This is a genomic window from Acuticoccus kalidii (genome assembly GCF_021556395.1).
Taxonomy (GTDB): Bacteria; Pseudomonadota; Alphaproteobacteria; order Rhizobiales; family Amorphaceae; genus Acuticoccus; species Acuticoccus kalidii.
In genome coordinates this window covers 1-92,806 of the sequence record NZ_JAKGCS010000009.1, presented here as the reverse complement: position 1 = coordinate 92,806, position 92,806 = coordinate 1, and the positions used below count along the sequence as shown (strand labels likewise).

Here is a 92,806-nt window from a genome sequence, read left to right as displayed (position 1 = left end):
TGACGTTGCCCCCGAAGTGTCCCCGCTCATAGCTGGACTCTGTTCGTGTTGTGGTCCTGTCGGGACCGGGTTGCAAACTCGTTCGGGGTGAGGCCGCCGAGGCTGGTGTGCGGGCGGTCGTGATTGTAGTCGGCCCGCCATTCCTCGATGAGGCGGCGAGCAGCCGGCAGGCTGCGGAAGAGGTGCTCGTTCAGGCACTCGTCTCGGAACCGGCCATTCAGGCTCTCGACGAACCCGTTCTGCATCGGCTTGCCGGGGGCAATGTAATGCCACTCGACGCGGCGATCCTCCTGCCATTCGAGGATGGCGCGGGAGGTCAGTTCCGTGCCGTTGTCGCTAACGACCATCAGCGGTTTGCCACGCTGGGCGATGAGGCTGTCGAGCTCTCGCGCCACCCGGGCGCCCGACAAGGACGTGTCGACGACCAGCGCCAGACACTCGCGGGTGAAGTCATCGACCACGACCAGCACACGGAAGCGACGCCCGTCGCTGAGTTGGTCGGAGACGAAGTCGAGGCTCCAGCGCTGGTTCGGTCCCTGCGGCAGCGTCATCGGCGAGCGTGTTCCGATCGCACGTTTGCGGCCGCCCCGGCGCCGCACGGTCAGCCGTTCCTCCCGATACACGCGGAACAGCTTCTTGTGGTTCACCTCGATGCCTTCGCGTCGCAACAGGATGTGCAGCCGCCGATAGCCGAACCGGCGCCGCTCGTTCGCTAGCGCCTTCAGCCGTTCGCGCATGGCCGCGTCGTCCGACCGCTGCGACTGGTAGAGGTAGGTCCTGGGATGCATCCCGATCAGCGCACAGGCGCGCCGCTGGGAATATCCCTTCGTCTCAATAGCCCAGCTCACGAAGCCTCTCCGCGCGCCGGGCGTCAGAAGTTTTGTCCCAGAGCGTCTTTCAGCGTCGCGACATCGAGCATCTGTTCGGCGAGAAGCTTCTTGAGGCGAGCGTTCTCATCCTCCAGCGCCTTCAGTCGCCTAGCGTCCGAGACCTCCATGCCGCCGTAACGCTTGCGCCAGGTGTAGAAGGTCGCATCGCTGATCCCGTGCTTGCGGCACAGCTCTGTCACGCCGATCCCCGCCGAATGCTCCTTCAGCACCGCGATGATCTGCTCCTCACTGAAGCGACTCTTCTTCATCTCCGTCTCCTTCCGACGGAGTCCAGTTCAGACCGAGGACACTTCAGGGGGCAACGTCACTGCCCACGGTGAAACAGCTCCAAAGGTATAGTCTGAACCTTCTAGGACTTCGTTTCTGCAGCGATGTCGTGGTTACGCACGTCTACGGAGCAAGCGCCGACCACTGACTCACCATGCCATCAGCTACATGGAGTGAGCCGTCGCGCCGCAGGAGATACAAGCGAGTATGCGCTCGGCAGGAGTTCTCGTCGTAAGAGGGCCGGCCGGCGTCGCTGTTCTGGAACTTCGTTAGGGTTACCTCGATCAAGATATCCAGACCGGAATGGCAGAGGAAAGTTCGAAGCGATGGGCGCGATACGCTGAGGCGATACCCGTCCGAGCGGGCGCGATCGCTGTATGCCACACGCCTCTCGTCCTGATCGCCGGCGAGGTCACCCCAGGCTTCAGCGATAAAAGCGACCCTACCGTCAGGCTGGCGCCAGGTGAGACGTCCCACCTCGATTCCCCGCGTCAGCTTAAGCACCTCATGCGCGGCAAGTCCCGGTCGATAGAAGCCGCCGTCTACACCGTTGCGGAGCGGGTCGTGGACGTCGAGCCCGGCATCCGTATCACCGTGGCGTAGCCAGCCGATAAAGCGATGAGAGGAATCACTTGCGTGCTCGTCGTCTTCCGCCGGCAGGAAATACTCATGATGCTCTGTTCGCGCCAATTTCGTCAGAAGGTCCGGGGCCTCTTCAGGCCGCACCAGCGCGCTGCAAACGTTCACTGTGAAACGTGTGCGACGGCCACTGACGACCCAATAGCCTCCCGATACAATCGGGCCGTCCGCGTCTAGGCCGACGAGTGCGCGTAGTCTGTCCTCCTCCGCCTCCTCCAGCCACGTCCCCTGGTCCTCCGGATCGCGCCAATCGCTCAAGGGGGTAGGTGTCGGTGCGAGGCGGTCTGAGAGCCACAACGGCGGCGCGGTCAGCCCCTCGCGTTGAAGCCAATTCGCAGCGATATTCCGGTCATAAAAATCGTCTGCCTCGGCAGGTGCCTGCGTTCGGAGCAGCGTACCGACGGTGCAGAACATTGCGTGCCATTCGACGTGCGTGTCCCAGCGCTCAAGCGACGGCCGTGAACCGTGGCGGTGCATTGTGGAAAGGGGATGCTGCCCCAACAGGCGAGTGCGTCTTGGCTGCGAATCCCACGAGCGCTCGACGCCGCCGTCACTCCAGAGGTCGACGATGAATGCTTCCGCCGTATCGAGAAACAAATCTGGAGTCACGTCGGCAAAGATCCGAGCGGCAGATCCATACCAGTATGGCACGGTGTCCATCGTGTCGAACTGATACCGTCGGCTCCTAATCTCGTCGTACGGGACGTGACCAAAACCGCGGTCAAACGAATGCGGCGTCGGCGACGCAGGTTGCGCCGGCGTATTCACCGCGGCCAGCGCTTTCGCTTCCGCTTTCGCTAGAACGACTACGCTCCGGTCGACCAGCTTTGTGAGTGCTGATGCCGCGAAGGCGCGCATGAGCACGTGCGGTAGTTCCTCATCCGTTGCGGCCGCGAGGAGGCGGCGCGTATGGGGGACGAGCATCTGGGGCGCTTCATCACCGACCCGGTCGAGGGCGATGAGGAGCCAAAGCCGTGCCGAGAGCCAGTAGAATGGAGCGTCTGGATTGCGGAACGCCCTCTCATCTCGGTGGTCGAGAAGCTGCACCAGCGCGTCGATCGCTTCGGTATCGCCGAGCCGCGCGAGGCGTCGGACGGCATGAGCGGCGCGCCAGCGCAACGGTACCTCGACGTCGCTCATTAATGCATACAGAAACTTAGCTATCGCCTCGGTAGGGTTCTTCGGAAGATCGATGTTTCGCGGCGGGCGGCGATGTCGATCCGGGACCGCGGCGGCAAGACGTTCGACGAATTGCTGTGCGATTGCCTTAGCTGTCTCCGGTGGCTCATATCCGCCGATCAGATCGACAAGGGCGTAGAGGGCTGAGGCATCGAGCTGTTCGACCCCCTGCTCGATCCCGCGGAGAACCGCGTCGTGGATCCGCGCTTCCGAGGCCCCCGTGGCGGTCAGTAGGTCGGGAAGCGGCGCGTAGCCGTGTGCGAGGCCTCGACAGAAGCCTGGGAGATGCTGGGTGACGGCCTCGAGTAGTGACTCGCGCCTCCAACGCCCAATAGCCGGCTGATCTCGCCACTCGGCGAGCCGGCGCTTGAGGACGTCCCCCAATTCCCAGGATGCGACACCCTCCGAGCGCAACGCGACGACAGCGTTGAGGTGGTCCACGCGATCGGCAGGTTGAACAACGGCAGCCATGCGATCCAGCGCCTCCCCGATGGAGAAAAACGCGCCCGTCTCACGGCGCTGGCTCAGGAGGTCGTCGAGGACGGCGTCGATAGCTTCCGGGGTCGTCCAGCGCGGCGATCGCCAATCCACATTCGAAAGCGGATCGATGCGTTCGGATGGCCGGTCGCGTTTTACCGCTCCGCGTCGTTCCGCGGGCGCGCCGGACTGAAACCTCGTATGCGCCGTCGCGAGGTCATTCAGCGCACCGGCCCAACCTTCAGTCTGTGCTGATCCGGCAAGAGGTCTAACCAACTCTAGCACCGCCTCGCGTTCGCCACGGCTGTGATACAGGCATTCGTCGCGGGCGATTTCTTCGGCGATGGCGCGGCGCCGCTCCGGCGCGTGTCGCCGCGCGGCTTGTACGATCGCCGCCAATAGCTGCGGCTCCGTGTGCTCCATTAGTGCCGTCAAGGCGGTGGCGCGCTCCGCCGAGATCGCGCCGACACCGAGGCCCGACATAACCAAGGCCGAGAGGTTAAAGCGTCGGTGCACGAGGCCTTCGTCATCCCAGCGCGCCAAAGCCGCCATTGCGACACCTAGATCGAGGCGCACAAGAGCCTCGATCACCGCCTCCCACGGCATGACGTCGGTGTTGTCGAGGCGCAGTCCAATATCGCTGGCAGCCACCACGAGACCAGTCGCGACGACGCCACGATCCGTATCGCTCATTCGGTCGATGCCGCGGGCAAGCACCCCGGTCAGCGTTCGAAGAGCGAATGCCATCTCGTTGTCGACCTCTCCGGCTACCGCCACGGCATCTTCGAAGATCGCCTGAGCGTCTTGCTCGCTCACCGGCGCCAAGATACGGGCAAGCTCGATCAGTGCCCTGCTCTTCTCGCTAGCGGTAGTCCGGAGTTCCTTGATCGCCGCTGCCCGTTTTGCGATTTCGTCAAGTACGTTGGAATGCAATTCAGAGTGCAGCGAGAGCGCTTCGAGGTGCTTGGTCTCGGCGGTGAGGGGGTAGGCGGGCTCAGTCTCGGCGCAGTTGACAACGCGCAGCGCAATCTCCGGACCAACGAGATCCGGCACGTGACAAAGCCGCGCCAACGCAACGGCTCCCCATCCGCAGAGGCGCTTGAGCGTATGCGACCGAGTGAACGATTCTAGACGCCAAGTCTCGCGAGTAACGGGCAGCCGGAGATCGGCAACTGTTGCTTTCCCCAAAAGAAGGCGAGCCCGAGTCGCATATAACGGCGCGGCAGCAGCCACTAGCACTGCGGTATCGTCCCGCTGATCGCCCCTCCTAATGGCGTCCGGGTCCGGCTCGTCGGTGAGGAAGGTCCCGCCGACGTCGTCGTTCCCGGCGATCGTCTCGCACAGTGCGTGGGCGCGCAGCGCAAGCGCAAGCTGGGTGGCGTTCACCACGTGGCGGCGCCGCCGCAGCGATGGCGGACGGAGGTTGTCCGAAAGCTCGGACACCCGGCAGGCCGCGGCGCCGTTTGCGAGCGCCACCTCGCAACCGGTCATGAAAAGATCGGCGAGGTCCGCGGAGGCGTCATCGCCCCTGTAGTTCGTATCGACGGTGTCGATGTCGATCGATCCCGTCCGCGCCGCCCGTTCCAGCGAGCTGAGCAGCTCCTCAGCATCGACCGGTCGACCGAGCAGGGCGAGGTAGGTAAGCGGAATGAAGCGATAAAGACGAGGGGGCGGTGCCAATTCCAGCCAGTCCGCGAGGCGCTGATGCTCGCCCGCCGTGGCAAGCGAACCGCTGGCGACTACAGCAAGATCGAGCAGCTGACGCGGCGGCCAGCCACGGAGGCGACGTTGCAGCGCGGCCGGCCCCTCCGTCCGAATCAGCGCCGCCACGGCGGCTGCATTGTCCGCGCAAGAGATCGGCCAAGCGTCCGTCGCCCCCTCATCATCGCAAGTCGCATCATTCCGGCGCCGTGCCCACGCGCCCAACCGCCGCAACCCTTCTCGTACCGCAACGTCGTCACCGTTCCGCGAGTCCTGCGCCATCCGATGCATCAGCAGCGGACCATGGATCGCGATGGATTGCGAGTCGCGGAGCAGGCGGGACACGCTCTCCGGCGCAAAGCGGACCGCCAAATCGGGGTTGTCGACGAGCAGCTCCGTGATGGCGGCATCGGTGCGTACGGCTTCCGCGCCGGCGATGATGGTCATAGCCGCATCAACAGCACAGCCTGTATCACGACAGACCTTCATGGCCACTGCAAGGCGATGAAGTTGTACCTCCCGACGTCGCACTGGATCGGCGATCGCGTGGGCCTCAGCTTCCTCCTTGACGAGGGTGACGATCTCGTTGCGCCGACCTGCCGCTAGCAGTGCACCTGCAACGTGAGCCGCGGCGTAGGCGTCGTCCGCGCGCCGGGCCTGGAGGCGATCGGCGATCCGTCCGCGCACTTCGTCGAGCGCATCACTGGCCTTCGCGCGGACAAACTGCTCCAGGTCCTCGTCCGCAAAACCCACGCCATCGCCGGCGAGGCGTAGGCCTCCCGTACGCAGATCGGCGACGAGGTTGCGGACCTGCGCCTCATCGAGCTGGGTGACGGCGGCGATGTGGCTGAGGGGCGCCGGCCGCGGCAAAGCGATCAGCGCCGCACAGAATATCGTCAGCTCCTCGATCGATCCTGCCTTGCGTAGCGCAGCGTTGAAACTCTCAAAGAATACGGCGTCGAGACTCTTGCCTGTCGGCCGCAGGGCGTCCGTAGCGCGGGCGTGGTCGGTGCCTGCCTGGCCCAGCGCGTATTCCTGAACGCGCGGATTGCCGTTTGAGAGCGCATGGAAGTCCTGGAGCCAAACCTCTGGTGCCTCCGACCAACTGCGGCGCGCGTGAGCAGCGGTCTCCTCAGGAGTGAACGGTCCGATCTCGTGCATCTCAAAGGTATGCGGTAGGTGGAGGCCTTGGATGCGACCGGGCCGGGCGGACAGAATTAAGCGGACATTGGCAGGCAAATCACCAAGTCCAACGAAGCCCGGCAGGAAACTCTGCCCCTTAAGCGGATCGTTGATCGCAGCGGTGACCGCGTTGTCGGCTGCGTCGATGGCCACGACGAGGAGCGCTTCTGGGCCGCGGGCGGCGACCAGCAGGGCGGTGTCAACTAATCGACGCTTGAAGGTGCGTGGGGCGTCGGTCATCTTCGTTCGGGAGATCAGGAGCGGCGTACGCAGTTGGCGAGCGAGATCATTGGAGAGCTGAAGGAAGGCATCGTGCGGACGGTGACGTTGCGCGTCCGAATCGAGATAGCGGCCCGCTCCGTAGCAATCGAACAGGATCATCTCGGACCCTTGCTGCAGGCCAGCCGACACCTCGAACAGCGCCGTGGTCTTACCGCACCCGCCCTCGCCGACGAGGATCAGGCGTTGGGCGCCTTCCTGCAGTCGTCGGACGATAGTCTGTGTTGCCGCGCGCGGGATCGGGTCGACGATGCGCTTCAGTGCGGGCTCACAGGGGAATAACGTGGCCGGGTCGGCGCTACCTGCGAGTTGAATTAAGAGGTCCGCCAGGGTGATTGGCTCTTGGGGCCGATCAGGCATCATGTAGCGGGTGCGGAGCCAGCGCATGAGTTCGTCGCGGCTGACGCGCGCGTCGTCTTCGGTCAGCGCCGCGAGGTTGGCGACGACGGCTGCGTCGAGCGCATAGCGCGACACCGCGCCGGTCTCGGTAAGATCGAGCGCGACCGAGAAGTCCCCAAAGTCCTCGGGGTCGAGCCGGCTTGCTGCCCGAAGCCTCTCCCGATCGCTTGCGAAAGCGGAAACGCCCGCAAGTGCGCGTACCACCTCCGGCGCAACCGGCTGGTTGGACACAAGACGGATGACGATTTCGCGCCCGGGGCTGAACTCAGGGCGGGCATTACGGACAGCCTGATACGCTGCAGCGAGATGCGCAACGACGGAATTGTCCTGCCGCTTGTTCGTAGCGGCGCAAAGTCGTGAGACAGTCCAAGCAGTTTCCGGATTGGCGGAGGAGTACTTCAGTTGGTCCAGAACAAATCGCGTCGCTGTCGCTAGCGAGTCACCGCCGTGGTAGAACGCGCAATCCACTCCCTCCCATGCTGCCGGCTCGGCTCCGACTTCGTCACTGGTTCGAAGCCCTTCAACAGTGACGGCCCGAAGCGGCGTCCCCTGGTCGAGCAGCTTGAGAATTTGCTGGAGCGCCCACAGTTCATGAAATTCGTCACCGGCATTCGAGGGGCGGGCACCGGTGAGATCGACGCTTACCATAAGGACGCTGTTTCTAACTTGGCGGGGTCAAGGATATCGACAAAGAACTGGAAGGGTCATATTCGCGCTCATGGTTTGCATCACAACCGGACCTGTCAATGATGACGCGTCTCCCGCACGTACATTGATGTGGAGTTGTGGGGTCCATGAAGTGCCTCACAGAGTCCAGGCTTCGAATTGGGCTGTTTTGGGTATGCCTTTTCTGAACCACCCCTGCGCTGGTCCATAAAGTGCCAATTGACCAACCAAAACAGACTCACTATATATAGACCATCCAAAGTGAACCGAAGCGGTTGAGATGGTTATTCGAGCGTATCTAAGGGCGTCGACCAAGGACCAAGATGCCGAGCGCGCATCAGCTGAGCTCGAAGCCTTTGCGGAGAAGCGCGGGCTCTCCATCGCAACGCGTTATGTGGAGAATGAGAGCGGCACGAAGCTGGACCGCCCGGAACTCTTCAAACTGCTCCGGGACTCTCGCGAGGGCGACATCCTCCTGATAGAGCAGGTCGACCGCTTGTCTCGCCTCAACGCTGCGGACTGGAACAAGCTGAAAACCGAGATCGCAGCCAAGCGGATCAAAGTCGTTGCACTGGATCTGCCGACCTCGCACATGTTCGTCGAGGCCGACGCTGACAGTTTTACCGCCCGCATGGCTGATGCCCTAAACTCTATGTTGCTCGACATGCTCGCTGCAATCGCGAGGAAGGATTACGAGGATCGGCGCCGCCGCCAGGCACAGGGGCAGGAGAGAGCCAAGGCGGAAGGCAAATATCGTGGCCGTCCGGAAGACGCCAAACGGAATGCGGCCATCGCGAAGATGCTGAATAAGGGTGTGTCCTGGTCGGACATCCAGGATGCGGTGGGATGCAGCCGGGCCACGGTCGCCAAGATCGCAAAGCGTGAGAAGGCCATTCAGGCCGACGGTTAGCGGATGGTTGTCGACGGTTAGTTCCCATCAGACCGATGGGAACTTGTGCACCGTAACCGTCCGATCAGGTGGTTGCGGGTGCGGCTAACCTGCCAGTCGATGGCGTCAGCGGACGTGGGCAATGCGTCTCGATGACAGTCTGAGCATACAGCGTTTTTGCTACGGAGTTTGCTACGGGAGCTGCTACCGCTTATGCCTCTAAGTCTCTGATTTTACATCGGAAATTCGAATTGGTGTCCCCGGCAGGATTCGAACCTGCGACCCCAGGATTAGGAATCCTGTGCTCTATCCGACTGAGCTACGAGGACGCTCGGCCTTAATACCGGACTTGCCGGTGCGTTGCACCCCTCTCGCTCGAATTGAAATGTGCGAAATTTGCAGCGCATGGAGTGGTTCCTGGCCGGATGTTTTTGATCGCGGGATCGTCGAGGATTACGGCCAGGCGTCCGAAGGCGGGACTCGGGTGGCTGGTCGTGACCGGCGACCCAAAACAGCCGAACTCGATGTCGTCGATTGAGGGGGACGGCTACCGTTTTCGGCGGCGCCTGCGCCGTATCGGCCCCGGCCCCGGCCCCGGCGCCTGCGCCTCGTGCCGGTCCGGCACGGCCGGTGGTCGCGCGAGCGCCTCCCGTCGGAGCGTCTTCGATCGCAGATCGCGGCGAGACATGGTCGGGTCCGCAAGCCGAAGGGGGGGGGGGGGCGGACCGCGTGCCGAGAACCCGCTAAGCGAACAGAATGTCGTCGATCGACGACGGCGCGGGCGCTGCGTTCGGCGCCGGCGGGGCCTCGCCGGTGATCGTCCGCTGCCACTCGTCGTGAACGCGGCGCTCCTGCTCGATCGTCAGAAGGGCGCGAAGGCGGGCGCTCGTGGCGGCTCCGGCGGGGCTGAGCGGGGACGGTGCGACCCGCTCCGGCGTCAGGCGGAGCGCCATGGCAGCAACCTCCTCGACCGAGGCCAATTGCGCCTGGAGCGCGTCCGAACCATAGGCGACGTCCTCGTCGAGGCCGGCGCGGGCGCGCGCGATCTCGCGCCCCTGTGCGTCGAGACGGGATTGCAGATCCGCGAGACTGGCCTCGATACCCTCCGCCGAGCGCGCGACGTCTCCTTGCAACGTGCCGGCGGCCAGGGAAAGGCGACCGCGCATGTCGGTCCACGTGGATTCGATGCCGTCGATCAGCGCATTCATCTGGTTCTGCCGCTCGATACATTCCTCCGCGAGCTCGCGAAGCTGCCGCGAAATTGCGGTGAGCGGCGCGCCCTCCGAGCCGAGCCCGACGCAGGCGATGACCGCGTTGAGCGCGATATACCGGATCCGCTCGCCGAGCGCGGCGAAGTCCGACATCGAGGCCAGCATCTCGTGCATCCGCTCGGTCATCGCCGCCGCTCCGGTGTGAAGCGCATCGGTCGCCTCGCGGCATTCTTCGAGATGGTCGCAGATGGTGCGCACCGCCGCTTGAAGCGCAGTGCCAGGGCCGTCTGGGCTCGGGACGAGCATGCCGATCTCGGCCAGGAAGTGGTGCGCCTCGGCGCCGGCGTCGGCGAGAGCGTCGGCCGCCTTGCCGACCTCATCGCGATGACGCACGGCCAGATCGTCGAGCTGAAAGCGCGTGAGAAGGAGGAGCCGCTCGGGGCCGGGCTCCGAAAACGGATTTTGCGCGGTCTCGATGATCACGGCGCAATGCTCGAGGCGTTGGCGCAAGGCGTCTCCGGCCTGGAGTGCCATCACGGCATTCGTCACCGCCTGGCGAAGGCGGACGCTCCGCTCGGCGAGACCACCGCCCGACCGGGTAAGGTCGCCGAGGCCGCGTTCATAGTGGACGAGCTCGTCGGTGAGATTGGCGAGCGAGCGGGCCATTTTGTCGCCGAGGACCGAGGTCAGCCGCCGGCCGCCGGTCGAGACGATCTCGGCGCTGCTGCGAAGATCGGTGAGCGCGGTGTCGACGCGTGAGAGGACGGCCTCGATCTCCGAGCCGACATCCCGGATATCGTCGGCGAAACTCGCAAGGCCGGACGCGCCGCTCGTCATCGTGGCGATCACGACGCGGGCATTGATGGAGACGACGCGGATCGTGCGAACGCGTTGCGACATCACCGCGAGGCATTCGCCGAGCCGGGCACCGATCGTAGACAGTTCGGTGATCGGGCCGAGCCCGTTCGCCACTTCGTCGATGGCGCCGCGCATATTTCCGTCGAGCTCCATGGCGGCCTGCGCCACCTCGTCGACGCGATCGGAAAGGCCGGCGACCTGCGAGGCCGCCGCCTCGAGCCGTTCAAACCGATTGAGTGCGCTCTCAAGGCTCGTCCCGGCCCGGAGGAAATCGGCCTCCGAGGTGCGGGTGAGGCTCTTGACGGCTTTGAGCAGAGGGTCGACCCCGGCCCGCCGGGCGATCTCGGATCTCGTCATGCCGGTCTCCTCAATCCATGCATTCCCCAGCCGCCGACTTCCGGCGCGACCGCATCGAGCGGCACGATTCGGTCGACGCCGCCGCGAAGGACCGCCTCGCGCGGCATGCCGTAGACGACACAGGTCGCCTCGTCCTGCGCCAAGGTCCGGGCGCCCGCGGCTTTCATTTCCGCCATGCCGGCCGCGCCGTCATCGCCCATCCCGGTGAGGATCACCCCGAGGGCGTTTGCGCCGGCCTGTTGCGCGGCGGAGCGAAACAGGACGTCGACCGAGGGCCTGTGGCGGCTGACATAGGGCCCCTGAAGCACGCCCACCCGATAGCTGCCGCCGGAGCGACGCAAGACGAGGTGCTGATTGCCCGGCGCGATCAGTGCGAGGCCGGCACGCACGCTGTCGCCATCGCGGGCCTCGCGAACGTCGATCCGGCACAGCGTGTCGAGGCGGCGGGCGAAGGCGGCCGTGAAGTTCTCCGGCATGTGTTGGACGATCACCACCGGCGGCGCATCCGGGGGCAACGCGGACAGGACGGTCTGAAGCGCCTCCGTTCCGCCGGTCGAGGCGCCGATCGCGGTGACGGGGATCGTCGGCGGAACCGGGCGCACGGGCAGCGGCGGCAGGATCACGTCCGCGTTGAGCTTTTCGCCGGGGGAAAGGGGCGGGGCGGTCGCGCGGCCCTTGCGGCCGGCGGCGACGGCGGCGCGCAAGGCGTCGCCGATCCGGATCGCGGCTTCGCGGCGGGCCTCGGTGGTGTCGAGGCGGGGCTTTGCGATGACCTCGGCCGCGCCGCTGTCGAGTGCGGCCATCGCGGCCTCCGAACCGGAGTCGGTGTAGCTCGAGCAGACGACGACGGGGAGGGGACGCTGGGCCATGATCTTCTTCAGGAACGTCAGCCCATCCATGCGGGGCAGCTCCAGATCGAGGAGGATGGCGTCGGGCAGAGCCATGCGCATCTTGTCGGCGGCCTGGTAGGGGTCACCGACGCTCGCCATCACCTCGAGCCCGTCCTCGGCGTTGATGATCCGGGCGAACGCGGCGCGAATGGAGGCCGAATCGTCGACGACGAGCACGCGGATCGGTCGGGAAGCGTCATGCATGGCGGCTACACCTTTCGGAAAACGGCCGGCGCGACCTGTTCGAGGTCGGGTTGGTCGACCACCATCGATTCGGAGTGCCCGACCAGAAAGAAGCCTCCAGGCGCGAGATGCCCGGCCAGGCGGGCGATGACGCGGGCCTGATCCTCGGGGGCGAAATAGATGAGGACGTTGCGCAGGAAGATCACGTCGATGTCGCGGTCGACGGGATAGCTCGGCGCCATGAGGTTGAGGCGGTTGAAGGAGACGCGCCGGCGCAGGTCCGGATGAATGCGGCACGAGCCCGTCATCTCGCCGGTGCCGATCATGACATAGCGCTCGCGCAGATGCCGCGGCACGGGCGCGAGCTGCTCGCTCGGATAGATCGCCCGGCGCGCCTGCGCGATGACCCTGGTGTTGATGTCCGTGCCGAGCACGCTCCACCGGATCTCGTGATGATGGTCGGCCAGCACCATCGCCGTCGACCATGCTTCCGCGCCACAGGAGGCGGCGGCGCTCCAGACCTTGAAGAAACGCGCGCCGCCGGGCCGCCGGGCCGGAAGGATCCGCTCGGCGAGAAACTCGAAGTGCGCCGGCTCCCGGAAAAAATCGGTCTTGTTGGTGGTGACGGCGTCGAAGATCACGTCGAGCTCGTCGGCGAGGCCGTCATGATCGAAGAGGTGGGCCATGTAATCGTCGAGGGTGGTGAACCCCGTGTCGACGATCCGGCGACGCAGGCGGCTTTCCACCATCTGGCGCTTCGACGTCGGAAGCCGTACGCCGATTTCGCGGCGGATGAGCGCCGTCAGCTTGTCGAACCGGCGATCGTCGACCGTTCGAAGTGTCGTTTCGGCGTCATGCATCGCTTTCCCTCTGAGGTGAGACGGTCGGCGCGGGGGCCTCAGGCCGCGAGGTCGAACGCGTGCCCCAGCGCCTCCACACCGAACATGCGGTGGAGATCGAGGAGTGCGACGAACCGCCCGTCTTTGCGGCCGAGGCCCGAGACGAGGCGCGAGTTCCACTTGAGAAGCTCCGACTCCGGCAGCGGCTCGACGGCATTCCCTTCGAGCGAGGTGACCTCGTAGACGCGGTCCGCCTTGAGCGCGACGACGACCTCGCTGTCGGAGGGGCGGAAGCGCAGCACGACGATGCGGGTGCCCTCGGTGTCCGCAAAGCTCGGGGTGCCGAGCAATCCGGCGAGATCCATGACCGGCACGCCCTCATTGCGCACGTCGATCACCCCGAGAAGGTGCATCGGCGCGTCGGGCAGGCGGGTGACGGGCCGCATGTCGAGGATCTCCTGGACGCTGGTGACGGGGACGGCGAACATCGCGTCGCCGACCCCCAATGTCAGAACCTGACCGATGCTGCTCACGCCGCCCGGCCCCGGCCCCGGCGCGTCGCGGCCGAGCCGGCGACGAACTTCTTGTCGAGCTCGTCGTTGCTGGCGCCCATCTCGAAGTCGAAGCCGCCGCCGGAATGAACGCGCGATTCCGCTTTCGGCTTGCGCGCTGGCGGGGTGTCGGCGATGTGGGCGGCCGCGTTCTCGCTCGTGCGGAAGAAGGACACCGTGCCCTGGAGCTGCTCGGCCTGGCTCGCGAGCTCTTCGGCGGTCGACGACATTTCCTCGGCGGCGGAGGTGTTCTCCTGGGTCACTTTGTCGAGCTGCTGGATGGCGGCGTTCACCTGGTTCGCGCCCTGTGCCGTTTCCTGACTCGCATGGCTGATCTCGGCGACGAGCTGAGACGTGCGCTCGATGTCCGGCACCAGGCTCTGGAGCATGTCGCCGGCCTCCTGCGCGGCGCGGACGGTGTTCGCCGAAAGGGAGGAGATCTCGCCGGCGGCCGACTGGCTGCGCTCGGCGAGCTTGCGGACCTCGGAGGCGACCACGGCAAAGCCCCGCCCGTGTTCGCCCGCGCGCGCCGCTTCCACCGCGGCGTTCAGCGCCAGAAGGTCAGTCTGGCGCGCGATCTCCTGCACCACCATGATCTTCTCGGCGATCGTCTGCATCGCCTCGACGGCGGCCGTCACAGCCTGGCCCGATTGGCGGGCGTCCTGGGCCGCCTTCTTGGCGATGCTTTCCGTCTCACCGGCATTGTGGGCCGCCTGTTTGATATTGGCGGCCATCTCCTCCATCGAGGAGGAGGCCTCTTCGGTGGAGGAGGCTTGCTCGGTTGCGTTCTGCGAGAGCTGCTCGGACGACGACGACAGCTCCTCCGATCCCGAGGCGACATTGCGCGCCGCCGACGTCACATCCCCGACGACCACGCGCAGCTTTTCGACCATCCCGTTGAGGGCGTTGAGGAGATCGGCGATCTCGTCCCGACCCCGAACCTTGGCGGTGTCCGTGAGGTTGCCGGCGGCCACGGTCTTGGCGAGTGCGATGGCGCTCGTAAGGCCCCGCGAGATCGACGTGATGAGCCACAGCGCCACCACGATGCTGAGAAGCGCGCTCGCGATGAGAATGCTGAGGAGCGTGGTTCGGGCCGATTGATATCGGGCGTCGGTCCGGGCCGCGGTGGCGTCCATCCCGGATTCGTTGGCTTCGACGATCGAGTTGAGGTCGTGCTGGATCTGACCCCACACCGTGCGCGACTCGGACAGGGTGTTGAGGGCTTGCTCGGCCTGGCCGGTCCGGGCGAGTTGCATCGCGCGGTCCTGGAAGGTGCTCATCTGGTTGAGCTGCTCGCTGAAGCTCGACAAGGCCTCGCGTCCTTCCGGCGAGGCGACGGCCATCAAGGCGTTGAAGGTCTCGGCCCCTTCGTCCCGCAATGACGTCAACTCGCGCTGAATCTCGGCACGATCCTGCGGGGATGTTTCGAGGAGGTAGGCGCGAATGCTGCGCTGAGCGCGCAATTGTTGGATGGTGATCCGGTTCGAGAGGCGCACACGCTCGACATCCACCTGAACGAGGTCGTTGATCGACTGGTTGAGGCGGCCGAGATCGCGCAAGGCCAGAAATTGTCCCGCGCCCGCGATCGCGATGATTACGACGAACGCGGCGGCGAGCTTCAGCTTGATCGTCATCCGCATGGGATCAGGTCTCCTTGTCCGAGAGGCTCGCAGCGGGCGCATGATTTTGAACGGCCTGCGAGAAAACCGTTTCGAGGTCCGGCAGAATGACGAAATCGTTCTGCCACTTGCCGATTCCGCGGATGAAATCCGGCGGCCAAGCATGACCGACGGCGGGTAGGTCTTCGATGCCGGCGGGGTCGAAGTGGGACACGTCGTGGACCTTATCGGCGATGATCGCGACGGTGATGGACTCGCCGCCGATCGGCACGTCGAGCACCACCATGCGGGTGTCCATGGTCGCGGGCTCGATGCCCATCGCAAACGCCACCCGTAGATCCGCGAGCGGCACGACCGCGCCGCGCACATTGATGAGACTGTTCGAGAAAGCGCCCGCACGCGGCACGCGCGTGACCGGCACGGGCTCCAGGATCTCTCGCAGGCAGTCGGTCGGGATGGCCATGATCTCGCCGCCGAGGCGCATGGTCACGACATTCATGGCGCGTCCTCCGATAAGGGGGCGGTCGACGTCGACCGGGCGGGGGTCATGCCGCGCGCTCCAGGCGGGCGGAGCGGTCCTCGATGGTGCGGCCCAGGGCGACGAGCTGCGGCACGTCGAGGATCAGCGCGACGGTGCCGTCGCCGAGGATCGTCGCACCCGAAAACCCTTTCAGCGCGGCGTGGAGGCGCGAGAGCTGTTTGATGACCGTCTGATTGTTCGCGACGATCCGGTCGACCACCAGACCGATACGCGAGCCGCCGGACGTCACGACGACCACCTTCTGGAAGTCGGACGGCGGCGCCGTCACCGCGAAGAGGTCGCGCAGCCGCACGAACGGCACCAGCGAACCGCGAATGTTGAGGAACGAGGATGCGCCCGAGGCAGCGGCATGCGGCGCCGGAAGCTCGACGCATTCCTCTACGGCGGCGAGGGGGATCGAGTAATATTCGCCGCCGATCTCGATCAGGAGACCGTCGATGATGGCGAGCGTCAGCGGAAGGCGCAGCGTGATGGTGCTGCCGTGCCCCGGCTCCGAGGCGATCTCGATCTGACCGCGCAGATCCTCCACCGTCCGCCGCACGACATCCATGCCGACCCCGCGCCCGGACAGGTCCGTCACCCGCTCGGCGGTCGAGAAGCCGGGCTCGAGGACGAGGCGGAAGAGTTCGGCCTCGCTGAGCTGGGCGTCTTCGGTGGTGAGGCCGCGGTCGATCGCCCGCCGCCTGATCTTGGCGGGGTCGAGCCCGCGCCCGTCATCGCGCACCCGGATCAGCACCTCCGCACCGGAATATTCGGCGTCGAGTTCGATGGTGCCGGTCTCCGGCTTGCACACCGCTTGCCGCTCTTGCGGGCTTTCGAGCCCGTGATCGGCCGCGTTTCGGATGATGTGGACGAGAGGATCGGCGAGCAGTTCGATCACGGTCTTGTCGAGCTCGGTGTCTTCGCCGCTGGTCTCGAACCGGATCGGCCGGCCGAGCTGGGTGGAGAGATCGCGCACGAGACGGCGGAACCGGCCGGTGATCGAGCCGATCGGAACCATGCGCATCGACATTGTGGCGTCGCGCAGCCCTTCGGCGAGGCGCTGGATGTCCTCCGCCACCACGAGGAGGACGGAATCGCCCGCCGTCTGCGCGATCGAATGCAATCGGGCCTCGGCGATGACGAGCTCGCCGACCCGGTCCATCAGCTCGTCGAGCCGTTCGGTGGCAACGCGCATCGTGTCCGGGCCGGACCCCTGGGCGGGAGCGGCCGTCCGGGCCGGTGTCGCCTCCCGCGGCGCCTCGGCCATGGAAGGGGCGGGATCGCCGAGCGGGGTGATTTCGAGGTCGATCAGGTCGGCGAGGAAGACGAAGACGGCCTCGACGTCCGCCGGGTCGACATTGCCTTCGATCTCGACGCGCCAGCCGGTGAGGCAATCGGTCGGATCGAGATCGTCGAGCGGCGGAATGGCCTCCGGCAGCGCGGCGATCCGTGTTTTACCGAGCGCGGCGAGCTCGTCGAGGAGGCGGCGCGGGTGGTGACCGAGGCGGATCGCGTCGGCCGGCAGACGCACCTGAACGACGAGCCCGGCGCCGCTCGCCGCCGCGCTGTCCATCGCGCCGGCGAGAGCGTCGAGGATCGGCTTGCCGGCGGGGGCAGTGGCCGGATCGGCGAGGAGGCCGCGAATATGATCGCACGCCTTCAGCGAGACGGCGATGACGTCGGCGTTCACGGCCGCCTCGCCACGGCGCAGCCGATCGAAGGCGGTCTCGAACTCGTGGACGAAGGCGGCGACCTCGGTAAAGCCGAACATCGCGCCCGACCCCTTCACGGTGTGAAGATCGCGGAACACCGAGGCGATCAGCTCGCTGTCGCCCTCCCGCTTTTCGAGGTCGAGAAGGCCGACTTCGATCGAGGCGACGAGTTCGCTCGCCTCCTGCCGGAAGAGGGCGGACGGATCGGCTTCCGCGCTCATCAGCCGGCGATCTTCTTGACGACGTTGAGGAGCATCGTCTGATCGAACGGCTTCGTCATCCAGCCGGTGGCCCCGGCGGCCCGCGCTTCGGCCTTGAGGTCGTCCCGCGATTCGGTGGAGAGGAAGACGACCGGCACCCCGACGGCCGTCGGCAGTTCGCGAAAGCGGCGGATGAAGCCGATCCCGTCGAGCTTCGGCATGTTCTGATCGGTGATGACCGCGTCGAACCGGCCTCGACGCGCCTTGTCGAGCGCGTCTTCGCCGTCGACGGCCTCGACGACCGTATAACCGGCGCCCTTCAGGGTCATCTGGACCATTTGTCGAACCGAGGGGGAATCGTCGACCGCCAGGATGGTCTTCGTCATGGAGCTAATTCCTCATGGGTTTCGAGACCGACCCAGACGTCGCCTTCGACCCGCGCCGCGCCGGCCGCCGCGTTCAGGAAACCAAACCCCTCGAGCGCATCGGAAAACGGCGTGTCGGGGGGGCAGGCGACCGTCAGCCGTCCGCCCTGCGCCGCCGCTGTCCGGTGCGCTGCATAGATGAGCTGCACCAACGGCAGCGGGGCGTGCGTGAGATCGGCCGTCTCGATCGACAGGGGGCCCGCGCCGAGCCGCTTGCCGATCTCGTCACGGATCGCTGCCAGGTTCTCGATCGGGATATCGCCGACGAGCTGAATGGTGTTGTCGTCCGCCGTCATGAAAGCTCCCTCGTCCGCGCTCAGTCGCTTGTAAGAGGGGGCCCTTGTGTCGCGCTGGGGTGCCGGGCGGTCGATTGCGGCGGAGGGCAGGAACGAGACGAAAGCAGCTATCGCCGCGCGGAACGCATCAAGCGCCACGGGCCAGGAGGCGCGTGGCGCTTCAAAAGCGTGGGAACCGAGATCGGCGGGCGGGTGTGCGCGTCGCGGCTATCCGGCGGGAGGGAACGGCGTCGCGCCCGCCAGGGGCGAGCCGGAGCCCGTCAGACGGCCATCGTCACGCGCTGTCCCGTGCCCGGCGGGGCGACGATCGCGCCCGCGCGCATCACCGTTCGCCCGCGCACCATGGTGAGGACCGGAAGGCCGATCGTCTCCATCCCCTCGAACGGGGTAGCGTTGCCTTTGGAGTGAAGCCGCGCGGCGCTGATCCGCTCGCGTCGGTCGAGGTCGAGGACGACGATATCGGCATCGGCGCCGACGGCGATATGGCCCTTGCGCGGCGCGAGCCGGAAGAGGCGCGCGGGGGCCTCCGCCGCCATCGCGACATAGCGCTCGAGGGAAAGCTCACCCGTCGCGACCGCCGTCAGCATCAGCCGCATCGAGGTCTCGACGCCCGGAAAGCCCGGCGCGCAGTCCCAGATCACCGGCCGGTTCTTCTCGGTGTGACGGTGTGGGGCGTGATCGGTCGACAGGACGTCGATCGTCCCATCGAAGAGCGCGCGGCGCAGCGGTGCCTTGTGCTCGGGCCCGCGCACCGGCGGTTTCACCCTCAGAAAATTCGCCCCGAGCCGGGCTCCGTCCTCGGTCGACAAGGTGAGATAATGCGGGCACGTCTCGCAGGAGAGATCGGTGCCTTCGCGCTTGGCGGCCTCGATGAACGGGATCGACCGGGCGCTGCTGAGGTGCGCGATGTGGATCGGCGCGCCGGTCTCCCGCGAATAGAGCGCGATCCGCTGGATCGCCTCCATCTCGGCAAGATCGGCATGTTGTTCGAGGTGCGCGGCCGCGTCGGTCCGGCCGGCCGCCTTCAGCCTCGCCTCGCGCCCGACCAGGATCGCGGCGTTCTCCGCATGGACGGTGGTGCGCATTCCATGGCGGGCGAAGATGTCGAGCGCGGCGAGGATCGTGTGGTCCGACGGGGCGGGGACGAGGGGATTGTCGCTCCCCATGTAGATCTTGAAGGCCGCCGCGCCGGCTTCGATCATCGGCTCCAGCGCATCGTGATTGCCGTCCGCCACATTGCCGTAGATGCCGAAATCGACGACCGCCTTCGCCGAGGCGCGGGCGATCTTGTCGGTGAGCGCCGCGACGCTTGCCGTCGCGGGATCGGTGTTCGGCATCTCGAAGACGGTGGTGATCCCTCCGGCGGCCGCCGCCTCCGTGCCCGATGTCCAGTCTTCTTTGTGCGGAAAGCCGGGATCGCGAAAATGGACATGCACGTCGATCGCACCCGGAATGACGGTCGCCCCGGCAAGGACGATCTCCTCGCGGGCGGCCGGCATCGTCTCGTCCGGCCCGATTTCGACGATCGTCCCGTCGGCGATGGCGATCGAGGCCTCGCGGACGCCGGTGGAGGAGACGATGCGCGCCTCGCGCATCACCGTGTCGACGCTCGGGCGGGCCATCAGTTCACCCCCTCGGCGATGATGTTGGCGAGGCTGAAGAGGTCGGCATTGCGCGTGCGCAGCGTGCGGGCCATGGCGCGCGCCTCCGCGAGGACGGCCGCCTCGTCGAAGGCGAGCACCTTGCCGTTCTCCATGAGAACATTGCCGGCGACCAGGACCCCGTCGACGGAGGCGCCCGTCTCGGCGAGGACGAGCTGGGCGACGGGGTCGTTGATCTGCGCCCACCAGGGGGAATCGAGCCGATGGAGGACGATATCGGCATCGGCGCCCGGCGCGAGGCGGCCGAGGCCCGGCCGGCGCAGCGCGGCGGCGCCGGCTGTGGTCGCCATCGTCATCGCGTCGGTCGCGGTGATCCACTCGGCCGGAGAGGGCTGCATCGGCCGGTGAAGCACGGCGGCGGCGCGCATTGCCGAATGCATGTCCATGTTGTCGTTCGCGCCGGCTCCGTCGGTGCCGAGCGCCACCGTGACGCCGGCTTTCAGCATCTGCGGCACCGGCGCGATGCCGGACCCGAGCCGGCTGTTGCTCTCCGGGTTGTGGACGACGATCGCGCCGCGCGCGGCGAGACGCGCGATATCGGCCTCGTCGACCCACACCGAATGGGCGCAGGACCAGCGGTCCGACAGGATGCCGAGCGCGTCGAGATGGGCGACCATCGTGCACCCATATTGAGCCTGCGCGCCGTGCGTCTGCTTCGCCGTCTCCAGAAGGTGGGTGTGAATGCCGAGGTCGCGCGCTTCGGCGATTTCGGCGCAATAGAGCAGCGCCTCGTCCGTGCAGCGCATCGGGTTGGAGGGGGCGGGGAAGATCCGCAGCCGGTCCTCCCGCCCGTCCCAGCGGGCCACGGCCTCCGGGATCAGCTCCTTCAGCTCGGCGAGCGGTTGCGGGCGCAGGAGCGTATTGCTCTCGACCGCCGCCCGCAGCCGGTCCGGGATCGCGGCGCCCGAGGGCATGATGTCGGAGAACGCCCCGTCGAAAAAGCGCAGGCCGAGGACGGCACGCACGCCCGATTCGATCCACGCCGCGGCGACCGCGTCGATGTCGCCGGCGGTGAAGCGCTGGCCGGGAAAGTGGTCGATCGCGGCGGTGGAACCGGAGCGGATCATGTGGAGCGCGGTGAGGAGGGTCGCGATGCGGATCTCCTCGGCCGGGCGCCCGGCGGTGTGGGCCTGGGTGAGCCACATGAACGCCGGATGGCTGACCGCATCGGCAAAGCCCGCCATCGCCGAGGATTGGGAATGCGTATGCGCATTGACGAGACCGGGCGTTGCGAGGCGGTTCGCGCCGTCGACGATCCGCGCGCCGTCCGGCAACGGCCCGCCCGTCGGCGCGATCGAGACGATGCGTCCGGCGTCGACGACGATATCCTTCGCCGTCTCCGAAAAGGGCGTTGCGGCGTCTTCGAGCACCATCGCGCCGCGTATGACGAGGGGGAAAGTCATCGTGCCTCCGCTTTGCCGCCGGGACCGTTGGTCGGTCGTCGTGTCGTCGTCGTTCACCCGAAGCGCTCCAACGTCTCGCCGCTCGCCCCATCCGGCGCACCGGCCGTCGTCCGGGCGGGGGCGCCGTGCTCGGGATCGAGGTGGAGGCCGATCGCGCCGGTCCGCGCCCGTTCCACCAGTACGCGGGCGAGGAGAAGGTCCTGCTCGCCGAGCCCGATCGACTTGAAGACGGTGATGTCCGTCCCGGCCTCGGCCGCGCGCCGCCCGGCACCCACTTCGCGCAGCGTGCGGCCGGTAAGTGCGCCAGCATGCCGGGCGAGGGTGAGGTCGCCGGCCTTCTCGAAGATCCCCTCCAGCGCATCGCAATAGATCGTGGCGCGCCGGAGAAGCGCGTCGTCCGCCTCCCGCGCGTCCGGCCGGTTGGCGCCTGCGAGGATGACGAGCGCGCCCGGCGCGATGTCGGCGCCGTAGACGATCGGCGTCGCCGCCGTCGTGACGGTGACGATGATCGAGGCCGTCGCGACCGCCGCCCGCGCCTCGCCCGAGCCGATGCCGATGAGGGCGACGCCGGCGAAGTCCGGGTTCTCCCGAAGGCGGTCGGCGAACGCCGCGCCTTTCTCGGCCGTGCGACCGGCGAAGGTGATCCGCGCGAGCGACGGGAAGGCGTGGACGAGAAGGCGGGCGGCCGGTCCCGCCATCTTGCCGGTGCCGAAGATCACGAGTTCCGTCGGCGCGCTTGCGACGAGGCCGAGAGCGCCGGCCGCGAGACCGCCTGCCGTGCGCAGGTCGTTGAAGGTCCGCGCCGCGATCAGCGCCTCGGCGGTTCCGGTCTCGATATCCCACAAAGAGAGGAGGCTTTCGGTCCGCCGGGGGCCGCCATCGGCCGGGTAGACGTGGATGTTGCTCTTGACGGAGAGGCCGAGCCCGTCGTGCGCGCTCGCGAGGAGAAGCGCACCATAGCGCCCCGGTTGGCGCAGCGCGCCGCGCGCGCGGAGCCCGCCACGGGCGGCGAGCACGAAAGCCTCCCGCGCCGTATCGATGGCGAGGTCCGCGGTGAGGAGAGCCGCGACGTCCTGTTCGCAGAGAAAGAGCATTCAGGCCCGACCGCGTGCCGAGTGGATCTGCAAGGCCGCCGCATCGCCGGCGCGTCGGAGTGGCATCACCATTCAGGTCTTCCAGTGCAGGACGGCGCGCTCGGCGGCGGACGTCAGCGTGAAGAGGGAGAGCGCGATCATGATCGACACGCAAATGCCGGCCCACAGGACGTCGATTTCCCGCATCTCGGCGCTTTCGAGGATGAGAAGGCCGAGGCCGCGATTGCCGGTGATCCACTCCGACAGGAGCGCGCCGAGGATCGCCGTCGCCCCGGCGATGCGCAGCCCGGTGAAGAGGTAGGGCAGCGATGTCGGCGCGCGCAGCATGTGGATGACCTGCCAGCGGCTCGCCCCATAGACGTGCAGCAGCTCGAACGACTGAGCGTCCGCCGCCGTGAGCCCGCGCATCATGTTGATGAGGATCGGAAAGAAAGAGACGAGAACGACGACGAAGACGCTCGTCTCCATGCCGCGCCCGAGGATCAGCATCATCAGCGGTGCGATCGCGGCGACGGGCGTCGAGCGGACGACGATGAGGAGCGGCATCGTCGCCTGGGCGAGCGCGCGGGACTGGACGAAGAGCGCTGCGATCGCCGATGCGCCGAGCGTCGCGATGAAGAGGCCGACGAGAGTGGCGCTCAGCGTCGTCCATCCCATCGAGGCGAGCAGCGCCCCGTCGGTCCAGAAGGCGAGGGCGACCTCGGGCGGGGTCGGCATCAAATAAGGCGGGATCGCGAAGATCGCGAGCGCGCTCCACCAGGCGACGACGAGGCAGGCGACGACCGCGAGAACCCTCAGAACGCAACGAATGGCCGTCATCGCGTCGCTCCGAGCGTCTCCGGTCCGATCGCGAGGCGTTCGAGACAGGCGGCGAAGAGGAAGAAGGCGACGGAGAGCCCGCAGGCGCCGATCACGGTGAGCCAGACCGTCGGGACATTGTAGGAGAAGAGGGCATAGAGCATCATCGCGCCGATGCCGCGATCGGCGCCGGTCCATTCGGCGGTGATGGTGCCGAGCACGGCAAGGGGCGCGGCGATCTTGAGGCCGGCGAAGAGATAAGGCAGCGCGTTCGGGATCTGCACGTAGAGAAGCGTCTGCCAGCGCGAGGCGGACAGCACCGCCATCAGCTCGAGCCGCTGCGGCGCGGCCGCGCGAAATCCCTGCATCCCCGCCACCAGCATCGGAAAATAGCTCGACATCGCGGCGATGATGACGTGCGTGCGCGCCGTGTTGCCGAACCACACGACGAGAAGCGGCGTCAGCGCGATCAGCGGCACCGCCTGGACGAAGACGCCGGTGCGGTAAATCGGCTCGCGAATGCGGTGCGCGACGACGCCGAGCCCGGCCGCCACGAGCGCGAGCCCCATCGCGATCGCGAAGCCGAGCATCGATTTCCACGTGGTCGCCCAAAGATTTTCCCAGAAGACGCTCGGCCGCCCGGCATAGGCGTTCCACACGGCGCTCGGCGAGGGCAGGAACATCGGCAGCCCGCCGCCGCGCGCGACGATCTCGATCGCGAGGAGGAGCGCGGCGATGACGAGGAGGGGGGCCGCGCTGAGCGCAAGCCGGCTCTGCCAGGAGGCGGTCTCGCTCACGACACGGCCTCGAGGGGCAGCGGTTCGAGGGCGGGCTCTGTCTCGGTCCCGAAGAGAGCGTCGCGCAGCTCGTTGACGACATCGAAGAAGGCGGGCGTGCGCATCATCTGGAGGGTGCGCGGGCGCTCCAGCGGCACGTCGACCGCCTTTGCGATCGTGCCGGGGCGCGGCGTCATCACGAACACGCGGTCCGCCATCAGCACCGCCTCGGCGATCGAGTGGGTGACGAGAACGGCGGTGGTCTTCGTTTCGCCCCAGATGCGCAGGAGCTCGAGGTTCATGCGCTGGCGGGTGATCTCGTCGAGCGCGCCGAACGGCTCGTCGAGGAGGAGGATCTCCGGCTTCAGGATCAGCGCGCGCGCGATCGCGGCTCGCTGCTGCATACCGCCGGAGAGCTGATGCGGGAGGCTGTCGCCGAACCCGTCGAGACCGACGAGGGAGAGGAGCGCGTCGGCCCGGCCCTCACGCGATCGGCCGCGTTCGCCGGCGACGTCGAGCGGCAGCTCGACATTGCGCCGAATCGTCCGCCATGGAAGCAGCGTCGCCGATTGGAAGACGAAGCCGATCGACTTGGTTCGGCGCGCATTCTGGGGGGCGCCGCCGCCGATTGCGACGGTGCCCGTGGTTGGCTGGAGGAGGTCGGCGAAGATCCGCAGGAGGGTGGACTTGCCGCACCCGGAGGGGCCGATGATGGCGGCGAAGCCGCCGCCCGGCACCTCCATGTTGACATCCCGGAGCGCGACCACCCGGCCGCGCCCGTCGAAGACCTTGCCGACATAGCGCGCGCTGAGACTTTGCGACATCAGGCGACCCGTGCGAGCGCGTCCTGGATATATTGCGGCGCGCACAACTCCTCGGCGGAGAAGTTGCCTTCGATGAGGCCGGCGGCGGCGTAGGTGTCGATGATCTTCTGGAAGAGGGCGACGTCGATATTGAGGAGCTTGCCGCCCTCCGCCGCACCCGCTTCGATCAGCGGCTTGCTGGCGACGATCTCCGCCACCTGCGCCTCGAACTCGAGGCCGGGAGCGCCGTAGGTCTCGACCATCAGCGTCGCGGTCTCCTCCGGGTGGGCGAGCGCCCATTTCCAGCCCTCAACCGCGCCGGCGAGGAAATCGACCGCCTTGTCGCCGTGCTCGGCGAGATAATCCTCACGGGCGTAGATGGTGCCGGTCGTCTCCGGCACGCCGAGATCGGAGACGTTGAGCGAGTGGATCTCGAAGCCGCGGCTTTGCAGCATGACGCCTTGATTGGTCGAGTAGCCGAGATAGCCGTCGATCTGACCGGCGACGAGGCCGGCGGGATCCGGCGAATGGGGCACCATCTGTACGTCGCCGGGCGACATCCCGGCCTCGCGCAGGAGATATTCGATGAGCGGCCGCGACGAGCTGCCGGTCGAGAGCACCTTGCCCTCCAAATCTTCGACCGACGTGATCGGCTTGTCGGCGGGGCTCATGATCGCGAACGGCGATTTCTGGTAGACGGTGCCGATCACCTTGATCGGGATCCCCTTTTCCTTCGCGACGAGGATCGGACCGATCGGGCGGTCGCCGATCTGGGATTGGCCGGCCGCCACGTTGGCGAGCGGATCGATGTTCGGCCCCCCGGAGACGAAGGTGACGTCGAGGCCCTGGTCCTCGAAAAAGCCGTTGTCGAGGGCGGCGAAATAGCCGCCATACTGGATGCTCTTCAGCCAGGAGAGCTGGAAGGACAGATCCGTCAGATCCTGCGCGAACGCCATGCGGCCCGGCATGATGGCGGCGGCGCCGAACCCGGCGAGGCCCATCCCGCCCCACTTGAGCGCCGTGCGGCGGTTGATCGACGCCTGTTCTTTGAGCTTGCGCGCGTCCGTCATCGCAATGGTCCTTCCTCTATGGTCCACACCAGGGCAAGCCGTTCGGATGCCCGTCTCTCACGGTCTCGTTCGGCACGGCGGGGCGGCCGTCGGTTCATCGGGCGCTCGACGACGTGTCCGGAGGGCGATCGAAAAAATCTAGATTTCGATCACGATTTCGTTCGAACTTCTCCGGATTTCTTCGGGTGTCTTGCGCAATTTTGGCGATTGATTTGCCGAGATATGCTTGGAGTCGATAATAACGCGAAGCATCCGGGCAGGTCGGCCGAGATGTTTTTGGGTCTCGGCGGATCCGTTTCCAGCGCCACGGCGAAATCGTTAAGGCGCGGCCGGGATCGGGATCAAGCAGAAAAATCGATATTTATCGGCAATGCATATAATTGTCGCATATGCATATTATTTCGTCCCGCAATGGCGGAAATCTCGGCGCCGAAAGCTCGCGCGCCGGCTTTCCCGCCAGACACACCAATGCGATCGTGACGGGGCAGGCGCTGTCCTTAAAAAAATCGATGATTTGCATGGCTGGCGATTTTTCGGCATATCGCACCCGTTCCGCGGCGTTGCGCTCGCGAAAAGGGATGCGCGTCCCGGAAAGTGAAAGTGCATGACGAAGTCGCTGACGCTGGCACAGTCGGTTCAGGACGCCATCAGCAACGACATCTTGACCGGCCGCCTCGCGCCGGCGGCCTGGCTGCGCCTTGCGACGCTCCAGGAGAGCTACGGGGTCGGCCTCAGCCCGCTGCGCGAGGCGATGGCGAATCTCGTCGGACGCGGCCTCGTGATCCAGGAGGGGCAACGCGGTTTTCGCATCGCGCCCGTGACGAAGGCGGATCTCGAGGATCTCACCGAAACCCGCTGCCATATCGAGGGGCTCGCGCTGCGGCTCGCGATCGCCGCCGGCGATACCGAGTGGGAGGCGAACATCCTCGCCGCGCAGCACCGCTTGCTGCGCAAGCCGCGCTCACCCGACCGCCTCATCGACGAGGAGTGGGAGGAGCTTCACCGTGCGTTTCATCTCGCTTTGGTGGAGGCTTGCGGGTCGGCGCGCCTTCTCGGCTTTTGGCACCAACTCTATGATCAGTTCGACCGCTATCGCCGCCTTGCGGTGAATGCGAGCGGCCACCATCCCTCGCTGCCGGCGCTTCACGAGCGGCTCGTCGAAACGGTTCTGGCGCGCGATGCGGTGGCGGCGATCGACGTGCTCGAACGCCATGTCCACAGCAGCGCCGATCAGGTCCACATGATGATGGCCTCGCGCTGGGCGGAGGGCGAGCCCGCGCGCGTCACGTGGCGCCGGGCGGCGGTGCGCGCCTCATCGACCGGCGGCGAGCAGGAGCCGAAGACGGCGGGCCGGAAGGCGCGGCCGCGCTCGGCGCCGGGCGCGTAGCGCGATCCCGTCAGCCGCCACGCGCTTTGCGGAGGGCGGCGCGGAGGGCGCTCGGCTCGGCGACGCCGGCGAAAATGGTCGTGCCCGCGACGTAGGCGGGCGTTCCCATGAAGCCGAAGGCCTCCGCCTGGCGACCCGTCCGCGCGAGCGTCGCGTCGATCGCCTGCGCGTCCTTGCGATAGGCGGCCCAGAGCGCCGCGGGATCGAGCCCCGCACCGCGCAGCGCCGCGTCCACCTCCGTCGTCGTGAGGCGCCCCTCCGTCGCCATGAGAGCCGCCATCGCGATCCGATAATCGGCCCCCGCGCCGAGCGTGATGCGCGCGGCATAGAGCGACGGCTCGCCGAAGATCGGCCAATCCTTCATGACGTGCCGCACGCGCCCGTCATCGGCCACCACCTCGGCGACGTCGGGATGCGCCGCTTTGCAGTAGGGGCACTGGTAGTCGAAATACTCGACGAGGCTGACATCGCCGGCCGGATTGCCGAGGACCGGCACCCCCGGATCGAGGAAGACGGCCTCTTGCGATAACGGGCTTTGCGCCCGTGCGGCGCCGATACCGACGCCGAGGCCGGCTGTCGCACCGATGCCGACGAGGATGGTCCGGCGGTTGAGGTCGGTCATCGGGATGTCCTCATGTCAGGCGGGCAGGACGACGACGCGCGCATTGTTCGGCACGCGCTGGTGCAGATCGATCACGTCTTGGTTGAGCATCCGGATGCAGCCGGAGGAGACGGCCTGACCGATCGACCAGGGTTCGTTGGTGCCGTGGATGCGATAGAGGGTGTCGCGTCCACCTTGGTAGAGATAGAGCGCCCGTGCGCCGAGCGGGTTCTGGATCCCGCCTTCCATCCCGCCGGCCCACTTGGCATAGCGCTCCGGATTGCGCTCGATCATGTTGTCGGTCGGACGCCAGCCCGGCCACGACGCCTTGCGGCCGACGACCGCGTTCCCCTCGAACTCCAACCCGGCGACACCGACGCCGACGCCATAGCGCATCGCCTTCCCGTTCTCCATGACGAGATAGAGGAAGCGGGCTTTGGGATCGACGACGAGCGTGCCGACGGGCTGTCCGGTCGGGTCGTCGACGATCTGGCGGATATTCTGCTCCTGGATCTTATCCACGCCCGGGATCGTCCACCCGGCGTCGCTGACGGGGCCGTACATCTGCGCAAGGCGCGGATCCTGCGGCCCGCTCGCATGGGGCGGGATCGTCGCGACGGGGCCGAAGGGATCGGTGGTCGAGCAGGCGCCCGCCGCTGCTGCGAAGAGCAATGCGGCGACGGTTCGGAGCGGGATCATCAGATTAGGTCTTTCCGTTGGAGAGGCGATCGAGCGCGGTTGCGAGGGATTCGGGCGAAATCTCGCCGAAGTGAGAGAAGGCGAGCGTCCCGTCTGGGGCGAGAAAAAGTGTCGCCGGGTAGCCCGGGACGCCGTAATGGCGCGCCAGCGACATAGCGCGATCGAGGGCGATATGGTCAGCCGAAAGGCCGGACTTTTCGAGATAGCGTCGGACGGTCGCACCGCCTTCGCCCTGATTGGCGATGACGAAGGCGATGTCGTCGCGCGCGGCGGCCGTTTCGGTGAGGAGCGGCATCTCGCGCTGGCAGGGCGGGCACCACGTCGCCCACAGATTGACGACCATCGGTCGGCCGGTCCGTGCGGCGAGGCGGAAGGTCTCGCCGCCGAGCGTTTCGAGCGGCGCGTGCGGCATCGCGATCGGCGGCGGGGCCACCAGGCGGACGGTGACGGCCCAGACCGACAGCCCCACGAGAACCGCGACCGCCGCGCCGGCGAGCCCGCGCGGGCGCCGCAATGTGAGGCCGGTAAAGAGCGCGAGGCCCGCAAGCCCCGCCGCCAGCGAAAAGCCGCCCTGCCAGACCATGAAGGCGCGCAGCGGCTCCCGCGCGAACGCGTCATAATGAAGGGCGACATGGCCGAGACGGGCGGCGAGAAGGCCGGCGAGGAGGGCCCCGCTCGCCCAGGAGGCGATTCGCCGATCGAGCGCGAGCGACAGCACGAAGGCGGCCGTCAGGAAGGCCGCGATCCCAGCGACGGCGGCGAGCCGGTCGCCGGCGAACACCAGCGGGCCGATGGTGACGGCGGTCATAGTCCGGCCTCGCGCAGGCCGGCGAGAAAGGCGTCGGGTCCGAATTCACCGACGAGGCGCGAGCCGGGCCGCTCGACCCCTTGCCTCACGAAGATCATCGTCGGTGGGCCGGCGACGCCGAGTTCGGCCATGAGGGCCGACGTCGCGGGGTTCGCTTCGGTGACGTCGACCGCGACGATGGGATGTTCGGCGAGCGCGGCGGCGACCTCGGGATTGCCGAACACCCGCGCCTCGATGATGTCGCAGGAGACGCACCAATCGGCGGTGAAATAAAGGAGCGTCGGCCCGTCCGCCGTCACCGCCGCGACGTCGGCTGCGGAGCGCGCGGCGACGAAGCGCACCCCGTCGCTCTCCGTTGCCGTGCGGGAGGCGGTGAGCGGCGCCAGCGGGCGCAAGGGATCGCTCGCCCCCGCGAGGGCGCCCGTCACCATCGCCGCCCCGCCGACGAGCGCGACGACACCGAGCGTTCCGGCGATCTGCCGGGGCCAGCCGGTGCGATCGAGACCGATGCCGACGAGCGCCACTCCGATGCCGGTCGCAAGAAAGGCGGCGAGCCACATGGTGACGCTCGCCGGCACGATCCGCGACAGCATCGCGATTGCGAGCGCCAGGAAGACGACGCCGAAGGCGCGCGTCACCGCCGCCATCCAACCGCCGGCGCGCGGCATGAAACGGGCGCCGACCGTCCCGAAAATGACGAGGGGAACGCCTTGTCCGATCCCGAGGGCGAAAAGAGCGCCGGCGCCGAGGGCGGCGTCTCCGGTCTGCGCGATATAGACGAGGGCTCCGGCGAGCGGAACGGTCACGCAAGGCCCGACGATCAGCGCCGATGAGAAACCGAGCGCCGCGCTTCCGCCGAGCCCGCTGCCGCTCTGTCGGCCGGATATCCGATTGACCCAGCGGGCCGGGAGGCGGAGCGCGAACGCACCGAACATCGACAAAGCGAGGGCCGCGAAGAGCGCCGCGATCGCCCCGATCGCGAGGCGCGATTGCAGCGCTGCCTGCAGATTGGCGCCCGACCAGGCGGCGACGAGGCCGACAAGGCCGAACGCTGCCGCCATCGCGCCGACATAAGCGAGTGAGTGGGCAAGGCTCTTGCCGAGGCTGAAGGCCCCGCGCCCGGTGAGTTGGCCGGCGAGGATCGGGTACATCGGAAAGACGCACGGCGTGAAGGCGAGGCCGAGACCGAGGACGAAGAAGGTGGCGACCACCATGGCCCGGCCGCCATCGGCGAGAAGGCCGGGTACGAGCCCGCCCGCGCCGGCGTCGGCGACGATGCCGCTCGCCCCGGCGGGCACCGATCCGGCGCCGCTCGCGGGCGCGAACGCGCCGAACGAAGGCGCCGTCCCGCCGGCGGGCGGCGCGGCGATCTCCAGTGTTCGCGGATCGAAGGTCAGTGTCGCAGGGCGATAGCAGATGCCGCCGTCCTGGCAGCCTTGATAGGTGAGGGTGACCCGCGCACCGTCGGGCAGCCCGGCGAGGGCCGGCGCCGTGATGACCGCGTCCACCGCATCGTGAAAGATCTCGGTCCGACCGAATGTCGGATCGTCCTTCATGTCGCCGGCGGGCGTCTCGACCTTCAGCGCCACTTCGCCGGCTTTTGCGGCGAAATGGTCGCGATAGAGATAATAGCTTTCGGCGATTCGGAAGGCGATCCGAACGCCGCCGCCGTCGGCACGATGCAGGCGCGGCTTGAACGCCGCGTCGACCGGGAGCGCCGATGTGACGACTTGTGCCGCCGCGCCGCACGTCGCAAGTGCTAGCGCGATCGCGGCGATGGTTCGTTTCACGCCTCGCATCATCCGTCCGTTCCATTCGATCCGAATGGCGAGGTCGCCCTTGCAGCTTAAGCCACGCTTAAGGCGGGGGCCGCACCGAGGGCAGGGAACGACGTGGAAGGGACACGATGCGGATCTTGGTGGTCGAGGACGACGACATTCTGGGCGACGGGCTCGCCGTCGGGCTCGGTCTGCAAGGCTTCACGGTCGATCTCGTCGCGACCGTGGCCGATGCGGATGCCGCGCTCGCGACGGGCTCCTTTGCCGCCATCGTCCTCGATGTCATGCTGCCGGACGGCAATGGGCGGGACATTCTCGCTCGTATGCGCCGCGGCGGCGATCCGACGCCCGTCATCATCCTCACCGCCCAGGACGGGCTCGCCGACCGCCTCGCCGGTCTCGACGGGGGCGCGGACGACCATCTCGGTAAGCCCTTCGAGCTCGAAGAGCTCGCCGCGCGGCTCCGCGCGCTCGTTCGCCGCAATCGCGGCCACGCCGCGCCGACGATCGATTGGAATGGGGTGACGCTCGAGCCGTCGACGCTGTCGGCCTCACGCGAGGGGGCGCCGATTCCGGTCTCACGGCGCGAGTTCACCCTCCTTCACGCGCTGATGGAGACGCCCGGCGCCATCCTGTCGCGTGCCCAGCTCGAAGATCGGGTCTACGGCTTTTCGGACGGCGCGCAGAGCAACGCGATCGAGGTGCACATTCACAATCTGCGCTCCAAGTTCGGCGGGCGCTTCATCGAGACGGTGCGCGGCGTCGGCTACCGCGTGCGTCGGGACGGCCTATGATCCTGTGGCCGCGATCCCTCCGCCTTCGCCTCTTCGTGACGCTCGTCGCCGCGACGGGCCTCGTCTGGGCGCTCGGCGCCACGTGGATCACGATGTCCACCAACGCCAAGGTGGAACAGGTTCTCGACGCGCGGCTGCGCGAGGCGGCCAACATGGTCTCCTCGCTGATCGACGGGAACGAGGTCGATCTCGCCGCTGCGGCCGATGTGGTCCGCACCGATTTCGACACGCATCGCTCCTATGAGCGGCAGCTTTCGTGTCAGATCTGGTCGCTGTCCGGCCAGCTCGTCGGCCGCTCGGCGAGCGCGCCCGAGGCGCGCCTGTCGGACGAGCGGGACGGCTATAGCGAGCGCATCGTCGACGGTGCGCGCTGGCGGGTCTACTCGGTGCGCAACGAGGCGGCGGGGGTCGAAGTCCTCGTCGGCGACAACACCGCCTTCCGAGACGCAATCGTGAGGAACATGCTTCTCGGCCTGTCGGTGCCGATGCTTCTCACTCTGCCCCTTCTGGCGGCGATCCTGTGGCTTGCGACCGGGCGTTGTCTCGCCCCGCTCTCGCGGCTCGCCGCGCGGCTCGAGGCGCGGCCGGCGGAGGATCTCGCCCCGCTCGGCGAGGCGGGGGCGGTGTCGGAGACGCTGCCGGTGGTGCGGGCGCTGAATGGCCTCTTTGCCCGTGTCGACGAGCTGCGGGGGCGCGAGCGGGAGTTCCTGTCCGTCGCCGCGCACGAGCTCCGAACGCCGCTCTCGGGCCTGCGCACCCAGGCCGAGATCGCGATGAGAGCGCCCGACGAGACGACACGCGGCGCCGCGCTCGAGCGCATCCTCACGAGCGTCGATCGCAGCAGCCGGCTTCTGCGCCAGCTCCTCACCTTCGGGGAAGCCGACACGGTCAACGTGGCGGCCGACCAATCCGTCGCGCTCCGCCCCGTCATCGCGATGGCGGCCGACGAAGCGGCGCTGCGGCTCGAGGCGAAGGGCGGCCGCCTCGTGCTGGCCGATCGGCTGGAGGGGGTGACGCTGCGCGTGTCCGAGCCGCTATTGTCGCTCGCCGCGCGCAATCTCGTCGAGAACGCGGCGACCTATGCCGGAGCCGGCGGCACCGTCTGGGTCGATTGGCGCGACGCCGCGTTGATCGTCGAGGACGACGGGCCGGGTATGCCGGCGGACGAACGGGCGAGGGCGCGGGGGCGCTTTTATCGCGGCTCCAACCGCAAGGGCGTCGGCAGCGGGCTCGGCCTGTCGATCGTCGAGGTCTGCGCGCGGCGCATGGGGGCGCGGCTCATTCTCGGTGAGCGGGAGGGCGGCGGATTTTCCGCGACACTCGAATTCGGCGACGCGTTCTGCGGCCGCGATTGAGCGACACGTAAATATTCTTTCCAAGCGGATCGGGGCGAATATGGGGCGGATCGGGGCGTCGATCCGTCCGTGCCGCGCACAAGCCTTGCCTTCCGGGTGAGCTGGCCTAAGTCCCTTACATTCACACGCAGACGATGGTCACCCTTGACGACTGCGCTTCAGTCCGTGAAGTTGCGCGTCGAATTTCCACCACATTCAGAGAGGAGGCGGTGTCTTGGATTCAGGCACGGCGCTATCTGTCAAGAACCTTTTCAAGGTATTCGGCGCCGAGCCGAACAAGGCGATCGCGCTCTACCGCGAAGGTCTTTCAAAGGACGATGTCTTTGCTCAGACCAATATGACGATCGGCGTCTGTGATACAACGTTCGACGTGCGCGAGGGCGAAATATTCGTCGTGATGGGCCTTTCTGGCTCGGGGAAATCCACACTGGTTCGCCTGCTGAATCGGCTGATCGACCCCTCTGCCGGGGAGATCGTGGTGAAGGGCGAAGACATCGCCAAGATGTCGGAGAAGGAGCTCAACACCTTCCGGCGCGAACACATTTCGATGGTGTTCCAATCCTTCGCGCTGATGCCGCACATGACGGTCCTGCAAAACGCCGCGTTCGGCCTCGAACTCTCAGGCGTTCCGCTGGAGAAACGGCAGGAGCGGGCGCGCAAGGCGCTCGATCAGGTCGGTCTCGCGGCACATGAAAACAGCTATCCGAACGAGCTTTCGGGCGGGATGCAGCAGCGTGTCGGTCTCGCGCGCGCCCTCGCCAACGATCCGTCGATCCTCCTGATGGACGAAGCCTTCTCCGCCCTCGATCCGCTGATCCGCTCCGAAATGCAGGACGAGCTCCTGCAGCTTCAGGAGAAGGAAAAGCGCACCATCATCTTCATTTCGCACGATCTCGACGAGGCGATGCGGATCGGCGACCGGATCGCGATCATGCAGGGCGGGCTCGTCGTCCAGGTCGGCACGCCCGACGAGATTTTGAACCATCCCGCGAATGATTATGTCCGCTCCTTCTTCCGGGGCGTCGACGTGTCGAGCGTGTTCACCGCCGGCGACATCGCGACGAAATCGCAAGTCACCATCATCAATCGGGACGACAAGCTGCGGGCGGCGCGTGAGCGGATCGCCGCGGCGGATCGCGATTACGCCTATGTCGTGGACGGAAAGCAGAAATTCCTCGGCGTGGTCTCCGCGTCGAGCCTCGAGGCAGAAATCGGGCGGGCCGAGCCGCGCCTGTCCGACGCCTTCATTCCCGGCATCGAGCCGCTGACCGCCGACCTTCGGATCGGCGACGTCATCGCTCAGGTGAACGCCGCGCCATGCGGGCTGCCTGTGGTGAATGCGGAGGGGCGCTATCTCGGCGTCGTCTCACGCGCCGTGCTCCTCGGAGCGTTGAGCCGGGAGACCGAACATGCCTGAGCGTCAGGACGATACGATGATTCTCGCCCAGGCCGACAATCCGTGGGCGACGCAGAATTCAACCAGCGGCGCGGCAGCGTCGAGCGGCGGCGACGATGCCTCACAGGCCGGCAGCGCGGCCAATCCAGGAGCGGCCGGCGGCGCGGCCAGTCCAGACGCGAGCGGTTCCGGCGAAGCGGCGACGCAGCCGGCGGCCGCGTCCAATCCGTGGTCGGGCGGCGGTTCCAGCGCGAGCGACGCTCCGGCCGGACCGGCCGGCACGCCCCCGCCGGCCCAACCCCAACCCGGCGCTCCCCCGACCGAGACGCCCGATTGGCTCGCCGGTATCCAGCCCGATAGCGGCCCCTCCTTCGACATCGTCAATCCGTTCGACCACGCGGTGATCCCGCTCGATACGTGGGTCGAAACGGCGTTGAATTTCGTCGTGGCGAATTTCCGCCCGGTCTTCCAGGCGATCCGCTGGCCGATCGACAGCGTCCTGTCGACCATCGAGGGCACCCTTCTCGGCGTTCCGGCACTGATCATGGTGGTCCTTATCGGCCTTCTCGCCTGGCAGGCGGCCGGACCGCGGCTCGGGATCGGCGCGGTGATCTCGTTCATCTTCGTCGGCCTGATCGGCGCCTGGGACCAGGCGATGGTCACGCTCGCCCTCGTGTTCACCTCGGTCTTCTTCTGCGTCCTCATCGGCTTGCCGACCGGGATCTGGCTCGCCCGCAACGACAAGGCGGCGACCATCACCCGGCCGATCCTCGATGCGATGCAGACGACGCCGGCTTTCGTCTATCTCGTGCCGATCGTCATGCTGTTCGGCATCGGCAACGTGCCCGGCGTCGTGGTGACGATCATCTTCGCCCTGCCGCCTTTGATCCGCCTCACCAATCTCGGCATCCGCCAGGTTCCGGGCGATCTCATCGAGGCGGCGAAGAGCTTCGGTGCCTCGAAGGGGCAGCTCCTGCGCAAGGTGCAGCTTCCCGTCGCGATGCCGACCATCATGGCGGGCGTCAACCAGACGCTGATGCTGGCGCTGTCGATGGTCGTGATCGCCTCGATGATCGCCGTCGGCGGCCTCGGCCAGATGGTGCTGCGCGGCATCGGGCGGCTCGATATGGGCCTTGCCACGGTCGGCGGCGTCGGGATCGTCATCCTCGCCATCATCATCGACCGGATGACCCAGGCGATGGGGGTCTCCAAGCGCGAACGCAACAACGTCGCTTGGTACGAACGTGGCCCGATTGGGCTCGTGCGCCGCGTGGTGGTTGGCCACAACGCGCGCAAAGCGGGCGAGGCTCAGCCCGCCGAATAACGCTGTCGCGTCGGATCCGTCCGGGTCCGACCGGCATTCGCCGGCCTTGGGCGCTTCGCGTCCTCGCGTCGGCGCCGTCTGAAAAAGGAGAACTACATGATCAGTGCATTCCGGCGCACCAGCGTCGCAATCGCCGCCGCCGGCCTTCTTGCGTCCGTCAGCGGTGCCGCCCTGGCGCAGGATATGCCCGGTGAGGGTGTCACCGTCACGCCGCTGAAGTCCTCGATCGCCGAGGAGACCTTCCAGACCCTTCTCGTGATGAAGGCGCTCGAGGAACTCGGCTACACCGTCGAGGATATCCGCGAGATCGAGTATGCCGCCGCGCACGTCGCGATCGGCAACGGTGACGGCACCTTCCTCGCCGACCATTGGGATCCGCTGCACTCGGACTTCTTCACCGCCGCCGGTGGCGACGAGAAGATCTACCGCGAGGGCGTCTATTCGCCGGGCGCGCTGCAGGGCTACCTGATCGACAAGAAGACCGCCGAAGAGCACGGCATCACGACGATCGATCAGCTCAAAGATCCCGAGATCGCCAAGCTGTTCGACACCAACGGCGACGGCAAGGCCGACCTCACCGGCTGCACGCCGGGCTGGGGCTGCGAGCAGGTGATCGAGCATCAGCTCGACGCGTTCGAGCTTCGCGACACGGTGACCCACAATCAGGGTTCCTACTCGGCGATCATCGCCGACACGATCACCCGCTACCAGAATGGCGAGCCGGTGCTCTACTACACGTGGACGCCGTACTGGGTCTCCGGCGTGCTGGTGCCGGGTGAGGACGTGACGTGGCTTCAGGTGCCGTTCTCCTCGCTGCCGGGTGAGCGTTCGGACGTCGACACCGCGCTCGCGGACGGCTCCAATTACGGCTTCCAGGCGAACGATCAGCGCATCATCGCGAACCGCGAGTTCGCCGAGGCGAACCCGGCTGCGGCCAAGCTGTTCTCGATCATGGAAGTGTCGGCGAACGACATCAGCGCCGAGAACCTCCTGATGCAGGAAGGCCAGGATTCCGAGTCCGACATCGCGCGCCATGCCGATGCGTGGATCGCCGGGAACCAGGAGACCTGGAATGGCTGGCTCGAAGAGGCCCGCGCCGCGGCGAACTGAGCCGAAAACGACGATGGAGCGCCGGCTTCGGCCGGCGTTCCGATCCCGCGCCCGCCGACCCCGATCGGCCAGAGCGACGCGGTGATCGCGCCAGGAGCCGCCATTCTGACGGCCGCGTCCTTCGCGCAGACGATCGCGACCCACGCGACATTGCTCATCGAAGATCGGACCGGACTTGCTCCTCGGGCAGGCCAAACGGCGTCGCGCTCGCGATGTCCTCTTCCGGCGCCGCGAGGAGCGAGGCGGACACCCCGATCGGCCAAAGTGCCGCCGTGATCGCGCCAGGAGCCGCCATTCTGACTGCCGCGTTCCGCGCGCGCAGAGGTCGCGGCCCACGCAACGTTGCTCATCGAAGATTGGACCGGACCTGCTCCTCGGGCAGGCCGAACGGCGTCGCGCTCGCGATGTCCTCTTCCAGCGCCGCGAGGAGCGAGGCGGCGGTGAGGGGATGGCGGGCGGTCCGTCTCTCGCCGACCGTGCGAGCGATGGTCGCCGCGATGCGCGTGACAAAGAGCTGAGCGCGTTTCGGACAAACATGCCGTCGGACCGTGGCGAGTGAGATGCCCGGCCGGCTGGCGGCCCCCGTCTAAGTGATGCGCAGCCACCTTGAGAATGCCGTTCGGCTGGCCTGGATCGCTTCTGCGTGACCGGCTCCCTTCGCTGCGACGAGTGACCCAATCGGAAGCAACGCACCGGGAGGATGGTGCGCGGTTCGCTGCGCCTTAGCCGCCCCCGTCGAATTGGCGAGAGCCTCGCGTGATGTGGGCGAGGGGCGCACAGCACGCTCGACTGGACGGCGATTCGAAGGCGGTGACGCTCTCAACAGGTGATCATATTGAGTTAACGACGCCTGACGAGAGGAGTCAGCGCGCTGCGCGAAGAGGGCAGGCGTCCGGCCAGGTTCGGTGCCGGGATTTCCACCGCGATGGCGTCCGGGCGGCCCCGCCTTTAAGGCCGGTGCCGATCTGCGCGGCTCATTCGATTGCAGCGCTGAACGCGCGGAAGCCGCGAAGCGCGTCGGAAGCCGAAAGACGCGGATGGCTGAAGCTGAGAGATGCGGGGATCGCGGAAGATGAGAGGCGCGGGGCGTCCGGGAGCCGAAAGGCGCGGATCCGCGCCTTCATGAGAGGCGAGGGACGCGGCGCGGGCGTTTGCTGAACCGGCCGGAGCGTTTTCTGCGCGCTGGGAAGGGCCCCGCCCGGCGGTAACGCACGTGGGCGGAGGGGCCGAGAGATGGCTGTGTGGGCTTGCCCGCGCGCGGCGGCGGGGCAGGGGGCGCTTGCCTCGCGAGGCTGGCGCTAGAGCCGCTGGGCGAGAACCACGACGTCGGCGTCCTCGCCGGACTCGACGGTGATGGAGCGGAAGAACTCGTTGTCGCCGTGGCGGGCCACGATTTTGTATTCACCGGCGGCAAGGGTCACGTTGGCGTGGGCGCCGGCGCGCTGGTAGATGGCGTTGCCGTCGCTGCCGTAGACGACCCAGGACGTGTTGGCGAGCGCCTCGCCGCTCTCGTTGCGGGCGAGCTTCAGGCGGACAGTGCCCGCATGGTGGCGCATCGAAACGCGGGTGAGCTTGCCGGCATCGACGGAGACATCCGCGGTGCGGATCGCATTCACGCCGCCATAGCGGCTCACCACGTGATAATTGCCGGCCGGAAGGCGGGCGATCGCGCCGGGCGTCAGCTCGCCGACGAGCTTGCGGCTCTCGCCGTCGATCTTGAAGACTTCGAATTCGGTGTCGTCGGAAACGGGCTTCTCGTCCTCGTCGAGCACGGCGGTGAGGAGAAGACCGCCAGCGTTCAGCACGAATGTGTCCGAAAGGATGGGGCGGTTGAGGTCGATGGTGCGCGATTGCGAGGCGCGGCCATAGCTCGCGTGGACGATATAGCGGCCGGGCTTGAGACGAACCTCGAGATCACCGCCGCGGGACTTGTGAACGAGGGGAAGTTCACCATCGGGCCCGGGGATCTCGCGGAACACGCGCCAGACGAGACCGTCGCTGATCGGGCCGCCTTCGGCGGAGAGCTTGCCGACGAGGTAGAGAGCGGCTTCGTCGGTCGCCGCGGGCATCATATCCGGCCCGTTGGCCGGGGCGTAGGCGGCAACGGAGTTGCCGAAATCTTTAATTCGGGGGCCGACCATTTGGGTGATCGCGGCCTGGGGGTCGGCCTCTGCGGCGCTGATGGGCTTCGGCTTCGGAACGGGGGTGGCGGCATAGGCCACCGCACCGGGAACCAAAAAGACCGCCGACAAGGTCAACATTGCCAAGCGTTTCATTTCTCAACCCTCATGGCGTTTTCACCGCCGCACGTGAGCCACGCACGACGGCCCGTGGCGCTCATACGCTTCGCGCCAACACACTGCCTAGGTTGACACTCTATTTCAACAATCGCAGCGGTTTGAGCTAGAAGCGCAAACTGTTGCAAGGAGACCCACCAGAATGGTGACGATGCGTGACTATTTGGCAACGCGCCGCTCGGTTCAAGCTGCCTTCCTCACCGAACCGGGGCCGGACACTGCCACACTTCATTCGATGCTGACCATAGCCGCCCGTGTGCCCGACCATGGAAAACTCGCCCCCTGGCGCTTCATCGTGTTCGACGGTGAGGCTCGCGCCGCCGCCGGAGAGGCGATCGCGAAAGTCGCCGAAGAGACCGGAAACGGGGCCGATCTCGCTGTCGAGCGGACCCGCTTCACGCGCGCCCCTTTGGTCGTCGCGGTGGTGAGTGCGGCAAAACCGCACCCGAAAATCGATGAGTGGGAACAAGTCCTGTCGGCGGGCGCGGTCTGCCTCAACCTGCTCCACGCCGCGGCCGCGCACGGGTTCGCCGCCCAATGGCTGACCGAATGGATCGCCTACGACAAGGCGGCCGCTGCCGCGCTCGGTGTCGGTGCGGACGAGCGGATCGCGGGATTTATCCACATTGGAATGCCCGAGATCAAACCCACGGACCGGGATCGCCCGGACCTCGACGCGATCGTCACGCACTTCCGCGCGGGCTGACGCCGCCATTTCACCGCCTTTCCGGCCCATCCAGCCCTTCGGCCGCACGGCCCGTTTCCTCACCCGACCCCAAATCGAGGCTCGTCATGCATTATGACCCGAGGCAAAACGATCACGGATTGCCGCGCGATCCGTTCAAGGCGCTCGTGGCGCCGCGGCCGATCGGCTGGATTTCCACGCTCGACACAGCCGGGCGTGCCAACCTCGCGCCCTACAGCTACTTCAACGCCGTGAGCGACCGGCCCTATCTCGTCATGTTCTCCTCCTTCGGCCGCAAGGATTCGTGGGCGAACGCGGAGGAGACCGGCGAGTTCGTGTGCAATCTAGCCACATACGCCTTGCGTGAGGCTATGAACGCGACGTCGGCGTCAGCGCCGCCGGAGGTCTCGGAATTCGACCTTGCGGGGCTCGAAATGGCGCCTTCCGTCGCTGTCCGGCCACCCCGCGTCGCGGCGAGCCCGGTCGCCCTCGAGTGCGTGACGACGAAGATCCTGCCGCTTCAGGATGCGGCGGGAGAGGCGGCGCGCTACACGATGATCCTCGGTGAGGTCGTCCACATCCACATCGACGATGCCATCATCCGCGATGGTTTCGTCGACCTCGCGCGCGCCGAGCCGATCGCCCGCTGCGGCTATATGGACTACGCCCACGTCGACGGGCTCTTTTCGATGGAGCGGCCGAAATGACCCGGAGCGCCGCGTCGTCCCTTCAGGCCCGGCGCGCCCCGCTCAACCGCTCGCCGCGCCCCTGAGGCGCCGCACGGCGGCCTTCGCGTCGGCGATGCGATGGCGCAGCCGGATCGGAAGCGCGCGCTGGTAGATCGACCGCGCCTTCTGATGGACGAGCCAGTGCGCGTCCGTCTCCTTGTAGGCCGGCGCATGGCCGCGGATCAGATAGGCGGTGCTGTCCACCTCGTCGACGAAGTCGTAGCCGGCGAAGAGCGGATCGTCGCCACCCACCTCGCGCCACAGGAAGGTCGCGATGCCGGGACCGGTCGCCGCCCACACATTGTTCGACGCGCGCGCCTCGACATTCGCGATCGCGGCCTCGAGAAGGTGCGCCATCAACGGGTCGCCCGCCGCGCGCACGAACATGAAGTCGTTCTCGATCTTGCTGCGGCCGGTGATGATGATGCCGCGCCGGACGGCGGCGAGCACCGGGGCGAGCGGCGCCGCCTTCCCGACATCGCAATCGACATAGACCCCGCCATGGCGGTGGAGGACGGCGTAACGGAAGAGGTCCGACCGCATCGCCGCCGGCGCGGCCATGCGGTAGGCGTCGCGCGCCCGGCGCCCATAGTGGCGGGCGAGAAAGCGCTCGGCCTCGACATCGCTCCACAGCCGGTAGGCGAGACCGTCCTCGCCGTCGGTCCACGTCGCGACCAGGGGGGCGACGTCGGGCGGCAGCGTGCGGCGATCCCAGAACTGGACGAGGGGGATGGGGCTCAACGCCGGCCTCGCGGCGCGCGCTGGGGAGGGTGCGCTCGAACGAAGCGGGCGGGAGAGGGCATCGGCATTCGGTTATCGGAGCAGAATTCGCGCGCCTTGGGTAGACGGATCAGAGAAGAAGGCGCGCCGGCTCGGCCAAGAGGCGGGCATAATGGGCCAGGAAGCGGGCGGCGTCCGCACCATTGATGACACGGTGATCATAGGAGAGGGCGAGCGGCACCATGAGCCGCGGCTCGAACGCCTCGCCCGTCCACACCGGCACCGTCTCGCTGCGGCAGAGGCCGAGGATCGCGACCTCGGGCGGGTTCACGATCGGGGTGAAGCCCGTCCCGCCGATCCCGCCGAGATTGGTGATCGACATCGACGCGCCGCCCATCTCCTGCGAGCGAAGTTTGCGATCGCGCGCGCGGGCGGCGAGAGCGCCGATCTCCGCGGCGATCGACAGAAGCCCTTTCCGATCCGCATTGCGCACCACCGGGACCATCAGCCCGTGCGGCGTGTCGACCGCGATGCCGACATGGCAATAATGCTTGATGACGAGCCGCGTGCCGTCCGGCGACAGCGAGGCGTTGAAACGGGGATAGAGGGCGAGGGTGCGCGCGAGCGCCTTCACGTGGAAGGCGAGGGCGGTAAGGCGCACGCCGGCCGCCTCGGCGAGCGGCTTCAGCCGGGTGCGGGCGGCTTCGATGCCGGCGATCTCGGCGCGGTCATGGTGGGTGACGGCCGGGATCAGCGCCTGCGCCGCGGCAAGGTTGGCAGCCGCCACCTGTTCGCGTCGCGGCACCGGCTCATCGCTGACGGGGCCGTATTGCGCATGGTCGACCTCCCAATAAAGGGAGGCCGCATCCGTTGCGGGAACGCCGCCGCCGGCCGCCTTCCGCTCGACATCGCGGCGCGTCACGGTGTCGGATTGGAGCTCCTCACCGAGGCGGGCGATATCGATGCCCAACTCACGGGCATAGCGGCGGACACTGGGGCTTGCGGCGACGTCCATCATTTTTACCAGTTCGTCGAGATATATTGGGCTTCCATGAACTCCAGCATCCCCTCTTTGCCGCCTTCGCGGCCGAGACCGGATTGCTTCACCCCGCCGAACGGGGCGGCGGGATCGGAGACGAGGCCGCGATTGAGCCCGACCATGCCGAACTCCAACGCTTCGGAGACACGCAGGCCCCGCTTCAGGTCGCCGGTATAGAGATAGGCGACGAGGCCATAGATCGTGTCGTTCGAGCGGCGGATGATCTCCGCCTCGTCGTTGAAGGTCTGGATCGCGGCGACGGGGCCGAAGATCTCGTCCTTCAGGCACTCGGCATCATCGGGGACGGCGGTGAGCACGGTCGGCGGATAGAAGAAGCCCTTGACGTTGGGCCGCTGGCCGCCGAGGCGGACCTTCGCGCCCTTCGCCACCGCGTCGTCGACGAAATGGGCGACCTTGTCGCGCGTTTCGGCGTTGACCAGCGGGCCGACATCGATCCCGTCATCGAGACCATTGCCCATTTTGAGCGCGGCCATCCGGTCGGTGTATTTCGACACGAACGCCTCTTCCACCTTCTCGTGCACGTAGATGCGGTTCGCGGCGGTGCAGGCCTCACCGATATTGCGCATCTTGGCGAGCATCAGCCCGTCGGCCGCGGCGTCGAGATCGGCGTCCTCGAAGACGATGAAGGGCGCGTTGCCGCCGAGCTCCATCGCCGGCTTGATCACATTGTCCGCCGCGGCATGAAGGAGCTTGCGGCCGACTTCGGTCGACCCGGTGAAGGAGACGACGCGCACGCGCATATCCTCCAGCATCGCGCCGACGACGGCGCCCGAGGAGCGGCTCGGCAGCACGTTGACGACGCCCGGCGGCACGCCCGCCTCTTCGAGGATCGGCATAAGCGCGAGCATCGTGAGCGGCGTCTCTGAGGCCGGCTTGATCACGACCGGGCAACCCGCCGCAAGCGCCGGCGCGATCTTGCGCGTGCCCATCGCCGCCGGGAAGTTCCACGGCGTCACGAGAACGGCGATCCCCGCCGGCTTGTGGTGCACGACGATGCGCGCACCCGAGGCCGGCGCCATGCCGATCTGCCCCTCGGCGCGGACGGCCTCCTCGGCATACCAGCGGAAGAACTCCGCCGAATATTTCGCCTCGGCCATCGCATCGGCGCTCGCCTTGCCGTTTTCGAGCGTAATCAGCTTGGCGAACTCGTCGAGATTGGCGGTGAAGAGCTCGAACGCCTTGCGCAGGATCTCGGCCCGATCACGGGGCGTGCGCGCCCGCCATTCGGCGAAGGCACCGTCGGCGGCTTCGAGCGCGGCCTTCGCATCCTCGACCGTGCCGGAGGCGACGGTCGCGAGCACCTGCTCGTCGGCGGGGTTCAAGACCTCGAACGTGCCGCCATCGGAGGCGTCGCGCCATTGACCGCCGATATAGAGTTGGGTGTGTTTCATGAGGTGCTCCGTCCATTCTTCATGCTGGGGCCGTCGCGTCGGCGTTTGCCATGGCGACACCCAGCTCGGCGTCTGTCGCGTCGGTCCGGTCGCTCACCGGGCGGTGGCCGGAGTGGATCTCCGGCGCGCCATGCCGACGCCAAGACCTTTATCACGACGCAAGAGGAGTTAGTTCAAGGGCGCGCCGAAAGTACCCTTCACCTCGAAAATGTCCCCCTCGTCGGGGCCGCCGGTGGTGCGGCACGGCGCGCGTCGGCGACGCCCCGCGCCTCGGGTGGCCCCTCACAAAAGCTGGCGGATCGGGTCCTCGATCCGCCGGGCGAGTTCGTCGAGGAGGTGCGCCGCTTCGCTGAGGGGCAGCGTCCTCTCGTCGAAGGCGAGGAGGAGCCGGAAGGCCGTGCCGTCGCCGAGGAGGGTGAGGCTCGTCCCCGAGGCAGCCGGCCGATAGGAGGCGAGGCGGCTTTCGGTGAGATCGAAGAGGCTGATGTCTGGCGCGCCGTCGCCGGCCGCCGCGTCGTCTCCTCCGAGACGAGAGAGGGGGACGCGGTCCGGGTCGGTGAGGCGCAAAGGCGGCGCGCCGAGTGTCTGCACCGCGATGCGGAGGGAATCCGCGCCGCGCGATCCGCGCCATGCACCGGCGAGGAAGGCGGCGAGCGCGGCGGCGCGGGTCGGGGCCGGATCGGCCTCGGCGAGGAGGGCGTCGAAGGCGCTGCGCTCGGCGAGGGCTTCGAGCGCGCTCGATGCGGCAATCGGGGTGGCGACAGGCGCGGCGATCGACGCCTCGCCCGGATCGGGTGCGTCGGCGACGGCGCGGTAGAGGATCGGCTCGCGCGCGCCGGATCCGACGAGCGCGGCGAGATCGATGCCGCGCGCCTCCGCGAGCCGCCGGGCCTTCGGCGTTGCGAGAATGCGGCCGGTCGGGCCGGCGCCCTTGTCGGCCGCAGGGGCGGCGATGTCCGCCGTGCCGTTCCCCGACGGCGATGCGCCGGTGGGGCGCGGCGCTTCGGCGGTGGCGCCCTCCGTGCGGGCCACCGCAATTGCGTCGACCGCGGCGGGGGCGGGCGACGCGCTCGTCGCGCCTGCCTCGACGGGCGCGTCTCCATCATTGGCGGATGCGGCAGCCACCTCGCCGGCGACACGCTCGGCCTCGGCGGCGTCCGCGGCGATCACGGCGATCACGTTGCCGACCGGCACTTCCTCGCCGGCCGCGGCGCGGATCGTGGCGAGGACCCCGTCGCGGCCGGCCGGCACCTCCATCGTCGCCTTGTCGGTCTCGACCTCCATCAGAACATCGTCGGCGGCGACGGGGTCACCCGGCCCCTTGTGCCAGGCGACGATGAGGCCCGCGTCCTGCGCCATGCCGAGCTGCGGCATCAACACGTCATGCGCCATGGACGGGCTCCCCGCGAAGGCTCGCCATCGCCCGTTCCACGAGCCGCTCCGGTGTCGGCACCGTGAGGTCTTCGAGGGCGGGGGAGAAGGGGATCGGCACATCCATCGCGCCCATCCGCCCCACCGGCGCGTCGAGATGATAGAACGCCTTTTCCGCAATCCGGGCGGCGATCTCGGCGGTGACGCCGAAGCTTTGGTGCCCCTCGTCGATCACGATCACGCGGCCGGTCTTGCGCACGGACGCGAGGATCGTCTCCTCGTCGAGCGGCACGATGGTGCGCGGGTCGATGATCTCGGCCGACACGCCGTCCTCGGCGAGGCGCGCGGCGGCTGCCTCCGCGACCTGGCGCATCGAGGACGTCGCGACGAAGCTGATATCGCGTCCCTCGCGCAGGATCTCCGCCTTGCCGAGGGGCAGGAGATACTCCTCCTCCGGCACCGGCGCCTTGTCCTGATACATCAGCTTGTCTTCGAAGATGACGACGGGATCGGCGTCCCGGATCGCGCTCTTCAACAGCCCCTTCGCCTCGTAGGCGGAGGAGGGCATCGCGACCTTGAGGCCCGGAATGTGTGCGACGAGCGCATGAAGGGACTGGCTGTGTTGTGCCGCGGAGCGCCGCGTCGCGCCCATGTTGGTGCGCAGCACCATCGGGACGGAGAGCTTGCCGCCGGACATATAATGCGTCTTGGCGGCCTGATTGCAGAGCTGGTCCATCACGAGGAACAGGAAGTCGCCGAACATCAGGTCGACGATCGGGCGCATTCCGGTCATCGCGGCGCCGACCGCGATGCCGGTGAAGCCCGGCTCGGAAATCGGCGTGTCGAGGATCCGCTCCGGTCCGAACTCCTCCACGAGGCCGGACAGAACCTTGAACGGCGTTCCTGCCTCCGCAACGTCCTCGCCCATCAGGATGATCGACGGATCGCGCCGCATCTCCTCAGCGATCGCCTCGTTGACGGCCTTCGACAGGGTGAGCTCACGCATGGGCGGACCCCGCATAGATGTGCATCGCCACCTCTTCGGCGCCCGGATAGGGCGCGGCGAGGGCGTACTCGACGGCCGCTTCCGCTTCGGCGCGGATCGCCTCGCCGATCCCGTCGAGCTCCTCCGCGGTGGCGATCTTCTCGGCGACGAGCCACTTGCCGAAATTGGTGATCGGATCGCGCCCGCTCTTCCATTCGGCCTCTTCGGCCTTCGAACGGTAATATTCGCGGTTGATGTCGCCGACATGGTGGCCGTGATAGCGATAGGTCTCGAGCACCACGAAGAACGGTCCTTCCCCCCGCCGGGCCCGCGCGACGAGGCTTTCGGCGAGCCGATTGACGGCGAGAACGTCCTGACCGTCGACGGTGTGGGTCTCGATGCCGAAGGCCGCGGCGCGGGCGGTCAGCGCGCCGGCCGCCATCTCCTCGACCTTGGTATATTCGCCATAAAGATTGTTCTCGCAGGCGTAGATCACCGGGAGCGACCAGAGCGCGGCCATGTTCATGACCTCGTAAAGGAGCCCCTGGCCGAGCGCGCCGTCGCCGAAAAAGCAGACCGCGACGTCCCCCGTGCCGAGCCGTTTTGCGGTGAGCCCGGCGCCGGTCGCGATCCCGGCCGAGCCGCCGACGATGGCGTTCGCGCCGAGATTGCCGTTCGCCTGGTCGGCGATGTGCATCGAGCCGCCTTTGCCGCGGCAATAGCCCTCCGCCTTGCCGAGGAGCTCGCAGAACATTTCCTTGAAGGCCGCGCCCTTGGCGACGCAATGGCCGTGGCCGCGGTGGGTGGAGGTGATCTTGTCGCGCGTTTCGAGCGCCTCGCAGATGCCGACGGCGACCGCCTCCTGGCCGGAATACATGTGCGTGAGGCCCGGCATCTTGCCGGAGAGATAAAGCGCGTTCGCGTTGTCCTCGAAGGCGCGGATCTTCGTCATCTGGCGGTAGAGGCGGAGATAGCGCTCCGCGTTCTTCGCGTTCGCGGCGCCCGGCGCGTCGGTGAGTGTCATGGCGCGCCTCCTCAGTAGCGGTTCGCGATGGGAAGTTCCTCGGCGGGGAAGAGGCTGATCACCTGGCAGCCTTTGTCGGTGACGACGACCTCCTCCTCGATCCGGGCGGCGGAATAGCCGTCGCTCGCCGGGCAATAGGTCTCGAGGGCGAAGACCATGCCCGTCTTGATTTCCATCGGATTTTCGAGGCTGCACACGCGGCTGATGATGGGCCGCTCGTGGAGGGCGAGGCCGAGCCCGTGGCCGAATTGGAGGCCGAAGGCCGACAACTCGTCGGGAAAGCCGAACTCCTCTGCGGTCGGCCAGGCGTTCGCGACCTCGTCCGTGCCGACGCCGGGGCGGATCAGCGCGATCGCCGCGTCGAGCCAATCGCGACATTTCACATAGGCGTCGTTCTGCACCGGCGTCGCGCGGCCGATATTGAACGTGCGATAATAACAGGTGCGATAACCCTGATAGGATTGCAGAATATCGAAGAAGGCTTGGTCACCGGGGCGGAAGTAACGGTCGGTGAAATTGTGCGGATGCGGATTGCAACGCTCGCCGGAGATGGCGTTGATCGCCTCCACATCGTCCGAGCCCATTTCATATAGCATCTTGTTCGACATCGCGACGATGTCACTCTCGCGAATGCCCGGCTTCAATTCTTCGTAGATCATGTGATAGACGCCGTCGACCATCGAGGCGGCTTGGTTCAAGAGGTGGATCTCGTCGACATTCTTGATCTCGCGGGCGTCCAGCATGACCTGCTGCCCGTCGACGACCGAGATTCCGGCATTTTGCAGCGCGAAGAACATCGCCGTTTCCGCGATGTCGACGCCGACCGGCATGTCGGCGACGCCGGCCTGACGCAGGAGATCGGCGACCTCCTCGGCATAGTGCTTCATGAGCCCGAACGAGGGCGGGATCGTGCCGCGCATCCCGACGACGCCGGCGCGGCAATGTTCGGGGTCGAGCCAATCGGCATAGAGGCGGTGGTGGACGGCGGCCGAGCCGAAATCCCAGACATAAGGTTCCGCATCGCCGGCAAGGAGCGCGAAGCGGCAGAGCTTGTCGCGCTCCCATTCGCCGATCTTCGTGCCCGTCACATAGCGGATATTGTTGACGTCGAAGAGGAGGAGGGCGCCGCACTCGGATTTCTTCAATGCATCCTTGGCGCGCGACAGGCGATAGGCGCGCAGCCGGTCGAAGTCGACGCGGCGCTCGAAATCGGTCGCGGTATGGCCGAGGGCGGGGATGTGACGGTCCCAGGCCCAATTCGGATCGGCGTCGCCGGGCTGCAGGATCCGCGGGTTGAGTGCTTTGTTCATCAGGCGTCCTCCGGTTTCGCGTCTCTCGTCTCGCCAGGTGGTGAGAATTGCGGACGATGTTCATCGGTCTGCAAAAGATTTCGCGAATTTTGATTGGAGAATTTTCCGCCGGAGGGTCGAAGTCAACGCGAGTGATATCCAGAATGGACATTCCGAATTGTCCATTCTGCGAGAGTTCTACGGTGGCGACGGGCGCGGGTTCGATCGGCCTGCGCATCGAGCCTTGCGCAAACCCTTGACGCGACCCGTCTGCCGGTCTGCCTGGTGTCCCCGGCGCGGTCCGGGATCCCGTGCCGTTTCGGCGCGTCCGGCCTTGCAGTCAGGGCAGGCGCCGCGCAAAGTGCGGGCGGTTGCGAGGCCGCCATTCCGCGCCCCGCCGTCCCGCCAAGTCTCTCTCCGAAGGATCGTTTTCATGGCATGGGCTTACATGCTCGCAGCCGCCATTCTCGGCGCGCTGATTTCCGTCCAGCCGGCGATGAATGCCGTTCTCGCGCGCGCCCTCCAAAGCCCCATCGGCGCATCGACCATTTCCGTCTTCGTCGCTTTTCTGAGCGCGGTGGTCCTGTTCCTGGTGATGGGCCGCTCGGCCGATTTCAGCCGGGCCGCGCTCACCTCCGTGCCGTGGTGGATCTATCTCGCGGGGACGGTGGGGGCGATCTTCGTCGCGGGCGGGGTCACCATCGCGCCGGTCATCGGGGCGTTGATGTTCTTCGTCTGCGTTGTCGCCGGTCAGCTCATCGGGGCGATGGTCGCCGACCATTTCGGCGCATTCGGCCTACAGCTTCGCCCGATCACGCTGATGCGCATCCTGGGCCTCGGGCTGGTGCTCGCCGGGGCGATCATGGTGCAGCGCGGCTGAGGGAAAGGCGCGGGCTCGCAAGCCCGCGCCGGTCGTCGTCAGTTCGAGAAGTGAATGCCGCACTCGGTCTTGGTAAAACCGTTCCAGCGCCCGTCACGGGCATCGCCGGATGCACCCGGACGACGCGTGCAGACCGCGCAGCCGATCGAGGGATAGCCCTCGGCGACCAGCGGATGACGGGGCAGATCGTGCGCCTCGATATAGGCGTCGATGTCGGCCTGATCCCAGGCGGCGAGCGGGTTCACCTTGATGCGCGCGCCGTCCGGCTCCACCACCGGCATCTCGCGACGTGCGAAGGTCTGGTGACGCCGCCGGCCGGTGATCCACGCGTCATAGTTCTGCAAGGCGGCCGACAGCGGCCGGACCTTGCGCAATGCGCAGCAGGCGTCGGGTTCGCTCTGGTGAAGATCGGCGGCCGGATCCTCGCGTGACAGCTCGATGAAGAGCGGTTCGACGTCGATCACATTGGTGAGGCCGAGCGCTTCCGTCACCTCCGTGCGGTAGCGCAGCGTTTCTTCAAAATGCATCCCGGTCTGAAGGAAGAGCACCGGATGATCCGGCGCCACCTTCGACAAAAGATGCAGGAGGACGACCGAATCCGCTCCGAACGAGGAGACGAGCGCGATCCGTTTTCCGAACAGATCGATCATCTCCCGCAGGACCTCTTCGGCCTCCAGCGTGCCATACCGGCCGTCGAGATCGGCGGCGGTGGCCCGGACCGTGCGGCCAGGAATATCGAGCATTGGGGTGTCCTTAGCGCGATAGGCGCAGTCGGCTCAGCCGACGAACGCCTTCTCGACCACGAAGCGGCCAGGGGCGGAGTTGGAGCCTTCGTCGAGGCCCGCCGCTTCGCACAAGACGCGGGTATCGGCGATCATGGCGGTCGAGCCGCAGATCATCACGCGGTCCACGTCGGGCGACCAGGCCGGGAGTTCCGTCGCCTCGAAGAGTTCGCCCGACCGGATGAGGTCGGTGACGCGGCCCTCCAGCGTGTTCGGGCCCGCCGTCTCGCGGGTGACCGTGGCGACATGGGTGAGGCGATTGCCGACCACCTCGGAGAGGATCTCGTCGCGGCGGATGCCGTCGACGACATCGATCCCGTATTGCAGCTCGGCCTGCGTGCGGCAGGTGTGGGTGAGAACCACGCGCTCATACTGCTCGTAGGTCTCCGGATCGCGCGCGACGGAGGCGAAGGGCGCGATCCCGGTGCCCGTGGAGACGAGCCACAGCGTGCGCCCCGGAAGGAGCGCGTCGAGCACCAGCGTGCCGGTGGGCTTGGGGCGCAGGAGGATCTCGTCGCCCGGCTTGATCTGCGCAAGGCGCGAGGTCAGCGGCCCGTTCGGCACCTTGATGGAGAAGAACTCCAGATCGTCCGCCCAGTTGGGGCTCGCGATCGAATAGGCGCGCAGCAGCGGCTTCCCGTCTTCCTTCGGCAGGCCCAGCATCGCGAACTCGCCGGAGCGGAAGCGGAAGGAGCGGGGGCGCGTGGTGCGGAAGGAGAAGAGATCGTCGGTATAGTGGCGGGTCTCGATGACCGTCTCGGAAGGAATCGTCGTCATGATAAGATGCGCGGGTTCAAAGCCCGCCCCTTATATGGAGAGAATGTGAAGCTCAGTGGTCGTGCCGGGCGCGCCAAATGCCGCGCTCCGGCCCGTGCGACCCGATGCCGGAGACGTAGAGCTCCCCGACCGAGTGTTTGATCGCTTCGCGCCAGGCGCGCTCGCCCTGCCGTTCGGCCGCGTCGTCCTCGACGAGGACGGCGTCGAAGCCGGACTGGAAGGCGTGCCGGGCCTGATCCGGGGCGAGCGGTCCGGCGGCGATGAGGCGGCCGGAAAAGCCCATCTTGCGTAGGCGATTGCCGGTCGAGAATCCGCGCCCGTCGGCATAGCCGCCGAAGCGCACGGTGATCACCTCATCGTTCGGAAGCGCCGTGGGCGGCGTTTCCCCGGGGATTTCGCGGCCGGTGTCGATGGCCTCGTGCCGGTCGAAATTGCCGTGATCGTCAAGCAGCCACATTGACGGGCTCCTCATATACTGCCGCTTTGAAGACGTCCTTGCCGAGGCGGGCATAGCTTTCGGCAAAGCTCTCGCCCTCGGCCCGGTGCGCGTCCCAGGTCTCGATGATGCGTTCCACGACGTCGGGGATCTCCTCGGCGGTGAAGCCGGGGCCGAGAATCTCGCCGACCGCCGCCCCCTCGTCGGCGCGGCCGCCGAGGGTGATCTGGTAGCTCTCGCTCTCGGCCTTGTTGAGGCCGAGAATGCCGATATTGGCCGCGTGGTGATGGCCGCAGGCGTTGATGCAGCCGGAAATGTTGAGCGTCGGGCCGGACGCGTCGCGTCCCTCTTGCCGGACGCGGATCTCACGCGAGCGCAGCCGCTCCGACAAAGCCTGCGCGATCGGGATCGAGCGTGCCGTCGCGAGGGCGCAATAATCGAGGCCGGGGCAGGCGATGATGTCGCTCGACAGGCCGATATTGCCGGTCGCGAGACCCGCCTCGACAAGCGCCTCGAACACGGCTTCGAGATCGGCCGCCCGCACCGACGGGAGCACGAGATTCTGCCGGTGCGTGACGCGGATCTCGCCACCCGAATAGCGCTCGGCGAGGTCGGCGATCATGCGCATCTCCTCGCCCGTCGCATCGCCCGGGATCGCACCGCGGGCCTTCAGCGAGACGGAGACGACCGCATAGCCCGGCACCTTGTGGGCGGTGACGTTCTGGTCGATCCACTCGCCGAACGCGCCGTCGCCGCTGATGGTGACGTCTTCGCCTTCCGGCAGCGGCAGCGTCGCGAAATGGGCGAGGATCCGCTCATATTCCGGCGCGGCTTCCGCGAACGGGGAGAGGTCGCGCCCTTCCATGTCGGCATAGACCTCGGCGCGATAGGCCTCGAGGCCCATCTCGGCGACGAGGATCTTGATGCGCGCCTTATATTTGTTGTCGCGCCGGCCGTGCAGATTGTAGACGCGCAGCATCGCATCGAGCGTCGGCAAAAGCCGCTCGAACGGCACGTCCGCCTCGAAGAGCTGGGCGACGCGCGGCGTGCGACCCTGACCGCCGCCGACCCAGATGTCGTAGCGCGGCAAGCCGTTCTCGCCCGGATAGGCGCGCAGGCCGATATCGTGAAACTTCATCGCCGCGCGGTCCGCGTTCGCGCCGATCACCGCGATCTTGAACTTGCGCGGCAGGAAGGCGAACTCGGGATGGGCCGAGGACCATTGGCGCAACAACTCGCACGTCGCCCGCGGATCGACCTCTTCGTCTCCGGCAACGCCCGCGAAGGCGTCGGTGGTGACGTTGCGGATGCAGTTGCCGGAGGTCTGGATCGCGTGCATCCCCGCCTCGGCGAGGAGGTCGAGCATGTCGGGGACGTGGCGCAGCTCGGTCCAGTTGAACTGGATGTTCTGCCGCGTCGTGAAGTGCCCATAGCCGCGATCATAATTCTCGGCGAGGTGCGCGAGGGTGCGCATCTGCTTGGAGGAGAGCACGCCATAGGGGATGGCGATGCGCAGCATATAGGCGTGGAGCTGGAGATAGAGGCCGTTCTTCAGGCGCAACGGCTTGAATTCGTCCTCGGTGAGCTGTCCGGTCAGACGGCGGCCGACCTGCTCGCGGAATTCCGCGGCGCGGGCGGCGACGAACGCCTGATCATATCCATCATATTGGTACATTTTAGCCTCGTGGCCTCAGGCCGCGTGGGGCGCAGAATGGGGAAGGGGGAAGGACGGACCGGCAAGGCGTCGCCGTTCGCGCAGCTCGACCGGCACGCTCGTCACCGCGTCGAGGACGACGAGATAGGCACCGACCACGCGATTGGCGTCCTCTTCGGCTTTGCCCGTCGCCGTCAGCGTCTCGCGGGCGCCGTCGTCGCCGGCGCGCACCGCGTCGTCGACCGAGCGCGACCAGGCGTCGCCGCTCCAGTACACGACCTCGCCGGAGAGGATCTCGTTGGCGGTGAGAATGCTCGGCCCCTTGGGGCCGCGGACCTTGGCCATTACGCGGCCTCCTTCTGAAGTTCGGCCGGGGCGGCGAGCGCCAGCTGGCGCGAGTTGACGCCGATCAGGATCATCAAGGGCCCCGAACCGCCGAACCGGGCGACGGTGGCGGCGAGGTCGGACAGGGCGCTGTGCGCGATCCGCTCATCGCTCCGTCCGGCATTTTCGACGAGAACGACCGGCGTATCCGCCGCACGCCCTTCGCGGACGAGGCGGGCGGCGACGCGCGGCGCGGTGCGCCGGCCCATATAGACGGCGAGCGGCGCATTGCCGGCGGCGGCGGCCCAGTCGACCGATTCGATGTCCTCTTCGCCGTCCGCGCCGTGGGCGGTGATGATGCGCAGCTCCTGCGCCCGGCCACGCTCGGTGAGCGGCGAAAGGCTCGATGCCGCCGCAACGCTCGCGGCGGTGACGCCGGGGACGATCTCTGCCGGAAGGCCGGCCGCCTGCACGGCATCGATCTCCTCGGCGAGGCGCCCGAAGATCGACGGATCGCCACCCTTGAGGCGGACGACACGCGCCCCGTCGCGGGCATGGGCGACGATGAGGGCGTTGATCTCGTCCTGCGAGAGGGCGTGGCGGCCGGCACGCTTGCCGACATTCACCATGATCGCCTCGCGCCGAGCGAGCTCCAGGATCTCGGGCGCGACGAGCGCGTCATAAAGGACGACATCGGCCCGATCGATGCGCAAACGCGCCCGCTCGGTGAGAAGGTCCGCCCCGCCCGCGCCGGCGCCGACGAAGCTCACCGCACCGTCCGGCTTCGTCGCCCCGACATCGAGGAGACGGCGCGCGGCGCGGCCGAAGCTCTCCCGCTCGAACGCGCCGTCGAGGGCGGGGCCGAAAAGGCCGTGCCAGAAGCGGCGGCGCGGCGCGCCGGGGGCGAGGGTGCGGGCGACATGCTCGCGCAGCGCGTTCGCCTTCTTGGCGACGGCGCCGAGATGGGTCGGCAGGAGCCGCTCGACGCGCGCCTTGATCTCCCGCGCGAGCACCGGGGCCGTGCCTTCCGTCCCGATCGCGACGACCACCGGATCGCGGTCGACGATCGCTGGCGTGATGAAGTCGCTCACCTCCGGCTGGTCGGCGGCGCACACGGGAATGTTCGCCGCACGCATCCGGTACGCGATCGCCGCGTCGAGCGCGGCATCGCCCGTCGCGGCATAGGCGAGGGCGACATTCTCGGGCAGTGCGACCGTCAGCGGGTCGGCAGCGATCGCCTCGACGTCCGAAAGGTCGATCACATCGGGCTCGAACGCCCTCGCCACCACGACGATCTTCGCCGTGGTCTTTTGCAGAAGGCGCAACTTGGCCGCCGCATCGCTTCCGCCCCCGAACAGGAGTGCGGTGCGCCCTTCGACGGACCAGAAAATTGGAAAGGTCTTCACGGAACCCCCCGGGGATCGATAGTTCATAGAGGATGGCGATATCCCGCGATCGGAACAATATGCGGGACGGAATAAGGCGAGGGGCATTGCGCGGACGGGAAATTTGCGATTTTTTCCTGTTCTATCCCGTTTGGAGCGGAATTATTGTGATAGATGATCTCGACCGCAGGATCCTCAATGTCCTGCAACAAGACGCGACGCTGCCCGTCGAGCGGGTCGCGGCGCTGGTGAACTCGTCGAAGTCCCCCGTCTGGGCCCGAATCCGGAAATTGCGGGAGGCCGGGATCATCGACCGCCAGGTGGCGATTCTCGATGCCGGCAAGGTCGACCGCGACGAGGTGTTCTTCGTGACGATCAAGACGTCGAGCCACTCGAAGGATTGGCTCGACCGCTTCGCCGCCGCGATCGCCGCGATGGGAGAGGTGCAGGAGGCGCACCGGCTCGCGGGCGAGATCGACTATCTCCTCAAGGTCCGTGTGCGCGACACGCGCGCCTTCGACACCTTCTATAAGCGCCTCGTCGCCGAGGTGGACCTCTTCTCCGTCACGTCGATGCTGTCGATGGAGACCTTGAAGGAGACGACCGAGATCCCGCTGGAGGCGGCGCCGGCGAGCGAATAGGCCGGGGGCGCGGCGATGCCGTGTCCCGCCGCGGCGCCTTAAGGGGTGAGGAGCGGCTTGCGCGCCGGATGCTGGCCGGGGACCGGATTGCGCGGCACACCCATCGCATAGGCCGCATCGAGGCGCGGCGGCGGGGAGACGAACATGTCGCTCGCGCCATAACCTTCGGCGACGCGGCGGGCGATCTCGCTCGCGCCGGCCTCCATGCCTGCTTTGTCGTAGAACGAGCCTTTGAGCTGCGTCGCCTTGGCGAGGGCGCGCACGAAGGCGTCGACATAGGCCATATCGGGCATTTGCGGGCGCTCCCAGAAATCGTCGAGCGGCTGCGGGTCGGTGAGGCCGGGCAGGTTGTAGACCGCCGCCCCCAGCGATTTCGTCGGCTTGCCGGCCCGCAGCGAATAGATGCCGACCGTCGAGTTGACGAGGGCAACACCCTCGCAATGGTGGAGCATCTCGGGCAGCGAGCCCGCCGACAGCATCCGAATCCGCCCGGTGAGGCCATAATCGCGCTTCGCCCGCTTCAACGTCCGCTGCCAATTCTCGAGGCCATTGTCGAGCGGGTGGATCTTGACGAGGAGCGAGGTCTCGCGCGGCGCGGCGCGGGCGAAGGAGGAGAAGATCTCGTGCACCAGATCCGCGAGGCGCTGGTAGGGCGAGTTATGGCGGATCTGATAGTCTTCCTGAAGCTGCATCGGGAAGAGGAAGAAGGGCTTGCTCTCGCTCGTGACGCGGCGCATCTGCGCCGGCGCACGGGCCCGCGCGATCTGCCGACGCACGAGCTGCGGCAACCAGGAGACATATTCCTTCAGCGGATGATTCGGCCTATCCCGCTCGAAATGGCGATAGCCGGAGCTGCCGGCGAGGCGGGTGAGCGTATAGCTCACGTCGAAGAAGGCCTCGGAGGCGAAGGAGTGGCGGTAGAGGATCGTGTCGTCGATGGGCGGCGCATTCTCGGCGATCCGCTCGATCGTCGCCCGGTCGTCGGGAAAGCGCGAATAGGCGCCCATGCCGCCCGGCTCCAGGGTGAGCCAATCGGGGCGCAGATATCCGTTTTCGACCGCATAAGGGATGACGCCGCGGCGCGTCGCGACCGCTTCGGCGACGCGGTGATACGGGAGGCGATCCGCGAAATAGAGGATGTCGGTGATCGCCTCGTCGGTGATCAGTTTATCGAGGAAAGCGTCGAAATCCTGCAGCGTGCCGCGATAGGGGATGCCCTTGTGCCCCGCGCGCAGCGCGTCGCCCGCATGAAGCAGGACACGTTGCACCCCGATCCCGCGATCTGCGAACGCGCGCTCCAGTACCGAGAAGAAGGGAGTTGGCGGCCCCTGCAGGAGGAGAACGCGCCGCGTTTGCGTGGGCGACATCAGGATTGAGTAGACTCCGACCCCGGTTCGTGGGGCTCGCGCCCACTGTCCAACGCCACCTTGCGAGCGTTTGCAAGTGTCGACCGCATTGTTAAGCACCTTCCGCCCAGCAAGACGCGTCCTGCCATCAACGCGCGTCGCGGGTGATCCATTCCATGCTGTAACGCATGACATGATGGGATTGACGGTCGGTTTCCGCATATCAGGCGGTTTGTGCCGCAAGGATGGCCCGCCCATCGACGGGAGGGTGGCGGGGACACCAGGTTGCGACATCGTGCCTTGAGCCTGTTGCGATGCAGCATAGGTGGCGAGATTTGCCGGGCGCAGCGGGGCCTTTATGCCACGCGAGCGGGCCGAATGCCGCAGGCGATCTGCCAGAGGCAAAGCCGCTTTGCGCTATGGTCGCTTCCTATTTTGCGCTGCGCAATCATGTTGTGCATGTGCACAGGCGTCGGCTGTGCGGTCAGTGGAGTGGGTGCCGTGTTGCGGTCGGTCGGAAGTGGGTTGAAGCGGGCGGATGTCGTGGTTCGGCGTCTGTGGCCGCAAGAGACGCCGCTCTATCGCGAACATCTGCAGCGGCTCGACCATGAGGGGCGCCGTCTGCGATTCGGGCAGGCGATCGGCGACGCGTGGATCGCCGAACATGCCGCGCGCGAGGTCGAGCCCGGAACCGTCCTCGAAGGGGCCTTCGTCGAGGGAGTTTTGCGGGGCGTCGGCGAGTTGCGCCCGTTCGGCCCGGCAGCGCGCGACAAGGCCGAGCTCGCCTTCAGCGTCGAGCGCGATTTCCGCCGCCAGGGTCTCGGCGGCCTTCTCCTCGACCGTCTCGTGCTCGTCTCCAAGAATGACGGGCTGCATATTCTGCAGATGACGTGCCTGCGCGAGAACCGCGCCATGCAGAAGCTCGCCCGGCGCTATGGCGGGCGCCTCGCGACGTCGCCCGGCGAAGTCGACGGCATCATCCTGACGCCGGCCCCCACGCCGTTCTCGCTCGCCCGCGAGGTGATGCTCGAACAGTCCAACATGGTGAGCGCGCTCCTCGGCGCGATCACCGACCGGGGCGGCACGCCACGCGCCGCATGAGCGGCAAAACGGCGCGCATCGGCCTTGCCCGCCGAGCCGCGCGCGAGGGGGGCGAACGGCGCCGCGCGCCGAGGTGAGCGCGCGGCAATATCAGGTGTTTCAAAAGTAGCGCTTTCCCCTGTTCTTCTTAGAGCGGTTTAAGCTACACGTGAGATCCTCGGGGAGGATCTACCGTGTCTGAAACTCGCAAACTCCGCAGCCGCCTTTGGTTCGACGACCCGTCTGACCCGTCTGCGACCGCACTTTATCTGGAACGTTATCTCAACTACGGCCTCACGCAGGACGAGTTGCAATCGGGCAAGCCGATCATCGGCATCGCGCAGACGGGGTCCGATCTGTCGCCGTGCAACCGGCCCCATGTCGAGCTCGCCCATCGCGTGCGCGAAGGCATCCGCGAAGCCGGCGGGATCGCGATCGAATTTCCGGTTCATCCGATTCAGGAAACCGGCAAGCGGCCGACCGCGTCGCTCGACCGAAACCTTGCCTATCTCGGCCTCGTCGAAGTCCTTTTCGGCTACCCGCTCGACGGCGTGGTGCTGACGATCGGCTGCGACAAGACGATGCCGGCCTGCATGATGGCCGCCGCCACGGTCGACATTCCGGCGATCGCGCTGTCCGGCGGACCGATGCTGAACGGCTGGTATAAAGGCAAGCGCACCGGCGCCGGCACCGTCGTCTGGGAGGCCCGTCGCCTGCTCGCCGCCGGCGAGATCGACTATAAAGGCTTCATCGAGCTCGTCGCCTCCGGCTCGCCGAGCCCCGGCTACTGCAACACCATGGGCACCGCGACGACGATGAACTCGCTCGCCGAAGCCCTCGGCATGAGCCTTCCGGGTTCGGCCGCCATTCCAGCCCCCCACAAAGAGCGGGGCGCGATGGCGTATCTGACCGGCAAGCGCATTGTCGAGATGGTGCACGAGGATCTGAAGCCCTCCGACATCCTGACCCGCAAGGCGTTCGAGAACGCGATCGTCATCAACTCGGCGATCGGCGGCTCCTCCAACGCTCCGATCCACATCAACGCGATCGCGCGCCATATCGGCGTCGACCTCGAGGTGAAGGATTGGGAGACCTACGGGCTCGACGTCCCGCTTCTCGTCAACCTGATGCCCGCCGGCGACTATCTCGGCGAGGATTATCACCATGCGGGCGGCGTTCCGGCGGTGGTGGCCGAGCTGATGAAGCACGGCAAGATCCACGAGGACGCGATCACCGCGAACGGCAAGACGATGGGCGAGAATTGCCGCGATGCGGAAATCCTCGACACCGACGTCATCCGCACTTTCGAGACGGCCCTCAAGAAGGAAGCCGGTTTCAAGGTGATGAGCGGCAACCTGTTCGACGCCGCGGTGATGAAGCTGTCCGTGATCAGCCCCGATTTCCGGCAGCGCTACCTCTCCAACCCGGATGACCCGGACGCCTTCGAGGGCCGCGCCATCGTGTTCGACGGGCCGGAGCACTATCACCACGCGATCGACGACCCGTCGCTCAAGATCGACGCCAACTGTGTCCTGTTCATCCGCGGCACCGGCCCGATCGGCTATCCGGGCGCGGCCGAGGTCGTGAACATGCGCGCGCCGGACTATCTGATCAAAAAGGGCGTCATGGAGCTGCCGTGCGTCGGCGACGGACGCCAGTCCGGCACGTCGGGCACGCCGTCGATCCTCAACGCCTCGCCAGAGGCAGCGGCGGGTGGCGGTCTTGCGATCCTGCGCACCGACGACCGGGTTCGGATCGACCTCAAGAAGGGTCGCGCCGATATCCTGATCAGCGACGAGGAAGTCGCCAAGCGGCGCAAGGAACTCGAAGCGGCGGGCGGCTATCAGTATCCCGAGAGCCAGACCCCGTGGCAGGAGCTGCAGCGCGGCTGCGTCGACCAGCTCTCCGAAGGCATGGTGCTGAAACCGGCGGTTAAGTACAAGAAGATCGCCCGGACCTTCATTCCGCGCCACAGCCACTGATGCTGATCGGCGTTGATTGGGGGACGACGCGGCTTCGCGCGTACCTCGTCGGAGACGACGGCGCCGTTCTTGAAAGCACCGAATCGTCGGCCGGACTGATGTCCGTGCCGGCGGGCGGCTTCGAGCGGGTCCTCGCCGAGACCGTGGGCGCCTGGCGCGCCCGCACCGCCGCGCCGATCCTCATGTCGGGTATGGTCGGCAGCCGTCAGGGCTGGCGGGAAGCGCCCTATGTGGCAACTCCCGCGAACCTCAAGGCGCTCGCGGACGGCCTGATGCCGGTCGAGGCCCCGTCGCTCGGCGATGTCGCGATCGTTCCCGGCGTCGCCGTCGGCATCGATGGCGGCGCGTGGGCCGACGTGATGCGGGGCGAGGAGGTCGAGATCTTCGGCGCGCTCGACACGCTCGGCCGCACCGGCGGCACGTTCGTTCTGCCCGGCACTCATTCCAAATGGGTGACGGTGGAGGACGGGGCGATCACCGACTTCCGCACCTACATGACCGGCGAGCTGTTCGGCGCGCTCAAGGACCACACCATCTTGTCGAAGATGATGGGGAAGGGGCGCGACGAGGCAGCCTTCGCCAAGGGGCTCGACGCGGCCGACGGTCTCGACCGGCCGGGTGACCTCCTCACCCGCTTCTTTTCGATTCGCGCCGAGGGGCTGATGGGCCGTCTCGGCGAGGATGAAGCGGGCGATTTCCTCTCCGGCCTCCTCATCGGGGCGGAGGTGAAGAGCGCGTGCGCGGGCGTCGCGACGGCGATCATCGTCGGGGCGACGGATCTCGGGGCGCGCTATCGGCGGGCGTTCGAGCGCTTCGGTGTCGAGCCGGTCGCCGCGCCGCACGAAAGCGCCGCGATCGGCCTCACGCTGATCCAACGCGAGCGCGCGGGGATTTGACGACCCCCGCGCGACGCGCCAGGAAGATGCCTCGAACAACGATGATTCCGACACGACCAATGGAAGGTGCGGCATGACCCTTGATGAGGCGCTGGCCAGGATGCCCATCGTCGCCGTATTGCGCGGCATCTCGCCCGACGAGGCGATCGACGTCGGCCGCGCGCTGCTCGCCGCGCATATCCCGGTGATGGAAGTTCCCCTCAATTCGCCCGACCCCTTCCGCTCGATCGCGATCCAGGCGGAGGCGTTCGGCGAGGAGGCGATCGTCGGCGCGGGGACCGTGCTGAAGCCGGAGGACGTTGCGCGCGTTGCCGACGCGGGCGGCACGATCATCGTCTCCCCCAATCTCAACGAAGAGGTCGTGCGAGCGACGAAGCGGTGCGGTCTCATCTCCGTGCCCGGCGTGTTCACCCCCTCCGAAGCCTTCCGCGCGCTCGACGCGGGGGCCGATGCGCTCAAGCTCTTTCCGGGTGACGGCATGTCGCCGAAGGTGGTGAAGGCGCTGCGCGCGGTGCTGCCGAAGGAGACGAAGCTCATCGTCACCGGCGGCGTCGACGCGGAGAATCTCGCCGATTGGATGGCCGCCGGTGCGAACGGGGTCGGCATCGGCTCGGCGCTTTATAAGCCCGGCAAGGCGATCGAGGCCGTCGCGACCGACGCCAAGCGCTTCGCCGACGCGGCGCAGGGCGCGCTCGGCTGATGGATATCGTCACGCTCGGCGAGCCGCTGGTCGAGTTCAATCAGCAGGAGGACGGCCGCTGGCTCGAAGGCTTCGGCGGCGACACCTCGAACGTTGCGATCGCGGCCGCCCGCCAGGGGGCGGAGACCGGCGTCATCAGCCGGGTCGGGATGGACGAGTTCGGCGACGGGCTGATGGCGCTCTGGGCGCGCGAGGGCGTCTCCTCGGAGACGGTGGCGCGCGATCCCTATGCGCCGACCGGGATCTATTTCGTCCATCACCGCCCGGACGGTCACGTCTTTTCCTATCGCCGCGCCGGGTCGGCGGCGAGCCTGATGCGGCCCGAGGATCTGCCGATCGCGGCGATCGAGGGCGCGAAGGTGCTGCATTTGTCGGGGATCAGCCACGCGATTTCCGACACGGCGGCCGACACGTGCTTCGCGGCGATGCGCGCTGCCCAGCAGGCCGGCGTCACCGTCGCCTACGACACCAACCTTCGCCTCAAGCTGTGGCCGGTCGAACGGGCGCGGGCGGTGATCCACGGCGCACTCGCGCATGTCGATATCGCGCTGCCGGGGATCGACGATGCGCGCCAGCTCACCGGCCTCGATTCCCCGCGGGACATCATCACCTTCTATCGCAGCCTCGGCCCCAAGATCGTGGCCCTCACGCTCGGCGAGAACGGCGCGCTCGTCGCCGACGGGGATGTGATCCACGAAATTCCGCCGCGCAAGACGACGCTGGTTGACGCGAGCGGCGCGGGTGACTGTTTCGACGGTGCCTTCCTCGCCTCCTGGTTGCGTGGGCGCGATGTCGCCAAGGCGGCGCATTATGCGAACTGCGCCGCCGCCCTCTCCGTGCAGGGCTATGGGGCGATCAGCCCGATTCCGCGGGCCGACGAGGTCGAGGCGGCGCTCGCGAAGGGCTGACCAAGCGGGGCGGCGTCGCCCCGACTTGTTTGGATTCCGCCTCTCTGGGATGCTGTCGCCCCGCGTCGGCGGCATCGTCGCGGCTCATCTCGTCCCTGTTTGCGGGTGTGCGGGCGGGGCGCGGCGGGCGTCCGCCGTCGCGGCATCCCGCCTTTGCGGGACCAAGGAGGCCAGATGCGCACCGCACTCTTTCTCTTCGCAGGCCTCGTCCTGCCCTCGATCGCGGCGGCCGACCCCGGACCGCTGTCGATGCCGGTCGATTGTGAGCCCGGCGAGAATTGCTTCATCCAGAAATATGTCGACGTCGATCCGGGCGAGGGGATCGCGGATTTCGAATGCGGCCACCTGTCGAGCCCGGCCCACAAGGGGACCGATATCCGGCCGCTGATCGGGGAGACGCTTCAGGTGATCGCCCCCGCCGACGGCAGGATGCTGCGCGGCCGCGACGGCGTGCCGGACCGCGATTTCGCAAAGCCGCTCGATGTCGATCCGAGCATGGCGTGCGGCAACGGCCTGGTCCTCGATCTCGGCGACGGCCTTACCGCGCAGATCTGTCATCTGAAGCCCGGCACGATCGCAGTGCGCCCAGGCGATGCGGTGAAGCGCGGCGATGTTCTCGGGACGATCGGCGCCTCCGGCCTCGCCGACTTCACCCACGTCCACATCCAGTTCATGCGCGGCGATGAGGTGATCGACCCGTTCACCGGCCTCGTGATGGGCGCGGGCGAATGTGGTGAGATGGGGGAGCCGCTCTGGAACGCGGCGGCGCAGGAGGCGCTTGCCGAAGCGGGGCGAACCCATGTGATCGCGCTCGGCTTCAACGACGCGCCCGTCGGCGTGGACATGATCGAGAACGGCACCACCAACGCGGACGTCAAGGCCGGGGCGAAGACCTTCGTCGCCTATGGTCTCGCGATCGGGGTGGAGGAGGGCGACCGTCAGCGCATCGTCCTCGAGGGGCCGGGCTTCGACATCGACAATGAAGCCGAGATCGACCGCCCGATGGCGCAGTCGATGCGCTTTGCCGGCCGCCGCGTCGAGGACGGGCTTCGAGCCGGCGAATATCATGCGAAGATGGAGATCATCCGCGATGGCGCGGTGGTGGCGACGCGCGAGGCGTCGATCACCATCGAATAAAGCGTCTGCGGATGGGGCGCGCGTCTCGTCTGCCCGCGAAGGGCAGGCGCTGACAGCGCCCCTCGGCTCCTGCTATCACGGATCATCGGCGCGCCGTGCCGCAACGCGCCCCATTCCGACTTGCGAGAAGGCTTTAGCGTATGGACGCCCGCGTCAACCGTCACCAAGACCTCGAGAGCTTCTGGATGCCCTATACGGCGAACAGGGCGTTCAAGAAGGATCCCCGCATGTGCGTGTCCGCGAAGGACATGCATTACGTCACGGGTGACGGTCGCAAGATCCTCGACGGGACGGCGGGGCTGTGGTGCGTCAATGCCGGCCACGCGCGCCCGCGCATCGTCGAGGCGGTGCAGCGCCAGGTCGCCGAGCTCGATTTCGCGCCGACCTTCCAGTTCGGCCATCCGCTCGCCTTCGAACTCGCCTCGCGTCTCACCGAGCTGTTCCCGTCCGGCCTCAACCATGCCTTTTTCGCCAATTCCGGTTCCGAGGCGGTCGACAGTGCGCTCAAGATCGCGCTCGCTTATCACCGGGCGAACGGCGAGGGGCAGCGCGTGCGCCTGATCGGGCGCGAGCGGGGCTATCACGGGTCGGGCTTCGGCGGCATGGCCGTCGGCGGCATCATGAAGAATCGCGAGGCCTTCGGCGCGATGGTCCAGCCGGTCGACCATATGCGCCACACCCATCTGAAGGAAAATCTCTTCACCAAGGGGTGCCCGCGCCATGGCGGCGAGCTTGCCGACGATCTGGAGCGCCTCGTCCAGCTCCACGGGGCGAGCACGATCGCGGCCGTCATCGTGGAGCCGCTCGCGGGGTCGACGGGCGTGCTCTTGCCGCCGGACAACTATCTGACGCGCCTGCGCCAGCTTTGCGACAAATACGGCATCCTCCTCATCTTCGACGAGGTGATCACCGGGTTCGGCCGCCTCGGCACGCCCTCCGCGGCCGACTATTTCGGCGTCACCCCCGATATCATGACCCTCGCCAAGGGGATCACCAACGCGGTGGTGCCGATGGGTGCGGCGCTCGTCACCTCCAAGGTCTACGAGACGGTGGTGGAGAAGGCCGATTCGCCGATCGAGTTCTTCCACGGCTACACCTATTCCGGCCACCCTCTCGCGTGCGCCGCCGCGCTCGCGACGCTCGACACCTATGCCGAGGAGGACCTTTTCCTGCGCGCGGCCTATCTCGCGCCGCTCTGGGAAGACCGGATCCACGCGCTCGCCGAGCGGCGCAACGTCGTCGACATCCGCAATCTCGGACTCGTCGGCGCGATCGAGCTCGCCCCCCGCGACGGGGCCCCCGGCGCGCGCGGCTATGAAGCGATGGTGCGGGCCTTCGAAAAGGGGCTGATGATCCGCGTTACCGGGGACATCATCGCCCTGTCGCCGCCGCTGATCATCTCCGAGGACGAGATCGAGACCATCTTCGCGACCGTCGAGGCCGTCCTCGACGAGGTGGCCTGACCGTCAAAGGTCGTCGGCGAGGGCGAAGAGGGCGTCGAAACGCGCCCGCGTATCGGCCGGAAAGCCGAGCCGCCGAATGAAGCCGCGCTGCGCGTCGAGGATCGCCGGATCCTCGGCCGCCTCGTGGAAGGCGAGCCAGGTCTTTGGCGGTCCGACGCGCGGCAGGTCACCATAGAGCCGGTCGTCGATGATGCCGTGCGGATCGCGCCAGAGCGCCACCGGCACGTCATGGCGGATGAGGTCGAAGAGCACCGTCGAGGGCGGCGAGATCGCGGCGCGATATCGGCCGAGTTCGGCGTCCTCGATCGGCCGTGCGTCGAGCGTCACGTTGGGGGGCGGCGCGAGTTCGCCCTTCGCGAAGGGGCCCGCGGGATGGGGCCGCAGCGTCACCGGCCGTTCCCGCGCGACGGCGTGGAGTGCGTCGAGAAAAGCCGCCTTGGGCGCGCCGGCGAGGCGGACCGAGGCGAGATTTTCGCACACCAACAGCGCATCGGAGCGTGCCCGGGACGGCGCGGGCTCGCCGGCGACCACCGCATCGAGCCAATCGGCGGGTTCGTCGTCGAGGAACAAAGTCGCGCCCGTCGTCATCACCTTTGCGCGGTCGGCGAAGGGAACGGCGGTGAGCCGGTCCGCCGCGAGCCAGCCGCAGACGATATCGGCGGCGAAGCCCGCGTCTTCGCGCGTCCGGTCATGCGCGCGATTGTGCAGGAAGCCGACGCATTCATAGCCGTGCTGCAACGTCACCGAGACGAAGCGGGACGGGAGGGCGGCGGCGAGGGCGTGGGTCGGCCGATGGTGCGGCGAGCGCGATTCGGACGGGAAGATCACGAGCCCGCGCCGGTCGGCGAGGGCATGAAGGCCGCCGGCGGTGCTCTCGAAGAGGAGGACGCGATCGTGACCGGCGGTGAGTGCGGCGAGGCGGTCGCGCGCGGCCGGCACGGCGGCGAGCCGGCGATGGACGAGGGCGGCGACGTCCCGCCCCGCGGCCCGGCGCAACACGGGCGCGATCACCGCGATATCCTGGATGAGGGAGAGGACGACGGTGATCATGGCGCGACGATCCCGTCATGGGCGAGAAACACGGTGTGGTCCGGCAGCAGCGCCTCGGCGATCCGCCGCGCGGCCGTAAAGCGCGCGCGCGTCCGCACGAGGTCGACGACGCCATGTCCCGACAAAGGCGGTGGTGTCGGCAGGCCGCGCGTTGCCGGATCGACGAGGGTCACGCCGAGCCGTTCCGCCGCGCGGCCGTGAAGCTGGATCCTGTTCCCGACAAGGATGTCCGCCGGTTCCTCGAAGCCGAGAATGAGAGCGCCGCTCGCCGCCAGAAGATCGGCCTCGACGCCGGAGCCGGCGATGACGATATGCGGCGGCAAGGGCGTCGGCCGGATCGCCTCGAAGATGGCGAGGAGGCGGCGCGCCCCGTCCTCTCCACTCGCGAGACGGCCGAGCGTTGCGGTGAACCAGGCGGCGCGGGATGCGCGGTGATGGAGGCGCCCGAGGCGGGCATCGTCCGTAAGGTCGTCGATCCGGCGATAGAGAAAACGGTCGAGCGGGGCATAGAGCGGGGGGCCGAGGGAGAGGACTTGCGCCCCGGCGGCGAGCGCCGTCGTCGCCCGGTTGAGCGATTTCGCGGTCGAGAACGGCCCATATCCGACCGGAAGAATGGCGACGTCCGCGGTCGCGAGCAACGCCGCCTCACGCGCCTCGCTCCACGCCTCCCATGTGATCGGAACGGGGGCGTTCGAGAGGGCGGCGAGCGCGGCCTCGCTCGCGCCGGTGGCGTTGGTGAGGACGGTTAGCCGGTGGCGGCTTCCGCGCGGGGCGAGGCTGGGGGCGAAGGCGGCGAGATCGGCGAGACCCGCCTCGAAATAAGGGTTCGAGGCGATGCCGAACCAGAGGAGATCGAGCGCGTCGGGATCGATCCGCGCCGCGGTCTCGGCAAGGCGTTCGGCGAGGGGCTCCGGCGCGAGCGGCGCGGCCGGGTCCGCGATCACGGTCGGCGGCGTCGCGAGGCGGGGCGCGAGGCGCGCGGCGAGCGCCGGGGTCGACACGGTGACGTGGTGGACCGCGCGCGCCATCTCGTCGAACCAATGGCGGAAGCGGGCCATCCGCGTGTCGGCGGTGTCGGAAAAATAGTCGTCGAAGATGTCGAGGGCGACGCGTTTGCCCTTCGCGGCGAGGCTGTATGCGAGGGCCGGCGCAGCGCTCTGATAGGTCTTGGAAAACAGGAACGCGTCGGCATCGCTCGTCGCAGCGGCCTCCAGCGGGATCATCTCGATCGTCCCACGCGCCGCGGCGTCGATGATCCGCTGATAGCGAATGCGGGCGCCCGCCGATTGCGCGAAGGCGGCCGACGGGATGACGATCGCGATCTTCATCAGACGAGCCGGCGCACCAGCGAGACCGGCCCCGCCGCGGGCATCGTGAAGGCGGGTGCCGGTCCGGGTCGGACGGACGCGCCGCGATCGAAGGCGCTGAACCATGTCGTCGCGACGTGGGCGAGGCCGCCGGCCGAGGCGCGGGCGAGGAGCTGGGGCAGGGCCTCGTCCATCGTCCAATCGAGCCCGTCGCCGACGGCGAGACCGGCTTGCGAGACGATGACGAGTGCCGGGTCGTTCGCGGCGACGAGATAGGTCGCGCGGGGAAGGAGGCGGCTCACCGGCACCGGTCCGACGCTCGGACGCCACGGCGCGTCGACGGCGGCATGGGTCGGAAAGAGGCCGGCGGAGCGAACACGGTCGTGGGCGCTCGTCTGCCCCTCGGCGGGTTCGGCGATCAGCATCGCGCCGGCGCTCGCGACCCTTTCGACCCCGGCGAGCCGGGTGAGGGCCGCGATGGTGCGGCGGTCGTGGAAGAGGATCGCCGGGTCGGCGAAGAGCACCGGCCGCGTGTCGGCGGCGAGGGCGACGATCGCGGTTTCGTCGACACGCTCGAACGGCGTGCCCGCAAGCGATTCGAGGAGCGCGTCCTCACGCTCCGCACCGGGCAGGATCGCAAGGCGGAAGGGGGCGGCCTCGGTGAACGGCGTATCCGCGGGGAGGGGGAAGAGCAGAGGATCGAGGCCCTCGTCGCGGACAATGCGAGTCGCGATCGTGGCCGGAGCGGCGAGCGCTTCGGGCGCGAGGGGCACGGGAGAGGGGCGCGGCATCGCGTCAAGAAGCGCCGCGTTCGTGGCGGACGCGACGAGCCAGGTTTCGCCGCCGGGGCTCGGATCGACGGCGATCGTGCCGGATGCCGGACCGCAGAGGGCCGCAAGCGTCGGGATCTCGCCTTTGACGAGCGGCAGCGCCGGCAACGCCGAGGCGTCGTCCGCGAGGGACCCATGCTCCAGAATGAAACGTTTCAATAATGGATCGCCGAGCGCCTGCGTTTGCGACCAGTCGTCCGCCGGGGCGAGGCGGCGGGGATGCGTCCGGGCGAGGAGACGCGCGGAGAGCGTGGTGGAGAGGCCGGGGAGGCCCTCGTCGCCGCCCGCGGTCGCGAGCGTTTCGGCGGCATGGGGGCCGCCGCGCAAAAGGGAAGGAAAGGGAACGAGATCGGCCTCCGCCCCCGCGTCGGTTTCGAGGAGGAGGAGGATTGGGGCCATGGGATCGGCGATCCGCAAGGTCACGATCGCCTCGCGCGCCGGACAGACGGCTTCGGCGCGAAACACCCGCTGATCGGCCTGCACGAGGATGACCCGTCGCAGCCGGCCATCGGTGCGCAGACGCAGATGCCGGCTGTCCGCGAGCCAGAGATCGGTGATCGCGTGGCCGAGCGTCGTCAGCGTGCGGCCGGGCGCGCCGGGCGCGATGGCGTGTCGCGCTTCGCCGAAGGTCAGCGCGGCGTTGGGCCGTCGCCCGGACGGCGTCAGCGCGAGGAGGCCGGCGACGGCGCCGAGCGGGAAGGCGAAGCCTTTCGCCTCGCGCGTCTCCTCGGAGCGTGTGTCGCCGACGGCGGCATCGACATCGGGCCGCGCCACGGTGCGCGGCCAGGACGCCACAGGGTCGCCATTCACCCGCAAATAGAGCCGCGTTCCCTCCGGGCCGTGCGCCCAGCCGTCGGCGCGGCCCTCACGCACGGCGTCGATCGTCAGGCGAGCGGACGCGCCCGCGCCGCCATCCGCCTCGCTCATGGGCGCAGCATGGCGTACTCGTTGGTCCACAAATCGGCGAAATCGACGTCCTGGCAATTCTCGAACCAGGGGCCGCCATTGGTGTAGTGGATCGAGGCCGGCGGCGTCGACGGCGCATCATATTCGCCGACGAGGAAGTTCCAGGTGAGGTCGAGCTTGCCGATCTCGTCGTCTTCCAGCCAGGAGAAGCGATGAAGGTAGGCGGGCGATTCGGTGTTCACGACCGACGGCGTCAGCGCCTTGACCTTTGGATGCCGCCCATCGAACAGGATGAAGGACGACCAGTTTTTGCGCGGATAGGTGCTCTGCGTGCGGCCGTCCATCTTCATCTGCTGACGCGGCACGTAGTCGTGCTGGACGACGTGGACGGCCTTATTCGGCTCGAGCCGGTCGAGAACGTCGGTCACGGAGCGCGTGAAGAGGAAGTCGCAGTCGACGAAGACGCAATAATCGTCGGCCGCGGCCAGGTATGGGGTCAGAAATCGCGTCAGCGAAAAGGCCGTCGCCGCGCCGACATCGGCGCTGCGTGTGTAGAGGCCGAGTTCGCGCAGGACATCTTGCTTCAGCGGGTGGACGGAAACCGGGCCCGTCGCGTGACGCAGGATGGATTGGACACATACCCGATAGGCGTCGTCTTCTCGGGCATCATAGCCAACGAAAATCTTCACAAAGCCCTCATTCCTGATACCGAGGGACCAGTTAACCCATGCAGAACCGGTTGGCCATGACCTCTGTCATGGCGCGGTCGCGGTCCATACGATCGGGCCATGTGTGTTCGCCTCGCGACAGCGCTTCCGCAGCCCGAACCCAGGCATTAAGATCGCTTTGAAATAACGCCTGGCTAAGCTTGGCGATCCGGTGAGGTGTGGATACGCGTGTTCGCGTTCGAGGGGCATATCGAGGCGATCGGCGCCGGCGAGATACGGGGATGGGCGTGGGTGCCCGACGACCCCGATCGCCCGTTGATCGTCACCGCGCGGGTCGCGGGGACGCTGCTCGGCGCGGCGCGGGCCGATCTCGTTCGTCCCGATCTCGCGCTCCATGGCAAACGTGGCGGCGCGTGCGGCTTCGTGTTGCCGATCGATGCGGATGCGCTCTTTATCGCCGCGCAAAAAGCCGCCGAGCGGGGCGATGCGCGTCTCGAACTCGCCGTGACGCGGCTCGAGGGAGGGCGGCTCGGCCCGCCGATCGCCTGGGAGGCGCGGCCGTGGGGTGAGATTCGGCCCGATCTCGCGCGGGAAGAGGCCGCGCCGGCCGAGACGGCGAGCGCTTTCGGTGCGCTCGACCGGCTTGACGAGACCACGATCGCGGGCTGGTTTTATGCAAGCCGCGCGCTTCATGCGCACGGGCCGCTGATCCTCGATCTGATCGTCGACGAGGTGTGGGCCGACACCGCCGTCGCCGTGACGCCGGGTTGGGCCGAGCGGGTAAGCGAGCGGTTGAACGGCGCGCCGATCCTGCCGTCGCGAATGCGCTTCCGCTTCAGAACGCCGGCCCGGTTGCGCGACGGGCGCAGCCACCGGGTCGCCGTCATCGTCAAGGGCCGCGACGGCATGGTGATCGACAAGGCGGCGAACGTGCATCTGGCTCCGAGCACGGCCGGCGCCTACGCCGCATTCGCGATGCCGCCGCTCGCGCCGATCGCCGCCGACGCCGATCCGGCTCCGTTCGACGGGCCGCACCAAGGCGAATATGACCGCTGGATCGGAGAGAACGAATGGCGCCCCGCGCCGCACGGCGCATGTGGGCCGGTCTCCGTTCTCATCGAGCGCACCGGTGGCGGCCGGGCGGAGGCGGAGGCGCTGCGGGAGACCGAGGCCTCGCTGTCCGGCCAGTCGGTCGAGGTGCGGAGCCTACCCTATGGGCCGGGCGCGGGGCGGACGCTTCGCGAGGCGCTGGCCACCGCGTCCACCGATCTCGTCGCGTTCGTGCGGGCGGGGGATCGGGTCGCCGACGGGGCGTTGGCTCTCCTCGCGTCGGTGGCGAGTGAGGCGCCGACCGCCGCGCTCTTTTTCGGCGACGACGACATGCTCGACGGGCTCGGCCTCCGCCGCAGGCCGCGTTTCAAGACCGCTTACTGCCCCGATCGCGCCTTGACCGACGCCGTCTTTTCCGGCCTCGCCATGGCGCGGGGCGGGGCGGTCGAGGCCGCTCTCGCGAGCGCTCCGAACCCGATCGACGGCGAGATGGTGTGCCTCAAGATCGCCCGCACCGTCGGCGTCGCCGGGATCCGCCACGTCCCGCGCATCCTCGCGCACCGCTCGATGGATCCACCGGCGCCGCAAAAGGGGCGGACCGCTTTCATCGCGGCGCTGTTGCGGGCGGAGGCCGAGCGGTCGGGCGGTGCGTCTCCCCTCGTCGTCGAAGGGGAGGATCGGCGCGTCCTGTGGCCGCTTCCCGCGTCGGAGACGGCGATCAGCGCGATCATTCCGACCCGTGACGGGGCCGCGCTCTTCGAGCCGCTCGTCCGCCAGCTCCTCGCCCAGGACGGGGCCGAGCGGCTCGAGGTGATCGTCGTCGACAATCAGAGCACCGAGCACGAGACCTTCGACGCCTTCGCGCGGTTGACCGCCGATCCGCGCGTTTCGGTGCTGAGCGTGCCGGACCCGTTCAATTTCTCCCGCCTCAACAATCTCGCCGTGGCACAGGCGAAGGGCGACATTCTCGTCTTCGTCAACAACGATATCGCCGAGCCGCGACCGGGCCTCCTCGAGGAGCTCGTCCGGCAGGCGACGCGGCCGGATGTCGGGATCGTCGGCGCCCGGCTCGCTTATGGCGACGGAACCAACCAGCATTGCGGGGTGGCGCTCGGGATCGGCGGGGTCGGCTCGCACCTTCTCAAGGGGCATCCGGATCTTGCTCGTGCCGACCATGGCCGCTTTCGCCATGTGCAAACGATGTCGGCGGTGACCGCCGCCTTGATGGCGATGCGGCGCGGGGTGTTCGATGCCGTCGGCGGTTTCGACGAGGATCTCGCCGTCGCCTACAACGATATCGATCTCTGCCTGAAGGTGACGGCGGCCGGCTACCGGGTGATCTACACCCCCTATGCCGCCGCCTATCACCTCGAGTCCCAATCGCGCGGGCTCGACAAGAGCCCGGAAAAGCGCGCCCGTCTCGACGCCGAGAAGGCGTTGATGGCGGCCCGCTGGGGCGACGCGCTCCTCGCCGATCCCTATTTCAGCCCGAACCACGCGTTGACGAGCCGGGATCTGCGCCCCGCAAGCCCGCCGCGGGCCGCGACCTATCAGGGTTGGTCGGGCCTTTCGTCGGCGGCGGAATAGGCGTTCCGCTTACGCCTTCGCGGGAACGCGGGCGACGACCTTGATCTCGAAGTCGAAGCCGGCGAGCCAGTTGACGCCAATGGCGGTCCAATTGGGATAAGGCTTTTCGGAAAAATAGCGCGACTTGACCCGCATCACCGCATCGAACTGGGTTTCGGGATCGGTGTGGAAGGTCGTCACGTCGACGATATCGTCGAGCGTCGCGCCGCCGGCTTCGAGCACGGCGACGAGATTGTCGAACGCCAGCGTCACCTGCTGCTCGAAATCGGGCTCGGGGCTGCCGTCGGGATGGCTTCCGACCTGACCGGAGACGAACAGGAGATCGCCCGACAGGATGGCGGGGGAGTAGCCGTACTTTTCGTAAAGGGCGTTCCGTCCGGCGCGGACGATGGCTTGGCGCTGTGTCATCTTGCGATCCACTCATGTGCGGCATCGGGCTTTCGTGTCCCGCGGCCTCGGCTTCATGTTTCGGCGCATGAAGTTTATATACGCCGTGTATGTGAAGTGGTCGCATACGTAGCGTATGTCAATATGCATACGCTACGTATGTAAAAGGAGGACGGGATGGCCGGGAAACGGCGCGCCGAGATGATGCAGGAAACGCGGGAAAAATTGATCGGCGCGGCGCGCAAGGCGTTCGCCGAGAAGGGATATGCCGGCGCGTCCATGGATGACCTCACGGCGGCGGTCGGGCTGACGCGCGGCGCGCTCTATCACAATTTCGGCGACAAGCGCGGCCTTCTCGCCGCCGTCGTCAACACGATCGACGGGGAGATGGCCGAATGCGCCCGCCGCGCGGCATTGAAGGCGGCCGATCCTTGGGAGGGGCTTCTCGCCGAAGGCGTCGCTTATATCGAGATGGCGCTCGATCCGGAGGTGCAGCGGATCGTTCTTCTCGACGGGCCGGCGGTTCTCGGAGACCCGTCTCAATGGCCGAGCCAGAATGCTTGCCTCGCGTTCACCATCGAGGCGGTCGAGGGGTTGATCGCCGACGGGGTGATGAAGCCGGTCGACGCGGAGGCGGCGGCACGGCTTCTCAACGGAGCGGCCCTCAACGCGGCGCTGTGGATCGCGGCGAGCGAGGCGCCCGAAGCGGTGCTCGCCAAGGCGGTGGAGGCGTTCCGCTGCCTCGCCGCCGGCTTCTTGGCAAGGCCGCGCTGATCGTGCCGGGCGGGAGGCGCGGCACGCAAAAAGGGCGTCCCGAGGGGATCGGGACGCCCTTTCTGTCGCCGGATCGGGTGGCCTTCGCCGCCTGCTAGAGGAGGCCGCGGCTCGCGAGATTGTTCATCAACGCGCGCGCGCCGAAGGTCCAGGGCGGGGCCTTCGTCGAATGGACGACCCGGTTGACCAGCGTCCCGAGCGTCGGCGTTCCGATGGAGACGATGTCGCCTTCGTGGTGGGTGAAGCCTTCGCCCGGCCCGTCCCGGTCCTTGATCGGCGCGAACATCGTGCCGCAATAAAGGACGAGACCGTCGGGATATTGGTGATGCTTGCCGACCGTCGCCGCGACGAGCTTTTCCGGGCTGCGGCTGATTTCCGACATCGAGGACGCTCCGTCGAGACGGAAGCCGTCAGTCCCCTCGACCGTCAGCGACACCTCGGCCGAGGCGACATCGGCGGCGCCGAAACCGTCATCATAGAGGCGGATGAAGGGGCCGAGCGAGGCGGAGGCGTTGTTGTCCTTGGCTTTGCCGAGGAGTAGGGCGGAGCGGCCCTCGACATCGCGCAGGTTGACGTCGTTGCCGAGCGTCGCGCCGACGATGGTGCCGTCGGAGCGGACCACGAGGACGACCTCGGGCTCCGGGTTGTTCCACTTCGAGATCGGGTGGATCCCGACGAACGCGCCTTGACCGACGGTGCTCATCGGCTGGGCTTTCGAGAAGATCTCCGCGTCCGGACCGATGCCGACCTCGAGATATTGCGACCAGACGCCGCGTTCCTGCAGGACGCGTTTCAGCTCCATCGCCTCGTCCGAGCCCGGCTCGAGCTTCGACAGGTCGGTGCCGATCACGTCGTTGATCTCGGTGCGCAGGGCTGCGGCGCGGGCGGGCTCGCCGCGCGCCTGTTCCTCGATGACGCGCTCGAGAAGGCTGGTGACGAAGGTGACGCCCGACGCCTTCACCGCCTGAAGATCGATCGGAGAGATCGGATAGGGGGCATCCTGATCGCGCTTCGCCTCGTCGGCATTGGCGAGAAGGTCGTCGATGTCGATGAACGCTTCGCCCTGCGCGCCGGCCACGACGACGCCGGGATGCGCCGCCTCGGTCACGTCACGCACGGTCGGGAACTCGCGGTTCGTGATGTCGACGACATCGCCGTCTCGCACCGTCACGACCGCCGGCCCGACACCGGGGCGCCAGACGCGGCCGAGGAGGAGGGGATCGCCTTGCGTGGGCAGGGCGCCAGTCATGTCCATTTCAGGATTCTCCGTGTACCGCCGGGTCGGGCGCGGATGCCCGACCGGACCTTGCCGTGGCAAAGGTGTGCCACCGTCTTATCGATAGAGCCAATCGACAAGCCCTAACGAGACGAATGGCACATACGTCACCAGGATGAGAAGGCCGAGCAGCAGAATGATGAACGGCACGTTGGTGCGCGTCGTGCCCCAGATGTCGGTCCGCGCGATCGAACAGGCGGTGACGAGCACGCTCGCGACCGGCGGTGTCTGCTGACCGATCGCGATGTTGAGCGTCAGCATCACGCCGAACTGCACCGTGTCGATGCCCATCTGGTGGATCAGCGGCAGCACGATGGGGGTGACGAGAATGATCGCCGCCGCTCCGTGCAGGATCATCCCGAGGAACAGGAGAAGCACGTTGAGGAGCATCAGGACGAAGATCTTGTTGTCCGTCAGTCCGATGATCGCCTGGGCGAAGCGCTGCGGGGCCTCCGATTCGGTGAGGTAGAGGCCGAGCACGGCCGATGTCGCGACGAGGAGCATCACGATCGCGGTCTGCGTCACCCCCTCGATGAGGGCGTGATAGAGCGCGACGATCCGCACCTCGCGATAGACGAGCGTCCCGATGACGAGGGCGGCGACGACGGCAAGGCCAGCCCCTTCGGTCGCCGTGACGATGCCGCCGAAGATGCCGCCCAGAATGATGAGCGGCAGGAGGAGCGCCGGCCCGGCCGCCACGAATGCCTTGCCGAGACGGCGCAGCGAGAAGGCCTCCTCGCGCGGCAGGTCGTAGCGCACCGCGAACCAGTAACACAGCACCAGCATCGAGAAGCCGCCGAGAAGACCGGGCACGATGCCGGCAATGAAGAGCTGTGTGATCGAGGTGTCGGCGATCGCGCCATAGAGGATCATCGGGATCGACGGCGGGATGATGATCGCCAGCGAGGCGGAGGAGGACGTCACCGCGGCGGCGAAGCGCGGGCGATAACCCTTGCGTTTCATCGAGGGGATCAACACCGAGCCGATCGCGGCGACGTCGGCGACGGCGGACCCCGAGATCTCGGCGAAGAACAGCGAGACGCCGACATTGACCATCGCGAGACCGCCGCGCACGAAGCCGATCAGCGCCGAGGTGAAGTCGATGAGGCGGCGGGAGATGCCGCCGGTGTTCATCAGCGCGCCGGCGAGAATGAAGAGCGGGATCGCGATCAGCGGGAACGAGGTCGCCCCGTCGAAGACCGTGAGGGCGGCGTCATAAAGGCCGAACATCCCCTTGTTGATGACGACGCCGAAGAGCGCGACCGCCAGAATCGCGACCGCGATCGGCACGTTGATCGCGATGAGGATAACGAGGAGGACGAGGACGGAGAGCGTGATCATCGACCGGCTCCCGTCTCGCGCGGCGCCTCGGTGACGGCCGTGCCGCCGGCGCCGACCGGCTCGTGACCGTCCGCCTCGTGACCACCGGCGCGGGCGATTTCCTCGGCGATCTCCTCGTCTTCGGAGCTGATCCCGGCGGCGAGCGAGCGCCATGCGGCCGGCGCGGACAGGAGCGTTGCGATGATGAAGAGGGCGGCGCCGATCGGCACCACCGATTGCGTGACCGACAGCGGCACGTCGAGCGAGATCAGCGTGTCGCTTCCCATCACATCGAGGATGTACCACCCGCCATAACCGATCGCCCCGAAGACGACGATGACGATGAGGTCGCCGGCGAGGAAGGTCGCGAGGCGCCAGCGTTCGGGCATCGCCACCACGAGGCCCGGAAAGCCGAGATGGCGCCGACGAAGGGCGGCGAGGGCCGCGCCATAGAAGGTGAGCCAGGCGAGCATCACGGAGGCGACTTCATCGTACCAGATGAACGAGGAGTTGAAGCCGTAACGCGCCACCACGGCTGCGACCACCACGACGGCGAGTGCAATCAGAATGGCGATCGTGATGGCCTCGAGGAGGTACCTCAGTACCGTTGCAAGGGCGGTCATCGCGGTCTCTGGGATTGGGACCGGCAACGCGGCCCGCAGGCATGATCGGCTGAGGCGGGCGACGCGCGTCGTCCGGCCATGAAGGTCTCGGAGGGGGCCGGCTCGCCGCGAGGCGGGCCGGCCGAGCCGTCTCAGTCGGCGGTGCCGAGCGAGATCGCCGTGTCGATCATCTCCTGGCCGCCTTCGACCTCGGCCGCGAACGCCTCGTAAATCGGCTTGGACGCTTCGACGAAGGCGTCACGATCGGCGACGTTGAACTCCATGCCGCCGGCGGTCAGCTTCTCCTCGAGCTTGGCATCGTCCGCCGCGCCCTCTTCGCGCGCCCAGCTTTCGAGCTCGAGCGCCGTCTCGACGAGGATGTCGCGGATTTCCGGGTCCATATTGTCGTAAACGCGCTTGCCCATGGTGGGGTAGGCGGGCGTGTAGACGTGGCCGGTCTTCGATAGGTAAGTCTGCACCTCGTTGAGCTTGGCCGCGTCGATGTTGGTATAGGGGTTCTCCTGCCCGTCGATCACGCCGGTCTGCAGCGCGGTGAAGACCTCGGAGAACGCCATCGGCGTCGGGTTCGCGCCGTATTCCTCGAACATTTTCACGCGCCAGGTGGAGCGCGGCGTGCGGATCTTCACCCCTTCGAGGTCGGCGGGCACGTTGATCGGCCGCTCGTTGTTGGTGATGTGGCGCACGCCGTTTTCCCAGACGGCAATCACCTTGTACCCGTCATCTTCGACGCTGGGGGCGATCTTGTCCCAGAAGATCGCCTCTTCGATGCGGCCCATATGATCGCGGTCGGCGACCAGGAAGGGCATGTCGAACAGCGCGAACTCGTCCGACACCGAGGACATGATCGAGGTCGGCAGCGACAGGTGGACCGAGCCGAGCTTCAGCTTCTGCAAAAGCTCCTTGTCCTTGCCGATCTGCGAGGAGTCGAAGACTTTGACGACCGCTTTGTCGCCGAGCTTCTCGTTGGCGCGCTTGGCGAATTCGGCGGCGGTGCGCTGTTGCAGCGATCCCGTCGCCGCCGAAATGCCGAAAAGGATTTCCTCCTGCGCCGCGGCCGGTGCGCTGACAGCGAGCATCATCGCGCCCGCGAGGGCGTATTTCAGAGCGTTCATGGCGTTCCTCCATCAATCGTGTGCCCGCGCCTTGAGGGCGGGTCTGTCTCGTTCGCCGGAGGAACGGGGGGACGACCTTGGGGAATGCCGAAAACGTCGCGATGGCCTGAAACGATCAGACGCACGGCGCAGCATGCGCCGCGCGAGGTTTCCGCGACGCTCCATGTCGACGACCTGTCCGTTCATCCGGTCGTGGCCGCAACTCTAGACCACCTTTGCCGGTCGAGAAAACCGGCCACCGCCTCCGGCCGGCCTGTTTGATGGGGACGGACCGGCCGGATCGGACGTTGGTCAGCCCTTGGGGGCGAGCGCCGGGTCGAGAAGGCGGGAGATATTGAGGTCGCCGTGGCCGTCTTCGACATGCTGCGTGAAGATCGCGAGGACGACGGAGGCGAGGGGGCTCGGCTCGCCGTCCATCTCCTCGGTGAGCGCCCGATAATAGCGCACGTCCTTGGCGGCGTTGCGCAGCGAGAATTTCGCGCCGTCATAGTCGCCGCCCATCGCGGGGGTGACCATCTTGTCGAACGTACCGGAGCGGCCGGCCCCGGTCGACATCACGTCATGAAGGGCGTTCCAGTCGACGCCGGCCGCGCGGGCGCGCGTGTAGGCCTCGGCGAGGAGGGCGGTGGTGCCCTGCGTCACGAAATTGTTCATGAGCTTTGCCGTGTGGCCCGCCCCGACACCGCCGAACCGGCGCACCTTCTGCGACCAGGTGCCAACGATCGCGCTCGCCCGATCGACGTCCTCGTCCGCCGCGCCGAGAAGCGTGCTCAACTCGCCCGCCGCCGCGTTCGCCGGGCTTCCGGTGATCGGAGCGTCGACGAGATGGACGCCCTTTTGGGCGAGCCTGTCATAAAGGCGGCGCGTGGTGTTGGGATCGGAGGTGCTCGTGTCGATCACGAGTTGGCCGGGCCGCAAGCCGGGCTCCAGCCGGTCGATGACATTCTCGACCGCCGGCGCGTCGCTGACGCAGATGCCGATGACGTCCACATTGCGGGCGAGCGTTTCGAGATCGTCGACCTCGTTCGCCCCTGCGGCGACGAGCCGCTCCACCGCATCGCGCTTCTTGTGGGCGACGACGGTGACCGGATGGCCCGCCTTCAGCGCGTTCGCCGCCATCCCTTCGCCCATGAACCCGACACCGACGAATCCAAGTCTTTCCACGGCCATTCCCTCCGATTTTTGCGCTCACCATAACGAGCGCCTTCCCGATGTCCATCGGATGGACGGCGAGAGGGCGGACCGGCGCCGACACGTTCTCCGCGACGGGACGGCACGGCGTCTCTGCGATCCGAGACGGGCCGGCGCCCCGAAATGGGCGCGTTGCGGTCATTTCCGCACCGTCCGGCCATGCGTTTGCGCGAGAGCTGTGATCTTCTTCAACGAGGGCGCCGAAACGGGCTTGCCCCGGCGGGCACAGATGACTAGGTTCCCGGCCGCGGGAGAGATGCCGGAGTGGTCGAACGGGGCGGTCTCGAAAACCGTTGAGCGCGCAAGCGTTCCGAGGGTTCGAATCCCTCTCTCTCCGCCACCTGCCTTTCCAGACCTATCCATAAGCCACCTTAGGCCAGCATTTCCGCGGATGTTTGCTATTGCCCGAGCCCATATGACCCCATAGCGTGCCGCATAGCCCCACCTCTCCTGTGGGGCAAACTGTGGGGCAAGAAATGCGATCTGTGGGGCAAGCGTCGTGGCCAAGCTGACGGTCGCCGAGGTCAGAGCTGCTCGAACCCCGGGCCGATATAGTGACGGAGCCGGCCTCTACCTCAGAGTCCGGACGAATGGCGCCAAGCAGTGGATCTTCCTCTTCAGCTTGGCCAAGCGCCGCCGTGAGATGGTTCTGGGGGCGTTCCCCGCCATGTCACTCGCCGAGGCGCGACGCGCCGTCGAGGCCGCGCGCTCTAAGGTCCGCGAAGGCGTCGACCCCATCGATGAGCGCGGAACAGCCCCACAAGTAAACCTGAGCTGCCCCACATTCGGCAAAGCGGCCGAAACCTATATCGAGGCGATGGAGTCGTCCTGGCGCAACGCGAAGCACCGCGCGCAGTGGTCAATGACCCTCGAAAAGTACGCCGCAAAAATCGCCGCCACACCTGTCGATCAAGTCGACAGCGATGCCGTGCTCGGCTGCCTCTCTCCCATCTGGACGAGTAAACCCGAAACGGCCAGCCGCCTACGCGGCCGCATCGAGCGCGTGCTCGATTACGCCACAGTTAGAGGGTGGCGGTCCGGCGACAATCCCGCAGTGTGGCGCGGTCGCCTTTCCATGGTTCTCCCCCAGCCGGCAAAGCTCACGCGCGGCCATCACGCTGCGATGGCGTGGCGTCAGGTTCCCGGCTTCTTCGCGCACCTCGACACGATTCCGGGCAGCGCGGCCCGCGCGCTTTCGTTCCTGATCTTGACCGCGGCCCGGTCCGGCGAGGTGAGGAAAATGTCGTGGGCCGAGGTGGATTTCGATGCGGCTATCTGGACGGTCCCGCCGGAACGTATGAAAGCCAGCCGGCCCCACCGAGTCCCTTTGACCGATCCAGCGATCGCCATTCTCGAAGGTCAGAAGAAGCTCCCGATCCCATTTCCCGGCGCGCGCCTCGGGCCACTCAGTGACATGGCTTTGACCCAATTGGTTCGGCGCCGGCAGCCGCAGGGCGAGCGGTTCACCGTCCATGGCTTTCGATCGTCATTTCGGGATTGGGCAGGCGACGAGACGGACCACCCGAGGGAGGTCGCTGAAGCCGCGCTAGCGCATGTTGTCGGGGATGCGTCGGAGCGGGCCTATAGGAGAGCCGACGCTTTGGCGAAGCGCCGGCTTCTCATGGAGGATTGGGCGGCGTTCGTGTGTTCGACCTAGGCCGCCCGCACACGGCGCGTCGCGATGCGGTGTTGGATCCAGGCGGCCACCTCGTGCTCGAGATAGCCGATCCGGCGCTCGGTGATCCTGACGGCGGAGGGAAATTGCGTGTCCCGATCCGCCACGATCCGTTCCAGCGTCGTTGACGAAACACCGATCTTCTCGGCCGTCTGCTTCGGGCTCAGGATTCGCCAGTGACTTGGGTCATCCGGTGCCACGATCATCGCTTCAATCTCGGCCATTCCCACCTCCCAACGCTTCCGTCCCAAGCGCATCGGCGAGCGCTTCGTTTGCTGTTTCGAACGACGTTCCGCCCGAGGACCATCCTCCCGGGCCGCAAGCGCTCCATCGGCCGTCCGCCCATTGGTAGAGCGTCACCCTTCGGATCATCGCGCTTCGCGTGTCCGGATTGCGCGTGATGTCGGCCATCAGCGCCATCCCTCCCATTCGAGCATCTCGAGCGCATCCAGATACCGGCGCTTTAGATCTCCCGGCGGCCCACCGTTGCGCATGAGGTTGTGCCGGATGTCTTCGATCTTCACTCGCCGCGCGGTGGTGTTCAGCGCGAGACGAGGCAGGTAGCCGTCGCGATATGGCTCGCCCGGCCGGCGCGTGATGGCGTCCAAGGCCGGCCACCACCTGGCGACGCCCGCTGGCAGGTAACCGTCCTCGACCGAATCGTGCAGGAGGCCGACCCAAAAGGCGCGGTCGAGGGGCGAGAAGCGCGTCGCGACGTGCAGCCAATGGGCGATTTCGGGGCGGCTCGGGAACGGCATCAGCACCACGGCTCCCGCCGCCCGGTCCATTCTCGTGCGATCCCGAGTGCCACCAGCGCACGGCCGACATCCTCCCCGTCCACCAGCACATCGGCGATCAGCCGGTCGTAGCGATCGCGCCCGTGCTCCACGAGGCGGATCGTCCCCGGACTCGACGCGAGCGCCGCGGCGAGGGCCGTGCGCGCGGTGAGGGCGAGGCGCTCCTCCTCCCGGCACCGGGCGCTCAGCTCGGCCGTGTCGATCCCCGCAATCCTCACACGCTCGGCGCGGCCGTCGGCGAGGCGGACGACGATGGTGTCGCCGTCGATGACACGTGCGAGCTTCACGAGGACGGGCTTGGTTGGCGGGGGCCGGATGGCTCCGGCGGATGCCGGCGACGCGGCCGCCAGGACGGCCATCGCGATGCCAATTCCGCGAGCCCTCAAAGCTGCATCCCCCGTCCTTCCCACCTTTCCCGCCAGAGTTTCTCCCGCCTGCGTCGGCGAGGCTTCTTCCCTCGCTTTGGGCCGCGCTGCATCCGTCGGAGTCGCTCGGTGAGCTTTTCCGTCTTCTGGACGGTGACGACGGTGCGGTCCTGGACGACCATCACCAGCCCTTCGGCGGGCAACGGCACACGCGATGCGCCCATGCGGATGTACCGCGTCCGGTCTGGCGTGAGGCAGTAGTTCATCACCGTGGCGAAATTCGCCGTCCACCCGCGCTGGCAAAAGCGCTCGTAGGCGTGGAGGGTGAAGACGACCGGCTGCTCGATCGCTGCGTCTGTCATCGCCGTTCAACTCCCCCTCCGATTTTCCCTTTCCAGCTGCCCGTGCGCGCCGTCGGAAACGACGATCGTTTCTGACGAAGCCCCTGGCGCTTTTCCGAGACGCGCCTGGTCTTGTCGGCGATCGGTCGGTCGTGGTTGTCGGTCTTCCACCGCCAGCATTTCGGGCACACTGCCGCGCCGTTCTCCGGCGTCGGCGCGCCGCCGATATAGTCGGGCAGCACGTGCTCGAACCGGACGCCATACGCGAGATCGGCATTGCAACGGACGCCCTCGGCGAGGCCGAAGAGTTCGCCCTTCGCCTCGCATTTGCCGCCGGAGCGCTGGAGCATCTCGCGGCGGACCGGCTTGGAGAATTCGCGGCGGCTCATCGCTGCGCCTCCCGCGCGAGATCATCGAGGATCTCCTTCGCCGGCCGGCCCTCGGCGTATTCCTTCAGTGCTCTGATGAGCAGGGCGGCGAGGTGACGGTTGCGGGCTCCGGCCTGGCGGGCGCGGTCTCGGTTGGCGCGCGGTGTCATGCGGCCCTCCGAACGGCCTGAATCCCTTGGTGGTTGAAGAGCGCGAGCAACGCATCGAGACCGGTGCGCACCTCGCCGAGCAGCTCCTCGGTCGCCTCCGAAAATGAGGGGAGGCGATCGTCGAGACCCATGGCCGTCGCGGCGTCCTTCGCCGTGTCGATGATCACGGTTCGCTCGCGGAAAACGCTCGCCGCGTCGGGCCGCCGGGTGATTTGCGCGCGCCAGGTGCGAAGGCCCCAGTCGACCTCCGGCGCGTCGAAGGTGATCACCGTGTTGGCGGCCGAGAGAATCCCGCGCAGCGCCGCAAGCGGATATTTCGGCAGGGGCAAGGGGGTCTTCCCCTCGTCACACGGATCGTCCCAGCCGAATTTCTCGAGCCAGGTCTGGCTGTAGGGCGCCGGCACCGACCAGCCGTTGGGGCGGATGGGGAATCGCGCCGACATCCCCTCGGTCATCACGCCGACGCCGGGCGTGTAGAAGGCCATGGAGAGCTCGACCGGCTTGGGTTGGTGCGCGGCGTCGAGGTGGGCCGAGCGGTCGACGCGGCCGGTCATGGCGAGGAAGACGGCGAGCATCATGGCCGCCTCTCCATCTTGTCGGCGCTGATGCAGAGGAGACCGGTGGGGACATTCGTCCCAGCCGCGGAGAAGCTGCCAACGGGCAGGTCGCGCCATTCGCCGCTGAACTCGCGATGGTCGTACCAGGCCGTCGCCGGCAGCACCGAGACGAGCTTACCGCCATCCTTCAGGAAGCCGAGCGCGTGACGAACGTGCTTGACGTAGTGGCGGCCGTAGAATGGCGGGTTCATCACGACGCGGTCGTATTCGGGTCGCGGGGGGCATTCGAGAAAATTCGCCGTCAGGACGTCGTGTCCTTTGGCTCGGGCCTCTGCGGCGCGGCCGGCATGGTATTCGATCCCGAAGACACGGTGACCGCGCTCCCGCACCGCATCCATGATCCGGCCATCGCCGCAAGACGGCTCGAGCACTGACAGTGCCGGGGGGCGATTGTATTGCCATTCGCGGAGGTCGAAGACGCCGGCAAGATCCAAGGCCTTTTCGACGACGGGACGCGGCGACCAGTAGAATTGCAGATCCTTCGAGACGGACGTACCGGCCCGCGGCTGTTCGGTTTCCTCTTCGACGTCGGGCAGCACCTCGCCGTAAAATTCGGCGAGCGCCCGGTTGATGTCGAGCAGCGTGGGCGGGTCGAAGAAGACGTGAGCGTTGCCGTTCTGGAACTTGCGGATCGTGATGCCGCGGTCGATCGTTTGATATTCGCCTTTCGAGTATCGATCGTTCAGCGCGATCGTCCGCCCATCGAGGACGGCATCCTCGCCGGCCCGATGGGCGGCGCTGATCGCCTGAAATTCCTCGTGCCCCATGAGCGGCTGACCGCGATATGCAGCGAGCGCATTCACGATGTCGCGAAGCTTGTCCCGGCCGTACGTGCCGGAGTAGTCGCCGAAGCTGGTCAGGATGACGCGCTTCGGTAGGCCCTTCACACCGATCTTGATACGCGAGTGCGACTTATAGGCGGGGTCAAGGTCGGCGAAGACCTCCGCGAGGCCGCGCAGAATGTGATGGCGCGGCCGCTGCAAATAATCGCCGAAGGTCGCCTTGGCGTTCTCAAACGTCAGCTCCGGCGGGTTCTCGATGGTCCGCTCGAAGAGGCGCCGGTCCTGTGCGCTGGCGATCCGATCGATCTGCAATCGGTCATAGATCGACTTCCAACCCGACTTGAGGAGGTTTCGCTTCAGGTCGGATTCATGGACGTGCGGCTGATGCCGCAGGATCGGGGCGACGAACTTCCCTTGGACGGTTGCCGCCATTTCCAGCGCCGAATAGGCATCCTTGAAATGCTCGATCGCGGCAGGCACCGATGCCACCTTGGCGTCGTATTCGTCGATCAGATCGGACACGGTGCGTTGCAGAGCGGGGACGCTCATCGCGCACCTTCCCGCGCCTGGGCGAGCGCAGCGCGAGCCCGCTCCCACGCGGTCGCCTTCCGGTCCTCGTATTCCTTGCCGCCGCCGAAGGCGTCTTTCATGCCTTTGAGCTCGACGAGTTCTTCGAGGGCATCGATGACGAGCCTTTCGGCCGCCTCCTCGGGCTCGGGGTAGGCATCCAAGAGCACGCAGAGGATTTCGGCGTTCATTGAACGGTGATTTCGCTCAGCGGCGTCTCGAATGCGGTCGCGCAATCCGTCTGGAAGGCGGATTTGAAAACGTTCGGCCAGCTGGCTCGGATACTTCGGATCATCGCCCATCTCACCCTCCCACGACGATCGCGGCCCATATGGCGGCTATCCAAACGGTGACGCTGAACGTGATGGCGAAAAGCCAGGAAAGCTGGCGGGTGCGGGAGGTCATGCCGCGCCTCCGCGTGCTTTCGCGATTGCGGCGTCACGGGCAGAGATGAACGCGGTCCACGCCTTCCCTTTGCGCCCGTTTGCTCCACCTCGATCGGCCGGGATTGCCGCATACTCGCGGTGAAGCTCCAGCGCCTCCAGCAGCTCCGGCGCCGCGGCGATGAGGCGGGCATTGTCAGCCTGCGCGCTCTTCTTCCCACGGACGACGGAGTGGGGCGCGCTTCGAAAGCCACCCGAAACACCTACAGCGGCGACAACAACATCGTCGCCATCACGGTCGGACTCGGCGGCGACAATGTCGCTTCCGAAAACGTGCCATGGTCCAGGGGTATACGTCTCGCCGCTACGCATTGAGCCGCCCCGCGCGCAGGAGCGAAAAGACGCGACGCTCAGATGGGGAGAGCTGCTCCAAGAGATCCAGGATCGCGGTGATGTCTTCGACCGGGACAGGAGCATCGGCTCGCGCGGTATAAGAGGCCTGCCCGCCTTGGATCAGGCGATCGAACCGTTCGAGCCACCGAGCGTGGGCGTCGCACGACCAGGGGTCCTTCGCGGATTCTTCGTATCCCCAGGAGCACCCGTCAGTGTGATTCCACTGGCAGAGCAGCTTGTGGGCGCGCTCAGCGAGCGGCTTCAGAGCCTCGACACGCTGATCGCGCTCCCGCCACTCAGCCGTCTTGCGGGCCTTCGTGGCGTTCTCCAACGCCTCTCGGGCGACCTTCTCCGCATGGACCAGGGCGGCGATCTCTGCGTCGTTCGTCATCACTCCGCTCCCTGCTTGATCTCGCTGACCCGCGCCGACTTCACGGCCCGCGCGCGTCCACCGACCCGCGTCCGGTTGATCTCGTCCGCCCACGACGCGCTGATCTCCTCGACCCGCGCCACGGACTCCGCCTCGGCGAGTTCGGCCTCGAAGCTCATGAGCACCTCGTCGGGGCTCATGAGGTCGGACTGGGAGGATGGCGCGTCAGCGGAAGAACCATCCTCCCTTCCAATCGATACATTCTGTTCGTGCTGGTCCTCGGCAGGACGCGGTGACGCCTTTGTTCCAGCGCTCGCGTCCCCGGCGGCTTTCCCGCCGGCGGCCTCATGGTCTGCCTCCTGTGTTGGCGCGCCGTATCCGTCCGCTTCGCCATCCACGGCGCCGGAGTTAGCGGGCTGGGGTGCCCCGTCGCGATCGGGGATGTCGGTGATCTCGCCGGTGTCGGCGTCGATCGATTCCTTCAGCTCGGCCGAGACGAACTCGGGCGAGAAGCCGGTGCCGCGTTCGGCGCGCGGCGCGGCGAGGCGCTGCGATAGCGGCGTGCGCGCGGGCGTGACGTCGCGGGCCTTGAGGGCGGCCATTTCGTCCGCGTCATAGATGCCAAGAATGACGTCCGGGCAGTGCCGGCGCGCCCCGGCGCGCAGCGAGTAATAGGCGAGCTGCTGGTCCGGATCGCTCTTCCAGAGCGGGGAGTTCTTGGGCGTGATCGAGCCGATCTCAGGAGATTGATACTCGCGCACAGCCCCATCGAGGAACGTGTAGACGACCTTGCAGCGGCGCTTGGTCCCTTCACCCGAATAGGAGATGTCCGGCCGTTCGCTCAGCGGCGCCCTTGCCAGGACTATCGCGGCGATCACTTGCGCCTCGTAGGCGAGGTTATCGTTGACGAAGTAGCTCTTCCGGGCGAGCGCATAGGGGCTCATCTGAAACCGGATCGCATCGTCGATGATGCCGAGGCACGCGCCCGGCTCGCCGCGCAGATGCTTCGGCACAGCGGACGCCGAGACCGACATCATCTTCGCGAACTCCATCACCTCCGAAGCCGATCGGAAGGAGATGCCGTCGGTGCTCACCTTCATCGACGACGTCACCTCGCGGTCGATGCGATTCTCGATCCGCTCCAACGCCTGGGTGCTCACGCTACTTCCTCCATCATGTCGGGGACGCTCATCGTCTGGTTGGCGCACCAGGCGGGCATGCGTTCGGGGTGGCTGTCGCCGTCGCCGGCTGGCCAGGATTGCGTGTCGAGGCAGCGTTTGAAGATCCGCAACGCCTCGCGGTTGCGCCTCATGCCGATCGCGATCGGATCGACCATCTCGCCGCCGGACATCTCGTAGGGATCGAGCTCGTGGACGCTGACGCGGAACGGTGCTGAGGTCTGTGCGAAGACGAGGACGAATGAGGTCATCTCGATCCCGAGCACGGCCTTGAGCCCCTCGGCGACCAGTGCGCCCTGCTGGAAATAGGCGTGGTCGAAGATCGCCTTCTCCGGTCGCCCGGTGCTGCACGTCTTGAGGTCAACGACGAGGCCAAGGGAGGCGAGCGACAGAACGTCCGGCCGGGCACGAAGCCAAATCCCCGTCTCCGCGTCGCGCCAGATAAGCGAGTGCTCGACGAGGCCGTGAAGCAGCCCCTGACGCACGAGCGTGGAGTTGGCGAGGCCGCTCTCCGGAACCGTGTTCGCGTTCGCCGGATCTTGCCACGACAGAACGCCGGCCATGCCCTTGATCTGCTCCAGATCTTCGGGCGTCAGGACCACTTTGCCGGCGCGGCGCATGTCCTCGCGCCAGTCCTTCGCCTCGGACTTGCGCCAATCCTTCCACTGCTCCGGCCGGACAGCGAACTTCTCGTGGAATCCGCCCTCGGACAGAATCAGGTGATGCGCGGCTTGCCCGAGGTTGAGGTGGTCCTTCTCCTCTTCCTCGATCCTGTTCGGATTGAGCGGGGATCGGACCCAGAAGGCGGCCGGGCCGTCGCTCCAGATGGTGCGGAGGCCGCTCGAGCTGATTGAGGGGCCGGGGCACAGATCTGGGTCGCCGTGATAGACCTCGATCGGGAGCGCCTCGTAGAGGCCCGGCTCTTGGATCGTGCCGCCGTTCCAGCGGATGGCGCGGATGGGGGAGGCGAGGGCGGACATCAGAAGTCTTCCTCGGCCGTTCGGTGCTGCTCTCGCTGCATGATCAGCGACGCCAACGCGACTACATCAGCACCGGTCCATTTGCCGGGGGTATACGCCTCCAGCCACTCACGAGCGACATAGGCCGTATCGCAGGCATCGATGATCGCGCGCCGAAACGAGTCCGGGGTTGGCGTCCCCATGTCGGAAAGCATCCGCTCGAACGAGTTTTGCATCGCTTCTCGCTCCTCAGAACTGAAGGGACAGGTGCGTGACAGCGCCGCTCGCGATCGCCTCAACGGCGGCGGTGGCGATGGCCGGGTCGATGCCGGCGGCCGATGCGAGGGACTTGGCCGCCTCTCCGACGATCTTCGAGCGGTGCGCGCGATCGGCCGCGCGGCGACGCTCCTCGGCGGTGGCCTCTTCCTTCGCTCGCTGTTCCGCCGCGGCCTTCTCCTCGGCCTCGCGCTTCAGGCGTGCGATCTCGGCCTGGTGCTCGCGCTCACGCTGTTCGGCTTGCTCGCGTGCCTTCCGGGCGGTGGCTTCGGCCTCCTCACGGGCGCGCTGTTCCGCCTGTGCTGCGGCGCGCTCAGCGGCCTCCCGCGCGATGCGCTCGTTCTCTTCGCGCCGCTGGGCCTCCGCCGCTTCACGCTGCCGGGCCGCCTCGGCTTCTCGCTCCTGCCGGTCCCGCTCGGCGCGCTCCGTCGCCTCACGTGCTTCGCGCTCTGCGGATTCCTTGCGAAGGCGCTCCAGCTCGGCGCGTTCCTGCTCGGCGGTCACGGCGCGCTCGTGTGCGGCGCGAAGGACGTCGAGCGCATCGTTCTTCGCCGCGGTCGCGCCTTCGGCATATTCCTGCATGGACGCGCGCGAGGTATCGACGACCTCGAGCCGCTTGATCGTCGCCGCGATGTCGCCGGCGGTGGCATCGTGGGGGATTCGCGACGCTTGGTTCAGCTCGGCGATCACCGCGCGGTGGGATTCGATGCGAGCATTCTCCTGCTCTTCCCACCGGTCGACCGGCTTGCGGACGCGAACCTTGATTTCGTCGCACCGGTCGCGGACCGTCTTGCGGACCTTGTTCACCGCATCGATCGCCTTCCGGTGGTCTTCGGTGAGATCCTTGCCGGCGCCGTCGATCGCGGTTTTCACCCTCGTGACACGCGCCGCCATGCTGATGATGGCCTTGCGCGACTTGTCGGTGCCGACGTCCGTCCCAATGGCGAGCGCTTCTTTCTCGACGCGTCGCAGCAGGTCATCGACATCGAGATCGCCAGTGAAGACGGCGTTCGGATCCGTCTGCACGAGGTCGAAGATGCTGTCCTTCACCTCGGCGGTCATCGTATCGCTCATGATCGCTCTCCTGTGCGGCCGACCGATCGCCGGCGCTGTGATGGGCCGCGCACGGGCGGCGTGGTTGTGTTGGTGATCAGGCCGTGGGCGTCGGGAGGTTCACGCGGGTTCGTCCTCGCGATCGCGCACGCGCTCGTTCGGGGCGGTCTGGAGGATTTCGCGGAGGGCCTTCATTCCGCGCGGCTGGCGGACGCGGTAGGCATCGATGCAATAGCACCGCACGCCGTTCTCTAGGATCGAACCGCCCCGTGGTGCGCGAAAGCACCCACTGGCATAGCTCTCAGGCTCACGGCTGATGATACCTTCATCGATTTGCCCATTCTGGGCTCTGATGCGGACGTAGACGCCGATCAACTCAGAGGCTGGCCGTCCGCCTTCCCATTCGATCCACGGACCCCACTTTTCGCCGCCGGCGCTCATGACCACCCCGCCGATTTGAGGACGAGGAGCCCGGCGTAGACCGTGAGAAATGAGACGCTCGCGAGCGCCGCGACGGTTCCTGACCGATCCGACGCGCGTTTCGCGTGGCCGCGGTCGTCAAACACCTTTCGCGTGGTGTCCCAAACGTTCGGGATAGATCGTTGCTCGCGTGATTTCTGAGCGGCGGCGTCGAGCGCCTTCGCACGAGCGGCCGCCGCCTTAGACGCCTCCGCATCGGCGAGGAGGAAGGTCGTCAGCACCTCGCTCATGCCCTGCCGGTGCATCCGCCGCGCCTCGTGGCAGACCTCGAGCGATCCGCGGGCGATCACCTCGCTCGACAGGATGACGTACTGGCACGACGTGTTCTCGGTCTCTGCGACCGTCATCCTGCCGGCGGCATCCGGATCCGGCGTCAGCAGCGCCATGACCAGCCATTTGTCCGGGAAGATCTCGTCGAACGCGACGAGCACATATTCTGTCGGGGACATCATCATGCAGCCCTCCGGTCGGCGTCGGGCTGGATCTGGTCCGGCTCGTCGATTTCGAGGGGTTCTGTGATCGCTTTGGTGATGGCCGTCGCGACTGCGTCCGCGGCCGCCCGACTATCGAAATGAAGGGTGACCTCGCCGCCATCATCGCAGGACAGCGTCACCCAGGAACCGACGACGTTCGTCTTGTGACGCGCGGTGGCCAGCCTGATCCGATGGACCGAGGTATACGTACCCATCACGCCGCCTCCGCCTGGAGGTCGACGAACCGCCCGTCCGGGTCATTCGCGCCCTTGCCGATGTAGACGACGCCCTCGGCGGCCATCGCCTCGGCGAGGAGGTCGGGATCCTGCCGGGCCCGGATCGCGATGTGGAGACCGATCGTCCGCCACGTCGCGTCCCTCGACGCCATCAGGTCCACGAACGTCGTATCGAACCCGCCGCCGGCGCGAGGCTTGTCGCGCTCCTTCCAGACATGATCGACCAGCAACGCGCACTCGTTGGGATCGACCACCAGACGGCCCTCGATCTCGACCTCGAAGTCGTGGACGAGAATCCCGCCGTCGGAGTCGGTCAGGGGAAGGCAGTAGTAGATGCGCATGGGGTGCCTCCTTGGGGTGTGGAGGCCAAGTTAGTGGGCTTTAGCCCAACATGCAACATAAAAATGGGGCTATTGCCCATATTATGATGTGCTGATAGCTTCGCGCTCCTCGCGCCTGATCAGGCAGTAGTTGGTCGGGCGCCCAAGAGAGAGGTCACGCGATGCACACAGGGCAAAGAAAAACCCCCGGCGCCGAGGCAACGGCACCGAGGGGTCATAGGAAGGCAGTAGCTACTGAAACCCGTACAGGATCGGCGAAGAAATCGCAAGGTTCTGCGCGTCGGCGGCCTCGAACCGCCGAAGAGAAAGCGCTGGCCGCGCTCCACACGAAGAAGGTGCGGGCGGCGCTTCTGAAGCTCATCGACACGCAGAGCTGGACGGTGCACCTCCAGTGCGTGTGGGAGGATCTCATCAATTTGTTCGTGCGTCACCAGGGCGAGATCTATCCGTCGAATGCGCGGCTCGCGTCGAAGCGTGGCATGAGTGTGAGATTCATCTCGAAGGCGCGCGGGCTGCTCGTGAAGTTCGGTCTCATCGAGGTGGTGAGCCATGCGAAGGGTGGGCGCGGAAAGGCGCCGGTGCTCCGTCTCGGCCGTGTCGCGATGGCCGCGATATCGAAAAGGTTCAAGCGGGGCGAGCCTTCATTTGCCGATTCCAAAAGGTGGAACGAGGTGCAAACCAGTAGAGGCTCTGCCTCTACTGTTGGGGCAAAGCGGGACGTCGTGCCGGCGGCTCAGCCGGTCGAGGCGATCACGATCCCGGACACGTTACCGATGCCGTTCTGGGCGAGGCTGAGGCCGGAATTTGAGAGGGCGGCGGAGGCGCTTGGGTTCGCGCCGGTCACACCGCCCGGATCAGCACGCGGGTTGAAGTGTCCAATGGAGGTGACGGGATGGCCGGATCGGAGAACGAGGGTGCGGTGAAGATCTATCGCGACGCGAGAATCACCGCGGTCTGCAATGCCCCACCGTGCTCGGAGACTGTGGTCAGCATGTTCGTCGAGGCGGCCGGCGAGACCATCCGCCTCGATCTAGGCTCGGGACTCATATCCAGTAACTGACGGTCGCGGCGAGGCAGACGGCGGCGAGGAAGTTGGCCGCCAGGCGGTCGTAGCGGGTTGCGACGCGCCGGAAGTCCTTGAGCCGACCGAACATGCGCTCGATGGCGTTTCGGTCGCGGTAGAGGTACGGCGAGAAGCAGCTTTTCCAGCGTCGGTTGGATTTCGGTGGGATGTTCGGCAAGGCGCCACGGGCCTCGATCTCGCGGCGAATGGCATCGGTATCGTACGCCTTGTCGGCATGGACGACACGGCAGTCCGGCATCTCCTGCAGAAGGTCTTCGGCGGCACGGCAGTCCGCCGCCTGGCCGCCGGTGAGGTGGAAGGCGATCGGTCTGCCGAAGCCGTCGGTCAGGGCGTGGATCTTGGTCGTGCGCCCGCCGCGGGAACGGCCGATTGCCTGCCCGCGCTCCCCCCTTTGCCTCCTGCCGCGCAGCGATGCGCCTTTACCGCCGAAGAGTCGATCAGGATCGCCGCAGGCGGGCCGCCAGCGGCGGCCAGGGCATGGAAGACGTCGACCCACACGCCCTTCGCGGCCCAACGGACGAAGCGATTGTAGAGTGTCTTATGCGGCCCGTAGGCCTCGGGCGCATCCTTCCATCGGCAGCCCGACTTCAGGACGTGAATGATGCCGCTGATCACGCGGCGATCATCGACCCTCGGCTTGCCCCGGGTATCGGTGGGCAGAAGCGGCGCGAGACGCTCGAACTGCGCCTCGCTCAGCCAGAAGTGCGCGTTGCTCATGGCGATCTCCCTTCGGAGATCGTGGAATCAGATCCGCCTTAACGGATCGTGTTTATGGGTCCTGAGCCTA

General features: G+C 67.2%; 89 protein-coding genes, 2 tRNA genes and 1 pseudogene. 24 read left to right on the top strand and 68 right to left on the bottom strand.

The window, feature by feature from the left end:
* Nucleotides 1–26 precede the first annotated feature (26 nt).
* Both L1787_RS05985 and L1787_RS05980 read right to left on the bottom strand, forming a co-directional pair.
* A protein-coding gene (locus tag L1787_RS05985) for an IS3 family transposase (RefSeq protein ID WP_235706437.1) occupies nucleotides 27–1,138 on the bottom strand; the annotation gives its coding sequence in 2 pieces (ribosomal slippage) (nucleotides 27–883 and nucleotides 883–1,138; 1,113 coding nt in all).
* A gap of 142 nt (nucleotides 1,139–1,280) precedes the next feature.
* Nucleotides 1,281–7,661 (bottom strand): hypothetical protein, encoded by a 6,381-nt coding sequence (locus L1787_RS05980; protein WP_235707765.1) that lies wholly within the window; start codon nucleotides 7,659–7,661, stop codon nucleotides 1,281–1,283.
* A gap of 298 nt (nucleotides 7,662–7,959) precedes the next feature.
* On the opposite strand from L1787_RS05980, the gene L1787_RS05975 reads away from it, so the two are divergent.
* Nucleotides 7,960–8,589 carry a recombinase family protein gene (locus L1787_RS05975; protein ID WP_235707764.1) on the top strand — a complete coding sequence of 210 codons (630 nt, stop codon included), beginning with the start codon at nucleotides 7,960–7,962 and terminating at the stop codon, nucleotides 8,587–8,589.
* A 231-nt stretch (nucleotides 8,590–8,820) separates the two neighbouring features.
* Here L1787_RS05975 and L1787_RS05970 read toward each other — a convergent pair.
* The 17 genes from L1787_RS05970 to L1787_RS05890 all read right to left on the bottom strand — a co-directional run bounded on the left by L1787_RS05970 (nucleotide 8,821) and on the right by L1787_RS05890 (nucleotide 25,837).
* Nucleotides 8,821–8,897: transfer RNA gene (locus L1787_RS05970), tRNA-Arg, on the bottom strand.
* A gap of 414 nt (nucleotides 8,898–9,311) precedes the next feature.
* Nucleotides 9,312–10,994, bottom strand: a complete 1,683-nt coding sequence (locus L1787_RS05965) for a hypothetical protein (RefSeq protein WP_235707763.1) — start codon at nucleotides 10,992–10,994, stop codon at nucleotides 9,312–9,314.
* The gene (locus L1787_RS05960; RefSeq protein ID WP_235707762.1) at nucleotides 10,991–12,088 is read right to left on the bottom strand and encodes a protein-glutamate methylesterase/protein-glutamine glutaminase; all 1,098 of its coding nucleotides are present in this window, start codon (nucleotides 12,086–12,088) and stop codon (nucleotides 10,991–10,993) included. Before L1787_RS05960 ends, L1787_RS05965 begins: the two co-directional genes overlap by 4 nt.
* 5 nt (nucleotides 12,089–12,093) lie before the next feature.
* Entirely contained in the window at nucleotides 12,094–12,927 is an 834-nt protein-coding gene (locus tag L1787_RS05955) for a CheR family methyltransferase (RefSeq protein WP_235707761.1), read from the bottom strand.
* A 38-nt stretch (nucleotides 12,928–12,965) separates the two neighbouring features.
* Nucleotides 12,966–13,439: a chemotaxis protein CheW gene (locus L1787_RS05950; protein ID WP_235707760.1), complete on the bottom strand. Its 474-nt coding sequence runs from the start codon at nucleotides 13,437–13,439 to the stop codon at nucleotides 12,966–12,968.
* Nucleotides 13,436–15,097: a methyl-accepting chemotaxis protein gene (locus L1787_RS05945; RefSeq protein ID WP_235707759.1), complete on the bottom strand. Its 1,662-nt coding sequence runs from the start codon at nucleotides 15,095–15,097 to the stop codon at nucleotides 13,436–13,438. The genes L1787_RS05950 and L1787_RS05945 overlap by 4 nt, the downstream gene beginning before the upstream one ends.
* Nucleotides 15,098–15,101: 4 nt before the next feature.
* Nucleotides 15,102–15,575: a chemotaxis protein CheW gene (locus L1787_RS05940; RefSeq protein ID WP_235707758.1), complete on the bottom strand. Its 474-nt coding sequence runs from the start codon at nucleotides 15,573–15,575 to the stop codon at nucleotides 15,102–15,104.
* Between the two features lie 46 nt (nucleotides 15,576–15,621).
* Entirely contained in the window at nucleotides 15,622–17,532 is a 1,911-nt protein-coding gene (locus tag L1787_RS05935; protein ID WP_235707757.1) for a chemotaxis protein CheA, read from the bottom strand.
* Nucleotides 17,532–17,897, bottom strand: a complete 366-nt coding sequence (locus tag L1787_RS05930; RefSeq protein WP_235707756.1) for a response regulator — start codon at nucleotides 17,895–17,897, stop codon at nucleotides 17,532–17,534. The genes L1787_RS05935 and L1787_RS05930 overlap by 1 nt, the downstream gene beginning before the upstream one ends.
* Nucleotides 17,894–18,232, bottom strand: a complete 339-nt coding sequence (locus L1787_RS05925) for an STAS domain-containing protein (protein WP_235707755.1) — start codon at nucleotides 18,230–18,232, stop codon at nucleotides 17,894–17,896. The genes L1787_RS05930 and L1787_RS05925 overlap by 4 nt, the downstream gene beginning before the upstream one ends.
* 260 nt (nucleotides 18,233–18,492) lie before the next feature.
* Complete coding sequence (locus L1787_RS05920) at nucleotides 18,493–19,854, bottom strand: dihydroorotase (protein WP_235707754.1); 1,362 nt, start codon at nucleotides 19,852–19,854, stop codon at nucleotides 18,493–18,495.
* On the bottom strand, nucleotides 19,854–21,296 hold the full coding sequence (locus tag L1787_RS05915) for an amidohydrolase family protein (protein WP_235707753.1): 1,443 nt from the start codon (nucleotides 21,294–21,296) through the stop codon (nucleotides 19,854–19,856). Before L1787_RS05915 ends, L1787_RS05920 begins: the two co-directional genes overlap by 1 nt.
* Before the next feature lie 53 nt (nucleotides 21,297–21,349).
* Complete coding sequence (locus L1787_RS05910) at nucleotides 21,350–22,390, bottom strand: ornithine cyclodeaminase family protein (protein ID WP_235707752.1); 1,041 nt, start codon at nucleotides 22,388–22,390, stop codon at nucleotides 21,350–21,352.
* A 72-nt stretch (nucleotides 22,391–22,462) separates the two neighbouring features.
* Entirely contained in the window at nucleotides 22,463–23,209 is a 747-nt protein-coding gene (locus tag L1787_RS05905; RefSeq protein ID WP_235707751.1) for an ABC transporter permease, read from the bottom strand.
* The gene (locus L1787_RS05900; RefSeq protein ID WP_235707750.1) at nucleotides 23,206–23,985 is read right to left on the bottom strand and encodes an ABC transporter permease; all 780 of its coding nucleotides are present in this window, start codon (nucleotides 23,983–23,985) and stop codon (nucleotides 23,206–23,208) included. The genes L1787_RS05905 and L1787_RS05900 overlap by 4 nt, the downstream gene beginning before the upstream one ends.
* Nucleotides 23,982–24,788, bottom strand: a complete 807-nt coding sequence (locus L1787_RS05895) for an ABC transporter ATP-binding protein (RefSeq protein ID WP_235707749.1) — start codon at nucleotides 24,786–24,788, stop codon at nucleotides 23,982–23,984. The genes L1787_RS05900 and L1787_RS05895 overlap by 4 nt, the downstream gene beginning before the upstream one ends.
* Complete coding sequence (locus L1787_RS05890; RefSeq protein ID WP_235707748.1) at nucleotides 24,788–25,837, bottom strand: ABC transporter substrate-binding protein; 1,050 nt, start codon at nucleotides 25,835–25,837, stop codon at nucleotides 24,788–24,790. The genes L1787_RS05895 and L1787_RS05890 overlap by 1 nt, the downstream gene beginning before the upstream one ends.
* 389 nt (nucleotides 25,838–26,226) lie before the next feature.
* Between L1787_RS05890 and L1787_RS05885 the strand changes: the two genes are divergently transcribed.
* Together L1787_RS05885 and L1787_RS05880 are read left to right on the top strand one after the other, a co-directional pair.
* On the top strand, nucleotides 26,227–26,445 hold the full coding sequence (locus L1787_RS05885; RefSeq protein ID WP_235707747.1) for a hypothetical protein: 219 nt from the start codon (nucleotides 26,227–26,229) through the stop codon (nucleotides 26,443–26,445).
* Nucleotides 26,442–27,224 carry a GntR family transcriptional regulator gene (locus L1787_RS05880; protein WP_235707746.1) on the top strand — a complete coding sequence of 261 codons (783 nt, stop codon included), beginning with the start codon at nucleotides 26,442–26,444 and terminating at the stop codon, nucleotides 27,222–27,224. Before L1787_RS05885 ends, L1787_RS05880 begins: the two co-directional genes overlap by 4 nt.
* Nucleotides 27,225–27,234: 10 nt before the next feature.
* Here the strand turns inward: L1787_RS05880 and L1787_RS05875 are convergent, their stop codons facing one another.
* From L1787_RS05875 to dsbD, 4 genes are read right to left on the bottom strand one after another with little or no spacing between them, the layout of a single operon-like run.
* Nucleotides 27,235–27,846, bottom strand: coding sequence for a DsbA family protein (locus L1787_RS05875; protein WP_235707745.1), 612 nt, complete (start codon nucleotides 27,844–27,846; stop codon nucleotides 27,235–27,237).
* A gap of 15 nt (nucleotides 27,847–27,861) precedes the next feature.
* Nucleotides 27,862–28,524, bottom strand: coding sequence for a L,D-transpeptidase (locus L1787_RS05870; protein ID WP_235707744.1), 663 nt, complete (start codon nucleotides 28,522–28,524; stop codon nucleotides 27,862–27,864).
* Between the two features lie 4 nt (nucleotides 28,525–28,528).
* On the bottom strand, nucleotides 28,529–29,332 hold the full coding sequence (locus L1787_RS05865) for a TlpA disulfide reductase family protein (RefSeq protein WP_235707743.1): 804 nt from the start codon (nucleotides 29,330–29,332) through the stop codon (nucleotides 28,529–28,531).
* Nucleotides 29,329–31,122 carry a protein-disulfide reductase DsbD gene (gene dsbD, locus L1787_RS05860; protein ID WP_235707742.1) on the bottom strand — a complete coding sequence of 598 codons (1,794 nt, stop codon included), beginning with the start codon at nucleotides 31,120–31,122 and terminating at the stop codon, nucleotides 29,329–29,331. Before dsbD ends, L1787_RS05865 begins: the two co-directional genes overlap by 4 nt.
* A gap of 116 nt (nucleotides 31,123–31,238) precedes the next feature.
* Between dsbD and L1787_RS05855 the strand changes: the two genes are divergently transcribed.
* The 5 genes from L1787_RS05855 (at nucleotide 31,239) to proX (ending at nucleotide 37,089) form a co-directional block, all read left to right on the top strand.
* The gene (locus L1787_RS05855; RefSeq protein WP_235707741.1) at nucleotides 31,239–31,904 is read left to right on the top strand and encodes a response regulator transcription factor; all 666 of its coding nucleotides are present in this window, start codon (nucleotides 31,239–31,241) and stop codon (nucleotides 31,902–31,904) included.
* Entirely contained in the window at nucleotides 31,901–33,259 is a 1,359-nt protein-coding gene (locus L1787_RS05850) for an ATP-binding protein (protein ID WP_235707740.1), read from the top strand. Before L1787_RS05855 ends, L1787_RS05850 begins: the two co-directional genes overlap by 4 nt.
* A 214-nt stretch (nucleotides 33,260–33,473) precedes the next feature.
* Nucleotides 33,474–34,676: a glycine betaine/L-proline ABC transporter ATP-binding protein ProV gene (gene proV, locus L1787_RS05845; protein ID WP_235707739.1), complete on the top strand. Its 1,203-nt coding sequence runs from the start codon at nucleotides 33,474–33,476 to the stop codon at nucleotides 34,674–34,676.
* Nucleotides 34,669–35,979: a glycine betaine/L-proline ABC transporter permease ProW gene (gene proW, locus L1787_RS05840; protein WP_235707738.1), complete on the top strand. Its 1,311-nt coding sequence runs from the start codon at nucleotides 34,669–34,671 to the stop codon at nucleotides 35,977–35,979. The genes proV and proW overlap by 8 nt, the downstream gene beginning before the upstream one ends.
* A 96-nt stretch (nucleotides 35,980–36,075) precedes the next feature.
* Nucleotides 36,076–37,089: a glycine betaine/L-proline ABC transporter substrate-binding protein ProX gene (proX, locus tag L1787_RS05835; RefSeq protein ID WP_235707737.1), complete on the top strand. Its 1,014-nt coding sequence runs from the start codon at nucleotides 36,076–36,078 to the stop codon at nucleotides 37,087–37,089.
* 1,298 nt (nucleotides 37,090–38,387) lie between these two features.
* On the opposite strand, the gene L1787_RS05830 is transcribed toward proX, so the two are convergent.
* On the bottom strand, nucleotides 38,388–39,365 hold the full coding sequence (locus L1787_RS05830) for an RgsD C-terminal domain-containing protein (RefSeq protein WP_235707736.1): 978 nt from the start codon (nucleotides 39,363–39,365) through the stop codon (nucleotides 38,388–38,390).
* A gap of 163 nt (nucleotides 39,366–39,528) precedes the next feature.
* Here L1787_RS05830 and L1787_RS05825 point away from each other — a divergent pair, with 163 nt between their 5' ends.
* Nucleotides 39,529–40,092: a nitroreductase family protein gene (locus tag L1787_RS05825; protein WP_235707735.1), complete on the top strand. Its 564-nt coding sequence runs from the start codon at nucleotides 39,529–39,531 to the stop codon at nucleotides 40,090–40,092.
* Nucleotides 40,093–40,178: 86 nt separating this feature from the next.
* Nucleotides 40,179–40,778, top strand: a complete 600-nt coding sequence (locus L1787_RS05820) for a flavin reductase family protein (RefSeq protein ID WP_235707734.1) — start codon at nucleotides 40,179–40,181, stop codon at nucleotides 40,776–40,778.
* A 42-nt stretch (nucleotides 40,779–40,820) separates the two neighbouring features.
* Here the strand turns inward: L1787_RS05820 and L1787_RS05815 are convergent, their stop codons facing one another.
* The 7 genes from L1787_RS05815 to L1787_RS05785 form a co-directional block, all read right to left on the bottom strand.
* Nucleotides 40,821–41,540, bottom strand: coding sequence for a glycosyltransferase (locus L1787_RS05815; RefSeq protein ID WP_235707733.1), 720 nt, complete (start codon nucleotides 41,538–41,540; stop codon nucleotides 40,821–40,823).
* Between the two features lie 109 nt (nucleotides 41,541–41,649).
* Nucleotides 41,650–42,537 (bottom strand): 2-oxo acid dehydrogenase subunit E2, encoded by an 888-nt coding sequence (locus L1787_RS05810; RefSeq protein ID WP_235707732.1) that lies wholly within the window; start codon nucleotides 42,535–42,537, stop codon nucleotides 41,650–41,652.
* 2 nt (nucleotides 42,538–42,539) lie between these two features.
* Entirely contained in the window at nucleotides 42,540–43,970 is a 1,431-nt protein-coding gene (locus L1787_RS05805) for an NAD-dependent succinate-semialdehyde dehydrogenase (protein WP_235707731.1), read from the bottom strand.
* 282 nt (nucleotides 43,971–44,252) lie between these two features.
* Nucleotides 44,253–45,362, bottom strand: coding sequence for a biotin/lipoyl-containing protein (locus L1787_RS05800; protein WP_235707730.1), 1,110 nt, complete (start codon nucleotides 45,360–45,362; stop codon nucleotides 44,253–44,255).
* Nucleotides 45,352–46,347: an alpha-ketoacid dehydrogenase subunit beta gene (locus tag L1787_RS05795; RefSeq protein WP_235707729.1), complete on the bottom strand. Its 996-nt coding sequence runs from the start codon at nucleotides 46,345–46,347 to the stop codon at nucleotides 45,352–45,354. The genes L1787_RS05800 and L1787_RS05795 overlap by 11 nt, the downstream gene beginning before the upstream one ends.
* Nucleotides 46,340–47,350, bottom strand: a complete 1,011-nt coding sequence (locus L1787_RS05790) for a thiamine pyrophosphate-dependent dehydrogenase E1 component subunit alpha (RefSeq protein WP_235707728.1) — start codon at nucleotides 47,348–47,350, stop codon at nucleotides 46,340–46,342. The genes L1787_RS05795 and L1787_RS05790 overlap by 8 nt, the downstream gene beginning before the upstream one ends.
* Before the next feature lie 11 nt (nucleotides 47,351–47,361).
* A complete protein-coding gene (locus L1787_RS05785) occupies nucleotides 47,362–48,660 on the bottom strand; it encodes a M24 family metallopeptidase (RefSeq protein ID WP_235707727.1) in 1,299 nt (432 codons plus the stop codon).
* A gap of 412 nt (nucleotides 48,661–49,072) precedes the next feature.
* Between L1787_RS05785 and L1787_RS05780 the strand changes: the two genes are divergently transcribed.
* Nucleotides 49,073–49,519, top strand: coding sequence for a DMT family transporter (locus L1787_RS05780; protein WP_235707726.1), 447 nt, complete (start codon nucleotides 49,073–49,075; stop codon nucleotides 49,517–49,519).
* 38 nt (nucleotides 49,520–49,557) lie between these two features.
* Here the strand turns inward: L1787_RS05780 and L1787_RS05775 are convergent, their stop codons facing one another.
* The 6 genes from L1787_RS05775 to cysG are packed head-to-tail and all read right to left on the bottom strand — an operon-like array spanning nucleotide 49,558 to nucleotide 54,898.
* Nucleotides 49,558–50,262: a phosphoadenylyl-sulfate reductase gene (locus L1787_RS05775; protein WP_235707725.1), complete on the bottom strand. Its 705-nt coding sequence runs from the start codon at nucleotides 50,260–50,262 to the stop codon at nucleotides 49,558–49,560.
* A 33-nt stretch (nucleotides 50,263–50,295) separates the two neighbouring features.
* Nucleotides 50,296–51,078, bottom strand: a complete 783-nt coding sequence (locus tag L1787_RS05770) for a ferredoxin--NADP reductase (protein WP_235707724.1) — start codon at nucleotides 51,076–51,078, stop codon at nucleotides 50,296–50,298.
* Nucleotides 51,079–51,130: 52 nt separating this feature from the next.
* Nucleotides 51,131–51,535, bottom strand: coding sequence for a DUF934 domain-containing protein (locus L1787_RS05765; protein ID WP_235707718.1), 405 nt, complete (start codon nucleotides 51,533–51,535; stop codon nucleotides 51,131–51,133).
* Complete coding sequence (locus L1787_RS05760) at nucleotides 51,522–53,189, bottom strand: nitrite/sulfite reductase (RefSeq protein ID WP_235707711.1); 1,668 nt, start codon at nucleotides 53,187–53,189, stop codon at nucleotides 51,522–51,524. Before L1787_RS05760 ends, L1787_RS05765 begins: the two co-directional genes overlap by 14 nt.
* Before the next feature lie 15 nt (nucleotides 53,190–53,204).
* A complete protein-coding gene (locus L1787_RS05755) occupies nucleotides 53,205–53,513 on the bottom strand; it encodes a DUF2849 domain-containing protein (protein WP_235707709.1) in 309 nt (102 codons plus the stop codon).
* Nucleotides 53,513–54,898, bottom strand: coding sequence for a siroheme synthase CysG (gene cysG / locus L1787_RS05750; RefSeq protein WP_235707708.1), 1,386 nt, complete (start codon nucleotides 54,896–54,898; stop codon nucleotides 53,513–53,515). The genes L1787_RS05755 and cysG overlap by 1 nt, the downstream gene beginning before the upstream one ends.
* A gap of 149 nt (nucleotides 54,899–55,047) precedes the next feature.
* Between cysG and L1787_RS05745 the strand changes: the two genes are divergently transcribed.
* Complete coding sequence (locus tag L1787_RS05745; RefSeq protein WP_500793356.1) at nucleotides 55,048–55,518, top strand: Lrp/AsnC family transcriptional regulator; 471 nt, start codon at nucleotides 55,048–55,050, stop codon at nucleotides 55,516–55,518.
* A 38-nt stretch (nucleotides 55,519–55,556) separates the two neighbouring features.
* On the opposite strand, the gene L1787_RS05740 is transcribed toward L1787_RS05745, so the two are convergent.
* Nucleotides 55,557–56,885 (bottom strand): capsule polysaccharide biogenesis protein, encoded by a 1,329-nt coding sequence (locus L1787_RS05740; RefSeq protein ID WP_235707699.1) that lies wholly within the window; start codon nucleotides 56,883–56,885, stop codon nucleotides 55,557–55,559.
* A 480-nt stretch (nucleotides 56,886–57,365) separates the two neighbouring features.
* On the opposite strand from L1787_RS05740, the gene L1787_RS05735 reads away from it, so the two are divergent.
* The 7 genes from L1787_RS05735 (at nucleotide 57,366) to aptA (ending at nucleotide 65,030) form a co-directional block, all read left to right on the top strand.
* Nucleotides 57,366–57,965 (top strand): GNAT family N-acetyltransferase, encoded by a 600-nt coding sequence (locus tag L1787_RS05735; RefSeq protein ID WP_235707698.1) that lies wholly within the window; start codon nucleotides 57,366–57,368, stop codon nucleotides 57,963–57,965.
* Nucleotides 57,966–58,138: 173 nt separating this feature from the next.
* Nucleotides 58,139–59,926, top strand: a complete 1,788-nt coding sequence (locus tag L1787_RS05730; protein WP_235707696.1) for an IlvD/Edd family dehydratase — start codon at nucleotides 58,139–58,141, stop codon at nucleotides 59,924–59,926.
* Nucleotides 59,926–60,822 carry a 2-dehydro-3-deoxygalactonokinase gene (locus L1787_RS05725; RefSeq protein ID WP_235707694.1) on the top strand — a complete coding sequence of 299 codons (897 nt, stop codon included), beginning with the start codon at nucleotides 59,926–59,928 and terminating at the stop codon, nucleotides 60,820–60,822. The genes L1787_RS05730 and L1787_RS05725 overlap by 1 nt, the downstream gene beginning before the upstream one ends.
* Nucleotides 60,823–60,895: 73 nt before the next feature.
* Entirely contained in the window at nucleotides 60,896–61,522 is a 627-nt protein-coding gene (locus L1787_RS05720; protein WP_235707692.1) for a 2-dehydro-3-deoxy-6-phosphogalactonate aldolase, read from the top strand.
* Complete coding sequence (locus L1787_RS05715) at nucleotides 61,522–62,430, top strand: sugar kinase (protein ID WP_235707687.1); 909 nt, start codon at nucleotides 61,522–61,524, stop codon at nucleotides 62,428–62,430. Before L1787_RS05720 ends, L1787_RS05715 begins: the two co-directional genes overlap by 1 nt.
* A 174-nt stretch (nucleotides 62,431–62,604) precedes the next feature.
* On the top strand, nucleotides 62,605–63,567 hold the full coding sequence (locus L1787_RS05710; protein WP_235707682.1) for a M23 family metallopeptidase: 963 nt from the start codon (nucleotides 62,605–62,607) through the stop codon (nucleotides 63,565–63,567).
* A 140-nt stretch (nucleotides 63,568–63,707) separates the two neighbouring features.
* On the top strand, nucleotides 63,708–65,030 hold the full coding sequence (gene aptA / locus L1787_RS05705; RefSeq protein ID WP_235707680.1) for an omega-aminotransferase AptA: 1,323 nt from the start codon (nucleotides 63,708–63,710) through the stop codon (nucleotides 65,028–65,030).
* A 3-nt stretch (nucleotides 65,031–65,033) separates the two neighbouring features.
* On the opposite strand, the gene L1787_RS05700 is transcribed toward aptA, so the two are convergent.
* The 4 genes from L1787_RS05700 to L1787_RS05685 are packed head-to-tail and all read right to left on the bottom strand — an operon-like array spanning nucleotide 65,034 to nucleotide 69,812.
* The gene (locus L1787_RS05700; RefSeq protein WP_235707674.1) at nucleotides 65,034–66,080 is read right to left on the bottom strand and encodes a hypothetical protein; all 1,047 of its coding nucleotides are present in this window, start codon (nucleotides 66,078–66,080) and stop codon (nucleotides 65,034–65,036) included.
* Nucleotides 66,077–67,408, bottom strand: a complete 1,332-nt coding sequence (locus tag L1787_RS05695) for a hypothetical protein (protein ID WP_235707673.1) — start codon at nucleotides 67,406–67,408, stop codon at nucleotides 66,077–66,079. The genes L1787_RS05700 and L1787_RS05695 overlap by 4 nt, the downstream gene beginning before the upstream one ends.
* The gene (locus tag L1787_RS05690) at nucleotides 67,408–69,144 is read right to left on the bottom strand and encodes a hypothetical protein (RefSeq protein WP_235707671.1); all 1,737 of its coding nucleotides are present in this window, start codon (nucleotides 69,142–69,144) and stop codon (nucleotides 67,408–67,410) included. Before L1787_RS05690 ends, L1787_RS05695 begins: the two co-directional genes overlap by 1 nt.
* On the bottom strand, nucleotides 69,141–69,812 hold the full coding sequence (locus tag L1787_RS05685; RefSeq protein ID WP_235707669.1) for a glycosyltransferase: 672 nt from the start codon (nucleotides 69,810–69,812) through the stop codon (nucleotides 69,141–69,143). Before L1787_RS05685 ends, L1787_RS05690 begins: the two co-directional genes overlap by 4 nt.
* Before the next feature lie 207 nt (nucleotides 69,813–70,019).
* Here L1787_RS05685 and L1787_RS25960 point away from each other — a divergent pair, with 207 nt between their 5' ends.
* Nucleotides 70,020–72,428 carry a glycosyltransferase family 2 protein gene (locus L1787_RS25960; RefSeq protein ID WP_235707667.1) on the top strand — a complete coding sequence of 803 codons (2,409 nt, stop codon included), beginning with the start codon at nucleotides 70,020–70,022 and terminating at the stop codon, nucleotides 72,426–72,428.
* Between the two features lie 9 nt (nucleotides 72,429–72,437).
* Here the strand turns inward: L1787_RS25960 and L1787_RS05675 are convergent, their stop codons facing one another.
* The gene (locus L1787_RS05675; RefSeq protein WP_235707662.1) at nucleotides 72,438–72,836 is read right to left on the bottom strand and encodes a RidA family protein; all 399 of its coding nucleotides are present in this window, start codon (nucleotides 72,834–72,836) and stop codon (nucleotides 72,438–72,440) included.
* 156 nt (nucleotides 72,837–72,992) lie between these two features.
* On the opposite strand from L1787_RS05675, the gene L1787_RS05670 reads away from it, so the two are divergent.
* Entirely contained in the window at nucleotides 72,993–73,589 is a 597-nt protein-coding gene (locus tag L1787_RS05670) for a TetR/AcrR family transcriptional regulator (protein WP_235707660.1), read from the top strand.
* Between the two features lie 94 nt (nucleotides 73,590–73,683).
* Here the strand turns inward: L1787_RS05670 and L1787_RS05665 are convergent, their stop codons facing one another.
* The 5 genes from L1787_RS05665 to L1787_RS05645 form a co-directional block, all read right to left on the bottom strand.
* A complete protein-coding gene (locus L1787_RS05665; protein ID WP_439648263.1) occupies nucleotides 73,684–74,838 on the bottom strand; it encodes a fumarylacetoacetate hydrolase family protein in 1,155 nt (384 codons plus the stop codon).
* 84 nt (nucleotides 74,839–74,922) lie between these two features.
* Nucleotides 74,923–76,206, bottom strand: a complete 1,284-nt coding sequence (locus tag L1787_RS05660; RefSeq protein WP_235707656.1) for a TRAP transporter large permease — start codon at nucleotides 76,204–76,206, stop codon at nucleotides 74,923–74,925.
* Nucleotides 76,203–76,808: a TRAP transporter small permease gene (locus L1787_RS05655; protein ID WP_235707654.1), complete on the bottom strand. Its 606-nt coding sequence runs from the start codon at nucleotides 76,806–76,808 to the stop codon at nucleotides 76,203–76,205. Before L1787_RS05655 ends, L1787_RS05660 begins: the two co-directional genes overlap by 4 nt.
* Nucleotides 76,809–76,939: 131 nt before the next feature.
* Nucleotides 76,940–77,920, bottom strand: coding sequence for a TRAP transporter substrate-binding protein (locus tag L1787_RS05650; RefSeq protein WP_235707649.1), 981 nt, complete (start codon nucleotides 77,918–77,920; stop codon nucleotides 76,940–76,942).
* Nucleotides 77,921–78,211: 291 nt separating this feature from the next.
* Nucleotides 78,212–79,084 carry an NAD(P)-dependent oxidoreductase gene (locus tag L1787_RS05645; RefSeq protein WP_235707647.1) on the bottom strand — a complete coding sequence of 291 codons (873 nt, stop codon included), beginning with the start codon at nucleotides 79,082–79,084 and terminating at the stop codon, nucleotides 78,212–78,214.
* 277 nt (nucleotides 79,085–79,361) lie between these two features.
* Between L1787_RS05645 and L1787_RS05640 the strand changes: the two genes are divergently transcribed.
* Together L1787_RS05640 and L1787_RS05635 are read left to right on the top strand one after the other, a co-directional pair.
* A tRNA-Ser gene (locus L1787_RS05640) sits at nucleotides 79,362–79,451 on the top strand.
* A gap of 159 nt (nucleotides 79,452–79,610) precedes the next feature.
* Nucleotides 79,611–80,768, top strand: coding sequence for a tyrosine-type recombinase/integrase (locus L1787_RS05635; RefSeq protein ID WP_235707646.1), 1,158 nt, complete (start codon nucleotides 79,611–79,613; stop codon nucleotides 80,766–80,768).
* On the opposite strand, the gene L1787_RS05630 is transcribed toward L1787_RS05635, so the two are convergent.
* From L1787_RS05630 to L1787_RS05545, 19 genes are all read right to left on the bottom strand, one after another.
* Nucleotides 80,765–81,010: a helix-turn-helix transcriptional regulator gene (locus L1787_RS05630; protein WP_235707639.1), complete on the bottom strand. Its 246-nt coding sequence runs from the start codon at nucleotides 81,008–81,010 to the stop codon at nucleotides 80,765–80,767. The two genes, L1787_RS05635 and L1787_RS05630, sit on opposite strands and share 4 nt — an antisense overlap.
* Before the next feature lie 186 nt (nucleotides 81,011–81,196).
* On the bottom strand, nucleotides 81,197–81,574 hold the full coding sequence (locus tag L1787_RS05625; protein ID WP_235707637.1) for a hypothetical protein: 378 nt from the start codon (nucleotides 81,572–81,574) through the stop codon (nucleotides 81,197–81,199).
* Nucleotides 81,544–81,870 carry a thermonuclease family protein gene (locus L1787_RS05620; RefSeq protein WP_235707635.1) on the bottom strand — a complete coding sequence of 109 codons (327 nt, stop codon included), beginning with the start codon at nucleotides 81,868–81,870 and terminating at the stop codon, nucleotides 81,544–81,546. The genes L1787_RS05625 and L1787_RS05620 overlap by 31 nt, the downstream gene beginning before the upstream one ends.
* Nucleotides 81,871–81,965: 95 nt before the next feature.
* Nucleotides 81,966–82,310 (bottom strand): hypothetical protein, encoded by a 345-nt coding sequence (locus L1787_RS05615; RefSeq protein WP_235707634.1) that lies wholly within the window; start codon nucleotides 82,308–82,310, stop codon nucleotides 81,966–81,968.
* The gene (locus L1787_RS05610; protein WP_235707628.1) at nucleotides 82,307–82,678 is read right to left on the bottom strand and encodes an HNH endonuclease; all 372 of its coding nucleotides are present in this window, start codon (nucleotides 82,676–82,678) and stop codon (nucleotides 82,307–82,309) included. The genes L1787_RS05615 and L1787_RS05610 overlap by 4 nt, the downstream gene beginning before the upstream one ends.
* Complete coding sequence (locus tag L1787_RS05605; RefSeq protein WP_235707626.1) at nucleotides 82,675–82,827, bottom strand: hypothetical protein; 153 nt, start codon at nucleotides 82,825–82,827, stop codon at nucleotides 82,675–82,677. The genes L1787_RS05610 and L1787_RS05605 overlap by 4 nt, the downstream gene beginning before the upstream one ends.
* Nucleotides 82,824–83,405, bottom strand: a complete 582-nt coding sequence (locus tag L1787_RS05600) for a hypothetical protein (RefSeq protein ID WP_235707619.1) — start codon at nucleotides 83,403–83,405, stop codon at nucleotides 82,824–82,826. The genes L1787_RS05605 and L1787_RS05600 overlap by 4 nt, the downstream gene beginning before the upstream one ends.
* Nucleotides 83,402–84,775 carry a DUF4942 domain-containing protein gene (locus tag L1787_RS05595; protein WP_235707617.1) on the bottom strand — a complete coding sequence of 458 codons (1,374 nt, stop codon included), beginning with the start codon at nucleotides 84,773–84,775 and terminating at the stop codon, nucleotides 83,402–83,404. The genes L1787_RS05600 and L1787_RS05595 overlap by 4 nt, the downstream gene beginning before the upstream one ends.
* Nucleotides 84,772–85,095 carry an Arc family DNA-binding protein gene (locus L1787_RS05590; RefSeq protein WP_235707611.1) on the bottom strand — a complete coding sequence of 108 codons (324 nt, stop codon included), beginning with the start codon at nucleotides 85,093–85,095 and terminating at the stop codon, nucleotides 84,772–84,774. The genes L1787_RS05595 and L1787_RS05590 overlap by 4 nt, the downstream gene beginning before the upstream one ends.
* Nucleotides 85,096–85,194: 99 nt before the next feature.
* Nucleotides 85,195–85,548 carry an XkdD/Y8K6 family phage-associated protein gene (locus L1787_RS26250; protein WP_500793354.1) on the bottom strand — a complete coding sequence of 118 codons (354 nt, stop codon included), beginning with the start codon at nucleotides 85,546–85,548 and terminating at the stop codon, nucleotides 85,195–85,197.
* Entirely contained in the window at nucleotides 85,541–85,960 is a 420-nt protein-coding gene (locus L1787_RS05585; RefSeq protein ID WP_235707610.1) for a hypothetical protein, read from the bottom strand. The genes L1787_RS26250 and L1787_RS05585 overlap by 8 nt, the downstream gene beginning before the upstream one ends.
* Nucleotides 85,960–87,099: a recombinase RecT gene (locus L1787_RS05580; RefSeq protein WP_235707608.1), complete on the bottom strand. Its 1,140-nt coding sequence runs from the start codon at nucleotides 87,097–87,099 to the stop codon at nucleotides 85,960–85,962. Before L1787_RS05580 ends, L1787_RS05585 begins: the two co-directional genes overlap by 1 nt.
* Nucleotides 87,096–88,097: a PD-(D/E)XK nuclease-like domain-containing protein gene (locus L1787_RS05575; RefSeq protein WP_235707607.1), complete on the bottom strand. Its 1,002-nt coding sequence runs from the start codon at nucleotides 88,095–88,097 to the stop codon at nucleotides 87,096–87,098. Before L1787_RS05575 ends, L1787_RS05580 begins: the two co-directional genes overlap by 4 nt.
* Nucleotides 88,097–88,312 (bottom strand): hypothetical protein, encoded by a 216-nt coding sequence (locus L1787_RS05570; protein ID WP_235707600.1) that lies wholly within the window; start codon nucleotides 88,310–88,312, stop codon nucleotides 88,097–88,099. The genes L1787_RS05575 and L1787_RS05570 overlap by 1 nt, the downstream gene beginning before the upstream one ends.
* Nucleotides 88,313–88,325: 13 nt before the next feature.
* The gene (locus tag L1787_RS05565) at nucleotides 88,326–89,414 is read right to left on the bottom strand and encodes a coiled-coil domain-containing protein (RefSeq protein WP_235707598.1); all 1,089 of its coding nucleotides are present in this window, start codon (nucleotides 89,412–89,414) and stop codon (nucleotides 88,326–88,328) included.
* A 111-nt stretch (nucleotides 89,415–89,525) separates the two neighbouring features.
* Complete coding sequence (locus tag L1787_RS05560) at nucleotides 89,526–89,846, bottom strand: hypothetical protein (protein WP_235707592.1); 321 nt, start codon at nucleotides 89,844–89,846, stop codon at nucleotides 89,526–89,528.
* Nucleotides 89,843–90,337 carry a hypothetical protein gene (locus L1787_RS05555; protein WP_235707586.1) on the bottom strand — a complete coding sequence of 165 codons (495 nt, stop codon included), beginning with the start codon at nucleotides 90,335–90,337 and terminating at the stop codon, nucleotides 89,843–89,845. The genes L1787_RS05560 and L1787_RS05555 overlap by 4 nt, the downstream gene beginning before the upstream one ends.
* On the bottom strand, nucleotides 90,337–90,573 hold the full coding sequence (locus tag L1787_RS05550; RefSeq protein ID WP_235707584.1) for a hypothetical protein: 237 nt from the start codon (nucleotides 90,571–90,573) through the stop codon (nucleotides 90,337–90,339). The genes L1787_RS05555 and L1787_RS05550 overlap by 1 nt, the downstream gene beginning before the upstream one ends.
* Nucleotides 90,573–90,935 (bottom strand): hypothetical protein, encoded by a 363-nt coding sequence (locus L1787_RS05545; protein WP_235707582.1) that lies wholly within the window; start codon nucleotides 90,933–90,935, stop codon nucleotides 90,573–90,575. The genes L1787_RS05550 and L1787_RS05545 overlap by 1 nt, the downstream gene beginning before the upstream one ends.
* A 161-nt stretch (nucleotides 90,936–91,096) precedes the next feature.
* Here L1787_RS05545 and L1787_RS05540 point away from each other — a divergent pair, with 161 nt between their 5' ends.
* Entirely contained in the window at nucleotides 91,097–91,858 is a 762-nt protein-coding gene (locus L1787_RS05540; protein ID WP_235707580.1) for a helix-turn-helix domain-containing protein, read from the top strand.
* A 120-nt stretch (nucleotides 91,859–91,978) separates the two neighbouring features.
* On the opposite strand, the pseudogene L1787_RS05535 reads toward L1787_RS05540, so the two are convergent.
* Nucleotides 91,979–92,736 (bottom strand): annotated as a pseudogene (locus L1787_RS05535) (IS5 family transposase).
* Between the last annotated feature and the right edge of the window lie 70 nt (nucleotides 92,737–92,806).

Excerpts from the sequence above, each read along its gene's own strand:
- L1787_RS05590 (WP_235707611.1), bottom strand. The coding sequence starts at position 85,095 with ATGGGCGATGATCCGAAGTATCCGAGCCAGCTGGCCGAACGTTTTCAA.
- L1787_RS05585 (WP_235707610.1), bottom strand. The coding sequence starts at position 85,960 with ATGACGAACGACGCAGAGATCGCCGCCCTGGTCCATGCGGAGAAGGTC.
- L1787_RS05865 (WP_235707743.1), bottom strand. The coding sequence starts at position 29,332 with ATGACCGCCGTCACCATCGGCCCGCTGGTGTTCGCCGGCGACCGGCTC.
- L1787_RS05560 (WP_235707592.1), bottom strand. The coding sequence starts at position 89,846 with ATGAGCGCCGGCGGCGAAAAGTGGGGTCCGTGGATCGAATGGGAAGGC.
- L1787_RS05880 (WP_235707746.1), top strand. The coding sequence starts at position 26,442 with ATGACGAAGTCGCTGACGCTGGCACAGTCGGTTCAGGACGCCATCAGC.
- aptA (WP_235707680.1), top strand. The coding sequence starts at position 63,708 with ATGGACGCCCGCGTCAACCGTCACCAAGACCTCGAGAGCTTCTGGATG.
- L1787_RS05670 (WP_235707660.1), top strand. The coding sequence starts at position 72,993 with ATGGCCGGGAAACGGCGCGCCGAGATGATGCAGGAAACGCGGGAAAAA.
- L1787_RS05910 (WP_235707752.1), bottom strand. The coding sequence starts at position 22,390 with ATGCTCTTTCTCTGCGAACAGGACGTCGCGGCTCTCCTCACCGCGGAC.
- L1787_RS05980 (WP_235707765.1), bottom strand. The coding sequence starts at position 7,661 with ATGGTAAGCGTCGATCTCACCGGTGCCCGCCCCTCGAATGCCGGTGAC.
- L1787_RS05715 (WP_235707687.1), top strand. The coding sequence starts at position 61,522 with ATGGATATCGTCACGCTCGGCGAGCCGCTGGTCGAGTTCAATCAGCAG.
- L1787_RS05770 (WP_235707724.1), bottom strand. The coding sequence starts at position 51,078 with ATGACGACGATTCCTTCCGAGACGGTCATCGAGACCCGCCACTATACC.
- L1787_RS05800 (WP_235707730.1), bottom strand. The coding sequence starts at position 45,362 with ATGGCGCATGACGTGTTGATGCCGCAGCTCGGCATGGCGCAGGACGCG.
- L1787_RS05555 (WP_235707586.1), bottom strand. The coding sequence starts at position 90,337 with ATGATGTCCCCGACAGAATATGTGCTCGTCGCGTTCGACGAGATCTTC.
- L1787_RS05545 (WP_235707582.1), bottom strand. The coding sequence starts at position 90,935 with ATGCGCATCTACTACTGCCTTCCCCTGACCGACTCCGACGGCGGGATT.
- L1787_RS05785 (WP_235707727.1), bottom strand. The coding sequence starts at position 48,660 with ATGAACAAAGCACTCAACCCGCGGATCCTGCAGCCCGGCGACGCCGAT.
- L1787_RS05795 (WP_235707729.1), bottom strand. The coding sequence starts at position 46,347 with ATGCGTGAGCTCACCCTGTCGAAGGCCGTCAACGAGGCGATCGCTGAG.
- L1787_RS05805 (WP_235707731.1), bottom strand. The coding sequence starts at position 43,970 with ATGAAACACACCCAACTCTATATCGGCGGTCAATGGCGCGACGCCTCC.
- L1787_RS05605 (WP_235707626.1), bottom strand. The coding sequence starts at position 82,827 with ATGACACCGCGCGCCAACCGAGACCGCGCCCGCCAGGCCGGAGCCCGC.
- proX (WP_235707737.1), top strand. The coding sequence starts at position 36,076 with ATGATCAGTGCATTCCGGCGCACCAGCGTCGCAATCGCCGCCGCCGGC.
- L1787_RS05695 (WP_235707673.1), bottom strand. The coding sequence starts at position 67,408 with ATGAAGATCGCGATCGTCATCCCGTCGGCCGCCTTCGCGCAATCGGCG.
- L1787_RS05755 (WP_235707709.1), bottom strand. The coding sequence starts at position 53,513 with ATGGCCAAGGTCCGCGGCCCCAAGGGGCCGAGCATTCTCACCGCCAAC.
- L1787_RS05650 (WP_235707649.1), bottom strand. The coding sequence starts at position 77,920 with ATGAACGCTCTGAAATACGCCCTCGCGGGCGCGATGATGCTCGCTGTC.
- L1787_RS05875 (WP_235707745.1), bottom strand. The coding sequence starts at position 27,846 with ATGACCGACCTCAACCGCCGGACCATCCTCGTCGGCATCGGTGCGACA.
- L1787_RS05895 (WP_235707749.1), bottom strand. The coding sequence starts at position 24,788 with ATGTCGCAAAGTCTCAGCGCGCGCTATGTCGGCAAGGTCTTCGACGGG.
- L1787_RS05615 (WP_235707634.1), bottom strand. The coding sequence starts at position 82,310 with ATGACAGACGCAGCGATCGAGCAGCCGGTCGTCTTCACCCTCCACGCC.
- L1787_RS05935 (WP_235707757.1), bottom strand. The coding sequence starts at position 17,532 with ATGAGCGCGGAAGCCGATCCGTCCGCCCTCTTCCGGCAGGAGGCGAGC.
- L1787_RS05575 (WP_235707607.1), bottom strand. The coding sequence starts at position 88,097 with ATGTCCGCCCTCGCCTCCCCCATCCGCGCCATCCGCTGGAACGGCGGC.
- L1787_RS05665 (WP_439648263.1), bottom strand. The coding sequence starts at position 74,838 with ATGACTGGCGCCCTGCCCACGCAAGGCGATCCCCTCCTCCTCGGCCGC.
- L1787_RS05955 (WP_235707761.1), bottom strand. The coding sequence starts at position 12,927 with ATGCATGACGCCGAAACGACACTTCGAACGGTCGACGATCGCCGGTTC.
- L1787_RS05690 (WP_235707671.1), bottom strand. The coding sequence starts at position 69,144 with ATGAGCGAGGCGGATGGCGGCGCGGGCGCGTCCGCTCGCCTGACGATC.
- L1787_RS05765 (WP_235707718.1), bottom strand. The coding sequence starts at position 51,535 with ATGTGGCTGCTTGACGATCACGGCAATTTCGACCGGCACGAGGCCATC.
- L1787_RS05740 (WP_235707699.1), bottom strand. The coding sequence starts at position 56,885 with ATGTCGCCCACGCAAACGCGGCGCGTTCTCCTCCTGCAGGGGCCGCCA.
- proW (WP_235707738.1), top strand. The coding sequence starts at position 34,669 with ATGCCTGAGCGTCAGGACGATACGATGATTCTCGCCCAGGCCGACAAT.
- L1787_RS26250 (WP_500793354.1), bottom strand. The coding sequence starts at position 85,548 with ATGCGTAGCGGCGAGACGTATACCCCTGGACCATGGCACGTTTTCGGA.
- L1787_RS05565 (WP_235707598.1), bottom strand. The coding sequence starts at position 89,414 with ATGACCGCCGAGGTGAAGGACAGCATCTTCGACCTCGTGCAGACGGAT.
- L1787_RS05720 (WP_235707692.1), top strand. The coding sequence starts at position 60,896 with ATGACCCTTGATGAGGCGCTGGCCAGGATGCCCATCGTCGCCGTATTG.
- L1787_RS05850 (WP_235707740.1), top strand. The coding sequence starts at position 31,901 with ATGATCCTGTGGCCGCGATCCCTCCGCCTTCGCCTCTTCGTGACGCTC.
- L1787_RS05960 (WP_235707762.1), bottom strand. The coding sequence starts at position 12,088 with ATGCATGACGCTTCCCGACCGATCCGCGTGCTCGTCGTCGACGATTCG.
- L1787_RS05830 (WP_235707736.1), bottom strand. The coding sequence starts at position 39,365 with ATGAAACGCTTGGCAATGTTGACCTTGTCGGCGGTCTTTTTGGTTCCC.
- L1787_RS05780 (WP_235707726.1), top strand. The coding sequence starts at position 49,073 with ATGGCATGGGCTTACATGCTCGCAGCCGCCATTCTCGGCGCGCTGATT.
- L1787_RS05660 (WP_235707656.1), bottom strand. The coding sequence starts at position 76,206 with ATGATCACGCTCTCCGTCCTCGTCCTCCTCGTTATCCTCATCGCGATC.
- L1787_RS05630 (WP_235707639.1), bottom strand. The coding sequence starts at position 81,010 with ATGGCCGAGATTGAAGCGATGATCGTGGCACCGGATGACCCAAGTCAC.
- L1787_RS05760 (WP_235707711.1), bottom strand. The coding sequence starts at position 53,189 with ATGTACCAATATGATGGATATGATCAGGCGTTCGTCGCCGCCCGCGCC.
- L1787_RS05825 (WP_235707735.1), top strand. The coding sequence starts at position 39,529 with ATGGTGACGATGCGTGACTATTTGGCAACGCGCCGCTCGGTTCAAGCT.
- L1787_RS05675 (WP_235707662.1), bottom strand. The coding sequence starts at position 72,836 with ATGACACAGCGCCAAGCCATCGTCCGCGCCGGACGGAACGCCCTTTAC.
- L1787_RS05920 (WP_235707754.1), bottom strand. The coding sequence starts at position 19,854 with ATGGCCCGCCCGAGCGTCGACACGGTGATGCGCGAGGCGCGCATCGTC.
- L1787_RS05625 (WP_235707637.1), bottom strand. The coding sequence starts at position 81,574 with ATGGACCGGGCGGCGGGAGCCGTGGTGCTGATGCCGTTCCCGAGCCGC.
- L1787_RS05540 (WP_235707580.1), top strand. The coding sequence starts at position 91,097 with ATGCACACAGGGCAAAGAAAAACCCCCGGCGCCGAGGCAACGGCACCG.
- L1787_RS05975 (WP_235707764.1), top strand. The coding sequence starts at position 7,960 with ATGGTTATTCGAGCGTATCTAAGGGCGTCGACCAAGGACCAAGATGCC.
- L1787_RS05945 (WP_235707759.1), bottom strand. The coding sequence starts at position 15,097 with ATGCGGATGACGATCAAGCTGAAGCTCGCCGCCGCGTTCGTCGTAATC.
- L1787_RS05700 (WP_235707674.1), bottom strand. The coding sequence starts at position 66,080 with ATGATCACCGTCGTCCTCTCCCTCATCCAGGATATCGCGGTGATCGCG.
- L1787_RS05570 (WP_235707600.1), bottom strand. The coding sequence starts at position 88,312 with ATGCAAAACTCGTTCGAGCGGATGCTTTCCGACATGGGGACGCCAACC.
- L1787_RS05790 (WP_235707728.1), bottom strand. The coding sequence starts at position 47,350 with ATGACACTCACCGACGCGCCGGGCGCCGCGAACGCGAAGAACGCGGAG.
- L1787_RS05600 (WP_235707619.1), bottom strand. The coding sequence starts at position 83,405 with ATGATGCTCGCCGTCTTCCTCGCCATGACCGGCCGCGTCGACCGCTCG.
- L1787_RS05965 (WP_235707763.1), bottom strand. The coding sequence starts at position 10,994 with ATGACGAGATCCGAGATCGCCCGGCGGGCCGGGGTCGACCCTCTGCTC.
- L1787_RS05775 (WP_235707725.1), bottom strand. The coding sequence starts at position 50,262 with ATGCTCGATATTCCTGGCCGCACGGTCCGGGCCACCGCCGCCGATCTC.
- L1787_RS05655 (WP_235707654.1), bottom strand. The coding sequence starts at position 76,808 with ATGACCGCCCTTGCAACGGTACTGAGGTACCTCCTCGAGGCCATCACG.
- L1787_RS05940 (WP_235707758.1), bottom strand. The coding sequence starts at position 15,575 with ATGAATGTCGTGACCATGCGCCTCGGCGGCGAGATCATGGCCATCCCG.
- L1787_RS05870 (WP_235707744.1), bottom strand. The coding sequence starts at position 28,524 with ATGATCCCGCTCCGAACCGTCGCCGCATTGCTCTTCGCAGCAGCGGCG.
- L1787_RS05710 (WP_235707682.1), top strand. The coding sequence starts at position 62,605 with ATGCGCACCGCACTCTTTCTCTTCGCAGGCCTCGTCCTGCCCTCGATC.
- L1787_RS05930 (WP_235707756.1), bottom strand. The coding sequence starts at position 17,897 with ATGACGAAGACCATCCTGGCGGTCGACGATTCCCCCTCGGTTCGACAA.
- L1787_RS05595 (WP_235707617.1), bottom strand. The coding sequence starts at position 84,775 with ATGAGCGTCCCCGCTCTGCAACGCACCGTGTCCGATCTGATCGACGAA.
- L1787_RS05820 (WP_235707734.1), top strand. The coding sequence starts at position 40,179 with ATGCATTATGACCCGAGGCAAAACGATCACGGATTGCCGCGCGATCCG.
- L1787_RS05915 (WP_235707753.1), bottom strand. The coding sequence starts at position 21,296 with ATGACTTTCCCCCTCGTCATACGCGGCGCGATGGTGCTCGAAGACGCC.
- L1787_RS05810 (WP_235707732.1), bottom strand. The coding sequence starts at position 42,537 with ATGATGGACGTCGCCGCAAGCCCCAGTGTCCGCCGCTATGCCCGTGAG.
- L1787_RS05890 (WP_235707748.1), bottom strand. The coding sequence starts at position 25,837 with ATGACGGACGCGCGCAAGCTCAAAGAACAGGCGTCGATCAACCGCCGC.
- L1787_RS05855 (WP_235707741.1), top strand. The coding sequence starts at position 31,239 with ATGCGGATCTTGGTGGTCGAGGACGACGACATTCTGGGCGACGGGCTC.
- L1787_RS05885 (WP_235707747.1), top strand. The coding sequence starts at position 26,227 with ATGCATATTATTTCGTCCCGCAATGGCGGAAATCTCGGCGCCGAAAGC.
- L1787_RS05925 (WP_235707755.1), bottom strand. The coding sequence starts at position 18,232 with ATGACGGCGGACGACAACACCATTCAGCTCGTCGGCGATATCCCGATC.
- L1787_RS05550 (WP_235707584.1), bottom strand. The coding sequence starts at position 90,573 with ATGGGTACGTATACCTCGGTCCATCGGATCAGGCTGGCCACCGCGCGT.
- L1787_RS05610 (WP_235707628.1), bottom strand. The coding sequence starts at position 82,678 with ATGAGCCGCCGCGAATTCTCCAAGCCGGTCCGCCGCGAGATGCTCCAG.
- L1787_RS05905 (WP_235707751.1), bottom strand. The coding sequence starts at position 23,209 with ATGACGGCCATTCGTTGCGTTCTGAGGGTTCTCGCGGTCGTCGCCTGC.
- L1787_RS05725 (WP_235707694.1), top strand. The coding sequence starts at position 59,926 with ATGCTGATCGGCGTTGATTGGGGGACGACGCGGCTTCGCGCGTACCTC.